The sequence below is a fragment of the Stakelama portus genome (assembly GCF_003171655.1).
GTDB classification, from domain to species: Bacteria; Pseudomonadota; Alphaproteobacteria; order Sphingomonadales; family Sphingomonadaceae; genus Sphingomonas; species Sphingomonas portus.
Genome location: NZ_QFZL01000003.1, coordinates 225,327 through 336,593 on the forward strand (window position 1 = coordinate 225,327; position 111,267 = coordinate 336,593).

Genomic DNA, 111,267 nt, shown 5'->3' on the forward strand with positions numbered 1-111,267 from the left:
GACTGGATGGACGGCGCCGCCCGCGCGCGGATCGAAGGCGCGATCGCCTCGCTGCAATGGCGGCGCGACACGGTGACGGCATGGCTGTCGCTGATCGCGCGGATCGGCGGGCCCGCCGCACCCGATTTCGTCGACTGGCTGGCCGTCGACCGGTTCGAAGGGCGCGAATATGATGTCGGGCTCCACCGCCACTGGCTCGATCCGATGCAGCCCTTTGCCCAGACCGTGCTCAAACCCGCGCATGGCGTCATGGTGACCTCGGCAACGCTGCGCGCCGGGGGCGACTGGGACGTTGCCGAAGCGCGTTCGGGGGCCACCCATCTCACCGCCGCGCCCGATCATTTCGCTGCGCCCAGCCCGTTCGATTATGCCGCGCAAAGCGAAGTGCTGATCGTCACCGATGTGAAACGCGGCGATATGGCGGCGCTCGCCAATGCCTATGCGCGGCTGATCACTGCCTCGCAGGGCGGCACGTTGGGGCTGTTCACGGCGATCCGCCGCCTGCGCACCGTCCATGCGCGAATCGCCGACCGGCTGGCGCGCGAAGGGCTGCCGCTGCTCGCCCAGCATGTCGATCCGATCGACACCGGGACATTGGTCGATATCTTTCGCGACGATCCGCGCGCGTCGCTGCTCGGCACCGATGCGCTGCGCGACGGTGTCGATGTCCCCGGCGATTCGCTGCGGCTCGTCGTCATGGAGGGCGTGCCCTGGCCCAAACCGACCGTGCTCCACGCCGCACGGCGGCTCGCCAATGGCGGCAAGGAATATGACGACCGCATCATCCGGGCAAAGCTGGCACAGGCGTTCGGGCGGCTGATTCGGCGCGCGGGCGACAAGGGGACGTTCGTGCTGTTGTCGGCGGCGATGCCGTCGCGGCTGCTGTCGGCCTTTCCGGAAGCGACCCCGGTGGAAAGAGTGACGCTAGACGAAGCAATCGCCCGGGTACAGCTTTCCTCTGGCGCGCGGTTGCGCCATGAAGAGGCCGCCAACGCAGTGACGGGAGAGCCATGAAGACGCTGACGCTGCTGCGCCACGCCAAATCGGGATGGGACGATCCGGTGGCGCGCGACTTCGATCGGCCGCTCAACCCCAAGGGGCATCGTGCGGCTCAGACGATGGGCCGCCACATGCGTGGACTGGGGCTCGCGTTCGACCATGTCGTCGCTTCGCCGGCGGTGCGGGTGAAGGAAACGCTCGCCGAAATCGAAAAGGGGTTCGGCAGCGAGCTGGCCCCCGAATGGGAAAAGCGCCTCTATCTCGCGTCTGCGCCGACGCTGCTCGATATCGTCCAGGAATGCGACGATGCGATCGATAACCTGTTGTTTGTCGGGCATAATCCCGGACTGGAAGAGCTGGTGCTGCTGCTCGTCCCGGGCGGCAGCGACCTGCGCAGCGATGTCGAGGAGAAGTTTCCGACCGCCAGCTTGGCGCAGATCCGCTTCGATGCCGATAGCTGGCGCAAGGTGGATGGCGGTACCGGAACGCTGCTGCGCTTCGTGCGCCCGCGCGATCTCGATCCCGCACTCGGGCCGGATCGCTAGGCCGCGTCCTGCTCCAGCGCCGCGACCAGCTGCGCGCGAATTTTGGTCAGCGCCGCCGATTGCGGCGTACCGCGCTTGTTGCCGCGTTCGGAAGCCAACAGCTTCTGCACGCCGCGAATCGTATAGCCTTCATGCGAGAGAAGCCCATGGATTCGCCGCACCAGCGCAACATCGTCGGGACGATAATAACGCCGCCGCCCCGCCCGTTGCAGCGGGCGCAGCTGTGGAAACTTCGTTTCCCAATAGCGCAGGACATGCTGGGGCCGGCCGATTTCCTCGGCCAGTTCGCCAATCGTGCGCAGCGCTCCGGCCGCCTTTTCGGAGGCCGGCATCGCCGTTCTCAGCCCCCGTCGACGATGCGGTCGCGCATCATCTGGCTGGCGCGGAACGTGAGCACGCGGCGCGGCGCGATCGGCACTTCGACGCCGGTCTTGGGATTGCGGCCGATCCGCTCGCCCTTGTCGCGCAGGATGAAGCTTCCGAAACCGGAAATCTTCACATTCTGGCCTTCGGCGAGCGCTTCGCACATATGTTCGAGAATTTGTTCGACCATCTGCGCGGAATCCGCACGCGAAAGCCCGACCTCACGGTGCAGTGCTTCAGATAGATCGGCCCGGGTCAGCGTGCCCGGAGAGGTCATGGTCAGCATCGCCCCCTCCAATTATCAGGGAATCAACCCTATCACATTGTTCCGACTGAGCAACCGCACATTACACCTGCGGAACGATCAGAAGCGAACTACGGCGGCGCCCCAGGTGAATCCGCCACCCATGGCTTCGAGTACAAGCAGGTCGCCGCGCTTGATCCGGCCGTCGCGAACCGCGGTATCGAGCGCCAGCGGCACCGACGCGGCCGAGGTATTGGCGTGCCGGTCCACGGTAACGACGACCTTGTCGGGCGACAGGCTCAGCTTGCGCGCCGTCGCGTCGAGAATGCGGGCATTGGCCTGATGCGGGACAAGCCAGTCGATATCGTCGGAAGTGAGCCCGGCGGCGGCAAGCGATTCCTCCAGCACCGACGCCAGATTGACGACGGCATGGCGGAACACTTCCTTGCCCTTCATCCGCACCTTGCCGACCGTTCCCGTGGTGGAGGGACCGCCATCGACATAGAGAAGCTGGTTGTGCCGGCCATCGGCGTGGAGCCGGGTGGCAAGCACGCCGCGCGAATCATCGCCTTCCTGCGCCTCGAGCACGATCGCGCCGGCGCCATCGCCGAACAGCACACAGGTCGCACGGTCTTCCCAGTCGAGCAGGCGGCTGAACGTTTCCGAACCGATAACCAGCGCCTTGCGATACGCACCGGCGCGGATCATCGAATCGGCCACCTGGAGCGCGTAGAGAAACCCCGAACAGACCGCCGCGACATCGAATGCCACGCAATCGTCGATTCCCAGCATCGCCTGGATCTTGGTCGCAGAAGACGGAAAGGTCTGATCCGGCGTCGCGGTGGCAAGGACGATCAGATCGATGTCCTGCGCCGGAACGCCCGCCGCATCGAGCGCCGCCCGGGCGGCATCCGCGCCCAGAGTCGCGGTCGTTTCTTCCGGTCCGGCAATGTAGCGAAAGCGGATGCCCGTCCGCTCGATGATCCATTCGTCGCTGGTATCAACGGTCTCGGCAAGCTCGGCGTTGGACACGCGCCGCATCGGCAAGGCCGATCCGGTGCCGGTAATCACTGCGCGCACGCTTGTTCCTCCGTTTCAGGCCGCCCGGGCTTCGAAATTGCCCAGATCCTCGATGATTCGCCGGGTCAGATCGTCGCGCACCATCTTGGCGGCCACGGCGATGGCATTCTGTACGCCCAGTTCGTTGGCTCCGCCATGACTCTTCACGACCAGCCCGTTCAAGCCCAGAAACACGGCACCATTATGGTTGTTGGGATCAAGATGATGCCGCAGCAATTCGGTGGCGGGGCGCGAAATCAGAAAACCGATCTTCGAGCGCGTCGAACTCTGAAAGGCGCGGCGCAGCAGATCGGCAACGAATCGGGCGGTGCCTTCGGCCGTTTTCAGCGCGATATTGCCCGAAAAACCGTCGCAAACGATCACATCGACCTCGCCGCGCGACAATCGATCGCCTTCGGTGAACCCCGTGAAATCGAGCGGCAGATGCGGCGCGGCACGCAACTGGGCGGCGGCTTCGCGCACCCGGTCGGTGCCCTTGAGTTCCTCGGTACCGATGTTGAGCAGCGCGACGCGCGGCCGCTCAAGATCGAGCGCGGTGCGCGCATAGGCCGCGCCCATCACGGCGAACTGCACCAGATTGCGCGTGTCGCATTCGGTGTTGGCGCCCAGATCGAGCATCACCGAATCATTTTCGCCCAGCGTCGGCAGCAGCGCGGCCAGCGCGGGGCGATCGATGCCCGGCATCGTCCGCAGCGAAACCTTCGCCATCGACATCAGCGCGCCGGTATTACCCGACGATACGGCCGCGCCGGCGCGGCCCTGCTTGACCAGGTCGATGGCGATTCCCATCGAAGTGGTCTTGGCACGGCGCAGCGCCTGGCTCGGCTTTTCCTCGCTCCCGACGACTTCGGGCGCGTGCACGATTTCGGAAGCAGCGGTCAGATTGGGGTGATTCTTGAGCCCTTCCCGAATCGCCGATTCGTCGCCGACCAGGAAGAACTCCATGCCGGGGAACTTGCGTCGCGCACGCGCAACGCCCGCCAGCATGACGGCAATGCCCTCGTCGCCGCCCATCGCATCGACGGCGATTCGCGAGGCTTTGGTCATGCTGTCATTGCCCCCGTCGCCCGATCAGTCCTCGCTCGAGACGATTTCGCGACCGTTATAATGCCCGCAAGCCGAGCACAGATTGTGCGGACGCTTCAATTCGCCGCAATTCGGGCATTCCTGGAACGCCTCAACCTTCAATGCGTCGTGCGAACGGCGCATGCCGCGCCGGGACGGCGTGGTCTTTCTCTTGGGAACTGCCATCTCGGCACCTTCTTGAAAAACACGTGAATTCGGGGTCGCGATACGCCCTGTCGATGGACCGGACAAGCGCCGGAAGAACCGGCACCCGCCGGACCGGCGATGGGGCAGGTCACGAAGCGAGCCCGCGCGTATAGCGATTCTGCGCTGCGTTGCAACCCGCAGGCGGATTCCGGAACGGCTAACCGCGCGCCAATACCGAATCGGCGACGAAGGGATTGCTAGCCCGCTCATGCGCGAAATTGCTGACCGGACCGTGGCCGGGGACGAACACTGTCTCGCCCCCCAGCGGCCAGAGCTTGCCGGTAATCGCGTCGATCAGATCCTGATGATTGCCGAGCGGGAAATCGGTGCGGCCGATCGACCCCTGAAACAGCACGTCGCCGACGATCGCCAGCTGTGAGGGCGCATGATGAAACACGACATGGCCCGGCGTGTGACCGGGACAATGATAGACGTCGAGCGTCAGATTGCCGACGGTCACCTGATCGCCATCGTTCAGCCAGCGATCGGGTTCGAACACTGTGCCGCGAACGCCATAGCGCGCGCCGTCTTCATCGAGCCGCGCGATCCAGAACCGGTCGGCTTCGTGCGGTCCTTCGATCGGAACTCCCAGTTCCTTGGCAAATTCGCCTGCCGCGCCGCAGTGATCGATATGACCATGGGTGATGAGAATCTTCTCGACCGTCACCCCGGCCTGTTTCGCCGCCGCGCGCAGCTTGTCGAGATCGCCGCCCGGATCGACAAAGGCGCCCTTCATCGTCTCGGTGCACCAGAGGAGCGAGCAATTCTGCTGAAGCGGCGTGACCGGAACGATAGCGGCGCGAAGGGGAGGATTCGACATGGCCACGAGATAGGAGACCGCGCGGCATGCAGCAACACGGGGTTGCCGCGCGCCACGCCGCACTGCATGCGCGAATCGCAATGATGCTGCCCGACCCGCCATTCGTGTTGCTGGACGACGCCCGACCGGGCGGGCGGGCGCGACTCTATCATGGCATGCGCTCGCAACTACGTGCCGATACGGCGGGACAAGTGGTGGCGGCGATGGCCGAGTTGCGATCGCGCCATGACGAGGGCCAGCGGCTTGCAGGCTATATCGGCTATGAAGCGGCATCGGGCATCGAAGCGCGCGCCGCTACGCGGCCCGGCCAGGCGCCACTGCTGTGGTTCGGCGCATTCGACCGGTGCGAGACGATCGATCCCGTCGCGCTGTTGCCCGATCCGGCAGGGGCATGGGCCGGTGCCCCGGTGCCGCGCGTCGAACGGCAGGACTATGATGCCAAATTCGCCCGCGTTGCCGAATATATTCGCGCCGGCGATATCTATCAGGCGAATCTCAGTTTCCGTGCCGATCTGCCGTTCGCGGGTCACCCCGCCGCGCTCTATGCGCTCCTGCGCGCACGCGCGGGCGCGGGCTATGGCGCGCTGGTCGCGACGGGCGAACACTGGCTGTTGTCGCTGTCGCCCGAACTGTTCCTGCAGAGCGATGGCGACCGGTTCATCACCCGGCCGATGAAGGGCACTGCCCCGCGTGGCACCACCGATGCGGAGGACGCGGCCATCGCCGACGCGCTGGCGCGCGATCCCAAACAGCGCGCCGAAAATCTGATGATCGTCGATCTGATGCGCAACGATCTCTCGCGCGTTGCCCGGGCGGGAAGCGTGACCGTGCCAAGCCTGTTTCAGGTCGAACGCTATCCAACCGTACATCAGATGGTTTCGACGGTGCACGCGGTTCCCGAAACCGGCAACACCATCGTCGAGGCGCTGGCTGCGCTCTTTCCCTGCGGATCGATCACCGGCGCACCCAAATTGCGCGCGATGGAAGTGATCGCCGAAACCGAAGACGATGCGCGCGGCATCTATACCGGTACGATCGGCGCGATCGACCCCGATGGCGACGCGATCTTCAATGTCGCGATCCGCACGCTGGCAATCGAGAAGGGCGCGACACACGCTACAATTGGACTAGGATCGGCACTGGTCGCCGATTCGACGGCCGATGCCGAATGGGAGGAATGTCTGGCGAAAGGCGCGTTCGTGACCGCAGGCGAGACTCCGTTCGACCTGATCGAGACGATGGCGTTCGACCCGATCGCGGGCATGCCGCTGCTCGAGCGCCATCTCGCCCGGATGAAGAACAGCGCCGGCGCCCTGGGCTTTTCGTTCGATCGGCATGCGACGCGCAACGAGCTTCAGGCCGCAACATTCCGGCTGCGCATGCGGTCGCGGATCCGGCTGGTGCTGGCGCGATCCGGCGCGATCGCGGTCGGCATATCGCCGATGCCTGCACGCCCCGAAAGCCCGGTCCGCGTGGCGATTGCGCCGATGCCGGTCGCATGCGACGATTTTCGGCTCCGGCACAAGACCAGCCGGCGCGGCTTTTACGATCGTGCCCGCGTCGATGGCGCGTTCGAAACTTTGTTCACCGATGCCGACGGCTATCTGACCGAAGGCAGTTTCACGACCATCTTTGTCGAGCGGAACGGACGTCTCGCCACGCCGCCGCTCGCGCGCGGGCTGTTGCCGGGCGTGCTCCGCGCCGAACTGATCGAGACCGGGCGCGCAGTCGAAGAAGAGTTGCGGCCGGGCGATCTGACGCAAGGATTTTACATCGGAAACGCTTTGCGCGGATTGATTGCTGCGCAGCCGGTTGCCGATTCGATCGGCACTCCGCTATAGGGCGCGCGCTTCCCTTAGCCCAAGGCCTCCAAAATGCACGCTTCCGCCGCGCTCGATCGTATCCAGCCCTCTCCCACGCTCGCCATGACCAGCCGGGTTCTCGACCTGAAGCGTCAGGGAATCGACGTCATCGGCCTGGGCGCGGGCGAACCCGATTTCGATACACCCGACTTCGTCAAGGAAGCCGCGATCGAGGCGATTCGCGCGGGAAAGACCAAATATACCAATGTCGACGGTACCGCCGAACTCAAGGAGGCGATCGTCGCCAAGTTCCAGCGCGACAATGAACTGCGCTACGAAACCGGCCAGATAACCGTCAATGTCGGCGGCAAGCATACGCTGTTCAACGCCATGGTCGCCACCGTCGATCCGGGCGACGAAGTCATCATTCCGGCGCCCTATTGGGTGAGCTATCCCGACGTGGTCCAGTTCGCGGGCGGCACGCCGGTGTTCGTCGCTGCCGGACCCGATCAGCAATATAAGCTGCGCCCCGAACAGCTCGAAGCGGCGATCACGCCGAAAACCAAGTGGCTGATCCTCAATTCGCCGTCGAACCCGACGGGCTCGGCCTATTCGCTGGCCGAGCTGCAGGCGCTGGGCGAAGTGCTCGAACGCCATCCGCATGTCTGGATCTTCGCCGACGATATGTATGAGCATATCGTCTATGGCGATTTCCGGTTTCACACGATCGCGCAGGCATGCCCCAGCCTGTTCGAACGCACGCTTACGGTGAATGGCTGTTCCAAGGCCTATGCCATGACCGGCTGGCGCATCGGTTTTGCCGGGGGCGCGCAGTGGCTGATCAAGGCGATGGCCAAGCTCCAATCGCAATCGACTTCGAATCCCTGTTCGATTGCGCAGGCAGCGGCGACCGCGGCGCTTTCCGGCGACCAGAGCTTCCTCGCCGAACGCAACGCCGCGTTTCAGAAGCGCCGCGACATGGTCGTCGGCATGCTCAACGAAATCGACGGAATGACCTGCCCGACGCCCGAAGGTGCCTTTTATGTCTATCCCGAATTTTCGGGGCTGATCGGCAAGACGACGCCCAAGGGCGAAAAGATCGAAACCGATGAGCAGATGATCGGCTATTTTCTCGGCGAAGCGCGCGTCGCGGCCGTGCATGGCGCCGCGTTCGGCCTCTCGCCGGCGATGCGGATCAGCTATGCGACATCGGACGACCTGCTGCGCGAAGCCTGTTCGCGGATCCAGGCGGCCTGCGCCGCGTTGAAATAACGCGGGAAGCTGCGAAGCTGCCGACGCTGTAACCCTCGGCTTGCGCGGGACGAACTCCCTTCCGATGTCGAACGATATCGGAAGGAGCCTGTCATGCTGAAGACCGGACTGTTCGCGACGCTCGGCGCGACGGCGCTATGGCTTGGCGCGGGAAGCGCCGCCACGACCGAACATGCCGTGCCGATCCCGCCGCCCGCCACGGATGTCCCTGCGGGCAATGGCCTGCAGACCGCGATCCTGGCAGGCGGGTGTTTCTGGGGCATGGAAGCGGTGTTCGAGGACATTCGAGGCGTCCGCAATGTCGTCAGCGGCTATGCCGGCGGCACGCGGGCTACGGCAAATTATGCTGCCGTATCTTCCGAAACCACGCGCCATGCGGAGGCGATCCGGATCACCTATGATCCGCGCCAGGTGAGCTATGGCACGCTGCTGCGCGTCTATTTTTCGGTGGCGCATGATCCGACCCAGCTGAACCGGCAGGGCCCGGATCGCGGCCCGAGCTATCGTTCGGCAATCTTTCCGCAGGATGGCGCCCAGTGGCGCGTTGCGCGCGCCTATATCGCGCAGCTCGATGCGGCGCATGCCTTTGACCGGCCGATCGTGACGCAGCTGGAAAGCGGAAGCTTTTTCGCCGCCGAAGCCCAGCATCAGGATTTCTACCGTCGCAATCCGACGCATCCCTATATCGTGCGCTGGGACAAGCCCAAGGTCGCGGCGTTCGAAGCCGCCTATCCGCAGCTGGTTCGCTAGATCAGCGCGAGTTCGGTAAGCGCGCCGAGCAGTTTCGGCGGAAGTTCGGCAATGCCCTGGCCGCTGCCACCCAGATCGGCGGGAGCGTCGCTATCCTCCAGATAGCGCCAGCCCTGATGCGCGCGCTTGGGCTGCGGCTTGACGTCGATCACCACCGGTTCGCAATGGATCGCGGTCTTGCCGCCGGGCAATTCGCCAAAGCCGGTAATCGGCGTCCGCGCCACCAGCTGATGTCGCAGGATCCAATATAGCGATCCGCCCACAATTTCTTCATGCCGTTTGGGCAGATAGCGGGTGGTCAGCCAGAACTGGCCCGGGCCGTATCGGCCGAGCGCCTGACGCAGATCCTCGACACTGTCATGGCCGAACGCAACCTTGGTGAGATGAAGGGGCACGCAGGTAAATCTGGTTGCCGCAGCCTCAGCCGACAAGCCCCGTCGCGACGGCGAGCCCCAGGAAAACGAAAAAGCCCATCGAATCGGTCGTCATCGTCACGAACACCGAAGACGCCACCGCCGGGTCCTGACCGAATCGCTCGAGCGACACCGGCACCAGCACCCCGGCGAGCCCGGCGACCAATATATTGATGATCATCGCCGTGCCGATCACGATCCCCAGCCCCGGATTGCCGAAGATGATGCCGGCGCCCACGCCCAGCAGCAGCGCGATCGTCGCCCCGTTGAGCAATGCGACAGTGATTTCGCGGCGTATCGTGCGCATCGTGTTGGATTGCGTCAGCTGATTGGTCGCCAGCGCGCGCACGGCGATCGCCATGGTCTGCGTTCCGGCATTGCCGCCGATCGACGCGACGATCGGCATCAGGATCGCCAGTGCCACCATCTGCTGAATCGCGGTATCGAAAATCGCAATGATGCCGGAGGCGACCATGGCAGTGAACAGATTGGCGACCAGCCAGCGCACTCGCGATTTATAGCTATCGCGAATCGGTTCGTTGATGTCGCCATCGCCGGCGCCCGAAAGCAGCAGCGCGTCCTCGCCAGCTTCTTCCTGAATGATGTGGACGACATCGTCGACCGTGATCATGCCGACCAGCCGCCCGCTTGCATCGGTGACAGCGGCCGAAATCAGGGCGTATTTCTGGAAGCGCAGCGCGACTTCCTCCTGATCCATGTCGACGGGGATCAGCGTCTGTTCGCGCTTCATCACATCGGAGATGCCGACGACGCGCGGCGTGCGCAGGATCCAGGACAGATGACAGGTACCGACCGGATGATGCGCCGGATCTACGACGAAGATTTCCCAGAAATCGGTGGTCAGTTCGTCCTGGGTGCGCAGATAGTCGATGACGTCGCCGACCGTCCAATGTTCGGGCACCGCGATCAGCTCACGCTGCATCAGGCGGCCGGCCGATTCCTCGGGATAGCTCAGCGCCTCTTCGATCGCGGCGCGGTCGTCCGGATCGAGCGCACGCAGCACGGCGCGCTGTTCCTCTTCGCCCAGATCCTCGATGATCGCGACGGCATCGTCGGTGTCGAGTTCGGCGGCGATATCGGCAAGCTGGTGCGGTTCGAGCGCGGCGATCAGCTCTTCGCGCACCCAGTCGTTCATTTCCGACAGCACGTCGCCGTCGATGAAATCGGCGATCGCCGCGGCAAGCGCGGGGCGAAGGTCGGCGGGTGTCAGTTCGACCAGATCGGCAATGTCCGCCGGGTGCAGCGGCTCGACCTTGCTGCGCGCCTCCTCGGCATCGCCCGCCTCGACCGCGTCGAGCACCGAACGGACGAAATCGGGCTTGAGCCGATCGTCTTCGTCGAGCTCGCTTTCGGGTGCTTCGTCTTCCGGGGAAAGCTCGGTCTCGCTCATGATCGACCCTCCCTGGATACGGCGAACTGTAACACGCTCTAGCGAGGGAGGATGGCTATGCCAATCGTTCGCGGATGTCCCGGCCCGCGCCGCATTCGCGTTTGCATGGCCCTGTCAGAATGCTTAGGGGCACGCTCACAGCAGTGTTAGGAGTATTGGAATGGCGGACACCAAGCATCTGGTGATGAAACTCGACACGGGCGAAGTGCGCATCAAGCTGCGCCCCGACCTCGCGCCCAATCACGTCGCGCGCATCGCCGCGCTGGCCGATCGCGGCTTTTATGACGGTGTCGTCTTTCACCGCGTGATCGACGGCTTCATGGCGCAGGGCGGCGATCCCAGCGGCACCGGCATGGGCGGATCGGACGAACCGAACCTCAAGCAGGAATTCAGCCGCGAACCGCATGTCCGCGGCGTCTGCTCGATGGCGCGCACGATGGATCCGGACAGCGCGAACAGCCAGTTCTTCATCTGTCTCGACGACGCGACGTTCCTCGACGGCCAATATACGGTCTGGGGCGAAGTCGAAGAAGGCATGGACCATGTCGACGCGCTGCCCAAGGGCGAACCGCCGGCCAATCCGGGCAAGATCGAATCGATGCGTACCGCCTGAGCGCGCTACGCCTTCGATCAGCCTTCCACGGCACCCAGCGTGGCGATCAGCCAGTCGTGGAACAAACGCACCGGGCGCTGTGACAGCGCCCGGGGGCGGCATACGAACCAATAGCTGTAATTGCTTTCGACATCGAGGTTGAACAGCCGGACCAGCCGGTCGTCGCGCGCCGCCTCGAAATGCGATTCGAGCATGAAGGCAACGCCCAGCCCCTGCGCCGCCGCTTCGAGCAGCAGCGTTCCCGAATCGAAATAGTCGATTGCCGCAGGCTCGAGCTCGGGCAGCCCGGCCGCCGCGCGCCATGCCTCGAAACTTTCCGCCATATCGCGATGGACCAGCGCAGTGACGCGCGAAATATCGCCGGGTTCGCGAACCGCGTCGGGCCCTTCCAGCATCGATCGCGCGCCGAGCGCGAATACGCGATTGCGATCAAGCCGGCGGGCATAAAGCTGCGGGTCGATCTCGCGTGCGATCACGATCGCCGCGTCGAGCGCGTCGCCCAGCCGGGTGGTGCCATGGCCGGCAGTATCGACGTCGAGGTGAAATTCGGGATGGCGCTGCCGCAGATCGGACAGTTGCGGCAGCAATCGCTGCGTTGCAAAAAGCGGCGGTACGCCCAGACGCAGGCGCAAAAGCTCGCGTCCGCTGGTCATCACTTCCACTGCGTCGGTCATGGCATCGAGCGCGGGCGCGATCAGCCCGAGCAGGCGTTCGCCATCGGCGTTGAGCCGCAATGCCTGATGCCGACGCTCGAAAAGCGGCTTGCCGATAAAGCGTTCCAGCGCCTGAACACGACGGCTAAGTGCCGGAGAAGAAAGCGCAAGCTCCTCCGCCGCAGCCTTGACCGAGCCCAGTCGCGCGACCTGGACAAAGGCCTCGATCGCCGTGAGGGGAGGAAGTCGTCTCATGAAACCGGTTTCTTGTGCACTGCACCATTATGAGGAAGCTTGCGTAAAATGCAAATGCCAGCGGCTCCCTCTCAGGAAGGGTCATGCAAAAATATGGATTGAGGGTGCAAATTTTGCAACTTTCAATTTGTCATTTCGCACTTGCACAATTCCATGCCGCGGTGCACATAGGACGTGCCTTTCAGGCATCCTCTCCTAAACCTTTCAAGGCCGGTCCTTCGGGACCGGCCATTTTTTTGTCCACGCACTGCCTCTCGTTTCCGCGCGACGCGCTTCCTATGTTGCGCCCTTCGCTGACGAAGCATGAGAGAGGATATGGCAGACGAAGACGCCCCCACGCGCCGGTTACAGGTAGCCAATAGCCGGCCCGAAGACAGCGGCCGTGGCCTGGCGCACCTGCCCCGCGCATTGATGCACGCGCTCGGCCTTGATGAAGGCGATGTGGTCGAGATCGTCGGCAAACGCACCACGCCCGCGCGCGCCGTATTCCCCTATCCCGAAGACGAGGGGCTGGAGATTCTCCGTATCGACGGGCTTCAGCGTGCCAATGCCGGTGTCGGCGCCGGCGATCAGGTCGAGGTGCGTCGCGCCGAATCGCGCGCCGCCAGCCGAGTCGTCTTTGCCCCCGCCCAGGCCAATTTGCGGCTTCAGGGCTCGGCCCAGGCGCTCAAGCGCACTTTTATCGGCCGTCCCTTTTGCCAGGGCGATACCGTCGCCACGGTGGGGCAGCAGCGCGTCGCGGATATTCCGCCCGCCGTATCCCAGCATCTGCGCGCGCCCGCCTATGCGCTGCAGGAAATCCGCCTCCGCGTGATTTCGACGACGCCGCGCGGCATCGTTCATGTCGATGCCGATACCGAGATCGAGCTGCGGCCCGATTATGAGGAGCCGGAGGAAAGCCGCCGCGCCGACGTCACCTATGACGATATCGGCGGCATGGCGGGCACGATCGACCAGCTGCGCGAAATGGTCGAGCTGCCGCTTCGCTATCCCGAACTGTTCCAGCGGCTGGGCGTCGATCCGCCCAAGGGCGTGCTGCTCCACGGTCCGCCCGGAACCGGCAAGACGCGGCTCGCGCGCGCCGTCGCCAATGAAAGCGACGCCAATTTCCTGCTCATCAACGGGCCGGAGATCATGGGGTCGGCCTATGGCGAATCGGAAAAGCGCCTGCGCGAAGTGTTCGAGGAGGCCAACAAGACCGCGCCATCGATCCTGTTCATCGACGAAATCGATTCGATCGCGCCCAAGCGCGACCGGGTGTCGGGCGAAGCGGAAAAGCGGCTGGTCGCACAGCTGCTGACGCTGATGGACGGGCTCGAAGCGCGTGCCAATGTCGTGGTCATCGCCGCCACCAACCGCCCCGATGCGGTGGACGAAGCGTTGCGCCGGCCGGGCCGGTTCGATCGCGAGATCGTCGTGGGCGTTCCCGACGAACGCGGTCGGCGCGAGATTCTGGGCATTCATACCCGCGGCATGCCGCTGGCCGAGGACGTCGATCTGGGCGAGCTGGCACGGACCACCTATGGCTTTGTCGGAGCGGATATCGCCGCGCTGACGCGCGAGGCGGCGATCGACGCGGTTCGGCGTATCATGCCCAAGCTCAACCTTGCCGAAGGGACGATTCCTGCCGAAGTGCTCGAATCGCTCTCGGTACAGCGAACCGATTTTCTGGAAGCGCTCAAGCGCATCCAGCCATCGGCGATGCGCGAAGTGATGGTGCAGGCGCCGCAGGTCCGCTGGGACGATGTCGGCGGGCTCGATGCCGCGCAGATGCGCCTCAAGGAAGGAGTCGAACTGCCGCTGAAGGATCCCGGCGCGTTCCGGCGTCTGGGCATTCGCCCGGCCAAGGGATTTCTGCTCTATGGCCCGCCCGGCACCGGCAAGACCCTGCTCGCCAAGGCAGTCGCGCGCGAGGCGGAAGCCAATTTCATCGCGACCAAATCGAGCGACCTCCTGTCCAAATGGTATGGCGAGAGCGAGCAGCAGATCGCCAAACTGTTCGCGCGCGCGCGGCAGGTGTCGCCCTGCGTCATCTTTATCGACGAGCTCGATTCGCTGGTTCCCGCGCGGGGCGGCGGACTGGGCGAGCCGCAGGCGACCGAACGGGTGGTCAACACGATCCTTGCGGAGATGGACGGGCTGGAAGAATTGCAGTCGGTGGTCGTCATCGGCGCGACGAACAGGCCGAATCTGATCGATCCGGCGTTGCTTCGCCCGGGGCGTTTCGACGAACTCATCTATGTCGGCGTGCCCAATGCCGAAGGCAGGCGGCGGATTCTGGCGATTCAAACCGCCAAGATGCCGCTTGCCGATGATGTCGATCTCGACACACTGGCCGAGCGCGCCGATCGGTACACCGGCGCCGATCTGGAGGATCTGGTGCGTCGCGCCGGGCTGATCGCCCTGCGCCGCTCGCTGGACGCACAGCAAGTGACGATGGCGAATTTCGAAGAGGCGTTCACCGATTCGCGCGCCAGCGTCACGCCCGAAATGGAGCGCGAATATGAAGCCATGGCGTCGCGGCTGAAACAGGAAGCGGTGTCGATTCAGCCGATCGGCTTCATTGCTCCGGGGATGCTCGAGCCGCGCGGCGAGAAGCATCAAGACTGACCCAGCCATAGGCCAGCAATCCCAGCAGCGCGGCCGCCGCCATCGCATAAGGCAGCGGCCGCGCCAGCTGATAGGCAAGGATGCCGATCGTCGGCCCCAATACATAGGCCGCGCCGTTGACCGATGTGACCTTGCCTGCCACCGACCCCTGCACTTCCGGCCCCACCGCCAACGAAGCGCCGGCGGTAAATCCCGGCCGGGCAAAGCCGAAGCCTAGCGAGGCGAGCGCATAGCCGGTGGCGATGCCGTATAGCGACGTCGCCAGTCCGGTGGCCAGGCAGCCCAGCGCCGCCAAAACGGCACCGATCAAAACCATCGCCCGCGGTTGCGGATTGAACATCGGAATCAGGCCCCATTGCGCCAGCAGCGCCGAACCGGCGCCCATCATCAGCACGATCCCGGTGGGCTGAAGCGCCTCGAGCGGCGCGACGCCGAGCCGGTCGATCACCAGAAATCCGATCGTCTGCCCGGCTATCGCCTGGGCATGGCCGATCACCAGCCCCGCAATCATCCAGCCGCGAATGCGCGCGTCGAAATAGGCGACCGGGGTCGCCCGGTCCGACATCGCGGCAGTGACGCTGGCGCCCGAAAGCTGCCCGCCGATCGAGGGATAGCTGGTCGCGGCGCCATGCCCGCTCGCCTCGCCTTCAGGCGGCAACCAGCGTGCGATGGCCAGCCAGAGAAGCAGGCCGAATCCGCTGAACACAAGTGCAGGGCCGGCCAGGCCGATCGCCGGACCATCGCGCCACAAGGCGCCCAATACGAGATAGGGCGCGATTGCCGGACCCAGAATCGTCCCGAGCCCGAATGCCGAAGCGAGCAGCGAAAGCGCGCGCGTCCGCTCTTCGGGCGGGGTGCGCAGCGCGATCAGCGCCTGCACCGCCGGGGGCGCTGCCGAACCGCCGCTGCCATAGACGATGCGCCCCGCAGTGAAGGCGACGAACGTCCCCACCGGTCCGATCCACGCATTGATTCCCGCCACCAGCGCAAGGCCGCACAGGAACAGCGACACCGTGAAGGCGGCTATGCCCAGAAGCACCATCGCCCGGCGCCCGTGCCGATCGGAGCGATTGGCCCAATAGGGCGCCGCGATCACCCACAGCAGCGCCGAAATCGAAAACACCGCCGCCACTGCGCTGTCCGCCACGCCGAGCAGCCGGCCCAGCGCGGGCAGCACCGATTGCAGCGCCGTGTTTCCCGATGCGATCGTCAGCATCACCAGGAACAGCAACAGAAAATTCCGATCGGGCGGACTCGTCGGGCGGGCAATCATCGATTCGCCTTAAAGCAAATCACGCATTGTGTCCTTCTGCGCACGGTCCGGGCAGAATCGCCGTCCGCTTCGTCGCGGATTCGGTCCGTCCGGAATTGACGCGGCGGGAAAGCCGTCACACATCCGGCACATGGAGCATATCAACCTGTCCGAATCCGAATGGCGCAAAAAGCTTACCCCCGATCAGTTTCACGTATTGCGTGAAGCGGGAACCGAAGCACCTTTTTCCGGGCGATACGATCACAACAAGGCCGATGGCGTCTATCGCTGCGCCGGTTGCGCCAATGCGGTGTTCGACAGCATCGACAAGTTCGATTCGGGATCGGGCTGGCCCAGCTTCACCCAGCCCGTCGCGCCGGACCATGTTTCCGAACATCATGACGAAAGCCATGGCATGCGTCGTACAGAAGTGCGCTGCGCGCGATGCGACGGGCATCTGGGCCATGTTTTCCCCGACGGGCCGCCGCCCACCGGGCTGCGCTATTGCATCAATTCGGTAGCACTCGATTTCCGTTCACGCAGCGGCAACGGTAATGCTGCTAATAATGGCGAATCAGCCGCTTCCTGAAGCGGTATAGCGGGATGGGCCGAACCTGCGCGTGAGCGGATCTTCAAAAAGCGCCAGCAATTTGTGGCACGGTTTCCTGGGGTGGCCGTGGCGGCGCATCTTCCTGTGGACGTTCGGCAGCGCGGCCGCGCTGGCGCTGCTGGCTTTCGTCGCGCTGGTCATCGCAGTCTATTCGACCCGGGCCTCGCTCCCCAGTTTCGATGAGCTAAAGTCCTCGCCGAACGGCCAGATGATTCGCGTCCATGCCGCCGACGGCACCGTGCTCGTTTCGCTGGGCCCCAGCTATGGCCAGTGGATTTCCTACGACGATATTCCCGAAGTGATGCGCGACGCGATGGTGGCGGTCGAGGATCGCCGCTTCCGCTCGCATCCCGGCGTCGATCCGGTCGCGGTCGCCCGCATGTTCCGGTTTGCCCTGACGCGCAGGGAGGGCCAGCGCCTCCAGGGTGGATCGACGATCACGCAACAGGTCGCGCGTACGATCTTCCTCTCGAACAAATATGATCTCGGCCGCAAGATCCGCGAAGGCATTCTGGCGCTCGCGATGGAGCGTAAATTCTCGAAGGATCAGATCCTCGAACTCTATCTGAACAAAGTGTATTTCGGCGGTGGTGCCTATGGAATCGACGCCGCGTCGCGCAAATTCTTCGGCCATCCCGGCACCGATCTGAACCTTGCCGAATCGGCAGTGATTGCCGGGCTGGTGAAGGCGCCGTCGCGCTATGCCCCGACCGCCGACGCGCAGGCCGCGATCGATCGCGCCAGTACCGTGCTCAAGCTGATGGTCGAAACCGGCAAGATCACGCCGGAGCAGGCCGCCGCCACCGATACCCAGGCGATCAAGATCGAACGCGATCCCAATCAGAACAGCGTCCGTTATTTCACCGACTGGGCGCTGCCCCAGCTCGAAGTGCTGATCGACGAGACCGAAGCGCCGCTGGAAGTCTGGACGACGCTCGACGTCGATATGCAGCGCGCTGCCGACGAGGCGATACGCGTCAACACGCCCAAGGGCGCGCAGGGTGCACTGGTATCGCTCGATCGCGATGGCGCGGTGCGCGCGCTGATCGGGGGGCGCGATTATGTCTCGTCCATCTATAACCGGGCGACTCAGGCGGAACGCCAGCCGGGATCGGCGTTCAAGCTGTTCGTCTATCTCGCCGCGCTCGAAGCCGGGCATCGGCCCGACGATGTAGTTGTCGACGAGCCAGTGACGATCCGCGGATGGAGCCCGCGCAACAGTTCGGGACGCTTTGCCGGCGAAATGTCGCTGCGATCGGCCTTTGCCTATTCGGTCAACACCGTGGCGGCCAAGCTGGGCAACGAAGTCGGTTTCGGCACGGTGGCGGACATGGCCCGGCGGTTCGGCATCACGACGAAAGTGAACACGAATCCGGCGATGGTGCTGGGCAGCTCGAACGTCCGCCTGATCGACATGACCCGCGCTTTCGCATCCGTCAGCCAGCAGGGCGTGTCGGTGACGCCTTATGCGATCACCCGCGTCACTGCGAATGGCGAGACGATCTACAGCCATGAAGTCGATCGCAGCCATGTGCTGGTGGCGCCCTATATCGCCGCGGAAATGACCGATCTGCTGCAGACCGCGGTTGCCACCGGCACCGGCAAGGCAGCGCAGATCGGCCGCCCCGTTGCCGGCAAGACCGGCACGACCACGTCGAACAAGGATGGCTGGTTTCTCGGCTTTTCGAGCGGCATTACCACCGGCGTCTGGATGGGCCGCGACGATGCCGGACGCGTGGCGGGGCTGGCCGGAGGCCGCGCCCCGGCTCAGGCATTCGCATCCTTCATGCGCCGGGCGGTTGCGCGTCGCCCCGTCGAGCAGTTCCAGACCGAAGTGACGCTTCCCGAATGGCAGCTCGAACCGGATGAGGAGAGCTGGTATTACGGGCCGGACAATGGCGTTTTCGTCGATGAGGACGGCAATCCCGTCAATCCGGGCGACCCCGATTACGATCGCCGCAGCGTCGATCAACCGACCGAGGGCGATCGGCTCGATCAGGGTTGGATCGACCGGATGACCGGGCGCGACCCCCAATCCCCGCCCAGCCCCACGCCGACGCCGACCAATCCGCCGCGCGATGCGCCGCGCCAGCCCTCGCCCGAGCGCAATCCGCAGCAGCGGGACGATACGGCACCGCGCAACGGCATTCCGCCGGCAACGTCGATCCTGCCGCCCGGATATCGCGCGACGCCCACTCCCGCGCCGCAGGATCAATAGGCCGGTTCGATCAGGCGCCGCCGATGCGATGCAGCGCCGCGCCATGGGCGCGCAGCCATTCGCGCGCCGGCAGCGGATCCTCTTCATGGAGCTGCTCGACCAGCCGGTGAAACGCAGCGCCATGATTCATGTGCACGCGATGCGCCACTTCATGCGCGACAGTTGCGCGGCGCACGAAATCCGGGACCATGATCAGCCGCCAGCTATAGCGGATCGTGCCGGATGCCGAGCAGCTGCCCCAGCGCGAGCGCGGATCGCCGACCGCGACGCGCTCGACGGACACCATCGCGCGCGCTGCGGTTGCCAGCGTCTCTTCACGGAGCAAGTCGAGCGCCTGTCGCCGTAGCCAGCGCTCGACCCGACCGGGAAGCGATTCGGCCGGCCCGCCGCAGATCAGCTCCGCATCGCCGTTCAGGATCGGGGTTCGCGATCCCGTCGGGGACCATCGAATCGTTAGCGGCATGCCGCGAAAGGGAAATTCTGCGCCGTCGATCAGTGCCGTGCGCCCGGGAATCCTGGCGCGCTGCCGCTCGATCCATGCGCCTTGCGATTCGGCCCAGGCGATCCCCGCCGCGAGCGATGCGCGACGCGGCAGCGTAAGCCGCACTCTTCCCGTGGCAGGATGCACCGCCAGTCGCATATGGCGCGCCCGCGCGTGGCGAACCACGTCGAGGGCGTCGATCACAATTCGCGATCCACCAGATGATGTTCGAAATCGCCCGCATCGTCTTCGGATACGGTCCAGCCGCGCGTCGATTCGCCGGCACGGTGGACGGCTTCGCGATCGCCACAGACCAGATAATGCCATTCGGGCAACGGCTCTCCGTCCGCGCGCAACCGATAGGCACAGGTTTTCGGCAACCAGTCGAGCGCACGAACCGAAGCGGGCGTCAGCCGCACGCATTCGCTGACATAGGCGTGGCGGTGACGATAATCGCTGCACCGCCCGTTTTTGCGATCGAGCAGCCGGCAGGCGACATTGGTGGCGAGGAGGTCGCCGGTCTCTTCATCCTCAAGCTTGTGGAGACAGCATTTCCCGCATCCGTCGCACAGCGCTTCCCATTGCGCGCGATCGAGCTTTTCGAGCGGGGTGCTTTCCCAGAAACGATCGGTCACTGCACCCATTTTTCCAGCGTCCCGGCCACTGCGTCCGGCGATTCATCGGCGGGGATCAGCGCGACAGGATCATTGTCCGGCCCCATCAGATAGGTCGTCCGCGAATGGTTCATCAGATAATTGGACGTTCCGGTGTCCTGTTTCTGATACCAGATGGCATATTCGCGCGCGACATCGGCAATCTGGTCGGGCGTGCCGGTCAGGCCGACGATATTGTCGCCGAATGCCGTAACGAATTCCTTGAGCACGGCAGGCGTATCGCGTTCGGGATCGATGGTGATGAAGATCGGCACCACCTTGTCTGCCAGGCCAGGATCCTTCTTCCCGGCGATCCGCAGACCCGCCGCGATATTCTGCATGTCGAGCGGGCATACATCCGGACAATGGGTATAGCCGAAATAGACGATCCGGTATTTGCCCGCGAAGCTGGTGTCGCGCACCACGGCGCCATCCTGGTTCTTCAGCGCGAACGGACCGCCGATCGCGGCCCCGGCGAGCGGCGGTTCGACGGTAGCGCCACCGCATGCGGCAAGCGACACGCTGAGCATGGCAGCGGCGAAAAGGGATTTCAGACGGTTCATGATGGGGCCAGACATGATCGGATAGGCTGTGCTATGCAAGGTTTCATCGGCACATCCCATCGGTTTTCAAGGGTTCGCGTACTGTCATGATCCGCCGTCTCTCCACTGCCCTGCTGGCCGCAGGCCTGATCTTCTCTGCCGCACCCGCGGCCGCGCAACAATTCAGCGACAGCTACCAGTTCCTGCATGCCGTGTCCGAAGCGGACGGCGCCAAAGTCACGGAGATGCTGAACCGGCCGGGTCCGCCGATCGTCAATACGCGCGATGTGTCATCGGGCGAAGGCGCGCTTCATATCGTGACCAAGCGCACGGACCGGACCTATCTTTCCTTCCTGTTGCAGCATGATGCCAACCCCGATCTGCGCGACCGCGACGGCAATACGCCGCTGCTGCTGGCGACCAACCTCAACTGGCTGGAGGGGGTCCGGGTGCTCATCACCTATCATGCCGATGTCGACGTGGCGAATGATCACGGTGAAACGCCGCTGATCCGCGCGGTCCAGCTGCGCAATGTCCAGCTGGTGCGCGAATTGCTCGATGCGGGCGCCAATCCGGACAAGCCGGACCTGCTCGCCGGCATGTCCGCGCGCGATTATGCCGAGCGCGATACCCGCTCGCCGACAATCCAACGCATGCTGGCGGAAGCACCGCATCGCGACCGGCGCGCAGTTTCGGGACCGACGCTGCGCTGAAGCGCGTAGGCGCCGATTATCCCAGCCCGGTTTCGGCCTCCGGATCGGCCAGGCTGATCAACCTGCGCGCGGCACGGCGTGCAAATGCCAGCGTCGTCCGCTTGCGCGCGGCACTTGCCACCACCGATTCGCTTGCTTCGCGAACGATCGCGCCATCATAGCGATCGGCGACGATCAGCCCGGACCGTTCGGGAAGAAAATCCGCGCGTGAGAGCGGTTCGACATCGAAACCGGGGGGAACCGCCCAGTAGAAACGGTCGCAATGGTCGAGATATTCGGTCCATTTGCAATCGCCGAGCAGGTCCGCCCGCGACACCTTGATCTCGACAATGATCAGCTTGCCCCGGCCGTCCATCGCCATCAGGTCGACGCGACGCCCGCCTTCCAGCGGCACTTCGGCGAGCGCGACGATGTCGTGCCGAAGCAGCATGCGGCAGACACCGCGCGACACATCGCCCGCCGTCGATCCCGACGGGCCCGAACATGCAACAGCGGAGGATGCGTCCAACATCCTCCGCTGATTAGAACATTGCACGAACGTGGGAAAGCCCCACGCAGGGATCAGCGATAAAAGATATGATTGCCGATCGCCGCGACGCGCGGACGGCGCCAGTTCGGCGAGACGTAATTGGCGTGGAAGAACAAGGCACGCGGAACCGGGTTTTCCCACAGATTGCGTTCGGCAACCTGGGCCACGGCCAGCGCCCTGCGCCATGCCGCATTGTTCGGCGGCGTCGGCAGGCGTCCGCCACGCACGAAGGAAAACTGGCTGCGCTGGGTCAGCACCGCACAGGTCGAAGAGGGGTAGCGCCCCGACGCAGCGCGATTGAGGATGACATTCGCCACCGCGAGCTGGCCGGAAAGCGGCTCGCCCTTCGATTCATAATAGACGCCGATGGCGACGCAGCGAAGCTCGCGGTCGACCGCACCGGTCACTTCCTGCGCGGCAACCGCGTCGGAAAGCGATGCGAAGTCGAGATCCTCGGCTTCTTCTTCTGGTTCGGGAACCGGCTGCACCACCGGCTTGGATTCGGCGAATTCGACGCTGCGCGTGGCGCCCGCGCCCTGTGCCACCAGCGCCGCGCGCAATGCGGGCAGCTTTTCGGCAATATCGGCCGGCGGAACCGTTTCGGGCTCCGGGTCGTTCAAAATGGGGTTCCGGATCTCAAAGGCGAGACCGGGAGTGGTGCCGACTGCAACTGCGCCAGCACAAAAAGTCACAGCCGCGATAATCGCGGCGCGAACACGAAAAGTCATTTTTCATCGCATATATGCGGTTGGTGCGCGGTCAGGCCTCAAAAACAAAACCGGGCCTGCCGGGCCTCCCCCCGACTGCGTTTCCGGCGAGCAAGAACGCGCTCCCGGCCTAACGCCCAAAATAACGTGACGCGCCTATCGTTTCGATAGGAATTAAAGTCAATCGAAAAGCAGCGTCTCGGCGGCGAAACGTTCCGCCTGTGCGACATCCAGTTCCACAACCCATAAATCAGGATCGCTGACCCGGCGCTTCTGCCAATAATCCCGGATTTCCGCGACTAAGGGATTATCCGTGGGTCCTGAGCAAATCAGCGCGGGCCGACCGTCGGGCCCCAGCCCGCGTTCGTAAAATCGTGGATCCTCCCCCCGATCGACTGCAAGAATCAGGATCGCACCGGCGGTGTCGTCGCCATGGGCAAGCACGGCGGCATGGCCGCCTTGCGCGAAAACACGCCGGATCAACGCATTGACAAGCAGGCTGCTCGTCGGGCGCGCCATCAATCGTCCGACCGATAGCCGCGCAGCGACGCGAGCGGGATTTTGGACCGCATGAAGGTGCCGGTCCCGCGCGCGGCCTCCTCGCCAGTGGCATCGATCAGCCGGGATTCGGCAACGAAGACGCGCCGCTGACCGCTTACCCAGCGACCCTCGGCAATCACCGGCCCTTCCGGCAGCGGCTTGGTGAGCAGGATGTTGAATGCAGTCGTCAACAGAAAGCGATCGGTGACAAGGCTGTTCGCCGCATAAAAGGCAGCGTCGTCGAGCATCTTGAAATAGCTTGTCCCATGCGCCGCTCCGGCGGCGTGGAAAAAGCGCGAATCGATCGTGAAGCGGATACGCGCGATGCCGCTTTCGGGGATTTCCAGCACCGAATCGAACAGCTGGTTGATCGGCGCCGCATCGTACAACGATTCCAGGGCGCGGAAATGCGCTTGCGCCCCGGTCGGCCGCTGCGGATCAGGCGGCGTCACGCGTCTCCACTCCGGCGAGCAGGGCGAACAGCGCATCTTTCGATCCGGCGCCGCGCAGCTTGTCGGCAAAATCCTGGTCGCGCATGCACCGCGATACCTTGGCCAGCGCCTTGAGATGCAATGCGCCGGCATTCACTGGCGAAATCAACGCAAACACCAGATCGACAGGCAGGTCGTCGACAGCGCCGAAATCGATCGGCCGCGACAGCCGCACGAACAGCCCGACCGTGCGGCGGACCTGATCGGTCTTGCCGTGCGGAATGGCGATGCCGTTGCCGAAACCGGTCGATCCCAGCTTTTCGCGCGCGACCAGCCGATCGGTCACCAGCGCGGCATCAAGGCCATAGGCCTCGGATGCCAACGCGCCGAGCTGCTGCAAAAGCGATTTCCGACTGGCCGCGTGAACGCCGCAGCGGACGGCCTCCGGCGCCAGCAGGTCATTAAAATCCGTCATCTTCTTCCACGAATGCAATGGGCGGCGGCGCCGAACGGCGCCTGTCAGGCCCGGTTGGGTTCGACCCAACCGATCGTGCCGTCACCGCGACGATAGACCATATTATACGAACCGGTCCCGCTATTGCGGAACAACAGCGCATTGGTGTTGCGCAGATCGAGCATCATCACTGCGTCCGAAACCGTTGCATCGGGCACATCGACGCGCGTTTCGGCGATGATCGGCGGCGAATCCTGCGCTTCTTCCTCTTCGGAATCGGCGAAAACCGTATAGCCGGCAGCATCGAGTTCGGCACGTTCCATCGCTGCGATCGCCGCACCATTATTGCGGTCCTTCAGCCGGCGCATATAGCGGCGCAGCTGCTTTTCGATCTTGTCGGCGGTGCGTTCGAACGCGGCATGCGCATCCATGCCATCGCTATGCCCCTTGAGCACCAGCCCCTGCATCACATGCGCGACGATATCGCAGGTAAAGCCGTTGTCATGCGGCCCCTTGCCGAACGTGACCTGCGCGGAAATCGCACGCGAAAAATATTTGTCGGCAATACCCTGGAGCCGGTCCTCGACATGCGACTTCAGCGCATCGCCCGTATCGACCTGATGTCCTGAAACCCGGATATCCATATAACTCTCCTGACGCAGTGAGGCGTGCACCTAGGCACGCGCTTTCCGACCGTCAACTGGGGGCTTTTCCCCATAACGGCTGATCCATTTGCGCAATAAATGCCGCGTGACGTTCCAGCTCCGCATCGCTGATCGTGAAACTTCGCGCGGCGCGCACCGTGTTTCGTACCGGCGCCTGCACCGGTTGCAGCAATGCCGATTCCGCCTCAACCGCAAGGCCGAGCGTAATCTGCCGGCCCCCGGTAAGCTCGATATAGACCTGGGCGAGCAGCTGCGCGTCGAGCAACGCGCCGTGAAGCGTGCGCTGGCTGAGGTCGATGCCATAGCGGGTGCAAAGCGCGTCGAGCGTGTGCTTCGCGCCGGGATGTTTGACGCGCGCGATCGACAAGGTGTCGATCATCCGCTCGCCATGGACATGCGGCCTGCCGCACATGCCCAGTTCGCCATTCAGAAAGCCGAAATCGAACCCTGCATTGTGCGCGACCAGCGGCGAATCGCCGATGAAATCGAGCAATTCCTCGCACCGCTCGTGAAAACAGGGTTTGTCGGATAGAAACACTTCGCTGAGGCCGTGGACGTTGAACGCCTCGATCGGCATCGCCCGCTGCGGATTGAAATAAGCGTGGAAGCTCGCACCCGTCGGGACACGGTTGATCAGCTCGATACAGCCGATTTCGACCATCCGGTCGCCCGATGAAAAACTGAGCCCGGTGGTTTCGGTGTCGAACACGATCTCGCGCATGGGGGGGTTATCCTCCTGCAGCGCCGACTAGGCAAGCGATCACCGCGCGCACCGCCGCGCGCGTCGATTCGAGCGTGCCGCCGGTCGGAATCACGAAGTCGGCGCGCGCCCGTTTTTCCGAATCGGGCGTCTGCTTGGCCAGGATCGCTTCGAACCGCGCTTGCGTCATTCCCGGACGGGCAAGGACGCGCGCGCGCTGGACATCGGCAGGCGCCGATACGACGGCGATCTTGTCGACATGCTCCCAGCCACCGGTTTCGAACAGCAGCGGCACGTCGAGCAGCACCAGCGGCGCATCGGCATGGCGCGCCAGAAAATTAGCGCGTTCGCTGCCCACTGCGGGATGAACGATGGACTCTAGACGCGCCAGCGCTTCGGGATCAGCAAATACGGCTTCGGCAAGCATCGTGCGATCGACACCCAGTTCGGATGTCGTATCGGGAAAATGTGCTTCGATCTCGGCGACCAGCCGACCGCCGGGCCCCTGAAGATGATGGACGACCGCATCGGCATCGAACACCGGGACGCCTTCGTCGGCGAACATCGCCGCGACGGTGGATTTTCCCATGCCGATCGAGCCAGTCAGGCCAAGCGTGATCATGCCGTCAGCAGCTCGCGCAATTCCGCATCGCGGTCGCGCGGCGGTTCGGCGCCGAAGAAGATCGCGAACGCGGCCGCCGCCTGGCCGATCAGCATTTCGAGTCCGTCGACGGCAGCCAGATCGCGCGCGCGCGCCTGCGCCAGCAAGGGCGTTTCGATCGGCGCATAAACCAGGTCATAGACGACGGCATCATCGGGCAGATCGTCGAGATCGACGTCGAGCGGCGGTTGCCCCTGCATTCCCAGCGGACTGGCATTGACCAGCAGATCGGCAGCCGGAAGCGGCGCATCGAGCGGCAATGCGTCGCCCTTCAGTCCGAAATGTCCCAGCAGCGCCCCGGCCTTGAGGACATTGCGGTTTAGCAGCGTCACGCGATCAAAGCCCATTCGCGACAGCGCGAACAGCACGGCGCGCGCGCCACCGCCCGCACCGACGACCGCGGCATGTGCCCCGGTCCAGGCCGATCCGGACAAGGGGCCGTAAAAGCCCGCTGCGTCGGTATTGGTGCCGACCAGCGTCCCGTCCTCATCGCGAAATATGGTGTTCATCGCGCCGATGCTCGAGCGCACATCGCCGCGATCCTCGACATGGGCCAGCACCGCTTCCTTATGCGGAATCGTGACGTTGCAACCGCGCCATTCCGGCAGGTCGCGGCACCGCGCGAAATAGCCGGCGAGATCATCGGCACTGACGCGACAGGCGTCATAGCTGCCATCTATGCCCAGCGCGTCGAGCCAGAAGCGATGGATCAGCGGCGATTTGCTGTGTGCGATGGGGTCGCCGATCACCTCGGCGCGCAATATGGTCATGTCGGGATCACCTTGCGAGTGCGCAAATAGTCGAGCAGCGGCAATAAAGGCATGCCCAATATTGTGAAATGGCTGCCTTCGATCCGCGAGAACAGCTGAGCACCCATCGCCTCGAGCCGATAGCCGCCGACGCACCAGCCGATTTCCGGCCATTCGGCGTCGAGATAGGCCGCGATGAAAGCCTCGCTCAGCGGGCGGACATGCAAACGAGCGCGATCGACATGACGCCATATCGGACGGCCGGATTCGGCGATTACGGCGGCGCTGAAAAGATCATGGTGCCGCCCCGAAATCGCGCGCAGCTGTTCGGCCGCATGTTCGCGCGATTGCGGCTTTTCGAGCAAGGTCGCATCGTCGAGCGCGACGACGGAGTCGCATCCGAGCACCAGCCCGCCGGGCGCCATCCGCGAAATCTTGCATGCCTTTAGCTCTGCAAGCGCATCGGCAAGGTCGCACGGCGCGATCCCGCCCGAAATCAGCGACGCCGTCGCCGATTCCTCATCGACCTGCGCGACCACGGCTTCATACGGAACGCCGGCAGCATCCAGCATCGCCCGCCGCGATGCACTTTGCGACGCGAGGATCAGGCTCATGCGTCCCGCTTCGCAAGATTGCGTTCGTTGACCAGCGTGATGATCGCCGCCGCGGTTTCTTCGATCGAACGTCGCGTCACATCGATGACCGGCCATTCATTGTCGCCGAACATCCGCCGCGCGAACGTGACTTCGCGGGCGACGGCGTCATGATCGACATAGTCGGTCTCGGGCTGCTGGTTGAGCGAAAGCAGGCGGTTGCGGCGGATCTGCACCAGCCGGTCGGCGCTGGTGGTCAGCCCCACGACGAGCGGGTGACGCAGCGCAAACAGCGTCTTCGATGGTGGCGATTCGACCACGATCGGGACATTCGCCGTCTTGAATCCGCGATTGGCGAGATAGATTGAGGTCGGCGTCTTCGATGAACGCGAGACTCCGACCAAAATGATATCGGCTTCCTCCCAATCCTCCTCACCGACGCCATCGTCATGCGCGATGGTGAACTGGATCGCGTCGACGCGCTGAAAATATGCAGCGTCGAGCATATGCTGGCGGCCGGGCCGGGCCTTGGCTTCCTGTCCAAGAAGATTCGAAAGCGCATGATTGACGGCGTCGAGCGGGGCAACAGCGGGCAGGCCCATGGCGCGGCAGCGGCTTTCGAGCGTCCGCCGTATCTCGCGATCGACCAGCGTGAAGAGTACCAGTCCCGGATTGAGCGAAATTTCCTGCAGAATCCGCTCAAGATGCGTTTCCGATCGCACCATCGGCCAGAAATGGCGCATGGTTTCGACGCCGTCATATTGCGCGAGCGCCGCCTTCGCGATGTTCTCGAGCGTCTCGCCGGTCGAATCCGACAGGAGGTGGAGATGGAGCTGCATCAGCGGCGGGACGAAACTGTGGAAAACATGCGGACATGCGCTAGCGCAATGCCGGCACGCGGCCAAGCTTGCCGGACTCGATCGAGTCGTTCGACAGTCATCCACAGCGCCGTCCCCAGCGCGTGATTCATTGCACAGTCTGTGGATTATGCGGATGAGCGGGTGCGAATCCGCATGCGGCCATCGCCATCGATCGAGTCAAGCTGTTGGCTTCGGCGGGAACAACGCATAAGCCCCGGCATCCACGCACCAACAGACTCCAACAATAACTAGATTCTCTTAATTAGATTAGGTTGGAAGGAAGCCTTGCCGACATGACCGATGCCAAACCGCTGCTCGCAACGCTGAAAGGCGAACGGCAGGAACGGCCGCCAATATGGTTCATGCGCCAGGCCGGCCGCTATCTGCCCGAATATCGGGAGTTGCGCGCTGAAAAGGGCGGATTCCTGGATCTGGTGCACGACAGCGATGCCGCTGCGGAAGTCACGCTTCAACCGATCCGTCGTTTCGCGTTCGACGGGGCGATCCTGTTCTCCGACATTCTCGTCATTCCGATGGCGCTCGGCCAAAAGCTCTGGTTCGAAGCCGGGGAAGGTCCGCGACTGGCGCCGAAAATGACCGATGCGGCACAGGTTGGGGCGCTCGATTATGATCCCGCCGCGCTGACGCCGGTCTATGGGACGATCACGCGCGTGAAGGCAGCGCTTCCGGGCAATGTCACCTTTCTGGGCTTTGCTGGCAGTCCCTGGACCATCGCGACCTATATGATCGCCGGTCAGGGAAGCCGCGAACAGGCCGAGGCACGGCGGCTTGCCTATGCCGATCCGGAACTGATGCAGACTCTGGTCGACCATATCGTGTCGGCGACGATCGAATATCTGCTTGCTCAGATTGCGGCGGGGGTCGAGGCAGTGCAGCTGTTCGACAGCTGGGCGGGAAGCCTGTCCCCGGCGCAGTTCGAACGCTGGGTGATCGCACCGACCGCGCATATTGTCGCCGAATTGCGTGCCCGGGCGCCGCATGTGCCGATCATCGGCTTTCCCAAAGGCGCCGGCGGCAAACTAGCCGCCTATGCCGCCGAAACGGGGGTGGACGCGATCGGGCTCGATGAAACCGTCGATCCGCTATGGGCGAATGCGAATTTGCCGGCGGATTTGCCGGTGCAGGGCAATCTCGATCCGCTGGTGCTGATAGCCGGGGGAACGACGCTGAACAATGCGATCGACCGGATTCTGCGTGCGTTTGCCGATCGGCCGCATATCTTCAATCTGGGCCATGGTATTCAACAGGATACGCCGATCGACCATGTCCATGCGGCGCTGGCGCGGATCAGGGGAGAAACGAAATGACGGGGTTCCTGGGCGGCCTGTATCTGTGGGTAAAGGCGTTGCATGTGATTTTCGTCATCTTCTGGATGGCGGGGCTGTTCCTGTTTCCGCGCTATCTGATCCATCATCAGGAAGCGCTCGACCGGCCCGACGAAGCCGCCGCCTGGGTTGCGCGCGAGGCCAAGCTGCGTTCGATCATCCTGACGCCGTCGCTGATTATCGTCTGGCTTTCGGGGCTGGCGATCGCATTGTCGGGCGGATGGTTTGCGGGGCAAGGCTGGCTCCACGCCAAATTGCTGCTGGTGGTGCTGCTGACCGGGTTTCACGGCTGGGCCGTTGCCTATTCGAAAAAGCTGGCGCGCGGCGAAACGCGTTTTCCGACGCGGACGCTGCGCATGCTCAACGAAGTTCCTGGACTCGCAGTGGTTTTGATCGTCATACTCGTTGTCGTGAAACCTTTTTGATACCGGGCTTTTTTTTGAGATCGGGGCCGCAATGGGCGCATTTCTGACGATGATGTTCGCGATCGGCCTTGCCGTTCCGCAGGAACAGGCGACCGATCCCAATATCGACGATCTCAAATGCGTTGCGACGCTTGCCGCCGCGCTGGATGCTGCGCCGGCCGACCAGCAGCAATTGCTGTCGCTCGGCGTGATCTATTTCATGGGCCGGATCGATGGCCGCAGTCCGGGATTTGATTTTTCAGGCCAGCTGCGTGGGTTGCTCGATCAGGGAAACTCCGAAACCGAGATGCAGGCCGAAATCACCCGCTGTTCGGCGATATTGCGCGATCGCGGACAGGCGATGATCGCGTTGGGCCAGGAAATTTCGGGCGCCGCGCAATAGCGCGAATCGCCTGCTGTTGATCGCGCGGCAGCTTGACTTGCGCCATAGCCGCTCCTAGGTCTCGATCCGACGTTCGCCATTGGTGGGCGCCGCCCTCCTTTCAGCATCGTTTCGCGCGCTTTTCCGCCTTTTCGCCGACCGACGCTACCCTTCCCATATGCGCAGCTTTTCGGACTTTTCATGCACCTCAAGGACCTCAAGAAGAAATCGCCCGCCGAACTGGTCGAAATGGCCGAAGCACTTGGTGTGGAAGGCGCGTCGACGCTTCGAAAGCAGGATCTGCTCTTTGCGATCCTGAAAGCGCAGGCCGAAAACGGCGATCAGATCATGGGCGAAGGCACGATCGAAGTGCTGCCCGATGGTTTCGGTTTTCTTCGTTCGCCGGAGGCCAATTATCTGGCCGGTCCCGACGATATCTATGTTTCACCCAACCAGGTTCGGAAATTCGGTCTGCGGACCGGTGACACGGTCGAAGGTGAAATTCGCGCGCCCAAGGATGGCGAGCGCTATTTTGCGCTGACGCGCCTCTCGTCGATCAATTTCGACGATCCGGAGGCAGTGCGCCATCGCGTCAATTTCGACAATCTGACGCCGCTCTATCCCGATTCGAAGCTCTCGCTCGACACGCTCGATCCGACGGTGAAGGACAAGTCCGCCCGCGTGATCGACATCGTCTCGCCCCAGGGCAAGGGCCAGCGCGCATTGATCGTCGCCCCGCCCCGCGTCGGCAAGACCGTGCTGCTCCAGAACATCGCCAAGGCGATCACCGACAACCATCCCGAAGTCTTCCTGATCGTCCTGCTGATCGACGAGCGGCCGGAAGAAGTCACCGACATGCAGCGCAGCGTGAACGGCGAAGTGATCAGTTCGACCTTCGACGAACCCGCGCAGCGCCATGTGCAGGTGTCCGAAATGGTGATCGAAAAGGCCAAGCGCCTGGTCGAGCACAAGAAGGACGTGGTCATCCTGCTCGATTCGATCACGCGTCTCGGCCGCGCCTACAACACCGTGGTGCCCAGTTCGGGCAAGGTGCTGACCGGCGGCGTCGATGCCAATGCACTGCAACGTCCGAAGCGTTTCTTCGGCGCGGCGCGCAACATCGAGGAAGGCGGTTCGCTGTCGATTATCGCGACCGCGCTGATCGATACCGGCAGCCGCATGGACGAAGTGATTTTCGAAGAGTTCAAGGGCACCGGTAACTCGGAAATCGTCCTGGACCGCAAGGTTGCCGACAAGCGTATTTTCCCGGCGCTCGATGTCGGCAAGTCGGGCACGCGCAAGGAAGAGCTGCTGGTCGACAAGGGCACGCTCAGCAAAATGTGGGTGTTGCGCCGTATCCTGATGCAGATGGGCACGGTCGATGCCATGGAGTTCCTGCTCGACAAGATGAAGGATTCGAAGACCAACGAGGATTTCTTCGATTCGATGAATCAATAAGCAGTTCAAGGGTTTGTGATGTTCGAGATGTTGACGGTGGCCGCCGGTGCGGCGGGGCCGATGTCGTTGGGCGATATGTGGTCGCACATCATCGCGGACTTTTCGAATCTTGGTGAACCGGCGGCGCTGGCCGCCTTTTTTCAGGTTCTGATGATCGACCTGGTACTGGCCGGGGATAATGCGATCGTCGTCGGAGCACTGGCCGCGGGTTTGCCGGCGGATCAGCGCAAGAAGGTGATCCTGATCGGCATCGGCGCGGCGCTGGTGCTGCGGATTGCCTTTGCGCTCGTCGTGACCTGGCTGATGGGCATTGTCGGGCTGATCTTCGCCGGCGGCTTGCTGCTGTTGTGGGTCAGCTGGAAATTCTGGCGCGAAATCCGCGAAGGCCATGACCTTGACGATGGATCCGACGATACCGAGTCCGGCCTGAAGCCGGGCCGCAGTTTTGCCGCTGCGGCCTGGGCCGTCGCCGTCGCCGATGTTTCGATGAGCCTCGACAATGTGCTCGCGGTCGCGGGCGCAGCGCGCGAACATCCCGGTATTCTGATCGTCGGCCTGCTGCTTTCCGTCGCGCTGATGGGCCTGGCCGCGAACTTCATCGCCAAGCTGATCGACCGCTATCGCTGGATCGCATATTTCGGCCTTGCCGTGATCATATTCGTTGCCGGCAAGATGATCTATGAAGGCTGGGTCGGCGGCGCAGAAACACAGGGACTGATGTCCCTGTTTTTCTGAAAAACGCCTATTTTACAGTAGCTTAGGATAGGTTTTTCGCGAAGAATTCGGCAGTGCGCTGGTCCGCCAGTTGCGCCGATTGCTCCGAACGGCGCTTGCCCATCTCGGTTGCGAAGCCATGGTCTTCGCCGGGATAATCATACAGCGTCACCTGCGGATGATCATCCAGCCCCTCGTGCATTTTCGCTTGAGTCTCCTTGTCGACAAAGCCGTCCTCTGTCGGGATGTGGAGCATCAGCGGGTGACCGATGGCGTTTTTCTCGCGCAGGAGATTGTCGATACCAACACCATAATAGCCGACTGCGGCGTCGACATCGGTGCGTGCGGCGGTCATGAAAGCCAGCCTGCCGCCCAGGCAATAGCCGACCGCGCCGACCTTGCCGCCATTGGCCATTTCGCGCGCTTTCCTGATCGTCGCTTCGATGTCGCGAACGCCGGCGTCCTGATTGAACTTGCCCATCAGATCGAGCGCGCGTTTGAATTCGGGTTCGACATCGGGATCGAGCTCGACGCCCGGTTCTAGCCGCCAGAACAGGTCGGGGGCGATGGCAAGATAGCCATCCGAGGCAAGCTTGTCGCACTTGCGGCGGATGCCTTCATTGACGCCGAAAATCTCCTGGATGACGACGATCGCGGCTTTCGGCGCCTGATGGGGCATCGCGCAATAGGCGGAGAAACTGCCGCTCTTGTCGAGCGTTTCGATTGTAATGCTCTCACCCATGGCTTCGCTCCCTTGCCGATTATCACTAGCAGTGCCTAAGTCGTACGCACATTGCTAGCAGCCGGGCGTCGGGGCGCTCAAGTGGAGAAGCCGAATGAAGATCAATGTCGAAGTCGAGTGCACTCCCGAAGAAGCGCGCCGGGCGATGGGTTTGCCGGATATGGCGCCGGTGCATGAGAAGTATGTGTCGATGCTGGTGGATACGATCGGCACCAACCCCAGCCCCGAACTTGTCGAGACGGTAATGCGCAGTTGGGCACCGATGGGCGAAGCCGGGCTCAATTTCTGGCGACGCATGTTTGAAACGGGCGGCAAGTCGGGCAGCTGAATTTCGTGCATACGATTTTCGCGGTTTCCAGCGGCATGCCGCCCGCGGCGATCGCAGTGCTGAGGATCAGCGGCGAGGCCGCTTTTTCCGCTGCAAAGGGATTGGCGGGAAGCCTGCCGTCGCCGCGCCAGGCCGGCGTGCGGCTGTTACGCGATCCTGCCAATGGCGATCCGCTCGACCGCGCGCTCATGCTCTGCTTTCCAGGGCCCGCCAGCGCGACGGGTGAGGATATTGTCGAACTGCACCTTCATGGCGGACGGGCGGTGGTCCGCAGCGTCGAGCGAGCGCTCGACGCGATGGCGGATCTGCGTCGCGCCGAGCCGGGCGAATTTACGCGTCGCGCGCTGGCCAATGGGCGGATCGACCTTACCGAGGCCGAGGGTCTCGGCGATCTTCTTTCCGCAGAGACCGAGAGCCAGCGGCGGCAGGCATTGGGGGTTGCCGAAGGGGGTCTGCGCCGCACCATCGCGCTGTGGACCGAGCGGCTGTTGGGAATAGCGGCGGGTGTCGAGGCGTTGCTCGATCATGGCGATGAGGAAGATGTCGCGTCGACGGCGAGCGTTCGGCGACTGGGCGAAACGGCCGGAGCGCTTGCGGACGAGATCGATGCGGTTCTGGCGCTACCACCGGCGGAGCGGTTACGCGACGGCATTCGCGTGGTGCTGGCGGGCCCGCCCAATGCCGGGAAGTCGACATTGATCAATGCGCTGGCGGGGCGCGAAGCGGCGATTGTCTCGCCGGTGGCCGGCACGACGCGCGATCGGATCGAAGTTCCGCTCGTGCGCGATGGCATTGCCTATCTTTTTACCGATACTGCCGGGCTTGCCGATGCGACTGACGACGCGATCGAGGAGGTAGGGATCGCACGCGCGCGCGAGGCGATGGCGCGCGCCGACATTCTGCTGTGGCTGGGCGATGAATCGCCGCCCCCGCATCCGAGGATCCTCTCGCTGCATCCGCGCAGCGATAAGGCAGCGCGAGCAACCGTGCCGATGAGTCGCCTTGGCGTTTCGGCGGCTACCGGAGAGGGATTGCCGGAATTATGGACTGCGCTGGGTGAGGCCGCGCGCGACCTGTTGCCGCCGGAAGATGCGCTGAGCTTCAACCAGCGCCAGCACGGGCTGGCATCGCAAGCGGCGGCGGCGCTGCGCCGTGCGGCTGACGAGACAGACGAAGTGCTGATGGCCGAGGATTTGCGCGCGGCGCGCCAGGCGTTCGATGCGATTACCGGGCGGGCCGATGTCGAATCGATGCTCGATGCGCTGTTTTCGCGCTTTTGCATCGGCAAATAGCGACGTGTTCCACGTGGAACACTTTGACGTGGCGCGATCAACGCTCTAGCGCGACGCCATGGCGGAATTCGATGTCATCGTAATCGGTGGCGGTCATGCAGGCACCGAGGCAGCGGCCGCGGCGGCGCGCCGTGGCGCGCGCACGGCGTTGGTCAGCTTCGATCTGACCAAGCTTGGCGCGATGTCGTGCAATCCTGCGATCGGTGGGCTCGGAAAAGGCCATCTGGTCCGCGAAGTTGACGCATTTGACGGGCTGATTGCGCAAGCAGCCGATGCGGCGGCGATCCATTATCGCATGCTCAACCGCAGCAAGGGCGCCGCGGTTCAGGGTCCGCGGATCCAGGCGGACCGAAAGCTCTACGCACGCGCGATTCAGGAGATGCTGAAGGCGCAGGACGGTCTGACGCTGATCGCCGGCGAGGTTTCGGCGCTTCAGATCGTCTCGGGTCGTGTCGCCGGGGTGATTCTGGGCGATGGTACGCCATTGTCCGGTAGTGCAGTGGTGCTGGCCACGGGAACGTTTCTGGGTGGCAAGATCTTTCGCGGTGAAGAGCGGCTGGACGGCGGCCGTATCGGTGAAGCGGCAGCTTCCCGCATTGCGGAACAGCTGCGCGAACTCGCCTTGCCGATGGCGCGGCTCAAGACGGGAACGCCGCCGCGTCTGGACGGACGCACGATCGCCTGGGGAACGCTTGACGAGCAACCAAGCGACAGTGAATTCTGGACCATGTCGCCGATGGTGGCGCGGCGCGTATTGCCCCAGCTTCACTGTGCAGTGACGCGCACCAATGAAGTCGTACATGGCATCATTCGCAGCGATCTCGAGCGATCGCCGCTGTTTTCCGGTGCCATCGGAGGTCAGGGGCCGCGCTATTGCCCGTCGATAGAAGACAAGATTCATCGGTTCGGCGATCGCGACGGCCACCAGATCTTTCTCGAGCCCGAGGGGCTCGATACCCATCTGGTCTACCCCAACGGCCTATCCACCTCGTTACCCGCCGATACGCAGCAGGCGATGGTGAATGCCATCCCCGGACTTGCGCGGGCGCAGATCGTCGTCCCGGGCTATGCAGTCGAATATGATTATATCGATCCGCGGACACTGGATCGGACGCTCGCCCTGCCGGCGATTCCGGGCGTTTTCTTTGCCGGCCAAATCAACGGTACCACGGGGTATGAAGAGGCGGCAGGCCAGGGACTGATTGCTGGATTGAATGCCGCGGCACATGCCTGTGCCCTGCCCTCCGTCACGCTGTCGCGCGAGAGCAGCTATCTCGGCGTGATGATCGATGATCTTGTACTGCAGGGCGTGACCGAGCCCTATCGTATGCTTACGGCGCGTGCGGAATATCGGCTGCGCCTTCGGGCGGACAATGCCGAGGCGCGCCTGACGCCGATTGCCGAAGCCGCTGGTTGTTTGCGTGCACCGCGCCGCGAGCGGGTTCAGATGCGTCGCGACGGCTTTGCTGCGCTGACCACTGCTTTTTCGATCCCGCTGACGGCCTCGCAACTCTATGCGCGGGGAATTCCCGTCGCACAGGACGGTGCGCGACGCACCGCCTCCGAATGGCTCCGCTTTCCGGATATCACCCCAGAACAACTGGTCGGCGATCTCGATATCCCCGAAGCGCTGGTCCGGGAGTTCGTTTCCGACGCGCGGTACGCGCCCTATCTGGAGCGGCAACAGGCCGAGATCGACGCGCAACGGGCGAATGATCGCGTCGCTTTGCCGGCAGACCTCGATTTCGCGGCGATCGCCGGGCTTTCGAATGAAATGGTCGAGCGGCTTTCCGCCGCGCGCCCTGCCACGCTGGGCGAATGCGCGCGGATTCGCGGCATCACGCCTGCAGCGGTCTCTGCAATCTATCTCCACAGCAAGCGTAGAGCGGCATGACCGAGGAAGAGGCGCGCGCCTGGATTGTCGACCGATTCGATGTTCCACGTGAAACGTTGCTCGCAGATTATGTGGCGCTGTTGCTTGCAGAGGCGGAGCATCAGAACCTCATATCCGCCAGCACGGTGGATACGCTGTGGTCGCGGCATATCGTCGATTCGGCTCAGTTGCTGCTGCTGGCCGGGGAAAAGGTCGGCGGAACATGGGTGGATATCGGAACCGGCGCCGGCCTGCCGGGGATCGTTGTCGCCATTCTCGAACCCCGCAACCACTATGTTCTTGTCGAGCCGCGCGGCAAGCGTGTGGCGTTTCTGGAGCAGTGTGTCGCACAGCTGGGTCTTGCGGACCGTGTGCAGGTTATCGGATCGAAGATAGAGCGGTATAGCCCTCCCCATCGCGCCGATATCGTTTCGGCACGCGCGGTAGCGCCTTTACCCAATCTGTTCGCTTCGGCGGCGCCATCGACATCGCGAAAGACGCTATGGCTGCTGCCAAAAGGACGAAATGCGCAATCAGAGGTGGAAGCCGCGCGCAGGGCGTGGCAAGGTTCGTTCCACGTGGAACAGAGCGTCACTGATCCTGAATCCGGCATTGTCGTCGCACGGGAGGTTCGCCCGAGATGATTTGTATCGCCATCGCCAACCAAAAGGGCGGAGTCGGCAAGACGACAACAGCAATCAACGTCGGCACCGCGCTCGCCGCGACGGGCCAGCGGGTCTTGCTGATCGATCTCGACCCTCAGGGAAATGCGTCGACCGGTCTGGGCATCAGTCGCGCCGACCGCGAAAGCTCGACCTATGATCTGCTGGTTGGGGAGGCGACGCCCGACGAAGTCGCCATTCCGACCCGGGTTCCCGGGCTCGATATCGTCCCGGCGACTCAGGATCTGTCCGGCGCCGAGATCGAATTGATCGAATTCGATGCGCGGACCCATCGTCTCGACGCTGCAATCGGGCGCGATACCAGCGATCGATGGGACGTCGTCCTGATCGATTGCCCGCCCTCGCTCGGCCTGCTCACGATCAATGCGATGGTTGCCTCGCACGCCCTGCTGGTGCCGCTCCAGTGCGAGTTTTTTGCGCTCGAAGGGCTCAGCCAGCTGCTCAATACCGTCGAGCGTATCCGCGGCCGATTTAACCCCGGTCTTTCGATCCTGGGCGTGGTGCTTACCATGTATGACCGGCGCAACCGCCTGACCGACCAGGTTTCGGACGATGTCCGTGCCGTCCTCGGCCGCGTCGTGTTCGAAACCGTCATTCCGCGGAACGTTCGCCTGTCCGAAGCGCCCAGCCATGGCGTGCCCGCGCTGATTTACGATTATAAATGCGCGGGTTCGGAAGCCTATATCGCGCTCGCACGCGAAGTGATCGATCGCCTGCCCAAGCTTAAGAAGGCCGCATGACCGACACCCCCCCTTCTCCCGCCGCCAGCCGCAAACAGCGTCCCGGCCTTGGCCGTGGCCTCAGCGCGCTTCTGGGCGAATCGGCTGCCGAGGAACCGATTGGCGATGGTGATCTCAGCGCGGGGATTCGGACGCTGCCCGTCACGGCGCTAGCACCGCATCCCGAACAGCCGCGCCGGCATTTCGATGACGATGCGCTCGACGAACTGGCGGGATCGATCAAGGCACGCGGCCTGATTCAGCCGATTGTCGTCCGGCCGCACGGCAAGGGATATCAGATCGTTGCCGGCGAACGCCGCTGGCGTGCGGCGCAGCGGGCGCGCCTGCACGAAGTCCCGGTGGTGATCCGCGACCTGACCGAAGCGGAAACGCTCGAAATCGCGCTGCTCGAAAATATCCAGCGCCAGGACCTCAATGCGATCGAAGAGGCGGACGCCTATCGCAAGCTGATCGACGAGTTCCATCATACGCAGGAAGCACTTTCGCGCATCGTTCACAAATCGCGCAGCCATATCGCCAATCTGATGCGCTTGCTCGACCTTCCCGCCGGCGTGCAGCGGATGGTGGTCGATGGCTCGCTCAAAATGGGCCATGCGCGGGCGCTGATCGGTGCGCAGGATCCCGAAGTGCTTGCCCGCAAGGTGGTCGATCAGGATCTTTCGGTACGCCAGACCGAAGAGCTTGTCCGCCGCGCCAAGCCCGGGGGCGCTGCGGGGGCTTCGTCTGCGCGACGCGGCGACAGCGGATCGGGAAGCGATGCCGATATCGCCGCGCTTGAAAATCAGCTGGGCGACGTGCTGGGTCTGCGCGTGAAAATCACGCATGGGCCAAAGGGCGGGACGCTTGCCCTCTCCTATTCCTCGCTCGACCAGCTCGACATGGTGTGCCAGCGGTTGAGCGGCGAACGCATCTGACGCGCATAAAGGACGGGAACCGGTCTGTCCTGCGCTAGCGCATCCGTGCCGCGGCGCGAGCAATCGCGGCGCATTCCGCCTCCGCCAGCACTTCGCCCGCGCTCGCGCCATGCATCATCGCGCGTTCGGCTGCGCGTGTCCGGTCGATCGCATGCGCCAGCTGGCGGGCGCTCCACCGTTTCAGCGCGCGCACAGTCGCTGCCCGTTCGCGGAAGAAAATCCGTTCGGCAAGCTGTTCGATCGACTGCCCGGCATCGACCTGCGCGCGCAGCTCGGCCAACGCGATCAGTCGCCGAGTCAGCATGCGCAGCAACGGGATTCCCGATCCCCCGCCGGCGTTGAGCTCGGCGAGTTCGTCGCCGATCTCGCGCGTTCGCCCTTCGATGATCGCTTCGATCGTGCGGAAAAGTTCGGGTTCGCCGATATCGGCTCCGATCGCCTCCAGCGCCAGCGGATCGGCGTCGCGCGGCCGCTCCGGTGCGGCATCGAGGAACAATGCGAGCTTTTCGATCTCGCGCGTCAGGATCGCGCGATCGCCCGCGGCGGCGGAAGCAAGCTGGCTTGCGGTCTCCCCGACCAGCCGAAGGCCATGGTCGCGCGCGATACTCGCGGCGAGCCTGGCGGCATCCTGCCCCTCGGGCACGTAAAAGGCCTGCGCCAGCGCCAGCGGCGAAGCAATCGCCAGCTTCACGAGCTTGCTGCTGTTCTTGAGCGACGGCCCGGTCGCCACGACCGGATTTTCCCCTGCCTCGCTTTCGAGCAACAACCGAAAGGCTTCGGTGATGCCGTCCTCCGCGCCCATTACTCGAATCAGTCGCCGCTCGCCGAACAGCGACAGCGACGCCGCCTCATCGGCGAGACGCCCAGGAGAATCGCGTAACTCTTTGATATTTAAGTCTATTTTCTCGACGTTCGGGTCGATTGCGCTGGCCAGTTTTGCGGCAATGTCGCCCGCACCTGCTTCATCCGGCCCATAGAGAAGATAAAGGCGGACCTTGCGGTCGGGCGCGGCAAGCTGCGCCCGCATCTGGGCTGCGCTGGCTTTCACCGGTCTCCGTCGGCGCGGGCGAAGCGCGCCAGTCTCGCCACGATCTGATCCGCGACGATCCCGGAAAGACGCTCCAGCGCGCTCCGTTCGGCCGCGATGGTCGCATATTCCGAACCGACCACGTCGATGCCCGCGTCCGAACCGGCCGTCGCGTCGAGCACCACGGTGCCGGTGGCAAGATCGATCAGCTGATAGCGTGCGCGCAACGTGCGGCGCTCGCGCGCCACGCTGTCGTCGCTGCGCACGCCAAGACCCGTGATCTGGTCGTCGAGCCGCACTTCAAGCCGATAGCGCGGTGCACTCGCTTGTCCGACATGCAGCCGATCGCGCAGCGCATTGCCCATCAACCAGCCCGCCTGGCCTTCGATCGGCGCGACGTCGATCGCCGCCATGGTGGTGCGCACCGGTCCGCCGGCACCACCGCCATAGAGCGGTGTCAGGCCACAGCCCGAAAGCGCCGTCAGCGCGAGCAGGGCGGCTATGGCCTTCATGCGACGATGTTCACCAGTCGATCGGGCACGACGATTACCTTTTTCGGCGCCTTGCCATCCAGGATGCGCACAATCTTGTCCGATGCCAGCGCGGCGGCCTCGACCGACTCGCGCGGAGCACCCTTGGGCAGTAGCAGCGTATCGCGCAGCTTGCCATTCACCTGCACCGCGACGGTGACTTCATCCTCGACCAGCAGTGCCGGATCGACGTCGGGCCAGGCCGCGTCCGCGATCAGGCCGTCCTGCCCCATGCCGGCCCAGACTTCCTCGGCCAGATGCGGCACCATCGGCGCGACGATGCGCGGCAGGGTGCGGATCGCCGCAGCGCGCGAGGCGGAGGGCTTTGCCTTTTCGATCGCATTGACCAGCTCATAGAGCTTTGCCACCGCCTTGTTGAACGACAGCGCGTCGATATCCTCGGCAACGCCGGCGATCGTGCGATGCAGCTTGCGGTCGAGATCCTTGTCCTCGCCCTGGGCGTCTTGGAGCCCGTCGAACAGCCGCCACAGGCGATTGACGAAACGCCAGGCGCCTTCGATGCCGTTTTCGCTCCATTCCAGGTCGCGTTCGGGCGGCGAATCGGAAAGCATGAACCAGCGGACCGCATCCGCGCCGTACTGATCGACGATTTCGGTCGGATCGACGGTGTTCTTCTTCGATTTCGACATCTTCTCGACGCGGCCGACGGTGACGGGCGCGCCGTCCGCCTTTGCCGTGACCTTGTCCGATTCGAAATTCAGCTCTTCGGGATTGAACCACAGCCTGCTGACACCTTCACCGCGATCGCGATAATAGGTTTCGTGCGTCACCATGCCCTGCGTGAACAGTCCCGCGAACGGCTCTGCGACGTCGAGTTTGCCGATCTGCTGAAGCGCGCGCGTGAAGAAGCGGGCATAGAGCAGGTGCAGGATCGCATGCTCGACCCCGCCGATATACTGCCCGACCGGCAGCCATTGCTCGGCGACTTCCTTGTCGAACGGCTTGTCGTCGGGCTGGCTGGCGAAGCGGATGAAATACCAGGACGAATCGGCAAAGGTATCGAGTGTGTCGGTCTCGCGCTCGGCGTTGCCGCCGCAGCTCGGACAATCGACATGCTTCCACGTCGGATGGCGGACCAGCGGATTGCCGGGAATGTCGAACGACACGTCTTCGGGCAGCTTCACCGGCAGCTGGTCGCGCGGGACCGGCACCGACCCGCATTTGTCGCAGCGAATGATCGGGATCGGCGTGCCCCAATAACGCTGGCGGCTGACGCCCCAGTCGCGCAGGCGCCACACGGTCGTCCCCTGCCCCCAGCCATCGGCTTCGGCACGGCTGATCACTTCGCGCTTGGCGTCGGCAACGTCCATGCCGTTGAGGAAATGCGAATTCACCAGCGTGCCGGGGCCAGTATAGGCCTCGTCGCCTTCGAATTCGGGTGCTTCCTTGTCGCCTTCGGAAACCACGCGGCGCACCGGCAGGTTATATTTGCGCGCGAAATCAAGGTCGCGCTGGTCATGCGCCGGCACGCCGAACACCGCGCCGACGCCATAGTCCATCAGCACGAAATTGGCGATGTAGACCGGAAGTTTCCATGTCGTATCAAAGGGATGCGTCGCGGTGATGCCGGTGTCGTATCCCAGCTTTTCCTGCGTTTCGATCTCGGCCGCGCTGGTGCCGCCGGCCTTGCACTTGGCGACGAACGCGGCGACTTCTTCCGAATTCTCGGCCAGCTGTTTGGCGATCGGATGATCGGCGGCGATCGCGACGAAGCTCGATCCGAAAATCGTGTCGGGCCGCGTCGTGAACACTTCGACCGATCCGCCGTCGGACAGCGCAAACCGGAACTGCAGGCCCTGGCTCTTGCCGATCCAGTTTTCCTGCATCAGCTTGACCTTGTCGGGCCAATGCTCGAGCGACTTCAGCCCTTCGAGCAGGTCGTCGGCGAAATCGGTGATCTTCAGAAACCACTGATCGAGCTGGCGCTTTTCGACTTCGGCGCCCGAGCGCCAGCCCTTGCCGTCGATCACCTGCTCATTGGCCAGCACGGTCATGTCGACCGGGTCCCAGTTCACAGTCGCTTTCTTGCGATAGACGAGGCCGGCCTCGAGGAAATCGAGGAACAGCGCCTGTTCATGGCCATAATATTCAGGCTCGCAGGTCGCCAGTTCGCGCGACCAGTCGAGTGCGAAGCCGAGTCGTTTCAGCTGCGCCCGCATCGTCGCGATATTCTCGCGCGTCCATCCGCCCGGATGCACGCCCTTTTCCATCGCCGCATTTTCGGCGGGCATGCCGAACGCGTCCCACCCCATCGGGTGGAGCACTTCATGCCCGGTCATCCGCCGATAGCGCGCCAGGACGTCGCCCATCGTATAGTTGCGGACATGGCCCATATGGATGCGCCCCGATGGATAGGGAAACATCTCGAGCACATAGGATTTGGGCTTGGGCGAATCGTCACGCGCGGCGAAAGTGCGGTTTTCCTCCCACACTTTCTGCCACGCCGCGTCCGCCTTGAGCGGATTGAACCGCGACGCCATTACGCTGCTCCGGATAATTTAGTCGGAAACGATTGCCGCACGGCGCAGATCGCGCGCGCGCGTGAGGATGATGTCTTCCAGCTTCTGAACCGTCGCGGCCTGAACCGGCGAATCGATCCACTGGCCATTCTGGTTCACCTGACGCTGCGCGGCGACGCGCAGCGCATCGGCGCGCAGATCCTGATCGAGGATCGTCACCGTGACCTTCATCCGCTCGGTCGGAACATTGGGGTTCACATACCAGTCGGTGACGATCACGCCGCCCGCCGAATCGGTCTGCAACAGCGGCATGAAGCTCAGCGTGTCGAGGCTGGCGCGCCACAGATAGCTGTTCACGCCGATCGTCGTCGTCTGCGCCGCAGCAATGTCCGCGCGAGGCCGTTCGTTGCCGCCTCCACAGGCCGCTGTCATGCATATCAGCGGCAGCAGCAACGCGAAGCTAAGGGGGCGGTTCATCGGCAACATCCCAACACGAAAGTCCATGGAAAAGCCTCTATAGAAGCTGTGCCGTCCGCCGCAAGCATCGCACGCTGTGGACAGTGTGCAACAGTTGCACCGAAAATCGATTCTGAGGTGGAACCTTCCGTGGCAATCATGGTAGGGGTTTCGCACAGAAGAGGAATCGAGATGACGCGCAAGCGCTGGATGGCGGGTATCGGACTGGGGGCAGTGGCTGCCGCCGGTTTCACCGTGTCCGCGCTCCAGGCGAAGGAATCCGGCTTCGAAGCGGCCTCGGCGCCCAGCTTCACTTCTTCGACGATGAATCTCGATATCTTCACGCCGGCTGCGGCGGATCCGCGACTCGCGGAGCTGATCAAGAACAACCGCGTCGGCACCCGCGGCATGCAGTTCACGCCATCGGAAACGCGCCGTCCGGCCAGCGCGACTGCGCGCGCCGCCGCCCGCGTTACCGAAAAAGTGACCGGTTCGCCGATCAGCGCGCCGATGGTTCATGTCGCTCCGATCGAATATGATCTGGCAGGTTCGGTGGGCTGGAAACACGCCACCGCGACCGGTGCCGCGACTCAGGTCGATCTCGTGCGGCCTGCCGCGCGGAGCCAGACGATCGATACCGCATCCAATTATGAACCTGCCAGCCGCCCCAGCCGGGTACGTGCTGCCGGTTCGTCAACGACGCCGGCGGGTTCGACCAAGCTGATCAACGGCGTTCCCGATTATTCGGTCGATGTCGGCGGCTCCTATTCGGTCACGCGCAATATCGATGTGCGTGCCGGCATCCGCTATGAAGCCGATGGCGATCGCAACCGTCTGGCGACGTCGCTGACCGAGGATCAGCGTGAGCGTCAGGCCGTTTATATCGGTACTGCATTCCGCTTCTGATCGCTGCGCCACGCATCGATTCCCGCCCAGCCGTGAATTTCAAGCGCTGACAGGCTGCGCCCGCGCGCTGCGTTCATGCCGCCCAGCGCGATCACCGGCATCGGCAAGTGGCGCATCAGCAATCCCGCCCGTATCCGGCCCAATGCCCTGCCTTCGGGATGCGATCGCGTCGCGTATAGCGGCGAAACGAAAATTGCGTCGGCCCCGGCACGAATCGCCCGCACCGCTTCGCGCCGATCATGGACTGCCATCGTCCGGATACCCGGACGGAGCATCGGTGCATTGCCATGCACGCCGTCTTCGTATTTGCTGAGCCGTGTCGCGCCGGCGCGCAGGACGATCAGGCCGCGTCGCCGTGCCATCGCCGATACGCGCGCGAACAGGCGCTTCCGCTCGGAAAGCGGCAATCCATAGTGGCGGAACACGATTCCCGACCCACGCGGCAATCGCGCGATTGCCGGCCACAGCGATTCGCCCAATCGTTCATCGGTCATCAGCCAGAGGCGCGGAATCGGGGGCTGGCGGCGGTGCATCCTGCCTCCTATAGCGTCGGCCATGCAGACAGACGATGCCTCCGTACGGCTCGCCGCGGTCCAGCAACGGATTGCGCGCGCCGAATCGCTCGCCGGGCGGCGGGCCGGCGCAACCGCGCTGATCGCCATATCCAAGACGCATGATAGCGACAGCATTCGGCCTCTGATTTCGGCGGGTCAGCGGATCTTCGGCGAAAACCGCGTTCAGGAAGCCGCCGAAAAATGGCCGCGCCTGCGCGAAGAGACGCCCGGCATCGCCCTGCACCTCGTCGGCCAGCTGCAATCGAACAAGGCCGACGACGCCGTCGCGTTGTTCGACGCCATCCATTCGGTCGATCGCGCATCGCTTGTCACGGCGCTTGCCCGGGCGATGAACAAGAGCGGCAAGCAGCCAGCCTGCTTCGTTCAGGTCAATATCGGCGACGAGCCGCAAAAGGGGGGATGCGATGTCGCGGCGCTTCCGGAGTTGCTGGCACAGGCGCGCACGGCCGAATTGCCTCTGGTGGGGCTGATGTGCGTTCCGCCGCTTGGCGTGGAGGCTGCGCCTTATTTCGCGCTGCTTGCAAAACTCGCGCGCGATAACGGGCTCGACGGGCTCAGCATGGGCATGTCGGACGATTTCGAAACCGCAGTCACGCTCGGCGCCAGCCATGTCCGGGTCGGGTCCGCCCTGTTCGGAGCGCGGGCGTGAAGTTCGACGCGATCATCTTCGATTTCGACGGCGTGCTGCTGGAGAGCGAATATGCCGGCAATGCCCAGATCGCCGAATATCTGACTGCGATCGGCCATCCGACCTCGATGGAGGATTCGATGGCGCATTTCATGGGGCTGGCCGGACAGGAATTTCTCGCCGCGCTCGAAAGCTGGATCGGGCGCCCCCTGCCCGACGATTTCCACGATCTACGCGAAGCCGAGAATCAGCGCGTGCTGACGCAGGGGCTCGATCCCGTTGCGGGAGCGATAGCCTTCCTGCGCGGCCTTCCGGATCGCCTCCCGCGGGCGATCGCGTCGTCAAGCGGATCGCACTGGATCGAAACGCATCTCGACCATCTGGGCGTACGCGACGCGTTCGGACCGCATATCTATAGCGGCAAGGAACATGTGGTGCGCGGCAAGCCCGCTCCCGACATCTATCTTCACGCCGCGCATGCGATCGGCGCCGATATCCGTCGCACGGTGATTCTCGAGGATTCACCGGTCGGCGCGAAGGGGGCCGTGGCTTCGGGCGCGCATGTGATCGGCCTGTGTGCCGGGCGCCATTGCGGCGTCGGCCATGCCGAACGGCTGCGCGCGCTGGGCGTGCATGATGTCGCTGCGGACTTTACCGATGTTGCGCGGTTGCTGGGCGCCTGAACGTCAGAGCTCGTGACCGCTGCGGTCGCGCTTGGTATCCAGATAGCGCGCATTGTGCGGATTTGCGTCGATCCTCAGCGGCACCCGCTCGACAACGCCGATGCCGGCATTGCGCAGCCCGCCAACCTTGGCGGGATTGTTGGTCAAAAGCCGCACCTGCTCGATACCCATCAGCTTCAGCATCCGTGCCGCGACATCATAATCGCGGTCGTCGGCGCCGAAACCGATGTGGAAATTGGCGTCCACCGTATCATAGCCGCGCCCTTGCAGCGCATAGGCGCGCATCTTGTTCGCCAGTCCGATCTTGCGCCCTTCCTGCCGCAGATAGAGGATCACACCCCCTCCGGCTTCCAGGATCGTGCGTTTCGCGGCGGCCAGCTGCGGTCCGCAATCGCAGCGCAGCGAACCGAACACGTCGCCGGTCAGGCATTCGGAATGCAGCCGGACAAGCATCGGCGCATCGAATTCGGGTTCGCCAAGGATCAGCGCGACATGCACTTCGGCACCCGCCGCTCCGGCAAACGCCATCAGCCGGGCACCGTCATCGTCATGGATCGGCAGCTCGGCCCCCGCCACGATCCGCAGCGAATCCGGCGCCGAATAATGCGCGATATCAGTCGCCGAAACGCGCGGCCCTTCGGTTGCGTCCGCCGGGCGGACGAGCAGCGCGGGCAGCAATTCGGCATCCTTGGCAAGCCGCATTGCGGCGTGCGCAACGCCAATCGGATCCGGCGTCGACAATGTCAGCGGTGGCAGCGCGACTGCACCGTCGAGCAGCGGATTGGCGATGGCGCGGGCGATATCGAGCGTCATCGGGCCGTCGGTCGTCACGCGAATCGCATCGCCCATAATTCCGCTCAGGTCGCATTTGAGCGCCGCCATCCGATCGCGCGACGCGAGCAGTTCGAACGCACCGCCCTTCGCAAATGCTTCGGCGACTTTGGGGCTGGTCAGCTCGACCGCGACACAGGCGAGCGCCGCGCGCCCGTCTTCGATGATAACCGCGCGGCCGCGCCGCAGCATCGCCAGTGCCGAATCGATTGCTTCCGCGTAAATCAAAATGTGAACTCCGTGACGATCGGAACATGGTCCGACGGTTTGAGCCAGCTGCGGCACGGCTCATGTACCGTATGCGCCGTGGCGGCCTTTGCGACTTCGGGGCTGGCCCACATATGGTCGAGCCGGCGCCCGCGATCCGAAGCGGCCCAGTCCTTCGCGCGATAGCTCCACCAGGTGAAGCAGCGTTCGGGCGGCGGAATGAAATGGCGGCCCAGGTCGACCCAGTCATGCGCCGCCTGCAATTTGCCGAGCGTGTCGACTTCGATCGGCGTGTGGCTGACCACGTCGAGCAATTGCTTGTGGCTCCAGACATCGCTTTCCAGCGGCGCCACGTTGAAATCGCCGACCAGGATCGTCGGGACATCAAGCCCCTCGGACCAGCGCGTCATGCGCTCCAGAAAGTCGAGCTTCTGGCCGAATTTGGGGTTCACTTCGCGATCGGGCACGTCGCCCCCGGCGGGCACATAAACATTTTCGAGCCGTACGCCGTTTGCCAGCCGCACCCCGACATGGCGCGCTTCGCCATTGGCCTGCCAGTCGAACCGGTCGTCGGCAACCAGCGGCACCTTGCTCAGGATCGCAACGCCATGGTGCATGCGCTGCCCGTTGACGATGATATGGTCATAGCCGAGCGCGCGGATCGGCGCGTGCGGGAAATCGGCGTCGATCACCTTGGTTTCCTGCAGGCACAATATGTCCGGCGCTTCCTCTGTCAGGAAACGTTCGACGATCGGCATGCGAAAGCGGACCGAATTGATGTTCCAGGATGCGATCTTGAGCGTGTCGGTCATGGGCTGGGATGTAGCCATCGTCCCGGCCAAGCGCCAGATGAACGGCCATCGAAAAAGTAAAGGCCCCCGCTCCGGGGGCAAAAGGAGCGGGGGCCGACCTGGCGTTCGTCACGCAGGCGGGATGGGAGACCACTTCGGGCAACAGGGGGAAAAAATCCCGACGTCGACCCCATCCGCAACCACGCTTGTAGTCACTCGAAGCTGTCGCTCAGATGAACGAAGCTGAACGTCAGGGACGCCCGCCGCGCCGCGGATCGTTCCAGCGGAACGTCCTGTCCGATACCGAGACATTCATGCGCTGATTCGACAGGCGGATCGTGGTGCGATTGTTCTGCGAATCGAGCGCGACCCAGCCCTGCAGCATCAGACCGCCGGGCGCGGTATCGCTCTTCTGAAAGATCAGCGTGATCCGGCCATATTCGGGATGATCGGGATCGTGAACCTCGATCGACACCACACGCGGATCGCGCGTCTGCACCGATCGGGCGAAGCGCCCGATGTCGCGATTGGGATCGAGCAGCACCGCCAATGGCGAATTGCCGATCGGCCAGCGTTCGACCTGGCGGACCTGATAATCGATGAAATAGAGCGAATTGCCGTCCGCGACGATCAGCTGCGGCACGCCCCGTTCATATTGAAACCGGATCTTGCCCGGCCGTTTGAGTGTCATCGTGCCGGTCAGCACGCGACCGTTGCGATCGATCTGCTGGAAATCGGCAACCATCGAATTCACGGCGCGCAGCGACCGCTGCACCTGATCGACGGCGCTTTGCGGTGCCGGAGCGGCACTGATCAGGGCGGGCGCTGCAAGCGCGGCGGCTAAAGTGATGCGCTGCAAGAAAAGCTTCCTCTCGTTCGACAGGGGCGCCGATATGCCGACGCGCGATTGAACGCGCCCTGAACTTGCGAACCGGCGGTTCGATCCCTGCGCGGGTCTATAGCGGCCTGCCGTCGGTATCCATCAATACGTCGCGGCGGCCGACATGGTCGGGTTTGGATACCAGCCCTTCGCGCTCCATCCGTTCGATCAGCCGCGCCGCCGAATTATATCCGATCCGCATCTGCCGCTGCAGCCAGGATGTCGATGCCTTCTGGCTCTCCGCGACAAGCTGGCACGCCTGACGGAATTGCTGTTCCTCCGGGCTGTCGTCGCCATTGGGCGATCCGTCGAGCGCGAAGCCGCCATCCTCGGGCTCTTCGGTGACGGCCTGAATATAATCGGGCTGGCCCTGCGCGCGCCAGTGATCGGCGACCGCCTGAACCTCGTCGTCGGAAACGAAGGGGCCATGGACGCGCACGATCTGTTTGCCGCCGGGCATATAGAGCATGTCGCCCTTGCCGAGCAGCTGTTCGGCGCCCTGTTCGCCCAGGATGGTGCGCGAATCGATCTTCGACGTGACGTGAAAGCTGATGCGGGTCGGCAAATTCGCCTTGATGACGCCGGTAATGACGTCGACCGAGGGGCGCTGCGTCGCCATGATCAGGTGGATGCCCGCCGCGCGTGCCTTTTGCGCGAGCCGCTGGATCAGGAATTCGACTTCCTTGCCCGCCGTCATCATCAGATCGGCCAGCTCGTCGACGATCACCACGATCTGCGGCAGCGGCGTGAGCTCGAGCGTTTCTTCCTCATAGATCGGCTGGCCGGTGTCCTGATCATAGCCGACCTGCACCCGCCGGCCGAGCTTCTGTCCCTTTGCCTTGGCCGCGCGCACCTTGTCGTTGAAGCTGGCGAGGCTGCGGACATTGACGCTCGCCATCATGCGATAGCGTTCCTCCATCTGCTCGACCGCCCATTTGAGCGCACGCACCGCCTTGGCGGGCTCGGTCACCACATCGGCGAGCAGATGAGGGATATCCTTGTACATGCTGAGTTCCAGCATCTTCGGATCGATCATGATCATCCGGCACTGATCGGGCGTCAGCCGATAGAGCAGCGACAGGATCATGCAGTTGAGACCCACCGACTTGCCCGAACCGGTGGTGCCCGCGACCAGCAGATGCGGCATCGGCGCCAGATCGGCGACGACGGGGTCACCCGCGATATTCTTGCCCAGCACGATCGGCAGCGATGCGGCGGGTGCCTCAAACGCCTCGCTGGCGATCAGTTCGTGCAGGTTGACCGACTCGCGCTTGGCATTGGGCAGTTCGATGCCGATCACGCTGCGCCCGGGGATGGTGGCGACACGCGCGGAGATCGCACTCATGTTGCGGGCGATATCGTCGGCCAGCTGGATGACGCGGCTTGCCTTGATGCCACTGGCCGGCTCGAGCTCGTACATGGTGACGACCGGGCCGGGGCGTACCTCGACGATCGATCCCTTGACGTGAAAATCCTCAAGCACGCTTTCGAGCAACCGGGCGTTGCGCTCCAGCGCGGCCTTGTCGATCGCGGCATTGGCATTTTCGCCCGGAGCCTTGAGCAATTCGATCGACGGCAGGCGGAAGCTGTTGGGAAAGGCGAGCTGTGTCTGCGCGGGTTTCGCGCGCGAAGGCGAAGGCGCCAGTGTGCGATCCGCGATCACGGGTGCCGGACGGTTTTCGGGAACGGCGACCTTGCGCGGCGCGGGCTTTGCGGCGGGCTCATGGATAGCGGGCGCTTCTGCCGCTGGGACAGGTGCCGCGTCGGGCGACGGATCACGGCGCGGAAGCCGGAAACCGGTCTCCGGCAGGCTCAGTTCCAGCGCACGTGCCCACCAGACGACACCGACGATCCCGCAGACCACGCCGATCCCTGCGCCGATCCAGAATTCCGCGGTCGCTTCGCCGATGAAGGAAAGCGCCCAGCGGATCGTGCCCGCGACGGCCAGTCCGATCAGGCCGCCCCATCCCCCCGAAAGCTGGAGCACCGACCCTGCCGAAACAAAGGAAAGTGCCGTGCCCATCAGCGCGACACCGATCGCAGCGCCACGCAGCATCCTGCCCCAACCGGCAACCGGACGATCGCGCCACAGTCGGTTGGCGACGATCAGGCCGACCGGCGTCAACAGCACGACCGGCAGACCGCCGATCGCCAGCAGCAAGTCGGCGATCCATGCACCCGGCACTCCCAACAGGTTGCGCGCAGGGCCACCCGCCGCCGTGTTCAGCGACGGATCGGAGCCGTGATAGCTGGCCAGCGCCAGGATCAGCGCGACCATCGCCAGGAACAATAGCGTCCCGCCGATCAGCGCCCCGCTGCGCCGCGCACCCGCTTTCACCGTCTCGCGCAGCGCCGGGGGCTGGGCTCGCGTAGCCATGCCTCGAACTCCGATATGTGTTTGGATGCCGGAACATCGCGCGAACCGACTCCCCCGTCAAGGCACGCGGACCCGACCGCACCATTGCCGTTTGGCCGGCAAGCGCCTACCCGTCGGGGCATGGACCGGGCAGACGTTCTTATCCTCGGCGGCGGGCTGGTCGGCAGCGCGCTCGCAACTGCGCTCGACGCGCATGGCCTCACTGCAATCGTCATCGACATCGCCGATCCGCAGGTGATCCTGGCGGCGGATTTCGATGGCCGCGCTTCGGCGATCGCCAGCGCGCCGCACCGGATGCTCGAAGCGATCGGCGTCGCCGACCGGCTGGCGGGCAAGGGATGCCCGATCGAAAGCATCCGCGTGTCGGACGGCCTCGATCCGGGCAAGCTCGATTTCGACGCGGGCGATGCCGAATCGGCGCTCGGCGTGATGTACGAAAATCGCATGCTGCGCACTGCGCTCTACGAATCGGCCAGGGCGGCGCCCAATGTCGATCTGCGGATGCAGACGCGCGCCGTTTCGGTCGAACGCGGCGATCATGGCGTCACTGCGGTGCTCGATTCGGGCGATGTCGTGCACGCATCGCTGCTGATTGCGGCGGAGGGGCGCAATTCGCCGACGCGCGAGGCGGCGGGCATCACATCGGCACGCTGGCAATATGACCACACGGCGCTGGTCACATCGGTCCATCACGAAGTGCCGCACGGCAATGTCGCGTTCGAAATTTTCTATCCGCAGGGGCCGTTTGCGCTGCTGCCGCTCAATGACGACGCCCAGGGGCATCGCTCGGCCATTGTCTGGTCGGTGAAACGGCATGAAGGGCCGGGCATGCTCAAAATGTCCGAGCGCGCTTTTCTGGCGGAAATGGACAAGAAAACCGGCGGTTTTCTGGGCAGGCTGGGCCCGCTCGGCCGGCGGTCGAGCTATCCGCTCGGTTTTCACCATGCCGCACAGATCACCGGACACCGCCTCGCGCTGGTGGGCGATTCGGCGCACGGCATCCATCCGATTGCCGGTCAGGGCGTCAATGTCGGGTTTCGCGATGTCGCCGCGCTGGTCGAAGTTCTCGTCGATGGCAAGCGACTCGGCCTCGATATGGGCGATCCGGCGCTGCTCGAACGCTATCAGCGCTGGCGCGCGCTCGACACCTTCATGGTCGCGCTGGCGACTGACGGCCTCACGCATCTGTTCGGCGTGCCGGGCAAGACTGCCTCGCGCATCCGCCGCTTTGGCCTGAACCTGGTCGATCGGGTAACGCCGCTAAAGGACGCCTTCATGGCCGAAGCGCGCGGCGAAAGCGGATCGGTGCCCAAATTGCTGCAGGGCATGACCGCCTAGTTACGGGATATCAGGAGAAGCACGTTGCTGACGATTTCCATTCTGATTGCTTTGCTGGGCGCACAATCGGTCGACGATCCGCTGGCGCCGGCACGCGAAGGCAAGCTGCAATGCTATTCGCCCGACACTGCCGCCAAAACCTGTCAGGCGCTGGCGGGCTATGAGCTTGCCGAGGACGGAACATATCGCAACACCGCGACCGTGCTGATCGCGCCGACGCCGGCGGTTACGATGACCACGGTCTCGCCTGTCACGGTGAAGGACGGCGCGGTGTGCGGCTATAATCGCGTCGAGGATCTCGAGGCTTCGGAAATCAGTGTCGACGCTATGCCGATTCCGGAGGCGCAGGCGTCGGCCGTACGCGCGCAGATCATTCAGGCGCTGGCGCCGATGATCGGTCCCGAACTCTGCACGCGCTACACGCCCGATGGCGATGGGTTGCGCGCGGAAGTCAGCTTCGATGGAGTCGCGCGGCCCGAATTCAATACGCGCGTCATCTGGGTTTCGCCGGATGAGGGATATCGCGTCGCGCCCTGACATGCGCTTGGCGCGGATTATTGCAACGTCGCGCTGTCATCTCCGTCATGGCGACCGTAAAACTGCATCAGCTGCATGATCAGCTCGGCGCGGTCGGACAGGCCGTCCGCTTCGAGCAGCGCCTGTTTCGACGCCACGTCGAACGGCGCGATCTGGGCGATGCCGTTGACCAAAGCTTCGTCATCGAGCCGGGACACGGCTTCCCAATCGACGGCATAGCCCTGCATATCGGCGAAACGCCGCGATTCGCGCTCGAGCGAAGCGCGTTCCGCCAATGACAGGATTTCGCTCGTGCCCACCGGCTCCAGCTCGGCTTCGATCTGGCGAAACGGCGTGGCGACATCCAGCTCGCGTAGCACGGTGAAGCGCGCCAGCCCTTCGAGGATGATGTCGAACCGCCCGTCGTCATGCGCTTCGACATCGGCAATCCGCCCGATACAGCCGACATCGAACAATGTCGGCGGCTCGTTGGTATCGCGCGGCTGGATCATCCCGATCCGCCGGTCGCGTGCCAGCGAATCGGTCACCATCGCGCGGTATCGCGGCTCGAATATGTGCAGCGGCAAGTGCATCCGGGGAAACAGCAGCGCCCCGGGCAACGGGAATACGGAAATCCGCGTGCTCATCCGAACAATATGGCGGAAAGTTTGCGGCGCTGCGCCGAAACCCAGGGATCTTCAAGCCCGACCACTTCGAACAGCTTGAGCAGCCGCTCGCGCGCCGCGCCTTCGTTCCACGCCTTGTCCTGCGCAATCATGGCGAGCAGCGTTTCGGCCGCGCCTTCCCGGTCGCCCGCGGCCATCAAGCCCCCGGCAAGCGCATAGCGCTTGTCCATATTCGACGGATCGGCCGCGACTTCGGCCTTCAACCCGGCAAGATCATCGACCGGCGCCGCTTCGGTGGCGAGCGACAGCGCCGCCCGCGCCCGCTCGACCTCGGGCGTCTTCGCCGCGTCTTCGGGCAGGGCGTCGAGCGCCGCCTGCGCTTCGTCGGTGCGGCCCAGCTGCACCAGTGCCCGCGCCTTTCCGGCAACGATGGCGGGGTGTTCGGGCGCCATTTCGGCAATCTGGGTATAGATTGACAGCGCGCGCTCCGCATCCCCTTCGCTCAACACCTGCTCGGCCATGGCGATCAGCGGCTCGATCTCGGCCTGCTGATCGCTGGCGTCGCTTTCGATCGGCAGCTGGCGCAGGATCTGGTCGAGCATCTGGCGATACTGGCTCTCGCTGCGCGCCTGGCTCAGATCGGCGACGGGCTGTCCCTGGAACATTGCATAGACGGTGGGGATCGAACGCACCTGAAACTGCGCAGCGATGAACTGATTCTTGTCGACATCGACTTTCGCCAGCACCACGCCCTTGTCGGCATATTCGGCAGCGATCTTGTCGAGCACCGGCGACAGCTGCTTGCACGGGCCGCACCATTCGGCCCAGAAATCGACCAGCACCAGCTTCGTCATCGACGGTTCGACGACGTCGCGGCGGAATGCCTCGACGGCTTCGCGTTCGGTGGCGGACAATGCGGGCATACCAGGCGTGGCCAAGACGCGCTCCTGTGTGTTGTTCGGTTCCGGAATGGATGGCCCTATGTGGGCGTTCCCGCCGCGCGCGCCAAGCCTTTTCCGATCCTGTGCAGGAAGGGGTTGCCGAAGCCAAAAGCCGGTGCTAGAGGCCGCCGCCTTGCCCCGGCCCGCGTAGTTTCTTCGCGGTGCCGATTCGACGCCAGAGCGGGCGTAGCTCAGGGGTAGAGCACAACCTTGCCAAGGTTGGGGTCGAGGGTTCGAATCCCTTCGCCCGCTCCAGCGATCCGGTGTTCCGGCGACGCTGCGCATCGATGGCATGATCCTGTTTCCGCTGCATCTCCCGGAAATTGTGCGTCGTTGCTGATCGACGCGGGATTCAGGCTGTGCGGCGGTGATATTCGCCATCGCTATCGGACAATTGTCGTGCGATAGCAGGCTCATGGACCCGGCCAACAAGGAAAGCGTCGTTCGCGGTACGTTGATCGTGCTGCTTCTCGTCGGCATCGCGCTGCTGCTGGTGCAGCTTTCGGGGGTGTTGCTGCTGATCTTTGCCTCGGTGCTGATCGCAGTGCTGATCCGGGCGGCGGCGATCCCGTTTCGCAAGCTCAAAATTCACGAAACCCTTTCCGTGCTGCTGGGGCTGGTCAGCATCATTGCGCTGCTCTGGTTCTTCGGCTGGATGTTCGGCACGCAACTGGGCGATGAATTCCGCAGCCTGACGGCACGGTTGCCCGATGCAGTGCGATCGGCCGAACAATGGGTTTCCCAACAGCCCTGGGGCAAGGATCTTGAGCTTTCCAGCCTGACCAGCGCGCTGCCCAATCTGCAATCGCTCGCCGGTGGCGCCTTCAGCTTCGCTTTCGGTGCGATGGGCGCATTGACCAATCTGGTGCTCGTGCTGATCGCCGCCATCTATCTGGCGCTGCAACCCGGCGTCTATGTCCGGGGGATCGAGCATCTCTTTCCCAAGGCGCAGGGCGAACAGGTAACGCGCGCGCTTTCCGCCAGCGGTACGGCGTTGCAACGCTATCTGCTGGGTCAGCTGTTCACGATGACCTTTGTCGGCACGCTGGTCGCGGTGGGGCTTACCATTGTCGGCGTGCCGTCGGCGGCGGCGCTGGGTCTGATCGTCGGGCTGGCCAATTTCGTTCCGATGATCGGGCCGCTGGTCGGCGCGGTGCCGGGCGTGCTGCTCGCCTTCGGCCATGGACCGGAAACTGCGCTGGCGGCGGCGATCGTCTATCTCGTCGCACAGCAGCTGGAGGGCAATGTCCTCACCCCGATCGTTCAGCGCTGGGCGGTATCGATCCCGCCTGCGCTGCTGCTCTTCGCGCTGGCGGGGCTGGGTGCGCTGTTCGGGTTTGTCGGCGTGGTGGTCGCCGCGCCGCTCGCCGTGGTACTCTATACTTTGGTGACGATGCTCTGGACACGCGACACGCTCGGCCATGACGTCGGCGTGCCGGGTCAGCCGGGCAATGGCTGATATCCGGATCGGTATCGGCGGCTGGACCTATGAACCGTGGCGCGGGACATTCTATCCCGATGGCCTCGTCCAGAAGCGCGAGCTCGAATATGCCAGCCGCGCGGTTACCGCGATCGAGATCAACGGCACCTATTATTCGAGCTTCAAGCCGCAGAGTTTCGCCACCTGGGCGGACACCGCGCCGGCGGGATTTGTCTATGCGGTAAAGGCGTCGCGATACTGCACCAACCGCAAAAAACTTGCCGAGGCTGACGCGTCCGTCGACAAGTTTCTGGGCCAGGGCCTGGTCGAACTGGGCGACAAGCTGGGCCCCATCCTGTGGCAATTCATGGCGACCAAGAAGTTCGAAGCCGATGATTTTGCAGCGTTCCTCGACCTGTTATCCGACACGCGCGACGGCGTGCGGCTGCGCCATGCGGTACAGGTCCGGCACGAGAGTTTTCACGTCCCCGAATTCGTGGCGATGCTGCGCGAACGCAATGTCGCGGCGGTATATGCCGATTCGGCCGAATATCCGGCGATGGCCGATGTGACGGCGGATTTCGTCTATGCCCGGCTCGAAAATGCGCAGGAAGAAGAAGCGCAGGGCTATTCCCCCGACGCGCTCGACCGATGGGCGAAAACCGCGCAGCAATGGGCAGCGGGCGGGCAGCCCGAGGGCCTGCCCTATGTTACCGACGAACCGGCAAAAACCGTTCCACGTGAAACCTTTATCTTCATGATCAATGGCGCCAAGGTTCGCGCCCCCGCCGCTGCGCAGGCGCTGATCGCGCGCCTCGACGCCTAGGCGATCGAGAGGATTTCGACCGATTCGGGCCGGCCGCCGAAATCGACCAGCTCGCCCGCCATCGCACCCATTACCGCGCGTGCCAGTGGCGCAGTGAAGGCAAGCAATTCGGCGGCGGGATCTGCTTCGTCATGCCCGACAATGCGGAAACGCTGCGTCTTGCCGTCACGTTTTACCGTTACCAGCGACCCGATCCCGGCTTCGTCGGGTTGCGGCGGCGGTGCGATTTGCGCGGTGGCATGCTGAGTCGCCCAATAGCGATGGCCGCGCGCCAGTTTCTTGCGGGCATCCGCATCGGGTTCGGCGGCGATCGCCGCTTTCAGCGCGGCTTCCTTCGCAGCGATCAGCGCAAGCCCGCGTTCGGTGACCAGATTGGGGCCGACCGGGATCGGAAGCTCGAATTCGGGTTCCTTATGCTCGTCATCGCCTTCGCGGCGAAAGGCGACGCTCATGACACGCTCCGAGCGCCGACGGGCTGGACAGCGACGCGGGCGAGAATGGGCAGGGAAGAAACCGGATGCATCGCTGCGGTATAGCGCAAAGCGCAGGCGCGCGGAAATCGCGGCGATGCGGCCACGGGGGCCATGCCCCGTGGCCGCATGCTGTTTTTTTAAAAGCGGAATCCTACGCCCGCAGCAACCTGGCGGCGCTGCAGGTTGATGTCGTAGAACTTGCCATAATCGGCATAGCTCGCTTCGACCATCGCATAGACATGCGGGCCGACATCGAAGGTGGCGCCGATGGCCCCCTGAACGCCGCTCTTGCTTTCCGACGCGCTGAAGCCGGGAACCGAGCCTTCCATCTCGATGCTGGCATAGCCGACCTTGAGGAAAAGCTGCGAACCCTTGCCGACTGCGAAGCCGACGCGGCCGCCTGCGCTCAGATTGCCTTTTTCGCTCAGGCAGACGCCACCGTCGCACAGTTCGACGCTCGAAAATTCGTAATTCACATACGGGCCGACCGAAAAGTCGCCGGCATCGAAATCGACACCCAGTTCGCCGCCATAGGAAACGGCGCTGCCGATCTTGTACACGTCGCCATCACCGCTGACGGTCGGCGTTTCATATCCGATGCGCGCTTCGCCGCGGAAGCTGATCCCGCCACGAGCGTCATCCTGCGCCTGCGCCGTGAACGGGACGCAGGACACCAGGGCGGCCGCAGCCGCCAACATCTTCAAGTTCATCTATTCCCCCAAATAAACCGCCGAGCGGCGGCGCGGCTTCTTTAGGGCTGGCCAAGTAATTGTCTAGCGAAAACTACAGGGCTACTGCAGAAATAGGCCGGCATATGCATAATCATGCAGCATCTATCTGAAAAACTGTATTTTCAGGTGCGCCGCCTTACCCATAATCGTTGCTGCATAGTCAGGCGCCGGGCGGCTTTCGAACCGGCCTGGGGATTTCGTAGATCACATGCGGCTTCATCTCGCCTGCCATCAGCCGCATATGGATGCCCTCGCGCAATATGCCGCCGATCTTCTCCATTGCCCTGCGCGAACGGATATTGGTTTCGCCGACTGTAAACACCGCCGTTCCCACGAACCGATGGATATGGTCGAGCATCAGCGACTTTATCTGTGCGTTATAGCCGCGGCCCCAATGGCTGCGCGCCAGATAGGTCCAGCCGATTTCGATCTCGTCCGCCTCCGGCTCCCAATTATCAAAGCGACTCGATCCGATCACCGCGCTGGTCGCGCGATCGATGATGGTCAGCGCGCCGCCACTGGCGATCCCGGCATCGAAATAGGCACGGAACACCGGTTCCTGCCAGCGGTCATGCGCGGGATGCACTTCCCAGACCAGCGGGTCGGACGCCACTGCGAACAGCGCATCCCAATCCTCGGCGGTGCTTGGGCGCAGCAGCACCAGCGAACCTTCCAGCGTCGGCTGCCGGTCGGGCTCGTTCAAAACGCCGCAATGCCGGTAATCGCCCGCCCCAGAATCAGGCCATGGACGTCGTGCGTGCCTTCATAGGTGTTGACCGTTTCCAGGTTGATCGCGTGGCGCATCACATGGAATTCTGCCGAAATGCCGTTCCCGCCATGCATGTCGCGCGCGACGCGGGCGATGTCGAGCGCCTTGCCGCAATTGTTGCGCTTCAGGATCGAGATCGTCTCGGGCGACAGCGTGCCCTCGTCGAACATGCGCCCCGCGCGCAGGCATCCCTGCAGCGCCAGCGCGATTTCGGTCTGCATATTGGCGAGTTTCAATTGCACCAGCTGGTTGGCGGCGAGTGGTTTGCCGAACTGCGCGCGGTCGAGCGTATATTGCCGCGCCTGCCGCATGCACGCTTCGGCCGCGCCCATGCTGCCCCAGGCAATGCCATAACGCGCCCGGTTAAGGCATCCGAACGGCCCCTTCAGCCCCTGAACTTCGGGCAACAGCGCGTCTTCGCCGACTTCGACATCGTCCATGACGATTTCGCCCGTGATGCTCGCGCGCAGGCTCAGCTTGCCTTCGATCTTGGGTGCCGAAAGCCCCTTCATCCCCTTTTCAAGAACGAAGCCCTTGATCCCGCCGCCATGTGCGTCCGATTTCGCCCAGACGACGAACACGTCGGCGATCGGCGAATTGGTGATCCACATCTTGGCGCCGTTGAGGCGATATCCGCCGTCGATCTTTTCCGCGCGCGTACGCATGCTGCCGGGATCGGAGCCTGCATCGGGTTCGGTCAGGCCGAAACAGCCGACCCATTCGCCGCTTGCCAGCTTGGGCAGATATTTCGTCTTCTGCGCCTCGGTGCCATAGGCATGGATCGGATGCATGACGAGCGAGCTCTGCACGCTCATCGCCGAACGATAGCCCGAATCGACGGCTTCCACTTCGCGCGCGATCAGCCCATAGGAGACATAGCCGAGCTCCGCGCCGCCATATTGCGCGGGAATCGTCGCGCCGAGCAGGCCCAGCGCGCCCATTTCCGACATGATCTCGCGATCGAACCGCTCTTCCAGAAATGCCGATGTCACGCGCGGCAACAGCTTTTCCTGCGCATAGCCATGCGCGGTATCGCGCACCATCCGCTCTTCGTCGCTGAGCTGCGCGTCGAGCGCGAACGGATCCTGCCAGTCGAACCGGCCCATCTCTGCCATCGGCTATCCTCTATTGTCTCGTTTCTGTCTGAATCGGTGTGGCGGGTGCGCCGGGACCCTGCATCGCGGCAAGCTCGATCTCGCTCAACGCGCGCCGCGCCGCGATATAGCGTTTCGCCGCACTCACCCAGTTTTCCGCATAATCGATGCCGGGCATGTGCGAAACCTCGGCCAGCGCCGCTTCGACCTGGCCGGCGTCGATCATGCGCCGCGCGCGCGTCAGCCGGTCGGCCGGGCGCGGGCTGGGCGACGTTTCCTGACGCAGCACCAGCAAGTCGCCGGTCAGTCTGCGAAACCGGCTGAGCGGCCCTTCGCCGGGCGCGCCGGCGGCCAGTCGCGGCGCGATCGTGTCGAGCGCCAGCCGTAGATCCTCAAGCGTAACCGGCTCGTTGGCGGCGCGCAGGATCGTCGCCACGGCATCGGGGTGGCTGCTGCCGAATCGCGCCCGCAACGGCTCTTCGATCGCTCCGATCGGCAGACCGCGATCGAGAATCCTGCGCGTGGCAAAGGCAATCAACAATCCCTCGGCGCGCGCGGCATAGGCACCGGCAACACGCGAATCGTTGTCGACGGCGGTCAGCCGCCCCTCGATCGTGTCGAGCCGCGTTGCCAGCGCCTGTTCGCGCGCGTTGAGCGTCGCCAGATCGGTTCCGGGCGGCAGTTCGGGCGGCGGGGCGGAAGCTGCCGTTTCATTCCCCGGCTCGGCCGACGCTTCCACCGCTGTCGCGGCACCGTTCGGCCACAGCGATCCGCCGTTCAGCTTTACCAGCCCGGCAAATGCCGCGATCCCGCCCAGGAAAGCCAGCACGGCGATCAACAGCGTCGTCCCCAACGGGGAGAGGCCGCGGGCAGGGGCCAGTACGGAGGGCTCTTCGCGGCTCATGACGTCCTTATCCTCGCGCGACGACAGCCGGTCAATCGGCGAGCGTGCAAGCAGTTTCGATGAGCGACGCGTCAGTCGGCGCATCGGCGATGGCGACTCGCGCCCAACCGCTGCCCGCCGCTTCCCCGGCGGCTGCGGAAATCGCCGCGAGCGCCACGTTGGTTCGTGCTTCTTCGATGATTTCGGCGAGCCGTTGCGCCGCGCGCGGCGAATGGACCAGCGCGACGCTGTTTATCAATTGCACTGCCATGTCCGACGTGATCGGCAGCGGATCGCTGGCATAGACGGTTGCGATTCGCGCAACGATGCCGCCCTCCGTCATGCGCCGGTTGCGCCCGGCAAGGTGCAGCGCCTGCCGAAATCCGCGCCGCTCCCCCTCTGCGATCAAGGCTGCGGCGTCGTCGGTGCCGGTAACGGCGACTGCAAACCCGGCCGCGCGCGCCGCACCGGCGGTCGCGCTGCCCACGGCCAGCACCGGCAGATGTTTCAGCGCCTCGGCGCCGGGGCCCGCATGGCGGACGCCATTGGCGCTGGTAAAGACCAGGCAATCGAAGCGCTCGGTATCGCGTATTTCCCACGCCATCGACCGCGTTTCGAACAACGGCATGCGGATCGCGCGGCGGCCCAGCGCCGCGATCCGCTCCGCCGTGGCGGCATTGCCCGGCTCGGGGCGCAGCACCGCGAGCGGGCGACTCATGCCGCGAACAGCTGGCGGACGCTTTCCGGGGCGCGCTCGAGAAGATCGGCGGCGATCGTGCGGGGAAGCTCGGGATCGTCGGGCGCGCCGGCTTCCTGGGCATGGACGTGCGCCGATCCGTCTTCGGACAGCAATTCGGCGCGCAGCGTCAGGATCGCACCTTCCAGCGTCGCCAGCGCGCCGACCGGCGAATGGCAATCGGCGCGCAGCGCGGCGAGCAGCCCGCGCTCGGCCATGACACAGGCATGCGTCATCGGATGATCGATCGCGGCGATCCGCGCATGTGCATCGCGATCGTCGGCGCGCACCTCGATCCCGACGGCGCCTTGCGAGGGTGCGGGCAGCATCGTTTCGACCGGAATCGGCGTCCCGATGTCATGACGCCCCAGCCGTTCGAGCCCGGCCGCGGCGAGCAAGGTCGCATCGGCTTCGCCCGCCGCCAGCTTGGCGAGCCGCGTATCGACATTGCCGCGAAACAATATGGTTTGCAGATCGGGGCGCAGTTTCTTCAGCTGCGCCGCACGGCGCGGCGAGCTGGTTCCCACGACAGCGCCCTGTTTCAGCGCATCGACCGAATCGGCCCCGACGATCCGGTCGCGGACATCGGCGCGCGACAGCATCGCCGCGATCGTCACCCATTCGGGCCGCACCGTTTCGACATCCTTCATCGAATGGACCGAACAATCGATATCGCCCTGGTGCAAAGCGCGATCGAGTTCCTTGGTCCACAGCGCCTTGCCGCCGATTTCGGCGAGCGCGCGGTCCTGAACCCGGTCTCCGGTCGTGCGGATCGGGACGATTTCGACATGGGCCGGCGTCCAGTCATGCGCCGCGATCAGCGCGTCGCGCACCATATTGGCCTGAACAAGCGCGAGTGGCGAACCGCGCGTACCGATACGAAAGGGTTTGGGCATCGCGGCTTGTGCTAGCGCCGCGCGCCTCTAGATGGAAGCGATGGGTTTGATTCTCGGCCTCGAATCGAGTTGCGACGAAACAGCGGCGGCGCTGATCACGTCGGATCGGCAGATATTGGCGCATCAGCTGGCGCGACAGGATGACCGGCATCGCCCCTATGGCGGGGTGGTGCCCGAAATCGCGGCGCGCGCGCATGTCGAAATGCTGGGGCCGCTGGTCGCGCAGGCGCTGGAGGAAGCCAATGTCGCGCTTTGCGATGTCGATGCCATTGCCGCGACTGCCGGGCCGGGGCTGATCGGCGGCGTCATGGTCGGGCTGGTAACCGGCAAGGCGCTGGCGCTGGCCAGCGGAAAGCCGCTGGTCGCGGTCAATCATCTGGAGGGGCATGCGCTGTCGCCGCGCCTTGCCGATCCCGACCTTCGCTTTCCCTATCTGCTGCTGCTCGTTTCGGGCGGCCATTGCCAGTTGCTGCTGGTCGAAGGCGTCGGTGCCTATCGCCGGCTGGCGACCACGATCGACGATGCGGCGGGTGAAGCGTTCGACAAGACTGCCAAGCTGCTCGGGCTCGGCTTCCCCGGCGGGCCGGCAGTCGAGCGCGCTGCCGAAACGGGCGATCCGCGCGCCGTTCCCCTGCCCCGCCCGCTGGTCGGATCGGGCGAGCCGCATTTCTCGTTCGCGGGGCTCAAGAGCGCCGTGGCGCGGATCACCGATCGCTATGCGAAGGAAGATATCGCTGCGTCGTTTCAGCAGGCGGTGGTCGATTGCCTGATCGATCGCACGCGGATCGCGCTCGGCAAGGCGCCGGACGCAACCGCGCTGGTGGTCGCCGGTGGTGTGGCGGCGAACAAGGCAGTGCGCGGTGCGTTGGAAACATTGGCAGCCGAGCAGGGCAAGCGTTTCGTCGCGCCGCCGCTCTGGCTGTGCACCGACAATGCGGCGATGATCGGCTGGGCAGGCGCAGAGCGCTTTGCCGCCGGGCTTACCGACCCGCTCGATACGCCGGCACGCGCACGCTGGCCGCTCGATCCCAATGCAGAAAAAGTGCGCGGCGCGGGAGTGAAGGCATGACGATCGGCGTAATCGGGGGCGGTGCCTGGGGCACGGCGCTGGCGCAGGCGATGGCGGGCAATGGCAGCGAGGTCCGCCTGTGGGTGCGCGAAACCGACGTCATGGCGGCAATCAACGAAACGCACCGCAATCCCGACTATCTGCCGGGCGTTGCGCTGTCCGAGAACATCACCGCGACCGACGATCTCGCCTGGGTCGCGGAGGTTTCCCCGGTACTGGTGGTGACCCCGGCGCAACATATGCGCAGCGTGCTTTCGGACATGCCGGCAAAGGGGCAGGCATTGATCCTGTGCTCGAAGGGGATCGAGGCCGGCAGCCACAAATTCCTCCACCATGTCGCTGCCGAAAGCGTGGCCGATTCGCCGATTGCCGTGCTGTCCGGGCCGACTTTCGCGCATGAAGTGGCGCAGGGGCTGCCCACCGCCGTGACGCTGGCGGCGGAGAATATGGAGCTGGCGCAGCAATTGGCGGGCGTGATCGCCCGCCCGGCGCTGCGTCCCTATGTGTCGTCCGACGTCGTGGGAGCAGAGATTGGCGGTGCGGTGAAGAACGTGCTCGCCATTGCATGCGGCGTCGTGGACGGTGCCGGTCTCGGTCAGAATGCGCGTGCTGCGTTGATCGCGCGCGGCTTTGCCGAAATGACCCGCTATGGCCTGGCGCGCGGCGCGCGTGCCGAAACGCTGGCGGGGCTTTCCGGGCTGGGCGATCTGGTCCTCACCTGTTCGTCGACCAGTTCGCGGAACTTTTCGCTCGGGGTCGGCCTTGGCCGCGGCGGCAGTGCGGCGGCGCTGATGGCCGACCGCAAGACCGTGGCCGAAGGCGCCTTCACGGCTCCGGTACTGCGCCAGTCGGCTGAGGCGGCAGGTGTCGATATGCCGGTGACGCAAGCGGTCTGCGCGCTGCTCGACGGCGCCGATGTGCGCGAGGTGATCGACGGGCTGCTCAATCGCCCGCTGCGCGAAGAAGGCGTATGAAGCGCTGGGCGGCGCTGCTGCGCGGGGTCAATGTCGGCGGGCGCAAGCTCGCCATGGCGGATCTTCGCGCGATGCTGACCGGCATGGGATTTGCCGATGTCGCCACGCTGCTGGCTTCGGGCAATGCAACCTTCGCCGCCGATGCGCCTGATGCCGCCAAGCTCGAAGCCGCGCTGGAGGCGGAATCGGCGAAAATACTGGGCCTGACCGCCGAATATCTGGTGCGCGACGCCGCCGAAATCGCTGACGTCATGGCCGCCAATCCCTTTCCCGATGTGGCCAAGACGCGGCCGAACCAGCTGATCGTCCTGTTTCATCGCGACCCGTTCGACACCATGCTGCTCGACACGCTGGCAGCACGCTATGACGGGCCGGAACGGCTCAGGGCGGTCGGGCGCGAGCTCTATATCGACTTTCCCGACGGTCAGGGCCGCTCGAACCTCGTCCCCGAAATGACGAAGTGCAAATTCCCCAGGGTCGCGACCGGGCGCAACTGGAACACGATCGGGAAAGTTGCCGCGCAAATCGGAATTTGACCGCGCCGGTCAGAAATCTACCGCGACGCCCTTTTTCTCCCAGTCGCCATAGCGGGTGGGGTCCAGCCGGTCGGGACGTTCGCTGCCGCGACGTTCGGGTGTCGCATCGGGTTCGGGCAGCGGCGGGCTTTCGGACAGATGGGCCGGCGGCTTCACATGGTCGGGGCGCTTGCCCATGGCGGGGTCTCCGGCGAATTGATTTACGGGCACTCGCGCCCCAAATTGGATGGTCAAGGAGTAGCGTCAAGTGAACACGCTTAAAACGACCATGTTGCTCGCGGCGCTGACCGCGCTGTTTCTCGCGCTGGGCTTCACGCTCGGCGGACGTGCGGGTGCGATGATCGCGCTGATGATCGCGGTCGGAATGAACTTTTTCACCTATTGGAACGCCGACAAGATCGTCCTGCGGATGCACCATGCGCGCGAAGTGGATGACGCGAGCGCGCCCGAATTCGTCGGCATCGTTCGCGCCCTGGCGCGGCGCGCCAATCTGCCGATGCCGCGCGTCTATCTGGTCGATGAACCGCATCCCAATGCCTTTGCCACCGGGCGCGACCCGCAACATGCCGCGGTTGCCGCGACGACGGGCCTGCTTCAGATGCTCGACCGCGAGGAAATTGCCGCAGTGATGGCGCATGAGCTGGGCCATGTCCGCAATCGCGACACGCTGATCATGACGATGGTGGCGACGATCGCCGGGGCGATTTCGATGCTGGCCAATTTCGGCCTGTTCTTTCGCGGGTCGGACGGGCGCGGCGCCGGGCTTGCCGGATTGCTCGCCGTGCTGGTCGCGCCGTTCGCCGCGATGATCGTCCAGCTGGCGATCAGCCGCACCCGCGAATATGGCGCCGATCGTGCAAGCGCCGAAATCAGCGGAAATCCGCGTGCGCTCGCCTCTGCACTCGCCAAACTGGCGCAGGGCGCGCAGCGCATCCCCAATCCGGTCGCCCAGCGCATGCCGGCCGCATCGCAGCTCTATATCGTTCCCGGCCTGTCGCGCGGCGACAGCCTTTTTTCGACGCACCCCGATACCGGCAATCGCATTGCCGAGCTTGAGCGGATGGCGGGCGAAATGGGCGTCCCCGAACTGCGCACCCAACGCCGTTCCGACGGGGCCTGGCCCGCGCGGCCCAATGTCGCGCCGCGCGCGTCGGTGCCGCGCACCGGCCGCAGCCGTCGGGTCGCCCGACCCGCGTCGCGCAGCGCGCTCGATCCGTTGCGCCGCGACTGATCTTGGCCCGTCCCGCACCCAAACGCCGGCCGGTGTCGTCGGCCGATGCGCCCGGCGTTCCCGCGCGCCGCGCGGCATTGCGCCTGCTCGATGCCGTGCTTCGACGTGGCCTGGCGCTCGAATCCGCGCTCGATGGCGCCGCCCAGGGACTGCCCCCCGCCGACCGGGGGCTCGCCCATGCGATCGCCGCCGAAGTGTTGCGGCGGCTTTCCGATCTCGACACGCTGATCGACAGCGCGACAGCGCGCCCGCTGCCGCATGATGCCAAGGCGCGCTTCGTGCTGCGCATCGCACTGGCCCAGGCGTTCGGGCTGGGTACGCCTCACCATGCTGCGATCGCGACCGTCCTGCCGCTTGTCGATGGCGGCCCGCGCAAGCTGGTCCATGGCGTATTCGGCACGCTGATGCGGCAGAATGCGGCGTTGCCGGAAATCCCTGCGCTGCCGCCCGGCTTGGCGACGCGCTGGCGTAAAAGCTGGGGCGCGCCGATGGTCGAGGCTGCGGCGCGGGCCATTGCCGCCCCGCCGCCGCTCGACTTGCGCCTGCGGGATGCCGACGACACTGCCTCGCTGGCGGAGGCATTGCAGGCACAATCGCTGATGCCGGGTCATTTGCGGTTGCCCGCCGGGGCTTCGGTGCCCGACCTTCCCGGCTTCGCCGAGGGTCGCTGGTGGGTTCAGGACCTGGCCGCATCCCTGCCCGCGCAGTTGTTGGGAAGCGGTGGCGGGCGCGCCCTCGATCTCTGCGCCGCGCCGGGGGGCAAGACGTTGCAACTGGCGGCGGCGGGGTGGGATGTGACCGCGCTCGACATTTCCGAAAGTCGTCTGGCGCGACTTTCCGACAATCTCGCGCGCACCGCCCTTTCGGCTGAAATCGTCGTTGCCGATGCGCTGCAATGGGAGCCGGAAACGCCGTTCGACGCGATCCTGCTCGATGCGCCATGCAGCGCGACCGGCATTTTCCGCCGCCATCCCGACGTACTTTATCGCGCCCGCTCCGCGATTATCGCCGAAACGGCCGAGCTTCAGGCGAAGCTATTGGCACGCGCGAGCGGCTGGCTCCGGCCAGGTGGACGGATCGTCTATGCGACATGTTCGCTCGAACCCGCCGAGGGAGAGTCGCAGGTCGCGGCGTTTCTGAAAGCGCATCCCGATTTCGCGATCGATCCGGTACAGGCCGGCGAGGCCCCGCCCGAAATCGCGCCCGATCCCGCCGGATGGCTGCGCACGCTGCCGACGATGTTTGCGGACAAAGGTGCGCTCGACGGCTTCTTCATGGCGCGCTTCGTGCGCGCGAACTGAAAAACGCGAATCGCGCATATTGCGGCGAGTCGCGCGCGTGCTAAGGGTCCGCCATGCACGCTGTCCGTATTGCGCCGTCGATCCTCTCCGCCGACTTCTCCCGGCTGGGCGAAGAAGTGCGCGCCATTGATGCCGCCGGGGCCGACTGGATCCATGTCGATGTGATGGACGGTCATTTCGTGCCCAACATCACGATCGGGCCCGCCGTGATCAAGGCGCTGCGCCCGCACACCGCAAAGCCGTTCGACGTGCATCTGATGATCGCGCCGGTCGATCCGCTGCTCAGGGAATTTGCCGATGCGGGCGCCGACACGCTGTCGGTCCATCCCGAAGCCGGCCCGCACCTCCATCGCACGCTGCAGACGATCAAGGGGCTGGGCAAGCGCGCGGGCGTGGTGCTCAATCCCGCCACCCCGGTCGAAATCGTCGATCCGGTGCTCGACATGGTCGACCTGATTCTGGTGATGAGCGTCAATCCCGGCTTCGGCGGACAGAAGTTCATCGAAAGCCAGCTCGATAAGATCGCGGCATTGCGCAAGCGGATCGATGCCAGCGGGCGCGATATCGATCTGGAAGTCGATGGCGGCATTGATCGCGAGACCGCGCCGCGCGCGATTGCGGCGGGCGCCGATGCGCTGGTTGCCGGAACCGCCAGCTTTCGCGGCGGGCCCGATTGCTATGCCGATAATATCGCGGCGTTGAGGGGCGTGTGACGCAGGAACCGCCGCTCAAGCCCGCCTCCGACAGCATCGACGAAGGCAAAAGGCTGATTCGTCTGGGCGGCGATCGCGGGCTGTCGCTCGCGGAGCGGATTTCCGAGCGGTTCCAGCGCATGGCGTGGCGCACGCCGTTTCACGCGATGCGGTTGCGCGGGCGCCATCCGCTCAAGCTGATTGCGGTTGCCGACGATCCGTTCCTGGGCGACCCCGCAAGCGGCAATGCGATGCTCGACGGGCGCCTTTCCTTTCGGGGTGAGGAGCGCGAGCTTGCCGAGCTCGATTTCACCCGGCCCGACTGGTCGCGCAACTTCTCCGATTATCTGCACAGCTTTGCCTGGCTGCGCGATCTTTCGACAGTCGCGACGCGTGCGCGCGGGGCGCCGATCGCCGAGGCGCTGATGCGCATGTGGCTCGATGCCCATGCCGACAAGGTCGCCGATCCGGCCTGGCGCGCCGATCTCTGGGGGCGGCGCATCCTGTTCTGGACCGCGCATGCCCCGCTGATCCTGTCTTCGACCGATCTCGTCTATCGATCGAGCGTCCTGCATGCGCTGGCGCGGGGCGCGCGCCATCTCGATCGTTCGGCGGATCGGGTGCAGGTGGGGGCGCCGCGCATCGCGGCCTGGTGCGGCGTGCTGGTCGCGGGCCTGATGATCCCCGGCGGCGATCCGCGCCGTTCGTTCGGCGAAGCCGGCTTGCAGCGCGCATTGTCGCAATCGGTGTTCGACGATGGCGGCATCGTCACGCGCTCTCCCGCGGGACAGGTCGATGCAATCCGCCTGCTGACGATGTTGTGCGAAAGCTATGCCGCGCGCCGCATCGATCCGCCCGAATTCGTCGGCGTGGCGCTCAACCGCATGGTGGGTGCGCTGCTCGGCATCTGTCACCGCGACAATGGCCTGTCGAGCTGGCAGGGATCGGGCCCGATGACCGGTGAAGCGATCGCGCAGCTGGTCGAAGCGACCGGCGTGCGTACCCGTCCGCTCAAACAGGCGCGCGACTGGGGCTATCAGCGGCTGGCCGCGCAAAAGACCGTGCTGATCATCGACGCCGCGCCGCCGCCCGTGGCGCGGCTGGTCGAGGGGGGCTGCGCCTCCACGCTCGCGTTCGAACTCTCCGATGATGGCGAGCGGATCGTCGTCAATTGCGGCGGCGCGCGCGCGACCAATGTCTCGGTACCGCTCGCGCTCAGCGAAGGGCTGCGCACCACGGCGGCGCATTCGACACTGGTCGTCGGCGACAGCAATTCGACAGCGATTCACGCCGACGGCACGCTGGGTCGCGGCGTCGGCGAAGTTGAGCTTGCGCGACAGGAAACCGAAACCAGCAGCCGGATCGAAGCCAGCCATGACGGTTATGTCCGCCGTTTCGGCCTGACCCATCGTCGCCAGATCGTGATGGCGTCGGACGGACGCGATATTCGCGGCGAAGACAGCCTGCTCCCTGCCGACAAGCGCAAGCGCAAGAAGCCGACGCTGTTCGCGATCCGCTTTCATCTGGCGCCGCATGTCGAAATTTCCCCCACCGCCGATGGTCAGGCGGCGATCCTGCGGCTGCCCGGCGGAGCAATGTGGCAGTTTCGCTGTCGCGGGGGCACGTTGGCAGTCGAAGACAGTATCTGGATCGACGCGCGCGGGCGCCCGGTGCCGACCGAGCAGCTGGTGATTGGCGGCGAGGCGATTGCCGGCGGCACGAGCATCAGCTGGGTGTTTCACCGCGCGCGCTGAAAACGCGGTTATTTTTTGAGACAATCGCCGCGATTCAGCGCTTGGAGCCATGCTGCGATGCGATAGGCTCGGCGTTCCGGCAAATAACGGGGTCACCGCAGTGGAGGAAGCCGACATCGTCGTGATCGGCGCGGGCTCCGGCGGGTGCGCCGCTGCCGGGCGGCTGAGCGAGGACGGGCGACGTCATGTCGTGCTGATCGAAGCGGGCGGCCGCAACATGGGGTTGCGCACGCGCATGCCGGGCATGCTGGTGCGCGGCGATCCGGCAAGCAACTGGGCGTTCGAAACCGTTCCGCAGCCGGGTCTGGGCGGTCGGCGCGGGTATCAGCCGCGCGGCAAGGGGCTGGGCGGGTCGAGCGCGATCAACGCGATGCTCTATCTGCGCGGCCATCCCGAAGATTATGAAGGCTGGGCGGCGCTGGGGTGCCCGGGCTGGGGGTGGGCGGATGTGCTGCCCTGGTTCCGTGCGAGCGAGGCCAATGTCCGCGGCGGCGATGCCTGGCACGGCGATGCCGGTCCGCTATGCGTGGCGGACCAGCAATTCGGCCATCCGGGTTCGCAGGCGTTCATCAATGCCGCTGTGTCGCTCGGCGTACCGCTGAACCGCGATTTCAACGGGCCGGTTCAGGACGGGGTGGGCTGGTTTCAGGTTACGCAGCGGCGCGGCGAGCGCTGGAGCGCGGCGCGTGCCTATCTGGCAAAGCGGCGCGACAATCTCGAGATTCTCACCGAGGCACTGACGGAACGCATCCTGTTCGATGGCGGGCGCATCTGGGGCGTTGCCTATCGCCGCGACGGCGAACGCCGGGTCATTCGCGCACGCCATGCCGTGATACTCGCGGCGGGTGCGTTTCAGACGCCCCAATTGCTGATGCTTTCCGGTATCGGCCCCGGCGCGCATCTCCAGCAACAGGGGCTGGCGGTGCAGGTCGACCGGGCAGAGGTGGGCGCGAACCTCCAGGATCATGTCGATTATGTCGCCTCCTTTGCCGTGCCCGGTCATCGCTTCCTCGGGCAATCCTTGCGGGGAAAGCTGCGGTTCGCCGCTTCGGCGTTGCGCTGGATGGTGCGGCGCACGGGCGGCATGACGACGCCCTATGCCGAATCCGGGGCGTTTCTGCGCACCGATCCGCGTTCGCGCGTGCCCGATGTGCAGCTGCATTTCCTGCCCGCGATCGTCGAGGATCATGGCCGCGCGGCAGTGACGGCGCATGGCTATTCGTGCCACGCGGCGGTGCTGCGTCCCGCAAGCCGGGGCATGGTGCGGCTCGCCGCGCTCGATGCCGGAGCTGCGCCGCGTATCGACCCGCAATTCCTTACCGATCCGCGCGACATGACGACGCTCAAGCGCGGGATCCGGACAATGTATCACATCCTCGGTGCCGAACCGCTTGCCCGATACCGCCCGCGCGACCGGCATCCTCTCGACTTCGGGGACGAGGCCGGGTTCGAACGCGCGATCCGCGCCCGCGCCGACACCATCTATCATCCCGTGGGAACCGCGCGGATGGGATCGGACGATGCCGCAGTGTGCGATCCGTGCCTGCGCGTTCGGGGGGTGGCGGGTCTCTATATCGCCGATGCTTCGGTGATGCCGCGCATCGTCGGCGGCAACACCAATGCTCCGACGATCATGATCGGCGAACGTTGCGCCGATTTCGTCGCCCGGGATCTGGCCGCGACATAAAAAGCGGGCCGATAGCGATGCTACCGGCCCAGTCATTCCGCAGGAGGAACTTGGTGAGAAGCGGGGCCGGCCGGCCCCGCTCCGTTATCTTCAGTTATAGGCGCGTTCGCCGTGTTCGCCGATGTCGAGACCTTCATGCTCGACTTCTTCGGAGACCCGGCCGCCGGTGAGTGCCTTGGCAACGATCATCGCGATGAAGGTGCCGACCGCAGCCCACACGATGGTGGTCCCGACTGCCAATGCCTGGACGCCGACCTGCGCGCCGAGCGCAAGGTCACCGCCCGGTCCGCCGAACATCGCATCGTGGAAGACGCCGGTGCCGATCGCGCCGATGATGCCGCCCACGCCGTGGATGCCGAACGCATCGAGCGAGTCGTCATAACCGAGCGCCGGCTTCACCTTGGAAACGAAGAAGTAGCAGATGATCGATGCGATCGCGCCGAGGACGATTGCCCCGAACGGACCGACATTGCCGGCTGCCGGGGTGACCGCGACCAGGCCGGCGATGATGCCCGAGCACCAGCCCAGCGCCGAGCCCTTGTGACCCATGACACGTTCGGTCAGCATCCAGAACAGACCTGCCGACGCAGTGGCGACGAAGGTGTTGATCATCGCGAGACCGGCAGTGCCGTCTGCCTCGAGTTCCGAACCGGCGTTGAAGCCGAACCAGCCCACCCAGAGCAGGCCGGTGCCGACCATGGTCAGCGTCAGGCTGTGCGGCGGCATCGGCTCATTGGGATAGCCCTTGCGCTTGCCGAGCATCAGTGCGGCGACAAGTGCCGAAACGCCGGCGTTGATGTGCACCACGGTGCCGCCCGCGAAGTCGAGAGCGCCCATATCAAGGAAGACGCCGTCCGTACCCCAGACCATATGGGCAACCGGGAAATAGACGATCGTCAGCCAGACGAGCGCGAAGACCATCATTGCCGAGAATTTGAAACGCTCGACCAGTGCGCCCAGAACCAGCGCGATGGTGATCGCCGCGAAGGTCATCTGGAAGCTGATGAAGACATATTCCGAAATGACTTCATCGGAGAAGGTCGCTGCCGTCGAATCAGACGTCACGCCCGCCAGAAACACCTTGCTGAAACCGGCGATATAGCCTTCTGCGCCAGCAATGGTGTTGTCACCAAATGCGAGCGAATAGCCGTAGATCACCCAGATCAGCATCGCGAAACACGCGACGGCGCCGATCTGCGTCATCGTCGACAACATGTTCTTCGAACGGGTGAGGCCGCCGTAGAACAGTGCGAGCCCCGGGACGATCATCATCAGCACGAGGACAGTCGAGGTCATCATCCAGGCATTATTGCCGGGATTGGGAACGGCAGGTGCAGCTTCCGCCGCCTCCTGCGCCCATGCGGGCATCGCTGCGAACAGCGAAAGGCCGGCAGCGCCGGCCAGTTTCAAAGCATTTCTCATGGAAGAACCCCCCTTCATGATCAGAGCGCCGTCTCGTCGGTCTCGCCCGTGCGGATGCGAACCGCCTGGCCGATGTCGAGGACGAAGATCTTGCCGTCACCGATGGCACCGGTGTTGGCGGCGGACTTGATGGCTTCCACGGCTCCGGCAACCAGATCCGCCGGACAGGCGATCTCGAGCTTGATCTTGGGAACCATGTTGGTGCTGTATTCGGCACCGCGATAGATTTCGGTCTGGCCCTTCTGGCGGCCGAACCCCTTGACCTCGGTAACGGTCATTCCGGTAACGCCGACTCCGGTCAGCGCTTCGCGAACATCGTCAAGCTTGAATGGCTTGATGATGGCTATGATCAATTTCATTCCATCCCCCTAGCTTTGCTTTCAGCCGGGGGACTCTCAGCAAAGGCCGTGCCAGAGATGGAATCGCGCGATTCCAAGCGCCTCGGGCGCAATGAAATGTTACGGATGCGTTAAATATTGTGCAGTTGCGAAGGGCTGCTTAAAAATCAGGCAGGCTGCGAAGCATGGCGCGGGCAGCTTCGACATCGTCTTCATCGACCATTACCCGCACCGGGATCAGGAATGCGCTGCCATCGGCAATGCTCGCTTCGCCGTCGAACGCGACGGCGGCAATCCCTTCGGATTCGAGCCGTCCCACCAGGATATGCGCTTCGAACCGATCGAAGCGCCCGATCTCCGCCAGCGCCATCAGCCGTTCGCCACCGTGGGCGGCGTGGTGGGGACGCGCACCGGAAGGCCGTCGATACTCTGCGTGCGCCCGGCCCATTTGGTCAGCCGTTCCTCGTCGGTCGCTTTGGCGTGATATTTGGTCAGCGTGTCGCGCTCGCGCTCCAGCGTCATGTGCGGCACGCCCCATCCGCAGCTGGTCTGAACGCTTTCCACTGCCATATCGAATATCTGGCGCGTACCGGGCAGCCGGGTAAAATGCGGTGCGATTTCTGGCCAGCCATCGTCCTGCGGCAGCACCGACAATGCCCGGCCATAGAGGCGCAGGATCAGCGCAGGGTTTTCAAAGGCGCAGAACATCACCGTGATTCGCCCGTCGACCGCCAGATGCGCGTTGGTTTCATTCCCCGATCCGCCGACATCCAGCCAGCCGACGCGATTGGGCCCCAGCACGCGAAAACAATCCATCCCCTTGGGGCTCAGGTTGATCCGCCCGGTATCGGCGGCCGTCGCAACGAAGAAGACCGGCTGTTTCGCGATGAAACCGGCATGGCCATCTCCAATCGCATCAAAGAAATCCGCCACTCGGTCTCTCCCCTCGTCACTTCGCGCCGCGCGCACCCCGTTCCGCCAGCCGCGCGACCAATGCCATGCGGTCGTCCGGCGCGATCGCAAAGGCGCTTTCGATGATCGCCACGGCCTCGTCCGCGCTTTCTACGGCGCGCCGCTCGATCCGACCATCGCGATAATAGGCCGAAAACATGCCGTCGCGCAGTGCGACGCGGTGATCGTCGAATACCCGCGCGCAGGACAGCCCCTGTGTGAAACGCGAATCGGGATGAGTCGACACCCACCAATTGGCCGCGTCGAAATCGATCGCGTGATGATGGCTGAGGTCGAACAGACAGGTGTCGCGCCATACCCCGGCGATTTCGATCTGCTGCCGCCAGTTTTCGCCCTCCCGAAGAAAGCGGAATCGCTCGAACGGGGTTTGCTGTGCGTGATCGGGGGTCAGGTCGAGTACGCCGGTAAGCGATGTCCCGCCAAAGCCGACATCGACGATCACCGGCCCCTCGGCGAGCGTGACGAGCAGCATCATGTGTGAGCGCGGCGTGATGCTGCCTGCCGGCATGCCCCACAAAACCCGCGCGGCAAGCGGGCGGACAGTATAGCCGATGGCGCGCAACATCCCTTCGAACAAAGGGTTCTGCTCGAAGCAAAAGCCGCCCCGGCGGCGCGTCACCAGCTTGTCGAACCGTGCTTCCTGTGTCGCGGCGGCGGGAATTCCCATGAGGGGATCGAGATTTTCGAACGGGATGGCGCGCGCATGCGCCAGCACCAGCGCGGCAAGCGTTTCGCGATCGGCGTGCAGCGGGCGGTCCAGTCCGATCCGCGCGCAATAGGCCGAAAGCTCGGCCTTGCCATAGTTCACGCCGCCGTGCCGCCTACCGTCAGGCCCGACACCAGCAGGGTCGGCTGGCCAACGCCCGCGGGCACGCTCTGCCCGCCCTTGCCGCACATGCCGACGCCTTCGTCCAGCGCGAAGTCGTTGCCGATGCCGGTCACTTTGGTCAGCACGGTCGGCCCGTCGCCGATCAGTGTCGCGCCCTTGATCGGCGCGCCCAGCTTGCCGTCCTCGATGCGATACGCCTCGGTACAGGAAAAGACGAACTTGCCCGACACGATATCGACCTGGCCGCCGCCGAAGCTCTTGGCATAGATTCCCTTTTTGACGCGCGAGCGCAGTTCGAGCGGATCGTCACTGCCCGCACGCATGAAGGTGTTGGTCATGCGCGGCATCGGCGCATGTTCGAAACTCTCGCGCCGGCCGTTTCCGGTGGGCGCGACGCCCATCAGCCGCGCATTGAGCCGATCCTGGATATAGCCTTTCAGGATGCCGTCCTCGATCAGTATATTTTCCTGCGTCGGCGTGCCTTCGTCATCGATGCTCAGCGACCCGCGCCGCTCGCCGATCGAACCGTCATCGACCACGGTAACGCCGGGCGCTGCGACGCGCTCGCCGATCCGGCCCGAAAAGGCGCTGGTGCCCTTGCGGTTGAAATCGCCCTCCAGGCCATGGCCCACCGCTTCATGGAGCAGCACGCCGCACCAGCCGGGGCCGAGCAGTACCGGCATTTCGCCTGCCGGCGCATCGACCGCTTCCAGATTGGTCAGCGCCTGCGCCAGCGCCTCGTCGATCGCGCGGTTCCAGGTGGCCGGTTCGAACAGGCGCGCATAAAGCGTGCGTCCGCCGGTGCCGAAGCTGCCGGTTTCACGCCGGCCGTTCGATTCGACGACGATCGACACGTTGAGCCGTACCAGCGGCCGGACATCGGTCGCTACGAATCCATCGGGGCGTATGATCTCCACGACGCCCCACTGGCCGGTCAGGCTGACCGACACCTGCGCCACGCGCGGATCGCGCGCACGCGCTGCGGCATCGATCGTCTGGCAAAGATTCACCTTGTCGGCGAAGGGGACCAGGTCGAGCGGATCGGCATCGGTATAGAGATGCCGGTTGTTGTGCCGGGGCGGCGGCGCCTTGGCGCCCTTGCGCGGATCGATCAGCGTCATCGTTTCCGCCGCGCGCCGGATTGCCGGCGCGCTCAGTTCATTGGCATGGGCGAATGCCGTGGTCTCGCCCGAAACCGCGCGCAGGCCGAACCCCGATTGCGTGTCATAGCTTGCGGTCTTCAAGCGTCCGTCGTCGAATCCGAACGCTTCGGACCGGCGATATTGCAGGTAAAGCTCGCCATCCTCGGCGCCCGAAAGCGCATCGGCGGTCAGGCGCAAAGCTTCGTCCGGGTCGAGGCTGCCGCGATAGAGGAAGCTGCGGGGGTCGGTAGGAGGAGTCATGCCAACGCATATAGGCATGCGACCGCGCCGGCGAAATGGCCTGTGGTGCGGCGCGCTCAGTCGTCTTCGGGCAGGCGATATGCGAGGTCGTAAAAATGCCCGTCCTCGCGCACGTCGATCGTCAGCGTGCCGGTGATCCCGGCAAGCGCACCGGTGCCGCTGTCGGGTGCGATGACGACGCTCAATTCGCTTTCGCCCGAAGCCGCCATGGTCCCGCGATGCAGCAGCATGAAGCCGCCCGCGCGGCCATCGACACTGCCGTTGAACTGATCGATCGCGACATAGGCGGCGCTGTGTCCCGGCGCGGGCGTGCCTGCGGACAGCATCGTGCCCGTCGCAGTGCCGATCAGGCCGCCGCTGAACTGCTTGCTGAGCGCCATCCGGCTGGTCGCGACGCCGCCCTCGGGCGCTTCGGCCTGCGCCTCAGGCGTGATCGTGACTTCGAAAGTACCGGTAGCGTGATGCACATCGCTCTCCTGTGCCTGCGCCGGCGCCGAAGCCATCACCAGCGCGGCAGCGAACGACGCGGCAACCAGCTTCAGATGCTGGCGCCCGACGCGATATCGGGCAGGTCGCTCTGGTCGGCGCCGTCCGCCGGACCGCCGATCAGCACGAAGCGCCGGTCGCAATAGCCGCAATCGACATAGCCATGCTCGTCGATTTCCAGGAAGATGCGCGGATGGCCGAGCGCGGCGGGAATGCCGTCATGCGCGCCGTCGCAGGATACCCGGCGGGTTTCGACACGCGTGATCTGGGGCGGAGCAATCATGATGCGACTGCCGGTAGCAAAGCCGATTGCTTCCGGCAATCTCCCATTCGCGCGCGTTGCCTCACATGCCCTGAAGAATCGCGCCCAGATCCTTCAGCTCGCCCGCACATTGCTGGGCGATGTCGGGAAACTGGCTTCTGTCCATCGTCGATTCGGTGGTGCGCAGCTCTGCAATCGCGCCGTCGCGACCGAGCCGGCCGATCAGCTTGCCGACGAAATACATGACGCCGGCCTGAAAGGCGGGCTGCTGCGCTTCGGGCACGACTTGCGCGAGTGCAACCAGCGCGACCGTGCAGCGCGCGTCGGCGTCCGGCTCGCCGGTGTCCTGCTGCGCGAAAGCCGCCGGTGTCGCGCCGATCGCCATGGACGCCGCCGCGATTCCCAGCATCATGCGTTGAAATCGCGAAATCGTCATGGCTGCGTTCCCTTCGAATCTGCCCGTTGCGCCACCCTGTATCGCGATTTGGCGAAACACAATCGGCCATTTGCTTGCCAAAGCGGCGCGGCAGGGGCATTCGGCGGGCATGAGCGATGCGGCGATTTCGATCCAGAACCTTTGCAAAACCTATGAAGGGGGCAAGCGGGCGCTCGACGGCGTCAGCTTCGATGTCCCGCGCGGCCAGATTTTCGGGCTGCTCGGCCCCAATGGCGCAGGCAAATCGACACTGATCAATATCCTCGCCGGGCTGGTCAACAAATCGGAAGGATCGGCGTCGATCTGGGGCTTCGACATCGATCGCAATCCCCGCAACGCCAAGGTGTCGATCGGGATCGTCAATCAGGAGATCACCTTTGATCCCTTTTTCACGCCCGCCGAAACGCTGGAGATCCAGGCAGGCCTTTATGGCGTTCCCAAAGCGCGGCGCCTGACGATGGAACTGCTCCGCGCAGTGCATCTGGAAGACAAGGCCAACGCCTATTCGCGCACGCTGTCGGGCGGCATGAAACGGCGGCTGATGGTCGCCAAGGCGATGGTGCATTCGCCGCCGGTGCTGGTGCTCGACGAACCGACCGCAGGCGTCGATGTCGAGCTTCGCCAGCAACTCTGGGCCTATGTCCGCGAACTCCATGCGCGCGGCGTCACGGTGGTGCTGACGACGCATTATCTGGAAGAGGCCGAAGAGCTGTGCGATCGCATCGCGATCATCAATCAGGGCACGCTGATCGCCAACGAACCGACGCGCGAGCTGATCGGGATGACCCAGGAAAAAGTGGTCGAAGTAACGGTCGATCGCGATATCGCCGCACCGCCCGAAAACCGCTGTTTCCAGAAGATCGAAGTGACCGGCGAGCGGATGCTGACCATCACCTATCGCAAGGATCAGGCAAATGCCGGCGACGTGCTGGGTGCGGTACAGGCAGACGGATATGGCATCGTCGATGTTTCGACGCGTGAGGCCGATCTGGAGGATGTGTTCCTCAACCTGACCCGCGCCGCCAACGCCGCCTGACGACCCGGCGCAATCAGCGTTCGCCGTCGGGCTTGCGATGCCAGTCGATGCTTTCGGGCAGTTTCAGTCCGATCACATGCGCCTCATTCTTGCGAAATTCGATCAGCCATTCGGGCGCGCCCGATAGCCACATTTCGCTGTCGATATCGGTCAGCATTTCGGCGTGACGCGCAAATTCGGCGCGGGTCAGCGCGATGATCGGTGCCAGCCCGTTGCCCGGAACCACATGGATGCGCGCATCCTCCGCCAGCGTTTCCAATATCGCACCGGCAAAGGCAGCGCGTTCGTCATATGCGACATATTCGCTGGCGGCGGCAGGCACATCATCCCAGCGCAAGTGAAACGCGCCTGCAGGGACCAGCCCGCCGATCCAGTCGAACCGTGGCACCGTGTCGCGATACAGGAGTTCGAACACTGCGCCCTGCGCCGTCAGCTTTTCATCGACGCCCCAAAGCGCGCGGCGCTGCTGCTCGCGGTCGTTCCGCCGCTGCATCGCCGCGCGGCGCGCCTCCAGTTCGCGGCGGCGCGCGTCATCCATCGCCGGTCAGCGCGCAAAGCGGGCGAAAAACGCCCACATCGCTTCATTGTCGGCGACCCATTCATGACCGCGCCCCTTGACCATGCGGCCGATCACCGTCGCATCGTCGCGGCAGCCATCATAATAATAGTCCACCGACACATCGCCTTCGGGCAGATAGGCGAGCGGATGGGTGCAGCCGTTGAGTTCCGCCCAGCGCCCCAGCGCGGTCAGCATCGAATATTGCCAATATCCCGCGCCACCGCCCTGCGGCGGGTTGGTATTGTCCCTGTCCCCGGCAAAGGCGAAAACCGGCATCGGGTGATCGGGAGTACAGGTCGCCGGATCGGGCCGCTGCGGATCGGATGCGAGCGGATTTCCCGAACGCAGCCCGACCACCGGCGCGATCGCCGCGAACCGGTCCGACGCGACACAGCCGAGCCATGACGTCATCCGCCCGCCGCCCGAAAGGCCGGTGGCATAAACGCGGCTGTCATCGACGCATCCCTGCGCCGCAAGAAAATCGATCGCATCGGTCAGATAGGCGACGTCATCGGGATCGTTTTCGGTCGGGATATCCCCCGTCACCGTCGGCACGCCGGGGATATTCCAGACAAAGCCATTGCCTGCCGGAATGCCCGCATCGGGCGCGGCAAGGATGAAGCCATGCGCATCGGATGTTTGCGCAAGGTGCGAATCCGCCAGCATCGCCGCTCCGGTCGCGGTGCTGCCATGCAACAGGAAGACGAGCGGCGCACGCGGCGACACGCCCTGCGGCACATGGATCAGCATCGACCGACCGGTATCGCCGATCGCCACGCGCTGCGTCGTTCCGGCTTCGAGCGAACAGCTGGCAAAGGCTGGCGCGGCCATGGCGGCGATTGCCCATGCTGCCCCGATCGCCATCCGGCGAAGCCAAGAAGAACCGATCATGCTGTCAACGCTCCCAACCATCTGCCGTGCGCTATTATCGTCGGAGCGGCAACGGGCCAATGCCGAAACGCGCCGGGCCTGTGGCTGTCCGGTGCGCCGGGCGCGTCGTCACGGCTTGTAACCGGTCTGCGAAACGCCTTTATACGTTGGCGAAATAGGGAGTTTCTCTTGGCCGACACCACGCATGTTTCGGATGTCCTGATCATCGGTTCGGGCGCCGCCGGGCTTACCGCCGCCTTGAACCTTGCCGAACATCACAAGGTGACCGTGCTCGCCAAGGGCAAGCTCAACGAAGGCTCGACGGCCTGGGCGCAGGGCGGGATCGCCGCAGTGCTCGAACCGGGCGACACATTCGAAAGCCATATCGAGGATACGATGATCGCCGGCGCGGGGCTCAACAACCGCGAAACGGTCGAGATGGTCGTCGAAAACGCGCCCGTCGCGATCGAGCGGCTGGCAAAGCTCGGCGTGCCGTTCAACACCGACGGCAACACGCTGCATCTGACGCGCGAAGGCGGGCACAGCCATCGCCGCATCGTCCATGTCGATGACGCCACCGGCTGGGCAGTGCAGGAGGCGCTGCTCCGCGCCGCGCATGCCCATCCCAATATCACGCTCGTCCCCGACCAGGTGGTGATCGACCTTGCCACCAGCCGGCACGAGGAACGCTATTCGGGCGCGGGCACGGTCTGGGGCGTCTATGCCTATGACAAGGAAGCCGGGCATGTCCGCCTGTTCACTGCGCGCGCCACCGTGCTGGCGACCGGCGGGGCGGGGCGGACCTATCTGTTCAGCACCGCGCCGCGTGGTGCGACCGGCGACGGCATCGCTATGGCGTGGCGCGCGGGATGCCGCATCTCGAACATGGAGATGATGCAGTTCCACCCGACCTGCCTCTATAATCTCGAGGTCAAGAATTTCCTGATTACCGAGGCGGTTCGCGGCGAGGGCGGGCATTTGCTGTTGCCCCCCGATGCAGGCGACGAAGCCGGATATCGCTTCATGCCCGATGTCGACGCGCGTGCAGAGCTTGCACCGCGCGACATCGTCGCCCGCGCGATCGACCATGAAATCAAGCGGCTCGGCCTCGACTATGTCCATCTGGATATCAGTCACAAGGGGCCGGAATTCGTGAAGCACCACTTCCCGACGATCCATGCCCGGCTGCTCGACCTTGGCATCGATATGACGCGCGAGCCGATTCCCGTCGTCCCGGCGCAACATTATACCTGTGGCGGGGTGGTGGTGGATCGCCATGGACGCACCGATCTGCCCAATCTCTATGCCGCGGGCGAAGTGACGCAATCGGGGCTGCATGGGGCCAATCGTCTGGCGTCGAACAGCCTGCTCGAATGTTTCGTGTTCGGCGAAGCGGCGGCGAACCATATCACCGCCAACTGGGGCGATTTCGCCCCGCCGCCGGCGATCCGCCCGTGGGACGAAAGCCGCGTGGCGGATTCGGACGAGGAAGTCGTCATCAAGCAGAACTGGACCGAGATCCGCCGCTTCATGTGGAATTATGTCGGCATCGTGCGGACGACCAAGCGGCTCGAACGCGCCGCCCACCGCATCAAGATGCTCGGCGACGAAATCGCCGATTATTACGGCCATTTCCGCGTCACGCCCGACCTGATCGAGCTGCGCAACCTGCATCAGGCGGCCGATTTGATCGTGAAGAGCGCGCTCCACCGGCATGAGAGCCGGGGGCTGCACTATACGCTCGATTATCCCGAAACGCTGGATGTCGCAGTGGATACGGTGCTGGTGCCGTGAGGCCGGCCGAGCATTTGATATGGGTCGGCGACGGTCCCTTGCTCGAATATTATCACGGACATTTCGATGCGGTCTTTGTCGCGCTGCACCCCTTCGTCTCGATAGAAGGAATGCATCCGCTCGCTTGTGAAATCGGCAGCAGTGTCGTTGAGCGATCGGAGATGCCCGAAAACATTAATCTCATCGAATACGCCGACCAATTGGGACGCGAACGGGCAGCAACAGCGAAGTTCGATTGGACCAAAACGGTCGAAGCAATGAAGCGAGATGGTGTAACGATATTATGGAAAGAACTGGCTCGAAACGTCGGATTCGACGATCTTCGGGTCGTGGATCAGGCGCTCCGCACCAATATCCGTGGACTTCGCAAAGACCTTGAGAATCTAGCCGCGTGCGAGCGGCTGGTGGCTCATTGCATGGCAGACGGCATATTTCTTCCAACCGCCAGTGAGTTTCAGCCGGTGATGCAGCAAGGACTCGCTGAACTCTTTGCACGAACGGGTGCAGAAGCCGTGATGATGGGCGATGAGTTCGGTGATGAAACAAACCTTGGCCCATCGGCCTCGCTTACAGACTCACGCCCTTGGCGGTTCGGCTTGGAAGGTATGCCGAAATGGCCATTAAGGCGACTATACCACCCAGACGAATCGCTGCTGGCAGTAGTTCCTTGGGATCATTTTCTCACGGTATTGGCGATGACGAACGAACGGAAAGAGCAAGTCCGGCCAGAAACTTTGTTCGAAGGATTTTGGGTGGACTCGGAGACGACGATAGACTGGTTTCTCGACGCTGCGCGACCAGTGGTGGGCCCGGAGTAATTTGCCCTCACCCCTCCGCCGATTTCCCAAGCACCAGCACCGCCACCGCCAGCAGCGTCACTGCGCCGAACAGCGCCACGCGCCACCAGCGGGTCGGCTTGGCGTCGATGATCTCCACCGCGCAGGCCGTGACCGACTGGATGCCGTAATAGAGCACGAACGCCTTCGACGCCCACACGATCACGCCGAAGATGCTGGTCGACCAGACGATCGCGATCGATGCCCCCGCGCAGATGACATAGGCGAACGATATCGGCACGCGCTTGAGCGCGCCGTGGAGTAACCCGCTCGCGCCGTTCATATCCGCCACCGCTGCGGACAGCTGGCTGGTCAGCGCCGCACCGATCACGAAGATCGGGATGAAGGTGCCGACCGGGCGGAGCAGGTCGATGATGTGGGTCTCGCCTCCCTTGGACGGCAGCTGGCCGTCGAGCCATGGCGTCAGCAGTGCGATGAAGACGATATAGATGACAAAGGCAATCAGCTGCGCATTGCGCATCGTCTTCACCCGCGTTTCGCGGTCATAGCTCGCGCCCAGATAGCGCGAGGTTTCGAACCCCTGTACCAGGATGATCAGCCCGAGCAGGATCTGCACGGCCTCGAACCCATGGACATTGGCGGTCTTTTCGAACGGCAAGGTCCCCGCGAACAGATCGGCGCCGTCGGTATAGAAGAGCGCGGCGATCACCCCGCCGATCAGCGCCAGCTTGATCCCCACCGCGCCCAGCTCGACATGCTCCAGCCAGCGCAGCCCGCCGAACAGCCCCAGCACGCCCAGCGTACCGATGATCGCCGTGGTGACGAGGCGGCCGATATCGGGATTGACGATCCCCAGCCCCTTGAGCGCAAACGCCGAAAGCAGGTCGAGATAATAGGCGACCGACACGAAATAGGCGAAGGCCAGCGCCAGACTCGCCGCCCAGTCGAGCCAGTCGATCGCGTTCGATACCTGATCGACCAGCATCGGTTCGGCGCGGCGGATATTCTCGCGGATCGCCATGCCGAAAATCCATGAGACGAGGCACAGTCCCGCCATGCCGAGGAACGCCCAATGCCCCGCGGCATGGCCGAGAATCGGCCCGGCGACGAGGAACCCCGACCCGATGATCGATGCCAGCGGCGTCACCGTCGCGCGCCAGATGTCGGAGCGCAGCAGCTTCGGATTGAGCGTCACCGCGGCGAACCCCAGCGCCGCCACGGCCATGATGATATTGGCGATCACGGGTTCGCATCCTCGGGCTTGGCGAGCAGGTCGAGTTTGCGGATCAGCCAGGGCATGGTCAGCCCTTGCACGAAGATCGAGAAAGCGACCACCGCAAAGGCAACGGTAATGATCGTCTCGCGTTCGGGCACGTTCATCGGCAGCGCCAGTGCCAGGGCGAGCGCCAGCGCGCCGCGCAACCCGCCCCAGAACAGGACATGCTTGTATTTCCACGGCACGCGCAGTCTGGTCCGCGCAAAGGATGCCATCACCGGATAGACGGCGACTGCCCGTCCGATCAGCGACAACAGCGTTGCGAGTGCCGCCGCCTCGATCACTTCCAATATGTGCATTTCGACTTCACGCCCGCCGATCAGGATGAAGATCAGCGAATTGGCGAGAAACGCGACATATTCCCAATGGTTGAGCACGGCAGGGCGGCCATCGTCCGAAATCGACCCCAGAAAGCCGAAATTGCCGACGATGAGGCCCGCCGTCAGCGTCGCCAGCACGCCCGAAAAATGGAAATGCTCGGCCAGCAGGAAGCTGCCATAGGCGATCAACATGGTCAGCGTGACTTCGATCAGCCGGTCCCGGGTCCGCCCGGCGATCAGGATCAGCGGCAGCGCCACCACCGCCCCCGCCGCGATGCCGCCGACTACGGTTTCGACCAGCTTGAGCGAGATCGCCGCCGGTCCCGCCGCGCCACCGGCGGCGATGGTGACCAGGATGGCAAAGGCGACTGCGGCGACGCCGTCGTTGAGCAGGCTTTCCGATTCGACCAGCAGGTGCAGCCGCTTTTCGACATGCATCGCCTTGAACGCCGCGATCACCGAAACCGGGTCGGTCGCTGCGATCAGCACCCCGAACAACGCCGCGCCGATCCAGCTCCACCCGGCAAACCAGTGCATGCCGATCGCGACGACCCCGGCGGCGAGCACGACGCCGAGCGTCACCAGCGCGAACAGCAACGGCAATTCGCGGCGAAACGGCTTCCACGGGATCTGGATCGCGGCTTCGAACACCAAAGGCGGCAGGAACACGAAGAAGATCAGCTCGGGCGTCAGCGGCAGTGCGATGCCCAGCGGCAGCAGCGCCAGTATAATCCCGGCGGTGACAAGCCCCACGCTATAGGGCAATTTCAGCCGATGCGTGGCGATCGCGACCAGCGACGCAACGAACAGCAACAGGCCCAAAGTGGTTATGTCGAACGCTTCCATATTCGTTCCTTATTCACCGTTCGTCGCTATGGCATGCATTTTCGTCGCAACAACCGCCAGGACCGCTTGTTGCGAGGGGCCAATTTGCGCCATGATTTGAATGGGCAAGGGGCAGTGCCACAGTGATTGAGTTGGATAAGTTCACGGTCGCTCAACGCGCGATGACCATCGCGGGACTCGCTCCCGCGATGCTGGTCGGCTGTGCGGTACATCAATCGCCGACGGCGGCGGGCTATGTGCCCGTACCCGAATATGCGGTGCGGATGCCCGTGCCGACGCCTTCTCCCGTCCCCACTCCCACGCCGCCGCCGCCGCCCGAAGCACCCGCCGGACTGTTGTCGACGATCACTGCGCTCGAAAGCCAGTTCGACGGCATTGTCGGCATTGCCGTCACCAGCGTCGATGAAGGCTGGAGCGTCGCCGCCAATGGCGAACGCCGCATGCCGCAGCAGAGCGTCAGCAAGCTGTGGGTGGCGATGACCGTACTCGATTATCGCGATCAGGGCCGGCTGTCGCTCGACGATCCCTATACGGTGACAAAGGCCGATCTGACGGTGTTTCACCAGCCGGTCGCGACGCTGATCGGCGAGAACGGCTATCCGACGACGATCCGCGAATTGCTCCGCCGCGCGCTGACCAACAGCGACAATACCTGCAACGACATCCTGCTTCGCTATGTCGGCGGGCCGGATTCGGTCCGCGACTTCATCAGCCGCAAGGGGCTGGGCGCGATCCGTTTCGGCCCGGGCGAGCGGCTGCTTCAGGCGGGCACCGCCGGGCTCGAATGGCGGCAGGAATATTCGATCGGCCGCGCCTTTTATCAGGCGCGCGCCGCACTCCCCGGCGCGGTCCGGCTTGCTGCGTTCAACAATTACATCGCCGATCCGCCCGATGGCGCGACGGCGACCGCGATCGCCCAGGCACTGGCGCGGCTGAAGCGCGGCGACCTGCTCTCGGCCGATTCGACCAGCTGGCTGCTCGCGACGATGGAAAGCTCGCATACCGGGCGCCAGCGGCTGCGCGGCGCGGTGCCGGCGGGCTGGTCGTTCGGGCACAAGACCGGGACGGGCCAGGATTTCTCGGGCCGCACGGCGGGCTATAACGATGTCGGCATCCTCACTGCACCGGACGGCAAAAGCTATACGATCGCGGTGCTGATCGGCGATACCTCGCGCACCATCCCGCAGCGGCAGGAACTGATGCAGGCGGTGGTCGCCTCGGTGGTCGCCAACCACCGCTAGGCCGCGATGGCGGCCCGGTTCGGGCTGTCTGCACGTTCCTGTCGCCTGTCGCCCGATCGCCTGCTAAGCCCGGTCGGCAATGCCACATCTCTATCTTGTCGACGGCTCCGGCTATATCTTTCGCGCCTATCATCGGCTGCCTCCGCTCACCAATGTCCATGGCGAGCCGGTGGGTGCGGTCTATGGCTATACCACCATGTTGTGGAAGCTTGCCGATACGCTGAACAAGGCGGACGGGCCGACGCATATGGCGGTCGTGCTCGACAAATCGAGCCACACCTTCCGCAACGAGATGTACGATCAGTACAAGGCGCATCGCCCGCCCCCGCCCGAGGATCTGGTCCCGCAATTCCCGATGATTCGCGATGCGACGCGCGCGTTCAGCCTGCCGTGCATCGAAGAACAGGGCTGGGAAGCGGACGATCTGATCGCCAGCTATGCCAAGGCAGCGCTGGCACAAGGGTGGGAAGTCACCATCGTCAGTTCCGACAAGGATCTGATGCAGCTGATCGAACCCGGGCTCGACATGCTCGACACGATGAACAGCCGCCGGCTCGACCGCGAACATGTCATCGAAAAGTTCGGCGTGCCCCCGGAAAAACTGGGCGAAGTGCTCGCGCTGATGGGCGACAGCGTCGATAACGTCCCCGGCGTGCCGGGGATCGGGCCGAAACGCGCCGCCGATCTGATCAACGAATATGGCGATGTCGAAAGCGTGCTCGCCGCCGCGCCGGACATGAAAAAGTCCAAGATGCGCGACAATCTGATCGAACATGCCGAAATGGCGCGGCTGTCGCGCAAGCTGGTCGAACTGGCGCGCGACGTGCCGCTGCCCGACCCGCTTGAGGAATTCGCGCTCAAGGGCATTCCCGAACCGCCGCTGCGTGCGTTTCTAGAGCATCATGGGTTCAAGTCGCTGCTCAACCGCCTGTCGAGCGTGGCCGACGCGCCGATGGCCGAGGACGCGGCGCCACCGCCCGAAACGCCCGAAGACCCGCCCTGCGACCATGACGGCTATGAAACATTGGTCGACGAAACCGCGCTCGACCGCTGGATCATCGCCGCCCGGCATCAGGGATGGGTGGCGATCGACACGGAAACGAGCGCGCTCGATGCGATGCAGGCCGATCTGGTCGGCATCAGCATGGCGCTGCACCCCAATCTCGCTTGCTATATCCCGGTCGGCCATGGTGGCAGCGACATGTTCGCCGAAAAGCCGCAACAGCTCGATCGCGCCACCGTCATCGAAAAGCTCAAGCCGCTGCTGGAGGACCCTGCGGTCCTCAAGATCGGCCATAATCTCAAATATGACCTGATCGTCCTTGCGCGGCAGGGGATCGACGTCGCTCCCTATGACGACACGATCGTGATGAGCTTCGATCTCGACGCGGGCAAACATGGCCATGGCATGGACGAGCTTGCCGCCACGCATCTGTCGCACAGCTGCATCGCGTTCAAGGATGTGGTCGGCACCGGCAAGAAACAGCTCGGTTTCCACGAAGTCGATCTCAAGGCCGCGACACGCTACGCTGCCGAGGATGCCGACGTCACACTGCGGCTGTGGCGCAAGTTCAAGCAGCGTCTGCCTTATGAGGAAGTGACGCGCGTCTATGAAATGGTCGATCGCCCGCTCGTCGCGGTGCTTTCGGGCATGGAGCGCGAGGGCGTCAAGGTCGATGCCGAGGCGCTGTCGCGCCTCTCGACCGAATTCGCGCATCAGATGGCCGATCTGGAAGCCCGGATTCACGAACTGGCGGGCGCCAAATTCACCATCGGCAGCCCCAAACAGCTCGGCGACATATTGTTCGAACAATTGGGGCTGAAGGGCGGACGCAAGGGCAAGTCGGGCGTCTATTCGACCGACGTCAACGAACTGGAACGGATCGCCGCCGACAAGGACCAGCCAAAGGGCGCGGAAATCGCGCGAATGGTGCTCGACTGGCGCCAGCTTTCGAAGCTGAAGTCGACCTATACCGACGCGCTGCAGGCGCAGATCAATCCGCAGACGGGGCGCGTCCACACCAGCTACAGTATTTCGGGCGCGCAGACCGGGCGGCTCTCCTCGACCGACCCGAATTTGCAGAATATTCCGATCCGCACCGAAACCGGCCGCCAGATCCGCGATGCGTTCGTCGCCGAACCTGGCAATGTCATCCTGTCGGCGGACTATTCGCAGATCGAATTGCGGCTCGCCGCGCATATCGCCGATGTGCCGCAGCTGCGCGAAGCGTTCGAACGCGGCGACGACATCCACAACATGACCGCGCAGGAACTGTTCGGCGAGGTCAATCGCGATACGCGCGGCCGCGCCAAGACGATCAACTTCGCGATCCTCTATGGCATTTCGCGCTGGGGTCTGGCCGGGCGGCTCGATGTGACGCCCGATGAGGCACAGGCGATGATCGACCGCTATTTCGAGCGATTCCCCGGCATCAACCGCTATATCGCCGACACGCTTACCTTCGCCAAGGAACATGGGTTCACGCACACCCTGTTCGGCCGCAAGACCCATTTCCCGCGGATCAAGGCGCCCAATCAGAATGAACGCGCGGGCAGCGAGCGTGCCGCGATCAACGCACCGATTCAGGGGACCTGCGCCGATATCATCAAGCGCGCGATGGTGCGGATGGGCCCGGCGCTACGGCAAGCGGGCTTGCCCAATGTGCGTATGTTGCTGCAGGTTCACGACGAATTGGTGTTCGAGCTGCCGGAGGGGGATGTGGAGGCTGCGAAACCCGTCATCGAGCGCGTCATGGCAACCGCGGCGGAACCCGCCATCACGCTCAGCGTGCCGCTCGGCGTGGAAATCGGCACCGGCCCCAGCTGGGGTGCCGCGCATTGATTCGTATCGTTTTTGCGGCCTGCGTCGCGTTGCTGGCGCTGGCGGCGCCCGCTGCGGCGCAGGATGACCCGTCGGCTTCCTCCTTTGTCCGCGCGGAAATCGAAGCGATGGAGACGCCGGCGCTGGCGCAAATGCTGTTGCCCGACCATGCCGGCGACGTGGTGGGGTCGCTGGTCGAGCCTGAAGATACCGGCCTGCGCGTCAGCCTCACCGGCGCGCCGCTCCCCACCGGGGAACGCGGCCTCTGCGCTGCCATGCGGTGGGAGGTGTCGCTGGTTCCGGTCGACGACGATACCGACGCGCAATTGCGCGTCATCGCGCGAACCGCCACGCGCTATTTTCGGGTGGTCGATCCCGAAGCCGATGCCTGCAATGGTCTGTCGCCGCTGATTTCCGCCGATGGCGCCGGTTATTTCACGGTCGCGATCGGCGAAAATGACGATCCCTCTGCCGCCCAGGTCATGCGTGCGCTGGGCGCGCTTGCCGCCGCACAGACCCGGCTGGTGCAGGGCGTGAGCAGCGATATGGTGACGGTCGATTGCCTCGACCAGACCTCGCGACCGATTGCGGGGTGGTGCGATGCCGCGCGCACGGGGATTGCCGCGCTGCCGCTTTCCCAGCTTTGGGGCCTTGGGCTCAAGCGGTGCGGGGATGGCGTCCGCTGGTGCCTCAACCCGGTCTATACGCTCGCGCGTCAGCGTGGCGGCATGATGGTATATGCCTGGATCGCCTATTATCTGACCGGCTCCGATCCGATCGAAGGCGATACGGGCTGGAACCTCGCCAGCGTCAGCATCGCGAGAACCACCCTTGGCGACTGACGCTTCCGCCACCGCCGAAACCGGCTCCTCCGAAGATATCGCGACGCTTGCCAAGGGCGGGCGGACGAACATTCTCGGCTTTGTCCTGCGGCTGGCGGCGCGGCTGCCCTTTCTGTTCATCGCGGGGCGCGCCTATGGTCCCGAAATCGTCGGGCGGTTCGCGATCGCGGTGCTCGTCATCGAACTGTTCGCGCTCGTCGCCACGCTGGGGTTGAAGCGCGGTCTGGCGCAGGCGCTGGCGCATACCGATCGCCCGCATACCCATGTCGTGTGGGATGCGATGGTGGTCGCGCTGCTCGCGTCGATCGCGGCCAGCGCGCTGCTCTGGTTCGTGCCGCAGATCATGTTTCCCAACAGCGCGGTGCAGGGGCTGGAACGCTATGTCGCGCTGGTCGTCATCGCGGTTGCATGGTCCGATGTGTCGCTGGCCGCGCTTGCCTATCGCCACAATATCAAGGCGTCGGTCACGGCGCGCGCGATCATCGAACCCTGGACGATCAGCATCGCCGCCTGGATATTCTCCTACATCTCCTCGCGCGACGGCCTCATCCTCTCTTATGTCGTGGCGATGAGCGCGGCGCTGATCGCGTCGCTGGTCCCGTTCATCCGCGAATATGGGCTGCCCCGCGGATGGGTGCCGCATCCGGAGCGGATTTCGGCGCTGGCGCGGCGCAACATGCCGCTGGCGGGCGCCGATGCGATCGAATGGGGTACGCGCAATGTCGATCGCTTCATCCTGGGCATCCTGTTCGTGCCCGAAGTGGTCGGCGTCTATTATATGGCGCAGCAGGTCAGCTCGATCCCGCAGCGCCTCAAATCCAGCTTCGACCCGATCCTCGGCCCGGTCGTCACCAAGAGCCTGCGTGAAGGCGACAAGGCGGCGGTCGCGCGTCAGGTGCGCCAGGTCGGTTTCTGGATCATTGCCGCGCAGGCCGGGCTGATGGTCACTTTCGGTGTGATGGCGCCGGGCGTGATGGGGCTGATCGGTCCCGAATTCGTCACAGGTGCCGCTGCGCTGTGCATCCTGCTGGTCGCCGAAATGCTCGCCTCGACCGGATCGGTGTGCGAGGCGGCGCTGGTCTATATCTGTCGCCACCGCAATCTGGTGATTTCGGTGCTGGTGCTGGCATTCCAGATCGCATTGAGCTTCGCGCTGGTATTCGTCGCGCGCAACATGGGCCTGCCGCTGATGTGGCAGGCGGCGGCACCGGCGGTAGCGCTTGCCTTCTCGCTCACCGTGGCGTCGGTAATCAAGGCAGGGCTGCTCTCGCGGATGCTGGGGGGCGCATCGGTGGTCAGCCTGCGCTGGTCATTCCTGCTGGCGATCGTCACGGCGACTGTGGTGGGTCTGGCTTTCTATCGCCTGCCACCGCAGTTCGAATGGGCGCGGTTGTCGGTCGGCATGCCGGCAATCCTCGTCAGTTTCCTGTTCGTGATCGTGCGTTTCGCCTTCGGTCCCGAGGACAAGGCGCTGTTCCAGAAACTGCCCAAGAACACCCAGCCGACATTACCGTTCGAGGAAAAGCTGTAAGCGTCAGCCGCGCGGGCGCGGCGGGCAGACTGGGATTTGTTCGAGCAGCCGCACCTGTTCGGCATCGCTCAGCGTGAAAAAGCCGAGTTGGCTTACCGCCGCATATTTCGTCTGCCACCACAGCGCACCGTCGCTGGAAGCAGTGCCCCTGCTGAGCGCCAGTCGCGCCAATATGCCCCGCCGCGCCTGAGCGTTGCGCGGCCATAGAGGATTGGCTTGCCGATCGCGCGCAATGCACATCCCCGCCGGCTCGACCGGCCTGCGCAATTGCGCCTCGGTCCAGCGCGACAGCGCATAGCCGCCGCCACCGACCAGAATCGCCGCGAGCAATAGCGTGATCGCCATTGCTCGCAGCAGCCATCTCATTAGTGGCGGAAGTGCCGCATGCCGGTGAAGACCATTGCCAGTCCGGCTTCGTCCGCCGCCGCGATCACTTCATCGTCGCGGATCGATCCGCCCGGCTGGATCACTGCGGTAGCGCCCGCTTCCACTGCGGCCAGCAAGCCGTCAGCGAACGGGAAAAAGGCGTCCGAAGCGACCGCCGACCCGATGGTGCGCGGCTCGCTCCACCCGGCCTTTTCGGCGGCGTCCTTTGCTTTCCACGCGGCGATCCGCGCGCTTTCCAGCCGGTTCATCTGCCCCGCGCCGACGCCTGCGGTGCTGCCGCCCCGGGCATAGACGATCGCGTTCGACTTCACATGTTTGGCGACGGTCCAGGCGAATTTGCAATCGGCCAGTTCCTGCGCGGTCGGCTGGCGCTTCGTCACGACCTTGAGTTCGCCCTCGCCCAGTACGCCATTGTCGCGCGACTGGAGCAGCAGCCCGCCGGCGATCGTCTTGAAAGCAAAACCGGACCGCCTGGGATCAGGCAATTCGCCGGTGATCAGCAGACGGAGATTCTTCTTCTTCGCGAACGCGGCGCGCGCCGCATCGTCGGCCCCCGGCGCAATCACCACTTCGGTGAACAGCTCGGTGATCGCCGCCGCCGTGTCGCCATCGAGCGGGCGATTGACTGCGATGATGCCGCCGAATGCCGACACGCTGTCACAGGCGAGCGCTGCCTTATAGGCTTCAAGGATGGTGTCGCCGCTCGCAACGCCGCACGGATTGGCGTGCTTGACGATCACCACGGTCGGCGGGCCGTCGCGGAATTCGCTGACCAGCTCGAGCGCCGCATCGGCGTCGTTATAGTTGTTATAGCTCAGCGCCTTGCCCTGTACCTGCTCGGCCTGCGCGATCCCGGCGGCACCGGGCGCCTGCGGCAGATAGAGCGCGGCGGACTGATGCGGGTTTTCGCCATAGCGCAGCGTGTCCTTGCGCGCGAAGGCAAGCGGCATCGTCTCGGGGAATGGTGTCGCGGCCAGCGCTTCTCCGCCCAGTTCGTTGGTGAAGGCGTCGTTCCACGCGAACCAGTTGGCAATCGCCGAATCATATGCGGCAGTATGGGCATAGGCCTTGGCCGCAAGCTTGATGCGTGTCGCGAGCCGCGTCTTGCCGCCGGTTGCGGTCAGTTCCTCGGCAATCGCGCCATAATCGGCGGGATCGGTGACGATCGCGACATAGCCGTGATTCTTCGCCGCCGAACGCACCATCGACGGCCCGCCAATGTCGATATTCTCGATCACCGTTTCGCGATCCGCGCCCGATGCCACCGTTTGCGCAAAGGGATAGAGGTTGACGCAGACCAGATCGATCGCGCCGATCCCGTGATCCTCCATCGCCTGCGCATGTTCGGGATTGTCGCGCACTGCCAGCAGGCCGCCATGCACCATCGGGTGCAGCGTCTTGACCCGCCCGTCCATCATCTCGGGAAAGCCGGTCAGATCGGAAATGTCTTTGACGTCGAGTCCGGCCTCGCGCAGCGCCTTTGCAGTACCGCCGGTCGAAACCAGTTCGGTGCCATGCGCGGCAAGCGCTTTGGCGAAATCAACAAGCCCCGTCTTGTCGGAGACGGAAAGCAGCGCGCGGCGAATGGCAATGTCGGTCATGCGCGCGCCTTTCGGTCAAGCGGCGCGATATGGCAACCCCCCGGGGGTCTCGTCAGGCCTTTCCCGACAGCGTGTCGAGCAACGGGCGAATGCCGTTCAGGTCATAGCCGCCTTGCGCACCTGCAGCGATCAGCGTGTCGGGATCGCTCCCTTCGCTCGCCTTGGCCAGCGCCCAGAGATTGGTCGAACGCGTGCCCGACCGGCAATAGGCGAAGACCGGGCCATCGGACTTGTTCAGCGCGCCCACCATCGCTTCGACCTGATTGCCCGAAAATCCGGCGGCGGTGACGGGGATGAACTCCCATGTCAGCCCCGCCGCTTCCGCCGCCGCGCGCACATCGGCGCTGCGCGGCTGGCCATCCTCTTCGCCATCGGGCCGATTGCAGATGATGGTGGTAAAGCCTTCGGCGGCGATGGCGGCGACCATCTCCGGCGTGATCTGCGGCGAAGCGGTGAAATGCGAGTCGATCTTGCGTCCGGTCATGGTCGCGCCTTGCGCTTTCGGCCGGGGTGACGTCAAGGCTGCGCCTGTCGCGCAGGCGCGATCAGGGCCGGGTACGCGCCGTCTCGGGCTGGTCCGCAGTCAGCCGCTCGACCATTTCGATGGCGGCATGGATCGAATCATAGACCGTCGCCGAATGGTCGGAAAAACAGCCGATATCGAACCGCAATTCGCTCGGCCCGCTCTCGCGCGCAAAGGTCAGGTCGCCATAGGGAGCGTCGGTCATCCGGCGCTCGCATTCCAGTCCGGCGGGCGACGCCGCATAGCCATAGGCAGGCGCCAGTTTCGCGACGAGCCGCGCATATTGGTCGCGCGTGATCGCAACCTGCCTGGTGACGATCTGCGGCTCGTAAAAACTGCCGCCCTTTTCGGCATAGCGAAACGTCCCGGTGCCATCGCTCGCGATGTCGAAATAATAACGCAGCACACCCCAGCTGCGGTAATCGAGCGTGATCCGCGCGGGCATTTCCTGCGGCGGCGGGGGCATTGGTGCGACGGCAGCCTGTTGCCGGCCCGAAGGTGCCTCTGTCCCCGGCATCGGCGTGCAGGCAGTCAACGCCAGGGCGATCATCGCCCATATCGTGTTGCGCATGCGATCGGCCCTTCCGGTTCGCGCCCTCATTGCGAGGGCGGCAGTTCCTCGATCACGATGACGTCGGTCGACGGCGCCGAAGCCGTCGCGGATTCCGCTGCCGCGCGGGCCGCTTCGACCGCCGCGGCAATTTCGCGGGTTGCCGGAGCGATGCAGCCGGTATCCAGATCGACATGGTGCGCGGGCGGACCGCTCCATTGAATGCGGCCATAGGGCTGGTCGGTGATGCGCTGTTCGCAGACCACCGTGGTTCCGGCATAGCGGCGGGCGGGCGCCAGAGCGTCGGCGACGCGGCGATAGCCCGCGATATCGCCCTTCACGCGATGCTCGGTGAATTGCTGGGGCGGCTGGCCGAACAGGTCGCCCTTCGCCTTGCTGAAGACCAACGTTCCATCGGGCGCGGCGGACAGCGCGAATACGGTCTTGCCCCAACTCCTGATCCGCAGGTTGATCGTGCCGTCGGCAGGTGCCGCAACCGTGCTGCGGGGGTGCGGCGCACAGGCGCCGACAAGCATCAGCGCAACTGCTGCAATTCCGATCCTACGCATCCGCCATCTCCCTGACCACGCCCAGAAACTCTTCGCCATAGGCATCGAGCTTACGCTCGCCGATGCCGGAGATTTGCGCAAGCTCGGCGCGGCTGGTCGGGCGTGCCGCCGCCATGTCGCGCAACACCGAATCGTGAAAGATGACATAGGGCGGCAGCCCGGTTTCCTGGGCAATCTCGCGCCGTTTCGCGCGCAATGCCTCGAACAAAGGATTGCCGACCGGATTGGCCGCGCCCGCGCCGCCGCGCCGCCGCCGCTCGCGCTTGGGGGGCACGACGATTTCGATGGCCTGTTCGCCCTTCAGGATTTCGCGCGCATCCCCGGCAAGCTTCAGCCCGCCATGTTCGGTCGCGATCAGGCTGCCGCGTGCCTGCAGCGCGCGCGACACCGGGCGGATCAGCGCCGTTTCCTCGCCTTCGATAATGCCGAATACCGACAGCTGATCGTGCTGGCGTTCGGTGATGCGATCGTCATTGGCGCCGGTCAGCACCTTTTCGATATGGCCGATGCCATAGCTTTGCCCGGTGCGGTACACCGCCGAAAGCAGCTTGCGCGCGACCTGCGTCGCATCGGCGACCTTGGGCGGGTTCAGGCAATTGTCGCAATTGCCACAGGTTTCGGGCGGATCTTCGCCGAAATGGCGCAACAGCACCGCGCGGCGACACCCGGCGGTTTCGACCAGCCCCGCCAGCGCGTCGAGCCGCGTCCGCTCGCCCTGTTGGCGATGCGCCTCGACTTCGCCGATCCGCTGGCGCGCGCGGGCAAAATCCTCGGCACCCCAGAAAAGATGCGCGACCGCCGGATCGCCATCGCGTCCGGCACGCCCGGTTTCCTGATAATAGCCCTCGATCGATTTGGGCAGCCCGGCATGGATGACGAAACGGACATCGGGCTTGTCGATCCCCATGCCGAACGCGACGGTGGCAACGACCACCATGTCCTCGCTCGCGACGAACGCCGCCTGATTGCGCCGCCGCACCTCTGGGTCGAGCCCGGCATGATAGGGCAGCACCGGACGCCCCTTGGCGCCCAGTTTCTCGGCAAGCCGTTCGACACCCGCGCGGGTCGGCGCATAGACGATGCCCGGCCCCGGCTGATCTGCCAGAACGGCTTCGATCTGCCGCGTCACGCTGTCGCGCGGGGCGATGTGATATTTGATATTGGGCCGGTCGAACCCGGCGACGATCAGCCCGTCCTGCGGGATGCCGAGCTGTTCGAGAATATCGGCACGGGTATGCGCATCCGCCGTAGCCGTCAGCGCCAGCCGCGGCACTTCGGGAAACATGTCGAGCATCGGCCGGAGCAGGCGATAATCGGGGCGGAAATCATGTCCCCATTCGGAAACGCAATGCGCTTCGTCGATCGCGAACAGGCTGAGCGGCGCCGCGCGCAGCAGGTTGCGAAACCCCTCAGACGATGCGCGCTCGGGCGCGACATAGAGGAGGTCCAGCTCGCCGCGCCGATAGCGCGCGATCGTTTCCTCGCGATTGTCATCGACACTGGTCAGCGTCGCGGCGCGAATGCCCACCGCTTCGGCGGCGCGCAACTGATCGTGCATCAGCGCGATCAGCGGCGAAACGACCAGGCAGGTTCCGGGCAGCGCGACGGCGGGCAGCTGATAGGTCAGCGACTTGCCCGCGCCGGTCGGCATCACCGCGAGCGTGTTGCGGCCGCCAAGCACGCGATCGACCACCTGCTCCTGCACGCCGCGAAAGCCGGAGAAACCGAATGTGGTGCGGAGGACGTCGTGCGGATCGATCACCGGCGCCTTATCACGGCACAACTCGGCTCAGGCAACTCCATTGGTCGATCAAAAACAGGGTTCGCGCCCGTCATCGCCATCGATCAGGCGGAAATCGGACAGTGCGATTTCCGAAATGCCGTGCGGCCAATGTTCGATACCCGGGTGCTTGCCCGGAACGATGCAGGTGCTGGTATCGACCCGTTCGTCGCCGACGGTCATCCTGGCGCGATAGCGCACCGCCCGGTCATATCCGTTTTCGACGATCAACAGCATGTCGGAATGTCCCGGCACTGCCAGAAACCGCAAGCGAATCGCGCCGGGTGCGATGTTCGGCATCAGCGCAGCGTCGTCCATCGTCACCATTTGCCCTTCGTCGGTATCGACGATTTCGGGCGCGATCTGCGAAAAGACGAAGGTGTCGAACGGAGTCATGGTGGCGGCTTCGGGGGCGGTGGCGGTGACGTGCGGGCTGAGGCGCACTGTCGCGGCTTCGCCCGGTTTCAGCTTCAGCAGCTGCGCAGCCGCCTGCGCCGGCGCCAATGCCAGGATCATGCAGGTCAATCCGACCAGAACTCGCATAGGTTTCTCCTCCCCCGGACACGGCCTCGCCGCGCGGTTATTTGCGGCGATATTCCCATGTCGAAACATGGCTGCCGGCGGTCATCGATATTGTCGCAACCATGACGTCGCCGTCACGCATATATTTGATTTTCTGGGGATAATCATGGTCGGGCGCTTCGAACGTGGCGCTGTTCGGCGCGCTTTGCGTCAGCGCGAAGGCAACCGGGGTCAGATCGACGCCCGTCACCACCAGCGCCAACTGGCCGTCATCGTCCGGCGCGATCCGCATGAATTCGTGGAACGTCACGCTATCGCTGCCCGACATCGAATAGCCCATCATCGTGCCGCCCATCGGCGCGCTCCAATGTTCGTGGGTCCAGCCCTTTTCGTCGGTCGTGCCCCAGTCGCCGGCCATGAAGGCGACGCTGTCGATCGATGCCGGCGCCCGAGCGGCCGGCGCGCTGGCGGCGACCAGCAGGGTAGAGGCCAAAATGACTGCCAGCCGCATTGCTATTCTCCCCGGACCGGGCGGCGTTGCCCGACAATCTGTGGATAATAGCATTCGCGCCTTGCCCCGATAAGGGCGCATCGGCCATTGCTGGCGGCAATGACAGTCAGCGTGGACATGGGGCTGGACGGCAAGGGCGACGCCGTCTGCATCGATCTGGAAGAATTGCTCGCCACTCGCTTGCTCGTTCAGGGCAATTCGGGGTCGGGAAAATCGCATCTGCTGCGCCGCCTGCTCGAACGGTCGGCGGGGCATGTCCAGCAGATCATCATCGATCCCGAAGGCGATTTCGTCACTTTGGGCGACGAATATGGCCATATCGCCATCGAAGCCGCCGAACATAGCGAACGCGAAATCGCCGCCTTTGCCGCGCGGGTGCGCGAACATCGCGCGTCGGTCGTGCTCAGCCTCGATGAGCTTGAGGCGGAAAGCCAGATGCGCTGCGCCGCGTCCTTCCTCAACGCGCTGTTCGATGCGCCGCGCGATCATTGGTATCCGGCGCTGGTGGTGGTCGATGAGGCGCAGCTGTTCGCGCCGACCGGCGGCGGCGAAGTCGCCGAAGAGGTGCGGCGCGCCTCGCTCGGCGCGATGACCAATTTGATGTGCCGTGGGCGCAAGCGCGGGCTGGCCGGCGTCATCGCGACTCAGCGCCTGGCTAAGCTGGCCAAGAATGTCGCGGCCGAAGCGTCCAACTTCCTGATGGGGCGGACCTTTCTCGACATCGATATGGCGCGCGCGGCCGACCTGCTCGGCATGGAACGGCGTCAGGCCGAACAGATTCGCGATCTGGCGCGCGGCACCTTCCTCGCGCTCGGCCCGGCGGTGTCGCGCCGCCCGGTTGCGATCCGCATCGGCGACGTCGTGACGTCGGCGCGCAGCGGCAGTCCCAAACTCGCCCCGCTTCCCGATGCCCCGCCCGAGGATATCAAGGACCTGCTGTTCGCGCCGGTCGCCGAAGCGCCGGTGTTCACGCCCCCGCCCGCGCCGCCCGCCCCGCCCAAAATGACGAGCGAACGGATGATCGAGGCGCTGGCCGCGTCGGTCCCCGCCCCGTCATCCGACGTGCCCGAAAGGCCGCCCGAGGAACTGGAGGCAGTGACCGTCGATGTGCTGCGCGCGATCGTCGGCGATGCCGATTCGGCATTCCGCTCGCCGGCGGTGCTCTATCAGGATTATCAGGTCCGCTGCCGCATGGCCGGCGTGCCGCGCCCGCCGCTCGACCTTGCCGGGTTCGTCCGGCGGCTGTCGGCGGCGCGGGCGGGGATATTCGACCTTGCCGATGATGGCTGGCAGGCGGCGATGGATGCCGCTGCGGCGCTGCCCGACGATATGCTCGGGCCGTTTCTCATGGTGGCGCGGGCTGCCCGCCAGGGCGAACCATGCCCCAGCGACAGCGAATTGGCGGCGAGCTATGGCACCAGCTCGCCGGGGCGCGTCCGCCGCCTGATCGCCTATATCGAAAGCCGCGAGCTGTTCGTCACGCGCGTCGATCTGGCGGGCAAGCGATCGATCACCATTCCGCAATTGGGCTGGACGACGGCGGCGGCGGAAACCGCCTGATTTTGCTCAAATGTCCCGTTCGTGCCGAGCCGTGCCAAAGCACGCCGCACCGTTCGCCCCGAGCTTGTCGAAGGGGCGCACTTCTTCCTTTCCATGGCAGCGAAGAAGAACAGGGCCTCGACTGGCTCAGCCCGAATGGCGGGGTCTTTTCGCCCTCACCCCCGTCGGGCGATCAACCGGCGCAGCCATGCCTCGGTCGCGCGCGGATGGGCGAGCGGCAGCATATGGCCGCCGGTAACGATCTCCAGCGTCGCATCGGGAATGGCGTTGGCAGTAACCCGCCCGTGCAGTTCGGGGTCGAGTATCGCGTCCTGACGCCCGTACAGGATCGATGTCGGCACTGCGATCTCGCCATAGCGCGGCACCAGCGCGCCGACGGCTTCGGGCGCCGCCAGCAGTTCGGTGCTGCCCGCGCGAAAGCTTTGCGGACGCAGCGACAGCGCCCCGCCGCCCCGTCCGGCGAAATCGGCGGGCACTGCGTCGGGGGCGAATATCTTGCGCAGCGTTTCGACCGCCGTCACGGTGCCGACCGGTACGGCAAGCGTCCACGACATCAGCGCGCGCAATGCGGGCGATTCGATCTCCAGCCCGCGAAACGCATCGGGCGTGGTATCGACCACCTGCGTCAACGGCGCGATCAGGCCCAGCGCCCCGACCAGCTGCGGGTGCTGAATCGCCAGCGCCAGCGCCAGCGCGCCGCCCATCGAATGGCCGACAACCACCGGCTGTTCCAGCGCCAGCCGCTGCATCAGCGCCGCGACCATATCGGCCTGCTCCGCGATGCCCGGATGCGCGCCCTCGACCGTCGAATAGCCCCAGCCGGGCCGGTCGATCAGGATGACGCGATAATCGGAGACCAGCCGGTCGGCGAGCGCATAGGAGAAATGGCGCAGTTGCCCCAGCAATCCGTGCAGCATCACGATCGGCATGCCGCTGCCGCGATCGACATAGTGAAGCCGCCCGCCCGGCACGTCGAGCATCGCGCCGTCCTGCGGCACGGCAGCTTCCGCGCCGCGCGCGCCCAGCGCACTCCACAGCGCCAATCCTCCGCCCAGCGCCGCTGTCGCTGCGCCGATCCCGGTCAGCCATTTGCCCGTGCGGTTCATAGTGTCTCCTGTCATTATTCGGCCGCCATGGCTCCGTCGCCGGAACCGTCTTCGTCCTCGCGTTCGGCGGCCTGGCGATTCCACATTTCGGCATAGACGCCATACGCCGCCAGCAATTCGCCATGCGTCCCCGATTCGACGACGCGCCCCGATTCCAGCACGATGATCCGGTCGGCATGCACCACGGTGGACAGGCGATGCGCGATCACGATCGTGGTGCGCCCGCGCTCGATCGCCTCCAACGTCGCCTGGATATCGGCTTCGGTGCGGCTGTCGAGCGCGCTGGTCGCTTCGTCGAGGATCAGGATCGGCGGGTCCTTCAGCAACGTGCGCGCGATCGCCACGCGCTGCTTTTCCCCGCCCGAAAGCTTCAGTCCGCGTTCGCCCACGCGCGTGTCGAACCCCTGGGGCAGCGCCTGAATGAACCCGGCGATGGCGGCGCCGCGCGCGGCGGCGGCGACCTCGTCGGGACCGGCATCGGCGCGGCCATAGGCGATGTTGTATCCGATCGTATCGTTGAACAGCACCGTGTCCTGCGGGACGATGCCGATCGCCGCGCGCAGGCTTTCCTGCGTCACGCTGCGGATATCCTGCCCATCGACCGTGATCCGCCCGCCGGTAACGTCGTAGAATCGGAACATCAGCCGCGCCAGCGTCGATTTGCCTGCACCCGAAGGCCCCACCACCGCCAGCGTCGATCCCGCCGGCACGTCCAGATCGATACCCTTCAGGATTACGCGATCGGCATCATAGCCGAACCGCACATCCTCGAACCGGACATGGCCGTGCCGGATCGCCAGCGGCGCGGCGTCGGGGGCATCGCGTATCTCGGTATCGGTATCGATCAGCTCGAACATCGCGCCCATGTCGATCACGCCCTGACGGACGATGCGATAGACGGTGCCGAGCATGTCGAGCGGCCGGAACAACTGGCTGAGCAATGTCGACACCAGCACCACATCGCCCGGCGTGAACTGCCCGCGCGCCCATCCGAACACCACCAGCGCCATGCCTGCGGCCAGCATCGCATTGGTAATCAGGCTCTGCCCGATATTGAGCCAGGCGAGCGAGTTTTCCGATGTCGTCGCGGCCGTCGCATAGGCGTGGATCGCCTTGTCATAGCGTTCGGCCTCGCGCCGTTCGGCGTTGAAATATTTCACCGTTTCGAAATTGAGCAGCGAATCCACCGCATGCGCCACCGCGCCGGTGTCGAGTTCGTTCATCTGCTCGCGCAGTTTCGACCGCCAGTCGGTGACGATGCGGGTAAAGCCGATATAGACGACCACCATCGTCACTGTGCCCGCAACCAGCCAGATGCCGAACCGCGTCCAGAAAATGCCGATCACCATCGCCAGCTCCAGGATCGTCGGGGCGATGTTGAACAACAGGAAATACAGCATCGAATCGATGCTCTTGGTCCCGCGCTCGACCACTTTGGTGACGGCGCCGGTGCGCCGCTCCAGGTGAAAGCGCAGCGACAATTTGTGAAGATGGCGGAACACGTTGGAGGCCAGGTGCCGGGTCGCGTCCTGGCCCACGCGCTCGAACACCGCATTGCGCAGATTGTCGAACAACACCGTGCCCAGCCGCGCGGCGGCATAGCCGATGGCAAGCGCGGCGACGAACCACACCGCTTCGCGCGATCCGCCGGCCATCCGGTCGATCGCGCCCTGCAGCGCGAACGGCGCGCCATAAACCTGAATGACCTTGGACACGACGACCAGCGTCAGCGCGATCACGATCCGCACGCGCAGGCCGACCGCATTTTTGGGCCATAGATAGGGAAGGAAGCGCCGCAGCGTTCCAAGCATCGGCCGCTCGGCTGCGGAGGCTGTCGGCTGATCGGGTGGCATCGCGTCCATCTGGAGACCCGGACGCGCGCTTGCAACTCCCTGCATGCGGATTCGATCCGGCCCGACGCGATAAAAAAGCATCGGAACGGCGTTCCGATCCGCTCGTTGAAATCGGCGGAAGGAACGAAGCATGGACCCGGTTTTCTACATCATGGCAATTCTCGGATGCGCGGACAATGGCGCCGCGTGCAGCCAGCAGCGTGTCGAGCCGGTCCGGTATGAAAGCGCGGCGGCCTGTGAAGCCGCAGTGCCCGATGCGCTGATGCGCAACACCGATGTGTCCTATCCGGTCGTCGCCGCCGCCTGTCAGCAGCGCGGCGGGATGCGCAGCGCGGAAAGCGTCGCGACGACCGATTCGGACGCCTGAGCCAGGCCTTTATTTTCAGCAACGCAGTTTCGCAGCTATCGCGCGACGGCGCCGGTACCCTCCGGCTGGCGCGGGCGCGTCCATAAATCGGCATCGCGCAGCTGCTGGCCATAGAGGCGCTGGCGCACGCCCGCTTCGCCGCCCGCGCGCAATATCCAACCGATCTTCTCGATCATTCCGGTCCGGACGCGATGGTCCCAGGCATGGTCGCCCGCCGCCGCCACCTTGCGTCCGATCGCCCCGTAAATGCCCGCCGCCGCCAGCACCGCCCATGCCGCGCGGAACGGCAATTTGGGGGTTCCGGCCCGTCCGCTCGCTTCATAGGCCTGGGCGCGTTCGGCCAGACGGCGAACCAGCACGGTCAGGCGGCTGCGAAACGGCGGCTTCATATGCTGGCCGGGCGGAATATCCATTTCGCAAAGCCATTCGAGCGGCAGATAGCATCGGCCGACGCGATCGTCCGCCTCGACATCGCGGGCGATGTTCGACAGTTGAAATCCGATGCCCAGATCGCATGCCCGGTCGAGCGTCGATTCATCCTGTGCATCGACGCCCATGATGACCGCCATCAGGCACCCGACCGCCCCCGCGACATGATAGCAATAGCGCAGCAGATCGGCCTCGCTGCGCGGCCGCCAGTCTTCGGCATCGAGCGCAAAGCCCGCGATGACATCGTCGATCAGGTGGCGCGGCAGCGGCAATTCGGTGTTGAGCACGCCCAGCGCGTCGAACCCCGGATCGCCGATGCGCTTGCCCGAAAGCACGGCCTGGGTCCCCTCGCGGATCAGCGCCAGCCGCTCGGCGGCGTCGGTCTCCGATGTGGCGGCGTGCCCCAGATATTGCGCATCGGCCAGGTCGTCGCAGCGCCGGCACCAGGCATAGAGCAGCCATGCGCGCTCGCGCATCTGCGGCGCGAACAGGCGGCTTGCCGCAGCAAAGCTCAGCGATCCGCCCGCGATGCTCTCATGCGCGGTCGCGACGATCGCCGCGCGGCTGGGCAGCGCGCCATGGCCGCTCACAATTGCTCGCGAGTCATTTTGACGATCGGCACCGTCGGTTCGAACTTCGCCATCTTGTCGAGCAACCCGTCCAGTTCGCTGTCGATCAGCAATATGCCCTGATGTTGCGGCCGCAGAAAGCCGACCTTGCCCATATGCCGGACGAATTCGATCAGCCCGTCATAGAAACCGGCGGTGTTGAGCAGGCCGACCGGATCGGCGTGATAGCCCAGCTGTGCCCAGCTCATCGCTTCCCATAATTCGTCCATCGTGCCGGTGCCGCCGGGCAGGGTCAGGAACCCGTCGGCCAGCTCGGTGAAATGCGCCTTGCGTTCGTGCATCGTCTCGACGACGTGCAATTCGGTCAGCCCGCGATGCGCGACTTCGGCATTGACCAGCAATTGCGGGATTACGCCGATCACTTCGCCGCCTGCGTCGAGCGCGGCATCCGCCACTGCGCCCATCAGACCCAATTTGCCGCCGCCATACACGACGCCGATGCCGCGTTCGGCAAGCGTGCGGCCCACCATCCGGGCGGTTTCGATATAGACGGTATCGGCGGGGCTCGCCGATCCGCAATAGACTGCGATACGCTTCATGTCAGATCTTCCAGCATCAGGCCTGCGGTCGCTTTCGCGCTGCCCACGACGCCGGGAATGCCCGCGCCGGGGTGCGTTCCGGCACCGGTGAAATAGAGGTTGGCGATGGTGTCGTCGCGATTGTGCACGCGGAACCAGGCGCTTTGCGTGAATAACGGTTCCAGCGAGAAGGCAGAGCCCTGAAAGGCCGCCAGGTCGCGCGAAAAATCGGGCGGGGCATAGCTGAATTTGGTGACGATCCGGTCGTCCAGATCGGGAATCAGCCGCTTTTTCACTTCGGCGAGCACCCGCGCCTCCAAAATCGGGGCAAGCGCTTCCCAATCCGCCGGGAACTTGCCCAGATGCGGCACCGGCATCAGCGCATAGAAAGTCGCATGCCCCTCCGGCGCCATATCCGGATCGCTCGCGCTGGGATGATGGAGATAGAGCGAGAAATCCTCGGACAGCACGCCATGATCGTAAATGTCGGCGAGCAACCCTTTATAGCGCGGCCCGAACAGGATCATGTGGTGCGGAATATCGGGAAAATTGCCGCGCAGCCCGAAATGGACAAGGAACAGCGAAGGCGAAAATCGCTTGCGCTCCAGCCGGTCCGCGCTGCGCTGTGCCGAGCGATTGTCGGGCATCAGATCGCGATAGCTGTGGACGATATCGGCGTTGCTCGCGACGGCATCGACGTCCATCGAAAATCCCGATGCGGTGGCGATGCCGGTCACCCGGTCGCCCAGCGTTGCGATATGCGTCACCGGATCGCCCAGCCGCACGCTGCCGCCCAGCCGTTCGAACAGCGCGACCATGCCCGCCACCAGCCGGTTGGTCCCGCCCTTTGCCCACCAGACGCCGCCGTCGATCTCCAGCTTGTGGATCAGCGCATAGATGGCACTGGTCTTCATCGGATCGCCGCCGACCAGCAAGGTGTGGAACGACAGCGCCTCGCGCAGTTTCTCGTTCTTCACGAAGCTCGACACCATCGAATAGACCGATCGCCATGCCTGATGCCGGGCCAGCGCGGGCGCGGCCTTCAGCATCGATCCGAAATCGAGGAACGGCACATGGCCCAGCTTCACATAGCCTTCCTGATACACGCCTTCGGAATAGGCGAGGAAGCGGCGATATCCGTCGACATCCTCCGGGCTCAGCTTGGCGATCTCGCCGCGCAGCCGGGTCTCGTCGTTCGAATAATCGAATTCGGTCCCGTCGGGCCAGTTCAGCCGGTAAAAGGGCATGACCGGCTGGAGCTTCACATCCTCGGAAATGTCGCGCCCCGACAATTGCCACAATTCGGCGAGCGCGTCGGGCGCCGTGATGACCGTCGGCCCGGCATCAAAGGTAAAGGTGCCGCTTTCCGTCGGGCGCTCCCAGAAATAGGCGCGCCCGCCCGGCTTGTCGCGCGCTTCGATCAATGTCGTATCGATCCCTGCCGATTGCAGCCGGATCGCCAGCGCAAGGCCGCCGAACCCGGCGCCGATCACGGCCACCTGCGTCATCGCTGTCTTCCTCGCATTGCCCTGACTGCCCTGCCGATCGGAACCGGCGGTTTTCCGCTTAATACGCGCAACCGGTCGCCTGTTGTCGATTGCCCGGCATAGAAGCGCGCGATCAGCCCCGCGTCCAGCCGATAGAAGCGTTCGAGAATGCGCCAGCGTTCGGCCGGTTCCGCCGCGCGGAACAACATGGCGGCCAGCGCGCGATAGAAACCGCGCTTCTTCCACGTCTTGCGCGCAAATCCATGGAGCATGTCGTGCAGCGCCGTCCCGCTGTAATCGCCGGTATCGGCGACCATCGCTGCGGTCCGCACCGCGTCGGGCAGCGAATAGCCGGTCATCGGGTGGAACAGTCCGGCGCGCATCCCCGCCTTGGCGACGCGATTGCCGCCCGCGCGCCAATATTCCTCGAAATTGCCGCCCATCGCGACGGGCAACACGCCGCCTTCCTCGCGCGCGACGCGCTCGACCGCCCATCCGGCTGTCGCGACATATTCGTCGATCCGCGCGCCCAGCGCCGCTGCATCGATATCGGGCGTGTCGCTGTAATAGGTATCTTCGACGAAGATCCGCGTCGCGGCGAAGGGCAGCGTATAGACGAAGCGATAGCCGTCGACTTGCTCCACCGTCGCGTCCATTACCATCGGGCGCGCTTCCTCATGGCCTTCCGACAGGCGGAACTCGCGGCCGAGAAATTTCTGCCAGCCGAGCTCCAGCGCGCCGAAATCCGCGGGGCCCCGGCAATCGATCACGCCCTTGGCTTCCACCCGGTCGCCATCGACCAGCACCACCGCCTTGCTGCTCGCGGCCAGCACCTTGCGCTTCAGCATCAATGCGTCCTGCGGCAGCGTGTCGCGCACCAGCTGGTCGAGCCGTTCGGACTCGATCGAATAATAGGGGTTTTTCAGCGTGCGCGCATGGCCGGGGAAGGCGACGTCATAGCCGGTCCAGCCATAGCTGATCAGCGGCGCGATCAGCCAGCGATGCTCCGCCGCGACGTCGCTGGCAAAGAAGGACCAGATATGATTGCCACCGATCCGCCGCGATCCTTCGATCAGCCGGATGGTGCAATCGGGCTTCTTTCTGGCGAGCGCGAGCGCGATCAGCCCGCCCGCAAGTCCACCGCCTACGATCGCGACGTCGCATGTGTGGGTGGCTGGCATCGCCTTCGGTTAGCGAATCGGGGGTGTGGGGGGAAGCCCCGGCTGAATTCGCCGGGCCTACCCCACCAGTTTCCGTGTCCGGCGATAGAGGAACATCGTCAGTGCCGCGAACAGCACCACTCCGCCGATCAGCGCCGGGGTCGCGAAACCGTCGCCGACCAGCGCGAGCGGCGCATCGCTGCCGGTGCCATAGACGATCCCGGCAAATGCCACGCCCCACAGGCTCTCTCCGACAATCAGCCCGGTCGCGGTCAGCACCCCCATCCTGCGCGCGAATTCGGGGTCGGTCCGCTTGTCCGCCCAGCGTTCGTAGAAGAAGCCGATGACTGCGCCGACCACGGTCGGCAGGATGACGCTCATCGGCAGATAGATGCCGATCCCCACCGCCAGCGGCGGCAACCGCAGCTTGCCCGTCACGCCCAGCAGCTCGTCGAGCACCACGAAACCGATGCCGGCCGCGGCGCCATAGCCGATCATCGCCCAGTTGAGGTCGCCGCCCAGCACGCCCTTTGCGAGTGCGGAAATCAGCGCCGCCTGCGGCGCGGGCAGCGCGTTGGGTCCGGCATTGGGCGCACCGGCAAAGCCCATCGCCTGATTGAGCACTTCGAGCACCGGCGGCACGACGAGCGACCCGAAAACGACGCCGATCACCAGCGCCACCTGCTGCTTCCACGGCGTCGCGCCGACCAGCTGGCCGGTCTTGAGGTCCTGAAGATTGTCGTTCGAAATCGTCGCGACGCCGAACACGATGCCCGTGACGATCAGCGCATAGGCGACCAGCGCATCGGTCGTTTCGGGCGAATGATCGCGCCCGAACATCGCCACCAGCATCAGTGACGCGCCGACAATGGAGAGAATGCCGATGCCCGACACCGGCGAATTGGATGCCCCGATCAGCCCGGCCATATAACCGCACACCGCCGCGATCAGCAGGCCGATCACGATCACGAAGACCAGCGCCCCCGAAATCAGCACCATCGCCCATGCGTCGAGCGGCCCGCCTGCCAGCACGCTGTAGAGCAGCATGCCGATCGGGATCAGCATCGCCAGCGATCCGCCGAACACGATGGAAACCGGCAAGTCGCGCTCTTCGAGCACCAGATCCTGCCCGGCATGGCGTTTCGCGCTCGCCGCCATTGCCGACCGGATCCCGCCGATCACCGGTCCGGCGATCTTGAGCAGGGTCCACACCGCCGCAACGCCGATCACCCCCGCGCCGAAAAAGCGGATATCGTCGCGGAACACGCTTAGCGCCCAGGTTTCGACGCTTCCCGCAACCGGCGTGACGGCGGTCAGCATCGGCAGCAACAGCCACCATCCGACCACCAGCCCCAGCAGCATCGCCATGCCGACCGAAATGCCCACCAGATGCCCGACGCCCAGCAGCGCAAAGCTCAGCCCGCCCGAAATGCCGGTCGCGCCGGCGCCTGCGCGGAACCAGGTCGATGCTTCGGCCACCACCAGCTTCGTCTGGGTCAGGATCGCGAAACCCGCCGACGCGACTGCGTTCCAGACCAGCACCTGCAGCCCCTTGGTGCTTTCCTCGGCGCCTTCGCGCGATTGCGATCCGACGCGCAGCACTTCGGCGGCGGCGGTGCCTTCGGGATAGGGGAGCGGCGTATCGACCACCAGCGCGCGGCGCAGCGGGACGGAAAACAACACGCCCAATATGCCGCCCGTGCCGGTGATCAGCGCCGTCGTCCAATAGGGAAAGCCTTGCCACCAGCCGATCATCACCAGCCCTGGCAGCACGAAGATGATCGCGGCCAGCGTGCCCGCCGCCGACGCCACCGTCTGGACGATATTATTCTCGTATATCGTCGAATTGCTGAACCCGCGCAGCACCGCCATCGAAATGACCGCCGCCGGGATCGACGTGGCAAAGGTAAGGCCGACCTTTAGGCCCAGATAGACATTGGCTGCCGTGAACAGGAGCGTGATGATCCCGCCCAGCACGATCCCGCGCAGCGTAAGCTCCAGCGGACTTTCGTCACGTTTCGCGTCGGTCACCCATGCCCCCTTGTTCTGCCGAAGAGCGACAAGAACGCCGCAATTGCCCGCGCGTCAATCCTGCGACGCAACATTCCCCCCGCGGCGCCCGCTATATCCCAGCGCCAGCCGGAACAGCGCCCAGGCAACGCCCGTCACTGCGCCCGCGATCAGCATCAGCGTCATGTCCGGCTGATAGCGATACAGGTTCGCAATCGGCGTGCCGAACAGATGCGGGATCAGCATCACGAACACCCATGCCATCGCCAGCGTCGCCGCCAGCGGAAACCACAGGCTGAACCGTCCGAACGCGCCCGATTTGGCGCGCAGCGCGCCCCGGCGGAACCACGCCACCACCATGGCGATCAGGAACAGCGGCGCCGTGATCGCTATCGCCAGATACAGCGATTTCGGCCCCCAATTGCCGCCCGGCCCGTCATATTCCTCGCCCAGCGCCAGCGTCGCGATGCCGACGCGCAACGCCACCGTATCGCCAAACCCCATCCCGCCCGCGGCATTGACCAGCACCACCGCGCCCTTCTGCGCATCGGGGATCATCGATACCAAAGTCTCCACGCCGGGACTGTTGCCGCTGTGATAAACGGCACCGCTGTCGGGATCGATGTTCCAGCCGAACCCATAATAAGGCGAAGCCTCGCTCGCCGGCTGCATCATCATCGCCTTGCTCTGCGCGCGGATCACATCGTCGCGACCGTTCATCATCACGCCCAGATAGCGTGCGACGTCCCGCGCGCTGGCAATCACGCCCCCGGCGGGTGCCATGATGCGGCCCGTCGGCGCGTCGGCCATCGCCCGCTTGCCGCCGAACCAGGGCATATGGCCGCGGGCCATCCCCGGATGATGCGCGCCATCGGAAACGAAGCTGTGCGTCATGCCCAAGGGCTTCAGGATGTGCGCGGTGATATAGGAGGCATAATCCTGCCCGCTGATCCGCTCGATCAGCGCGCCCAGGATCAGGTAATTGGCGTTGGAATATTCCCAATGCGTGCCCGGCGCGTGCGACGGCGTCCATGTCGCGATCCGCGTCACTTGTCGGTCCAGCGCATCCGTGCTGCGGCTGTCATCAACATGGGCCGCATTGCCCTGCAGCGTCGAAAATCCGCTGGTGTGGCTCAGCAACTGGCGCAGCGTCACGTCGCGCGCCGGGGCGTCGGCGAATATGGGCAGGTATCGGCCGATGCCGGTATCCAGATCGACTTTCCCGGCCTCGACCAGCTGCATCACTGCCATTGCCGTGAAACTCTTCGAAACCGAACCGAGCAGGAATGGCGTGTCAGGGGTGACGGCATCCCCGCTGCCCTTCAGCGTTTCGCCGCGCGCATCGGCGCGGATATCGCCTTTATCGACAATAGCATATGCCAGCCCCGGCGCCCCCGAAACGGGCATTTCGCGCGCGATGAACG

118 protein-coding genes and 1 tRNA gene (2 of these 119 running past the window's edge) are annotated in these 111,267 nt (G+C 64.5%); 46 read left to right on the plus strand and 73 right to left on the minus strand.

The window, feature by feature from the left end; all coding sequences use genetic code 11:
- Positions 1–1,014, plus strand: partial view of an ATP-dependent DNA helicase gene (locus DKB74_RS09560; protein WP_109807918.1) — the end only. The gene continues 1,707 nt to the left of window position 1, outside the view; 1,014 of the gene's 2,721 nt are visible here — the last part of the coding sequence; its start codon lies beyond the left edge, outside the window; it ends in the stop codon at positions 1,012–1,014.
- Positions 1,011–1,544, plus strand: coding sequence for a SixA phosphatase family protein (locus tag DKB74_RS09565; RefSeq protein WP_109807919.1), 534 nt, complete (start codon positions 1,011–1,013; stop codon positions 1,542–1,544). Before DKB74_RS09560 ends, DKB74_RS09565 begins: the two co-directional genes overlap by 4 nt.
- Here the strand turns inward: DKB74_RS09565 and DKB74_RS09570 are convergent.
- The 6 genes from DKB74_RS09570 to DKB74_RS09595 all read right to left on the minus strand — a co-directional run bounded on the left by DKB74_RS09570 (position 1,541) and on the right by DKB74_RS09595 (position 5,323).
- Entirely contained in the window at positions 1,541–1,876 is a 336-nt protein-coding gene (locus DKB74_RS09570; protein WP_109807920.1) for a MerR family transcriptional regulator, read from the minus strand. The two genes, DKB74_RS09565 and DKB74_RS09570, sit on opposite strands and share 4 nt — an antisense overlap.
- An 8-nt stretch (positions 1,877–1,884) precedes the next feature.
- Positions 1,885–2,184, minus strand: a complete 300-nt coding sequence (locus DKB74_RS09575) for an integration host factor subunit alpha (protein ID WP_109808259.1) — start codon at positions 2,182–2,184, stop codon at positions 1,885–1,887.
- 87 nt (positions 2,185–2,271) lie between these two features.
- Positions 2,272–3,231 carry a beta-ketoacyl-ACP synthase III gene (locus DKB74_RS09580; protein ID WP_164497936.1) on the minus strand — a complete coding sequence of 320 codons (960 nt, stop codon included), beginning with the start codon at positions 3,229–3,231 and terminating at the stop codon, positions 2,272–2,274.
- Positions 3,232–3,246: 15 nt separating this feature from the next.
- Entirely contained in the window at positions 3,247–4,278 is a 1,032-nt protein-coding gene (gene plsX, locus DKB74_RS09585) for a phosphate acyltransferase PlsX (protein ID WP_109807921.1), read from the minus strand.
- Between the two features lie 24 nt (positions 4,279–4,302).
- The gene (gene rpmF / locus DKB74_RS09590) at positions 4,303–4,482 is read right to left on the minus strand and encodes a 50S ribosomal protein L32 (protein WP_109807922.1); all 180 of its coding nucleotides are present in this window, start codon (positions 4,480–4,482) and stop codon (positions 4,303–4,305) included.
- Between the two features lie 178 nt (positions 4,483–4,660).
- Positions 4,661–5,323, minus strand: coding sequence for an MBL fold metallo-hydrolase (locus DKB74_RS09595; protein WP_109807923.1), 663 nt, complete (start codon positions 5,321–5,323; stop codon positions 4,661–4,663).
- A gap of 83 nt (positions 5,324–5,406) precedes the next feature.
- Here DKB74_RS09595 and pabB point away from each other — a divergent pair, with 83 nt between their 5' ends.
- The 3 genes from pabB (at position 5,407) to msrA (ending at position 9,147) form a co-directional block, all read left to right on the plus strand.
- On the plus strand, positions 5,407–7,164 hold the full coding sequence (gene pabB / locus DKB74_RS09600; RefSeq protein WP_164497943.1) for an aminodeoxychorismate synthase component I: 1,758 nt from the start codon (positions 5,407–5,409) through the stop codon (positions 7,162–7,164).
- Between the two features lie 33 nt (positions 7,165–7,197).
- Positions 7,198–8,397, plus strand: a complete 1,200-nt coding sequence (locus DKB74_RS09605) for a pyridoxal phosphate-dependent aminotransferase (RefSeq protein WP_109807924.1) — start codon at positions 7,198–7,200, stop codon at positions 8,395–8,397.
- 93 nt (positions 8,398–8,490) lie between these two features.
- Complete coding sequence (gene msrA, locus DKB74_RS09610) at positions 8,491–9,147, plus strand: peptide-methionine (S)-S-oxide reductase MsrA (protein ID WP_109807925.1); 657 nt, start codon at positions 8,491–8,493, stop codon at positions 9,145–9,147.
- On the opposite strand, the gene DKB74_RS09615 is transcribed toward msrA, so the two are convergent.
- The gene (locus tag DKB74_RS09615) at positions 9,144–9,542 is read right to left on the minus strand and encodes a DUF1489 family protein (RefSeq protein WP_109807926.1); all 399 of its coding nucleotides are present in this window, start codon (positions 9,540–9,542) and stop codon (positions 9,144–9,146) included. The genes msrA and DKB74_RS09615 overlap by 4 nt on opposite strands.
- A gap of 25 nt (positions 9,543–9,567) precedes the next feature.
- Positions 9,568–10,971 carry a magnesium transporter gene (gene mgtE / locus DKB74_RS09620; RefSeq protein ID WP_109807927.1) on the minus strand — a complete coding sequence of 468 codons (1,404 nt, stop codon included), beginning with the start codon at positions 10,969–10,971 and terminating at the stop codon, positions 9,568–9,570.
- A 160-nt stretch (positions 10,972–11,131) separates the two neighbouring features.
- On the opposite strand from mgtE, the gene DKB74_RS09625 reads away from it, so the two are divergent.
- Entirely contained in the window at positions 11,132–11,584 is a 453-nt protein-coding gene (locus DKB74_RS09625) for a peptidylprolyl isomerase (RefSeq protein WP_109807928.1), read from the plus strand.
- Between the two features lie 17 nt (positions 11,585–11,601).
- Here DKB74_RS09625 and DKB74_RS09630 read toward each other — a convergent pair whose 3' ends face one another.
- The gene (locus DKB74_RS09630; RefSeq protein ID WP_109807929.1) at positions 11,602–12,492 is read right to left on the minus strand and encodes a LysR substrate-binding domain-containing protein; all 891 of its coding nucleotides are present in this window, start codon (positions 12,490–12,492) and stop codon (positions 11,602–11,604) included.
- A gap of 315 nt (positions 12,493–12,807) precedes the next feature.
- On the opposite strand from DKB74_RS09630, the gene DKB74_RS09635 reads away from it, so the two are divergent.
- Entirely contained in the window at positions 12,808–15,102 is a 2,295-nt protein-coding gene (locus DKB74_RS09635; protein WP_109807930.1) for a CDC48 family AAA ATPase, read from the plus strand.
- On the opposite strand, the gene DKB74_RS09640 is transcribed toward DKB74_RS09635, so the two are convergent.
- Complete coding sequence (locus tag DKB74_RS09640; protein WP_109807931.1) at positions 15,053–16,375, minus strand: MFS transporter; 1,323 nt, start codon at positions 16,373–16,375, stop codon at positions 15,053–15,055. The genes DKB74_RS09635 and DKB74_RS09640 overlap by 50 nt on opposite strands.
- 130 nt (positions 16,376–16,505) lie before the next feature.
- On the opposite strand from DKB74_RS09640, the gene msrB reads away from it, so the two are divergent.
- Together msrB and DKB74_RS09650 are read left to right on the plus strand one after the other, a co-directional pair.
- Positions 16,506–16,943 carry a peptide-methionine (R)-S-oxide reductase MsrB gene (gene msrB, locus DKB74_RS09645; protein ID WP_109807932.1) on the plus strand — a complete coding sequence of 146 codons (438 nt, stop codon included), beginning with the start codon at positions 16,506–16,508 and terminating at the stop codon, positions 16,941–16,943.
- Positions 16,944–16,974: 31 nt separating this feature from the next.
- Positions 16,975–19,182 (plus strand): transglycosylase domain-containing protein, encoded by a 2,208-nt coding sequence (locus DKB74_RS09650; RefSeq protein ID WP_420822406.1) that lies wholly within the window; start codon positions 16,975–16,977, stop codon positions 19,180–19,182.
- Between the two features lie 10 nt (positions 19,183–19,192).
- Here DKB74_RS09650 and DKB74_RS09655 read toward each other — a convergent pair whose 3' ends face one another.
- From DKB74_RS09655 to DKB74_RS09665, 3 genes are read right to left on the minus strand one after another with little or no spacing between them, the layout of a single operon-like run.
- Entirely contained in the window at positions 19,193–19,867 is a 675-nt protein-coding gene (locus tag DKB74_RS09655) for a M48 family metallopeptidase (protein ID WP_109807933.1), read from the minus strand.
- On the minus strand, positions 19,864–20,307 hold the full coding sequence (locus tag DKB74_RS09660; protein ID WP_109807934.1) for a YcgN family cysteine cluster protein: 444 nt from the start codon (positions 20,305–20,307) through the stop codon (positions 19,864–19,866). Before DKB74_RS09660 ends, DKB74_RS09655 begins: the two co-directional genes overlap by 4 nt.
- Positions 20,295–20,879: an SCO family protein gene (locus DKB74_RS09665; RefSeq protein ID WP_109808263.1), complete on the minus strand. Its 585-nt coding sequence runs from the start codon at positions 20,877–20,879 to the stop codon at positions 20,295–20,297. The genes DKB74_RS09660 and DKB74_RS09665 overlap by 13 nt, the downstream gene beginning before the upstream one ends.
- Positions 20,880–20,965: 86 nt before the next feature.
- Here DKB74_RS09665 and DKB74_RS09670 point away from each other — a divergent pair, with 86 nt between their 5' ends.
- A complete protein-coding gene (locus DKB74_RS09670; protein WP_109807935.1) occupies positions 20,966–21,571 on the plus strand; it encodes an ankyrin repeat domain-containing protein in 606 nt (201 codons plus the stop codon).
- Positions 21,572–21,587: 16 nt separating this feature from the next.
- Here the strand turns inward: DKB74_RS09670 and DKB74_RS09675 are convergent, their stop codons facing one another.
- The 11 genes from DKB74_RS09675 to DKB74_RS09725 form a co-directional block, all read right to left on the minus strand.
- Positions 21,588–22,082, minus strand: coding sequence for an MmcB family DNA repair protein (locus tag DKB74_RS09675; RefSeq protein WP_109807936.1), 495 nt, complete (start codon positions 22,080–22,082; stop codon positions 21,588–21,590).
- Between the two features lie 50 nt (positions 22,083–22,132).
- Positions 22,133–22,720 (minus strand): cell wall hydrolase, encoded by a 588-nt coding sequence (locus DKB74_RS09680; RefSeq protein ID WP_239987454.1) that lies wholly within the window; start codon positions 22,718–22,720, stop codon positions 22,133–22,135.
- A 267-nt stretch (positions 22,721–22,987) separates the two neighbouring features.
- Positions 22,988–23,326 (minus strand): DUF1491 family protein, encoded by a 339-nt coding sequence (locus DKB74_RS09685; RefSeq protein ID WP_164497937.1) that lies wholly within the window; start codon positions 23,324–23,326, stop codon positions 22,988–22,990.
- The gene (locus DKB74_RS09690) at positions 23,326–23,835 is read right to left on the minus strand and encodes a PaaI family thioesterase (RefSeq protein ID WP_109807939.1); all 510 of its coding nucleotides are present in this window, start codon (positions 23,833–23,835) and stop codon (positions 23,326–23,328) included. The genes DKB74_RS09685 and DKB74_RS09690 overlap by 1 nt, the downstream gene beginning before the upstream one ends.
- Positions 23,786–24,253, minus strand: a complete 468-nt coding sequence (locus DKB74_RS09695; RefSeq protein WP_109807940.1) for a PTS sugar transporter subunit IIA — start codon at positions 24,251–24,253, stop codon at positions 23,786–23,788. The genes DKB74_RS09690 and DKB74_RS09695 overlap by 50 nt, the downstream gene beginning before the upstream one ends.
- Before the next feature lie 44 nt (positions 24,254–24,297).
- A complete protein-coding gene (hpf, locus tag DKB74_RS09700; protein WP_109807941.1) occupies positions 24,298–24,876 on the minus strand; it encodes a ribosome hibernation-promoting factor, HPF/YfiA family in 579 nt (192 codons plus the stop codon).
- Positions 24,877–24,928: 52 nt separating this feature from the next.
- The gene (gene dnaQ, locus DKB74_RS09705) at positions 24,929–25,618 is read right to left on the minus strand and encodes a DNA polymerase III subunit epsilon (protein ID WP_109807942.1); all 690 of its coding nucleotides are present in this window, start codon (positions 25,616–25,618) and stop codon (positions 24,929–24,931) included.
- 7 nt (positions 25,619–25,625) lie between these two features.
- Positions 25,626–26,219 carry a dephospho-CoA kinase gene (gene coaE, locus DKB74_RS09710; protein ID WP_109807943.1) on the minus strand — a complete coding sequence of 198 codons (594 nt, stop codon included), beginning with the start codon at positions 26,217–26,219 and terminating at the stop codon, positions 25,626–25,628.
- Positions 26,216–27,028 (minus strand): shikimate dehydrogenase, encoded by an 813-nt coding sequence (gene aroE / locus DKB74_RS09715; protein ID WP_193504412.1) that lies wholly within the window; start codon positions 27,026–27,028, stop codon positions 26,216–26,218. The genes coaE and aroE overlap by 4 nt, the downstream gene beginning before the upstream one ends.
- On the minus strand, positions 27,025–27,621 hold the full coding sequence (locus DKB74_RS09720) for a Maf family protein (RefSeq protein WP_109807944.1): 597 nt from the start codon (positions 27,619–27,621) through the stop codon (positions 27,025–27,027). The genes aroE and DKB74_RS09720 overlap by 4 nt, the downstream gene beginning before the upstream one ends.
- Positions 27,618–28,439 (minus strand): pyruvate, water dikinase regulatory protein, encoded by an 822-nt coding sequence (locus DKB74_RS09725; RefSeq protein WP_193504414.1) that lies wholly within the window; start codon positions 28,437–28,439, stop codon positions 27,618–27,620. Before DKB74_RS09725 ends, DKB74_RS09720 begins: the two co-directional genes overlap by 4 nt.
- 314 nt (positions 28,440–28,753) lie before the next feature.
- On the opposite strand from DKB74_RS09725, the gene hemE reads away from it, so the two are divergent.
- The 5 genes from hemE to DKB74_RS09750 all read left to right on the plus strand — a co-directional run bounded on the left by hemE (position 28,754) and on the right by DKB74_RS09750 (position 32,785).
- Positions 28,754–29,788, plus strand: a complete 1,035-nt coding sequence (gene hemE, locus DKB74_RS09730) for a uroporphyrinogen decarboxylase (protein ID WP_109807945.1) — start codon at positions 28,754–28,756, stop codon at positions 29,786–29,788.
- The gene (locus tag DKB74_RS09735) at positions 29,785–30,231 is read left to right on the plus strand and encodes a CopD family protein (RefSeq protein WP_109807946.1); all 447 of its coding nucleotides are present in this window, start codon (positions 29,785–29,787) and stop codon (positions 30,229–30,231) included. The genes hemE and DKB74_RS09735 overlap by 4 nt, the downstream gene beginning before the upstream one ends.
- A gap of 31 nt (positions 30,232–30,262) precedes the next feature.
- Positions 30,263–30,613 (plus strand): hypothetical protein, encoded by a 351-nt coding sequence (locus tag DKB74_RS09740; protein WP_109807947.1) that lies wholly within the window; start codon positions 30,263–30,265, stop codon positions 30,611–30,613.
- A gap of 180 nt (positions 30,614–30,793) precedes the next feature.
- A complete protein-coding gene (rho, locus tag DKB74_RS09745) occupies positions 30,794–32,050 on the plus strand; it encodes a transcription termination factor Rho (RefSeq protein ID WP_109807948.1) in 1,257 nt (418 codons plus the stop codon).
- An 18-nt stretch (positions 32,051–32,068) separates the two neighbouring features.
- The gene (locus DKB74_RS09750) at positions 32,069–32,785 is read left to right on the plus strand and encodes a TerC family protein (RefSeq protein WP_109807949.1); all 717 of its coding nucleotides are present in this window, start codon (positions 32,069–32,071) and stop codon (positions 32,783–32,785) included.
- Between the two features lie 22 nt (positions 32,786–32,807).
- Here the strand turns inward: DKB74_RS09750 and DKB74_RS09755 are convergent, their stop codons facing one another.
- Positions 32,808–33,506, minus strand: coding sequence for a dienelactone hydrolase family protein (locus tag DKB74_RS09755; RefSeq protein WP_109807950.1), 699 nt, complete (start codon positions 33,504–33,506; stop codon positions 32,808–32,810).
- Between the two features lie 94 nt (positions 33,507–33,600).
- On the opposite strand from DKB74_RS09755, the gene DKB74_RS09760 reads away from it, so the two are divergent.
- The 6 genes from DKB74_RS09760 to DKB74_RS09785 are packed head-to-tail and all read left to right on the plus strand — an operon-like array spanning position 33,601 to position 39,336.
- Entirely contained in the window at positions 33,601–33,834 is a 234-nt protein-coding gene (locus DKB74_RS09760) for a DUF6489 family protein (protein ID WP_109807951.1), read from the plus strand.
- A gap of 5 nt (positions 33,835–33,839) precedes the next feature.
- Entirely contained in the window at positions 33,840–35,126 is a 1,287-nt protein-coding gene (gene mnmE / locus DKB74_RS09765; RefSeq protein ID WP_193504416.1) for a tRNA uridine-5-carboxymethylaminomethyl(34) synthesis GTPase MnmE, read from the plus strand.
- 58 nt (positions 35,127–35,184) lie between these two features.
- Positions 35,185–37,020 carry a tRNA uridine-5-carboxymethylaminomethyl(34) synthesis enzyme MnmG gene (gene mnmG / locus DKB74_RS09770; RefSeq protein ID WP_109807953.1) on the plus strand — a complete coding sequence of 612 codons (1,836 nt, stop codon included), beginning with the start codon at positions 35,185–35,187 and terminating at the stop codon, positions 37,018–37,020.
- The gene (gene rsmG / locus DKB74_RS09775) at positions 37,017–37,643 is read left to right on the plus strand and encodes a 16S rRNA (guanine(527)-N(7))-methyltransferase RsmG (protein WP_109807954.1); all 627 of its coding nucleotides are present in this window, start codon (positions 37,017–37,019) and stop codon (positions 37,641–37,643) included. The genes mnmG and rsmG overlap by 4 nt, the downstream gene beginning before the upstream one ends.
- The gene (locus DKB74_RS09780) at positions 37,640–38,422 is read left to right on the plus strand and encodes a ParA family protein (protein WP_109807955.1); all 783 of its coding nucleotides are present in this window, start codon (positions 37,640–37,642) and stop codon (positions 38,420–38,422) included. The genes rsmG and DKB74_RS09780 overlap by 4 nt, the downstream gene beginning before the upstream one ends.
- Positions 38,419–39,336 (plus strand): ParB/RepB/Spo0J family partition protein, encoded by a 918-nt coding sequence (locus DKB74_RS09785; RefSeq protein WP_109807956.1) that lies wholly within the window; start codon positions 38,419–38,421, stop codon positions 39,334–39,336. Before DKB74_RS09780 ends, DKB74_RS09785 begins: the two co-directional genes overlap by 4 nt.
- A gap of 34 nt (positions 39,337–39,370) precedes the next feature.
- On the opposite strand, the gene holA is transcribed toward DKB74_RS09785, so the two are convergent.
- Genes holA through DKB74_RS09805 form a run of 4 tightly spaced genes read right to left on the minus strand, consistent with a single transcriptional unit; the run spans position 39,371 to position 43,850 of the window.
- Positions 39,371–40,384: a DNA polymerase III subunit delta gene (gene holA, locus DKB74_RS09790; protein ID WP_109807957.1), complete on the minus strand. Its 1,014-nt coding sequence runs from the start codon at positions 40,382–40,384 to the stop codon at positions 39,371–39,373.
- Positions 40,381–40,875 carry an LPS assembly lipoprotein LptE gene (lptE, locus tag DKB74_RS09795; protein ID WP_109807958.1) on the minus strand — a complete coding sequence of 165 codons (495 nt, stop codon included), beginning with the start codon at positions 40,873–40,875 and terminating at the stop codon, positions 40,381–40,383. Before lptE ends, holA begins: the two co-directional genes overlap by 4 nt.
- Complete coding sequence (gene leuS / locus DKB74_RS09800) at positions 40,872–43,394, minus strand: leucine--tRNA ligase (protein ID WP_109807959.1); 2,523 nt, start codon at positions 43,392–43,394, stop codon at positions 40,872–40,874. The genes lptE and leuS overlap by 4 nt, the downstream gene beginning before the upstream one ends.
- Positions 43,395–43,412: 18 nt before the next feature.
- On the minus strand, positions 43,413–43,850 hold the full coding sequence (locus DKB74_RS09805) for a DUF3576 domain-containing protein (protein ID WP_109808266.1): 438 nt from the start codon (positions 43,848–43,850) through the stop codon (positions 43,413–43,415).
- A gap of 171 nt (positions 43,851–44,021) precedes the next feature.
- On the opposite strand from DKB74_RS09805, the gene DKB74_RS09810 reads away from it, so the two are divergent.
- Positions 44,022–44,735 (plus strand): hypothetical protein, encoded by a 714-nt coding sequence (locus DKB74_RS09810; protein WP_109807960.1) that lies wholly within the window; start codon positions 44,022–44,024, stop codon positions 44,733–44,735.
- Here DKB74_RS09810 and DKB74_RS09815 read toward each other — a convergent pair.
- A complete protein-coding gene (locus DKB74_RS09815; protein WP_109807961.1) occupies positions 44,708–45,268 on the minus strand; it encodes a thiamine phosphate synthase in 561 nt (186 codons plus the stop codon). The genes DKB74_RS09810 and DKB74_RS09815 overlap by 28 nt on opposite strands.
- Before the next feature lie 22 nt (positions 45,269–45,290).
- Between DKB74_RS09815 and DKB74_RS09820 the strand changes: the two genes are divergently transcribed.
- Positions 45,291–45,959: a YggS family pyridoxal phosphate-dependent enzyme gene (locus DKB74_RS09820; protein ID WP_109807962.1), complete on the plus strand. Its 669-nt coding sequence runs from the start codon at positions 45,291–45,293 to the stop codon at positions 45,957–45,959.
- Positions 45,956–46,621 (plus strand): HAD family hydrolase, encoded by a 666-nt coding sequence (locus DKB74_RS09825; RefSeq protein WP_109807963.1) that lies wholly within the window; start codon positions 45,956–45,958, stop codon positions 46,619–46,621. The genes DKB74_RS09820 and DKB74_RS09825 overlap by 4 nt, the downstream gene beginning before the upstream one ends.
- A 3-nt stretch (positions 46,622–46,624) precedes the next feature.
- Here DKB74_RS09825 and ribA read toward each other — a convergent pair whose 3' ends face one another.
- From ribA to DKB74_RS09845, 4 genes are all read right to left on the minus strand, one after another.
- Positions 46,625–47,680: a GTP cyclohydrolase II gene (gene ribA / locus DKB74_RS09830; protein WP_239987455.1), complete on the minus strand. Its 1,056-nt coding sequence runs from the start codon at positions 47,678–47,680 to the stop codon at positions 46,625–46,627.
- A complete protein-coding gene (locus DKB74_RS09835) occupies positions 47,677–48,471 on the minus strand; it encodes an exodeoxyribonuclease III (RefSeq protein WP_109807964.1) in 795 nt (264 codons plus the stop codon). The genes ribA and DKB74_RS09835 overlap by 4 nt, the downstream gene beginning before the upstream one ends.
- 229 nt (positions 48,472–48,700) lie before the next feature.
- Positions 48,701–49,309, minus strand: a complete 609-nt coding sequence (locus DKB74_RS09840) for a LolA family protein (RefSeq protein ID WP_109807965.1) — start codon at positions 49,307–49,309, stop codon at positions 48,701–48,703.
- A gap of 97 nt (positions 49,310–49,406) precedes the next feature.
- A complete protein-coding gene (locus DKB74_RS09845) occupies positions 49,407–51,707 on the minus strand; it encodes a DNA translocase FtsK (protein ID WP_109807966.1) in 2,301 nt (766 codons plus the stop codon).
- A 120-nt stretch (positions 51,708–51,827) separates the two neighbouring features.
- On the opposite strand from DKB74_RS09845, the gene DKB74_RS09850 reads away from it, so the two are divergent.
- Positions 51,828–53,045, plus strand: a complete 1,218-nt coding sequence (locus tag DKB74_RS09850; RefSeq protein ID WP_109807967.1) for a UbiH/UbiF/VisC/COQ6 family ubiquinone biosynthesis hydroxylase — start codon at positions 51,828–51,830, stop codon at positions 53,043–53,045.
- Between the two features lie 24 nt (positions 53,046–53,069).
- The gene (locus DKB74_RS09855; RefSeq protein WP_109807968.1) at positions 53,070–53,582 is read left to right on the plus strand and encodes a hypothetical protein; all 513 of its coding nucleotides are present in this window, start codon (positions 53,070–53,072) and stop codon (positions 53,580–53,582) included.
- A gap of 17 nt (positions 53,583–53,599) precedes the next feature.
- Here DKB74_RS09855 and DKB74_RS09860 read toward each other — a convergent pair whose 3' ends face one another.
- Positions 53,600–54,208 (minus strand): LON peptidase substrate-binding domain-containing protein, encoded by a 609-nt coding sequence (locus DKB74_RS09860; RefSeq protein ID WP_109807969.1) that lies wholly within the window; start codon positions 54,206–54,208, stop codon positions 53,600–53,602.
- Complete coding sequence (locus DKB74_RS09865) at positions 54,205–55,125, minus strand: tetratricopeptide repeat protein (RefSeq protein ID WP_145960941.1); 921 nt, start codon at positions 55,123–55,125, stop codon at positions 54,205–54,207. Before DKB74_RS09865 ends, DKB74_RS09860 begins: the two co-directional genes overlap by 4 nt.
- A gap of 183 nt (positions 55,126–55,308) precedes the next feature.
- Between DKB74_RS09865 and DKB74_RS09870 the strand changes: the two genes are divergently transcribed.
- The 3 genes from DKB74_RS09870 to DKB74_RS09880 all read left to right on the plus strand — a co-directional run bounded on the left by DKB74_RS09870 (position 55,309) and on the right by DKB74_RS09880 (position 57,374).
- A tRNA-Gly gene (locus DKB74_RS09870) sits at positions 55,309–55,383 on the plus strand.
- A 160-nt stretch (positions 55,384–55,543) separates the two neighbouring features.
- Positions 55,544–56,587, plus strand: coding sequence for an AI-2E family transporter (locus DKB74_RS09875; RefSeq protein ID WP_109807971.1), 1,044 nt, complete (start codon positions 55,544–55,546; stop codon positions 56,585–56,587).
- The gene (locus tag DKB74_RS09880; RefSeq protein ID WP_109807972.1) at positions 56,580–57,374 is read left to right on the plus strand and encodes a DUF72 domain-containing protein; all 795 of its coding nucleotides are present in this window, start codon (positions 56,580–56,582) and stop codon (positions 57,372–57,374) included. Before DKB74_RS09875 ends, DKB74_RS09880 begins: the two co-directional genes overlap by 8 nt.
- Here the strand turns inward: DKB74_RS09880 and DKB74_RS09885 are convergent.
- The 7 genes from DKB74_RS09885 to hemC form a co-directional block, all read right to left on the minus strand.
- Positions 57,371–57,826 carry a GreA/GreB family elongation factor gene (locus tag DKB74_RS09885; RefSeq protein ID WP_109807973.1) on the minus strand — a complete coding sequence of 152 codons (456 nt, stop codon included), beginning with the start codon at positions 57,824–57,826 and terminating at the stop codon, positions 57,371–57,373. The two genes, DKB74_RS09880 and DKB74_RS09885, sit on opposite strands and share 4 nt — an antisense overlap.
- Positions 57,827–57,984: 158 nt before the next feature.
- Entirely contained in the window at positions 57,985–58,557 is a 573-nt protein-coding gene (locus DKB74_RS09890) for a porin family protein (protein WP_109807974.1), read from the minus strand.
- Between the two features lie 181 nt (positions 58,558–58,738).
- The gene (locus DKB74_RS09895) at positions 58,739–59,281 is read right to left on the minus strand and encodes a GNAT family N-acetyltransferase (protein WP_109807975.1); all 543 of its coding nucleotides are present in this window, start codon (positions 59,279–59,281) and stop codon (positions 58,739–58,741) included.
- Positions 59,278–60,462: an acyl-CoA dehydrogenase gene (locus tag DKB74_RS09900; RefSeq protein ID WP_109807976.1), complete on the minus strand. Its 1,185-nt coding sequence runs from the start codon at positions 60,460–60,462 to the stop codon at positions 59,278–59,280. The genes DKB74_RS09895 and DKB74_RS09900 overlap by 4 nt, the downstream gene beginning before the upstream one ends.
- Before the next feature lie 10 nt (positions 60,463–60,472).
- Positions 60,473–61,345, minus strand: a complete 873-nt coding sequence (locus DKB74_RS18700) for a hypothetical protein (protein ID WP_154670831.1) — start codon at positions 61,343–61,345, stop codon at positions 60,473–60,475.
- 31 nt (positions 61,346–61,376) lie between these two features.
- On the minus strand, positions 61,377–62,042 hold the full coding sequence (locus tag DKB74_RS09910; protein ID WP_109807978.1) for a uroporphyrinogen-III synthase: 666 nt from the start codon (positions 62,040–62,042) through the stop codon (positions 61,377–61,379).
- A complete protein-coding gene (gene hemC / locus DKB74_RS09915; protein WP_109807979.1) occupies positions 62,039–62,956 on the minus strand; it encodes a hydroxymethylbilane synthase in 918 nt (305 codons plus the stop codon). The genes DKB74_RS09910 and hemC overlap by 4 nt, the downstream gene beginning before the upstream one ends.
- 40 nt (positions 62,957–62,996) lie before the next feature.
- On the opposite strand from hemC, the gene tsaD reads away from it, so the two are divergent.
- Genes tsaD through DKB74_RS09930 form a run of 3 tightly spaced genes read left to right on the plus strand, consistent with a single transcriptional unit; the run spans position 62,997 to position 65,535 of the window.
- Positions 62,997–64,025 carry a tRNA (adenosine(37)-N6)-threonylcarbamoyltransferase complex transferase subunit TsaD gene (gene tsaD, locus DKB74_RS09920; RefSeq protein WP_109808268.1) on the plus strand — a complete coding sequence of 343 codons (1,029 nt, stop codon included), beginning with the start codon at positions 62,997–62,999 and terminating at the stop codon, positions 64,023–64,025.
- Positions 64,022–64,999: an NAD(P)H-dependent glycerol-3-phosphate dehydrogenase gene (locus DKB74_RS09925; protein ID WP_109807980.1), complete on the plus strand. Its 978-nt coding sequence runs from the start codon at positions 64,022–64,024 to the stop codon at positions 64,997–64,999. Before tsaD ends, DKB74_RS09925 begins: the two co-directional genes overlap by 4 nt.
- Positions 64,996–65,535, plus strand: a complete 540-nt coding sequence (locus DKB74_RS09930) for a DUF1697 domain-containing protein (protein WP_109807981.1) — start codon at positions 64,996–64,998, stop codon at positions 65,533–65,535. Before DKB74_RS09925 ends, DKB74_RS09930 begins: the two co-directional genes overlap by 4 nt.
- Before the next feature lie 9 nt (positions 65,536–65,544).
- On the opposite strand, the gene DKB74_RS09935 is transcribed toward DKB74_RS09930, so the two are convergent.
- The gene (locus DKB74_RS09935; protein ID WP_109807982.1) at positions 65,545–65,712 is read right to left on the minus strand and encodes a DUF1674 domain-containing protein; all 168 of its coding nucleotides are present in this window, start codon (positions 65,710–65,712) and stop codon (positions 65,545–65,547) included.
- Between the two features lie 70 nt (positions 65,713–65,782).
- Between DKB74_RS09935 and htpX the strand changes: the two genes are divergently transcribed.
- From htpX to DKB74_RS09960, 5 genes are all read left to right on the plus strand, one after another.
- Positions 65,783–66,766, plus strand: coding sequence for a zinc metalloprotease HtpX (htpX, locus tag DKB74_RS09940; protein ID WP_109807983.1), 984 nt, complete (start codon positions 65,783–65,785; stop codon positions 66,764–66,766).
- A complete protein-coding gene (locus tag DKB74_RS09945) occupies positions 66,766–68,067 on the plus strand; it encodes an RsmB/NOP family class I SAM-dependent RNA methyltransferase (protein WP_420822411.1) in 1,302 nt (433 codons plus the stop codon). Before htpX ends, DKB74_RS09945 begins: the two co-directional genes overlap by 1 nt.
- A 53-nt stretch (positions 68,068–68,120) precedes the next feature.
- Entirely contained in the window at positions 68,121–68,780 is a 660-nt protein-coding gene (gene rpe, locus DKB74_RS09950; RefSeq protein ID WP_109807985.1) for a ribulose-phosphate 3-epimerase, read from the plus strand.
- A 119-nt stretch (positions 68,781–68,899) separates the two neighbouring features.
- Positions 68,900–70,513, plus strand: coding sequence for a heparinase II/III family protein (locus tag DKB74_RS09955; protein WP_109808269.1), 1,614 nt, complete (start codon positions 68,900–68,902; stop codon positions 70,511–70,513).
- A 100-nt stretch (positions 70,514–70,613) separates the two neighbouring features.
- Positions 70,614–72,200 carry a GMC family oxidoreductase gene (locus DKB74_RS09960; protein ID WP_109808270.1) on the plus strand — a complete coding sequence of 529 codons (1,587 nt, stop codon included), beginning with the start codon at positions 70,614–70,616 and terminating at the stop codon, positions 72,198–72,200.
- A gap of 90 nt (positions 72,201–72,290) precedes the next feature.
- Here DKB74_RS09960 and DKB74_RS09965 read toward each other — a convergent pair whose 3' ends face one another.
- The 9 genes from DKB74_RS09965 to DKB74_RS10005 form a co-directional block, all read right to left on the minus strand.
- Positions 72,291–73,622 carry an ammonium transporter gene (locus DKB74_RS09965; protein ID WP_109807986.1) on the minus strand — a complete coding sequence of 444 codons (1,332 nt, stop codon included), beginning with the start codon at positions 73,620–73,622 and terminating at the stop codon, positions 72,291–72,293.
- A gap of 20 nt (positions 73,623–73,642) precedes the next feature.
- Complete coding sequence (locus tag DKB74_RS09970) at positions 73,643–73,981, minus strand: P-II family nitrogen regulator (RefSeq protein ID WP_109807987.1); 339 nt, start codon at positions 73,979–73,981, stop codon at positions 73,643–73,645.
- A 139-nt stretch (positions 73,982–74,120) separates the two neighbouring features.
- A complete protein-coding gene (locus DKB74_RS09975; protein ID WP_109807988.1) occupies positions 74,121–74,330 on the minus strand; it encodes a putative signal transducing protein in 210 nt (69 codons plus the stop codon).
- Entirely contained in the window at positions 74,330–74,893 is a 564-nt protein-coding gene (locus DKB74_RS09980; RefSeq protein ID WP_109807989.1) for a pyridoxamine 5'-phosphate oxidase family protein, read from the minus strand. Before DKB74_RS09980 ends, DKB74_RS09975 begins: the two co-directional genes overlap by 1 nt.
- A gap of 16 nt (positions 74,894–74,909) precedes the next feature.
- Positions 74,910–75,740: an arylamine N-acetyltransferase family protein gene (locus tag DKB74_RS09985; RefSeq protein WP_161956845.1), complete on the minus strand. Its 831-nt coding sequence runs from the start codon at positions 75,738–75,740 to the stop codon at positions 74,910–74,912.
- Positions 75,737–77,164 carry a metalloprotease TldD gene (gene tldD / locus DKB74_RS09990; protein ID WP_109807991.1) on the minus strand — a complete coding sequence of 476 codons (1,428 nt, stop codon included), beginning with the start codon at positions 77,162–77,164 and terminating at the stop codon, positions 75,737–75,739. Before tldD ends, DKB74_RS09985 begins: the two co-directional genes overlap by 4 nt.
- Before the next feature lie 56 nt (positions 77,165–77,220).
- Positions 77,221–77,667, minus strand: a complete 447-nt coding sequence (locus DKB74_RS09995) for a DUF3224 domain-containing protein (RefSeq protein ID WP_109807992.1) — start codon at positions 77,665–77,667, stop codon at positions 77,221–77,223.
- 35 nt (positions 77,668–77,702) lie between these two features.
- Positions 77,703–77,933: a zinc-finger domain-containing protein gene (locus tag DKB74_RS10000; protein WP_109807993.1), complete on the minus strand. Its 231-nt coding sequence runs from the start codon at positions 77,931–77,933 to the stop codon at positions 77,703–77,705.
- A 61-nt stretch (positions 77,934–77,994) separates the two neighbouring features.
- Complete coding sequence (locus DKB74_RS10005) at positions 77,995–78,348, minus strand: hypothetical protein (protein WP_145960943.1); 354 nt, start codon at positions 78,346–78,348, stop codon at positions 77,995–77,997.
- Between the two features lie 109 nt (positions 78,349–78,457).
- Here DKB74_RS10005 and DKB74_RS10010 point away from each other — a divergent pair, with 109 nt between their 5' ends.
- Entirely contained in the window at positions 78,458–79,384 is a 927-nt protein-coding gene (locus DKB74_RS10010) for an ABC transporter ATP-binding protein (protein ID WP_109807995.1), read from the plus strand.
- Between the two features lie 13 nt (positions 79,385–79,397).
- Here the strand turns inward: DKB74_RS10010 and DKB74_RS10015 are convergent, their stop codons facing one another.
- Positions 79,398–79,922 (minus strand): hypothetical protein, encoded by a 525-nt coding sequence (locus DKB74_RS10015; RefSeq protein ID WP_109807996.1) that lies wholly within the window; start codon positions 79,920–79,922, stop codon positions 79,398–79,400.
- Positions 79,923–79,928: 6 nt separating this feature from the next.
- Positions 79,929–80,834, minus strand: coding sequence for a CE1 family esterase (locus DKB74_RS10020; protein ID WP_239987456.1), 906 nt, complete (start codon positions 80,832–80,834; stop codon positions 79,929–79,931).
- A 168-nt stretch (positions 80,835–81,002) separates the two neighbouring features.
- On the opposite strand from DKB74_RS10020, the gene nadB reads away from it, so the two are divergent.
- Both nadB and DKB74_RS10030 read left to right on the plus strand, forming a co-directional pair.
- On the plus strand, positions 81,003–82,607 hold the full coding sequence (gene nadB, locus DKB74_RS10025) for an L-aspartate oxidase (RefSeq protein ID WP_109807998.1): 1,605 nt from the start codon (positions 81,003–81,005) through the stop codon (positions 82,605–82,607).
- 38 nt (positions 82,608–82,645) lie between these two features.
- Positions 82,646–83,425 (plus strand): hypothetical protein, encoded by a 780-nt coding sequence (locus DKB74_RS10030; protein ID WP_109807999.1) that lies wholly within the window; start codon positions 82,646–82,648, stop codon positions 83,423–83,425.
- 7 nt (positions 83,426–83,432) lie between these two features.
- Here the strand turns inward: DKB74_RS10030 and DKB74_RS10035 are convergent, their stop codons facing one another.
- Together DKB74_RS10035 and DKB74_RS10040 are read right to left on the minus strand one after the other, a co-directional pair.
- Positions 83,433–84,647, minus strand: a complete 1,215-nt coding sequence (locus DKB74_RS10035) for a hypothetical protein (protein ID WP_109808000.1) — start codon at positions 84,645–84,647, stop codon at positions 83,433–83,435.
- A complete protein-coding gene (locus DKB74_RS10040) occupies positions 84,644–85,846 on the minus strand; it encodes a cation:proton antiporter (RefSeq protein ID WP_109808001.1) in 1,203 nt (400 codons plus the stop codon). The genes DKB74_RS10035 and DKB74_RS10040 overlap by 4 nt, the downstream gene beginning before the upstream one ends.
- Positions 85,847–86,007: 161 nt before the next feature.
- Here DKB74_RS10040 and bla point away from each other — a divergent pair, with 161 nt between their 5' ends.
- From bla to DKB74_RS10060, 4 genes are all read left to right on the plus strand, one after another.
- Positions 86,008–87,087, plus strand: coding sequence for a class A beta-lactamase (bla, locus tag DKB74_RS10045; protein WP_420822412.1), 1,080 nt, complete (start codon positions 86,008–86,010; stop codon positions 87,085–87,087).
- Positions 87,088–87,166: 79 nt separating this feature from the next.
- On the plus strand, positions 87,167–89,929 hold the full coding sequence (gene polA, locus DKB74_RS10050; protein WP_109808002.1) for a DNA polymerase I: 2,763 nt from the start codon (positions 87,167–87,169) through the stop codon (positions 89,927–89,929).
- Positions 89,926–90,750, plus strand: a complete 825-nt coding sequence (locus DKB74_RS10055; protein ID WP_109808003.1) for a hypothetical protein — start codon at positions 89,926–89,928, stop codon at positions 90,748–90,750. The genes polA and DKB74_RS10055 overlap by 4 nt, the downstream gene beginning before the upstream one ends.
- Positions 90,740–92,281, plus strand: coding sequence for a lipopolysaccharide biosynthesis protein (locus tag DKB74_RS10060; protein WP_109808004.1), 1,542 nt, complete (start codon positions 90,740–90,742; stop codon positions 92,279–92,281). The genes DKB74_RS10055 and DKB74_RS10060 overlap by 11 nt, the downstream gene beginning before the upstream one ends.
- 3 nt (positions 92,282–92,284) lie before the next feature.
- Here DKB74_RS10060 and DKB74_RS10065 read toward each other — a convergent pair whose 3' ends face one another.
- The 8 genes from DKB74_RS10065 to DKB74_RS10100 all read right to left on the minus strand — a co-directional run bounded on the left by DKB74_RS10065 (position 92,285) and on the right by DKB74_RS10100 (position 98,724).
- Entirely contained in the window at positions 92,285–92,626 is a 342-nt protein-coding gene (locus tag DKB74_RS10065) for a hypothetical protein (RefSeq protein WP_145960944.1), read from the minus strand.
- Between the two features lie 20 nt (positions 92,627–92,646).
- Positions 92,647–94,269 (minus strand): bifunctional phosphoribosylaminoimidazolecarboxamide formyltransferase/IMP cyclohydrolase, encoded by a 1,623-nt coding sequence (gene purH / locus DKB74_RS10070; protein WP_109808006.1) that lies wholly within the window; start codon positions 94,267–94,269, stop codon positions 92,647–92,649.
- 52 nt (positions 94,270–94,321) lie between these two features.
- Entirely contained in the window at positions 94,322–94,753 is a 432-nt protein-coding gene (locus DKB74_RS10075; protein ID WP_109808007.1) for a protein tyrosine phosphatase family protein, read from the minus strand.
- Between the two features lie 61 nt (positions 94,754–94,814).
- The gene (locus DKB74_RS10080) at positions 94,815–95,363 is read right to left on the minus strand and encodes a hypothetical protein (protein WP_109808008.1); all 549 of its coding nucleotides are present in this window, start codon (positions 95,361–95,363) and stop codon (positions 94,815–94,817) included.
- 26 nt (positions 95,364–95,389) lie between these two features.
- Complete coding sequence (locus tag DKB74_RS10085) at positions 95,390–95,911, minus strand: hypothetical protein (protein ID WP_109808009.1); 522 nt, start codon at positions 95,909–95,911, stop codon at positions 95,390–95,392.
- Complete coding sequence (gene recQ, locus DKB74_RS10090; RefSeq protein WP_109808010.1) at positions 95,904–97,673, minus strand: DNA helicase RecQ; 1,770 nt, start codon at positions 97,671–97,673, stop codon at positions 95,904–95,906. The genes DKB74_RS10085 and recQ overlap by 8 nt, the downstream gene beginning before the upstream one ends.
- Before the next feature lie 48 nt (positions 97,674–97,721).
- Positions 97,722–98,234 carry a hypothetical protein gene (locus DKB74_RS10095; RefSeq protein WP_145960945.1) on the minus strand — a complete coding sequence of 171 codons (513 nt, stop codon included), beginning with the start codon at positions 98,232–98,234 and terminating at the stop codon, positions 97,722–97,724.
- A gap of 37 nt (positions 98,235–98,271) precedes the next feature.
- Positions 98,272–98,724, minus strand: a complete 453-nt coding sequence (locus DKB74_RS10100; RefSeq protein WP_109808012.1) for a DUF6265 family protein — start codon at positions 98,722–98,724, stop codon at positions 98,272–98,274.
- Between the two features lie 99 nt (positions 98,725–98,823).
- On the opposite strand from DKB74_RS10100, the gene DKB74_RS10105 reads away from it, so the two are divergent.
- Positions 98,824–100,284, plus strand: a complete 1,461-nt coding sequence (locus DKB74_RS10105) for a helicase HerA domain-containing protein (protein ID WP_109808272.1) — start codon at positions 98,824–98,826, stop codon at positions 100,282–100,284.
- Between the two features lie 155 nt (positions 100,285–100,439).
- Here the strand turns inward: DKB74_RS10105 and DKB74_RS10110 are convergent, their stop codons facing one another.
- Positions 100,440–101,405 carry an alpha/beta fold hydrolase gene (locus DKB74_RS10110; RefSeq protein WP_239987458.1) on the minus strand — a complete coding sequence of 322 codons (966 nt, stop codon included), beginning with the start codon at positions 101,403–101,405 and terminating at the stop codon, positions 100,440–100,442.
- On the minus strand, positions 101,405–103,243 hold the full coding sequence (locus DKB74_RS10115) for an ABCB family ABC transporter ATP-binding protein/permease (protein ID WP_193504436.1): 1,839 nt from the start codon (positions 103,241–103,243) through the stop codon (positions 101,405–101,407). The genes DKB74_RS10110 and DKB74_RS10115 overlap by 1 nt, the downstream gene beginning before the upstream one ends.
- A 130-nt stretch (positions 103,244–103,373) precedes the next feature.
- Between DKB74_RS10115 and DKB74_RS10120 the strand changes: the two genes are divergently transcribed.
- Positions 103,374–103,610, plus strand: a complete 237-nt coding sequence (locus tag DKB74_RS10120) for a hypothetical protein (RefSeq protein ID WP_109808014.1) — start codon at positions 103,374–103,376, stop codon at positions 103,608–103,610.
- Positions 103,611–103,645: 35 nt separating this feature from the next.
- On the opposite strand, the gene DKB74_RS10125 is transcribed toward DKB74_RS10120, so the two are convergent.
- The 6 genes in view from DKB74_RS10125 to DKB74_RS10150 are tightly spaced (at most 57 nt apart) and all read right to left on the minus strand, a layout consistent with a single transcriptional unit that may run on beyond the window.
- Positions 103,646–104,629, minus strand: a complete 984-nt coding sequence (locus DKB74_RS10125) for a phytoene/squalene synthase family protein (RefSeq protein WP_109808015.1) — start codon at positions 104,627–104,629, stop codon at positions 103,646–103,648.
- Positions 104,626–105,207, minus strand: a complete 582-nt coding sequence (locus tag DKB74_RS10130) for an LOG family protein (protein WP_109808016.1) — start codon at positions 105,205–105,207, stop codon at positions 104,626–104,628. Before DKB74_RS10130 ends, DKB74_RS10125 begins: the two co-directional genes overlap by 4 nt.
- Positions 105,204–106,694: a phytoene desaturase gene (locus tag DKB74_RS10135; RefSeq protein WP_109808017.1), complete on the minus strand. Its 1,491-nt coding sequence runs from the start codon at positions 106,692–106,694 to the stop codon at positions 105,204–105,206. The genes DKB74_RS10130 and DKB74_RS10135 overlap by 4 nt, the downstream gene beginning before the upstream one ends.
- On the minus strand, positions 106,691–107,854 hold the full coding sequence (crtY, locus tag DKB74_RS10140) for a lycopene beta-cyclase CrtY (protein WP_109808018.1): 1,164 nt from the start codon (positions 107,852–107,854) through the stop codon (positions 106,691–106,693). The genes DKB74_RS10135 and crtY overlap by 4 nt, the downstream gene beginning before the upstream one ends.
- 57 nt (positions 107,855–107,911) lie before the next feature.
- Positions 107,912–109,864: an OPT family oligopeptide transporter gene (locus DKB74_RS10145; protein WP_109808019.1), complete on the minus strand. Its 1,953-nt coding sequence runs from the start codon at positions 109,862–109,864 to the stop codon at positions 107,912–107,914.
- 54 nt (positions 109,865–109,918) lie between these two features.
- Positions 109,919–111,267 carry the 3' portion of a serine hydrolase domain-containing protein gene (locus tag DKB74_RS10150; RefSeq protein WP_109808020.1) on the minus strand. It continues 82 nt past the right edge of the window, so the window shows 1,349 of its 1,431 coding nt (coding positions 83–1,431); the start codon falls outside the window, past its right edge — the gene reads right to left on this strand; the stop codon is at positions 109,919–109,921.

What these genes read in the sequence shown, in the direction of transcription:
- DKB74_RS09720 (WP_109807944.1), bottom strand. Translation starts at nt 27,621, where the DNA reads ATGAGCCTGATCCTCGCGTCGCAAAGTGCATCGCGGCGGGCGATGCTG.
- DKB74_RS09955 (WP_109808269.1), top strand. Translation starts at nt 68,900, where the DNA reads ATGGCGTGGCGCACGCCGTTTCACGCGATGCGGTTGCGCGGGCGCCAT.
- DKB74_RS09925 (WP_109807980.1), top strand. Translation starts at nt 64,022, where the DNA reads ATGACGATCGGCGTAATCGGGGGCGGTGCCTGGGGCACGGCGCTGGCG.
- aroE (WP_193504412.1), bottom strand. Translation starts at nt 27,028, where the DNA reads ATGACCATATTGCGCGCCGAGGTGATCGGCGACCCCATCGCACACAGC.
- DKB74_RS09570 (WP_109807920.1), bottom strand. Translation starts at nt 1,876, where the DNA reads ATGCCGGCCTCCGAAAAGGCGGCCGGAGCGCTGCGCACGATTGGCGAA.
- rho (WP_109807948.1), top strand. Translation starts at nt 30,794, where the DNA reads ATGCACCTCAAGGACCTCAAGAAGAAATCGCCCGCCGAACTGGTCGAA.
- rsmG (WP_109807954.1), top strand. Translation starts at nt 37,017, where the DNA reads ATGACCGAGGAAGAGGCGCGCGCCTGGATTGTCGACCGATTCGATGTT.
- DKB74_RS18700 (WP_154670831.1), bottom strand. Translation starts at nt 61,345, where the DNA reads ATGAGCCGCGAAGAGCCCTCCGTACTGGCCCCTGCCCGCGGCCTCTCC.
- DKB74_RS09755 (WP_109807950.1), bottom strand. Translation starts at nt 33,506, where the DNA reads ATGGGTGAGAGCATTACAATCGAAACGCTCGACAAGAGCGGCAGTTTC.
- DKB74_RS09690 (WP_109807939.1), bottom strand. Translation starts at nt 23,835, where the DNA reads ATGCGCTGTTCGCCCTGCTCGCCGGAGTGGAGACGCGTGACGCCGCCT.
- DKB74_RS10065 (WP_145960944.1), bottom strand. Translation starts at nt 92,626, where the DNA reads ATGGCGATCACGCTATTGCTCGCGGCGATTCTGGTCGGTGGCGGCGGC.
- tldD (WP_109807991.1), bottom strand. Translation starts at nt 77,164, where the DNA reads ATGACTCCTCCTACCGACCCCCGCAGCTTCCTCTATCGCGGCAGCCTC.
- dnaQ (WP_109807942.1), bottom strand. Translation starts at nt 25,618, where the DNA reads ATGCGCGAGATCGTGTTCGACACCGAAACCACCGGGCTCAGTTTTTCA.
- purH (WP_109808006.1), bottom strand. Translation starts at nt 94,269, where the DNA reads ATGACCGACATTGCCATTCGCCGCGCGCTGCTTTCCGTCTCCGACAAG.
- DKB74_RS09640 (WP_109807931.1), bottom strand. Translation starts at nt 16,375, where the DNA reads ATGATTGCCCGCCCGACGAGTCCGCCCGATCGGAATTTTCTGTTGCTG.
- DKB74_RS09575 (WP_109808259.1), bottom strand. Translation starts at nt 2,184, where the DNA reads ATGACCTCTCCGGGCACGCTGACCCGGGCCGATCTATCTGAAGCACTG.
- DKB74_RS10080 (WP_109808008.1), bottom strand. Translation starts at nt 95,363, where the DNA reads ATGCGCAACACGATATGGGCGATGATCGCCCTGGCGTTGACTGCCTGC.
- DKB74_RS09850 (WP_109807967.1), top strand. Translation starts at nt 51,828, where the DNA reads ATGGACCGGGCAGACGTTCTTATCCTCGGCGGCGGGCTGGTCGGCAGC.
- DKB74_RS10085 (WP_109808009.1), bottom strand. Translation starts at nt 95,911, where the DNA reads ATGCGTAGGATCGGAATTGCAGCAGTTGCGCTGATGCTTGTCGGCGCC.
- DKB74_RS09630 (WP_109807929.1), bottom strand. Translation starts at nt 12,492, where the DNA reads ATGAGACGACTTCCTCCCCTCACGGCGATCGAGGCCTTTGTCCAGGTC.
- DKB74_RS09625 (WP_109807928.1), top strand. Translation starts at nt 11,132, where the DNA reads ATGGCGGACACCAAGCATCTGGTGATGAAACTCGACACGGGCGAAGTG.
- DKB74_RS10095 (WP_145960945.1), bottom strand. Translation starts at nt 98,234, where the DNA reads ATGCGAGTTCTGGTCGGATTGACCTGCATGATCCTGGCATTGGCGCCG.
- DKB74_RS09820 (WP_109807962.1), top strand. Translation starts at nt 45,291, where the DNA reads ATGCAGACAGACGATGCCTCCGTACGGCTCGCCGCGGTCCAGCAACGG.
- hemE (WP_109807945.1), top strand. Translation starts at nt 28,754, where the DNA reads ATGACCGATGCCAAACCGCTGCTCGCAACGCTGAAAGGCGAACGGCAG.
- msrA (WP_109807925.1), top strand. Translation starts at nt 8,491, where the DNA reads ATGCTGAAGACCGGACTGTTCGCGACGCTCGGCGCGACGGCGCTATGG.
- DKB74_RS10015 (WP_109807996.1), bottom strand. Translation starts at nt 79,922, where the DNA reads ATGGATGACGCGCGCCGCCGCGAACTGGAGGCGCGCCGCGCGGCGATG.
- DKB74_RS09815 (WP_109807961.1), bottom strand. Translation starts at nt 45,268, where the DNA reads ATGCACCGCCGCCAGCCCCCGATTCCGCGCCTCTGGCTGATGACCGAT.
- DKB74_RS09835 (WP_109807964.1), bottom strand. Translation starts at nt 48,471, where the DNA reads ATGACCGACACGCTCAAGATCGCATCCTGGAACATCAATTCGGTCCGC.
- DKB74_RS09995 (WP_109807992.1), bottom strand. Translation starts at nt 77,667, where the DNA reads ATGGCTTCGGCGCCGGCGCAGGCACAGGAGAGCGATGTGCATCACGCT.
- DKB74_RS10130 (WP_109808016.1), bottom strand. Translation starts at nt 105,207, where the DNA reads ATGAAGCGTATCGCAGTCTATTGCGGATCGGCGAGCCCCGCCGATACC.
- DKB74_RS10075 (WP_109808007.1), bottom strand. Translation starts at nt 94,753, where the DNA reads ATGACCGGACGCAAGATCGACTCGCATTTCACCGCTTCGCCGCAGATC.
- DKB74_RS09860 (WP_109807969.1), bottom strand. Translation starts at nt 54,208, where the DNA reads ATGAGCACGCGGATTTCCGTATTCCCGTTGCCCGGGGCGCTGCTGTTT.
- DKB74_RS09740 (WP_109807947.1), top strand. Translation starts at nt 30,263, where the DNA reads ATGGGCGCATTTCTGACGATGATGTTCGCGATCGGCCTTGCCGTTCCG.
- coaE (WP_109807943.1), bottom strand. Translation starts at nt 26,219, where the DNA reads ATGATCACGCTTGGCCTGACTGGCTCGATCGGCATGGGAAAATCCACC.
- DKB74_RS09890 (WP_109807974.1), bottom strand. Translation starts at nt 58,557, where the DNA reads ATGAACTTGAAGATGTTGGCGGCTGCGGCCGCCCTGGTGTCCTGCGTC.
- DKB74_RS09660 (WP_109807934.1), bottom strand. Translation starts at nt 20,307, where the DNA reads ATGGGTGCAGTGACCGATCGTTTCTGGGAAAGCACCCCGCTCGAAAAG.
- leuS (WP_109807959.1), bottom strand. Translation starts at nt 43,394, where the DNA reads ATGGCGTCGCGGTTCAATCCGCTCAAGGCGGACGCGGCGTGGCAGAAA.
- DKB74_RS10005 (WP_145960943.1), bottom strand. Translation starts at nt 78,348, where the DNA reads ATGACGATTTCGCGATTTCAACGCATGATGCTGGGAATCGCGGCGGCG.
- msrB (WP_109807932.1), top strand. Translation starts at nt 16,506, where the DNA reads ATGGAGCATATCAACCTGTCCGAATCCGAATGGCGCAAAAAGCTTACC.
- hemC (WP_109807979.1), bottom strand. Translation starts at nt 62,956, where the DNA reads ATGCCCAAACCCTTTCGTATCGGTACGCGCGGTTCGCCACTCGCGCTT.
- DKB74_RS10040 (WP_109808001.1), bottom strand. Translation starts at nt 85,846, where the DNA reads ATGGAAGCGTTCGACATAACCACTTTGGGCCTGTTGCTGTTCGTTGCG.
- DKB74_RS10120 (WP_109808014.1), top strand. Translation starts at nt 103,374, where the DNA reads ATGGACCCGGTTTTCTACATCATGGCAATTCTCGGATGCGCGGACAAT.
- DKB74_RS09900 (WP_109807976.1), bottom strand. Translation starts at nt 60,462, where the DNA reads ATGGCAGAGATGGGCCGGTTCGACTGGCAGGATCCGTTCGCGCTCGAC.
- DKB74_RS09975 (WP_109807988.1), bottom strand. Translation starts at nt 74,330, where the DNA reads ATGGCGCTGGCGGAGATCGGGCGCTTCGATCGGTTCGAAGCGCATATC.
- DKB74_RS10010 (WP_109807995.1), top strand. Translation starts at nt 78,458, where the DNA reads ATGAGCGATGCGGCGATTTCGATCCAGAACCTTTGCAAAACCTATGAA.
- DKB74_RS09725 (WP_193504414.1), bottom strand. Translation starts at nt 28,439, where the DNA reads ATGCAGCTCCATCTCCACCTCCTGTCGGATTCGACCGGCGAGACGCTC.
- DKB74_RS10100 (WP_109808012.1), bottom strand. Translation starts at nt 98,724, where the DNA reads ATGCGGCTGGCAGTCATTTTGGCCTCTACCCTGCTGGTCGCCGCCAGC.
- pabB (WP_164497943.1), top strand. Translation starts at nt 5,407, where the DNA reads ATGCTGCCCGACCCGCCATTCGTGTTGCTGGACGACGCCCGACCGGGC.
- DKB74_RS09845 (WP_109807966.1), bottom strand. Translation starts at nt 51,707, where the DNA reads ATGGCTACGCGAGCCCAGCCCCCGGCGCTGCGCGAGACGGTGAAAGCG.
- DKB74_RS09670 (WP_109807935.1), top strand. Translation starts at nt 20,966, where the DNA reads ATGATCCGCCGTCTCTCCACTGCCCTGCTGGCCGCAGGCCTGATCTTC.
- plsX (WP_109807921.1), bottom strand. Translation starts at nt 4,278, where the DNA reads ATGACCAAAGCCTCGCGAATCGCCGTCGATGCGATGGGCGGCGACGAG.
- DKB74_RS09595 (WP_109807923.1), bottom strand. Translation starts at nt 5,323, where the DNA reads ATGTCGAATCCTCCCCTTCGCGCCGCTATCGTTCCGGTCACGCCGCTT.
- DKB74_RS10020 (WP_239987456.1), bottom strand. Translation starts at nt 80,834, where the DNA reads ATGATCGGTTCTTCTTGGCTTCGCCGGATGGCGATCGGGGCAGCATGG.
- DKB74_RS10105 (WP_109808272.1), top strand. Translation starts at nt 98,824, where the DNA reads ATGACAGTCAGCGTGGACATGGGGCTGGACGGCAAGGGCGACGCCGTC.
- mgtE (WP_109807927.1), bottom strand. Translation starts at nt 10,971, where the DNA reads ATGAGCGAGACCGAGCTTTCCCCGGAAGACGAAGCACCCGAAAGCGAG.
- DKB74_RS09750 (WP_109807949.1), top strand. Translation starts at nt 32,069, where the DNA reads ATGTTCGAGATGTTGACGGTGGCCGCCGGTGCGGCGGGGCCGATGTCG.
- DKB74_RS10110 (WP_239987458.1), bottom strand. Translation starts at nt 101,405, where the DNA reads ATGACAGGAGACACTATGAACCGCACGGGCAAATGGCTGACCGGGATC.
- hpf (WP_109807941.1), bottom strand. Translation starts at nt 24,876, where the DNA reads ATGGATATCCGGGTTTCAGGACATCAGGTCGATACGGGCGATGCGCTG.
- DKB74_RS09665 (WP_109808263.1), bottom strand. Translation starts at nt 20,879, where the DNA reads ATGAACCGTCTGAAATCCCTTTTCGCCGCTGCCATGCTCAGCGTGTCG.
- DKB74_RS09735 (WP_109807946.1), top strand. Translation starts at nt 29,785, where the DNA reads ATGACGGGGTTCCTGGGCGGCCTGTATCTGTGGGTAAAGGCGTTGCAT.
- DKB74_RS09685 (WP_164497937.1), bottom strand. Translation starts at nt 23,326, where the DNA reads ATGGCGCGCCCGACGAGCAGCCTGCTTGTCAATGCGTTGATCCGGCGT.
- DKB74_RS09875 (WP_109807971.1), top strand. Translation starts at nt 55,544, where the DNA reads ATGGACCCGGCCAACAAGGAAAGCGTCGTTCGCGGTACGTTGATCGTG.
- DKB74_RS09970 (WP_109807987.1), bottom strand. Translation starts at nt 73,981, where the DNA reads ATGAAATTGATCATAGCCATCATCAAGCCATTCAAGCTTGACGATGTT.
- DKB74_RS10115 (WP_193504436.1), bottom strand. Translation starts at nt 103,243, where the DNA reads ATGCCACCCGATCAGCCGACAGCCTCCGCAGCCGAGCGGCCGATGCTT.
- DKB74_RS09885 (WP_109807973.1), bottom strand. Translation starts at nt 57,826, where the DNA reads ATGAGCGTCGCCTTTCGCCGCGAAGGCGATGACGAGCATAAGGAACCC.
- DKB74_RS09805 (WP_109808266.1), bottom strand. Translation starts at nt 43,850, where the DNA reads ATGAACCGCCCCCTTAGCTTCGCGTTGCTGCTGCCGCTGATATGCATG.
- DKB74_RS09880 (WP_109807972.1), top strand. Translation starts at nt 56,580, where the DNA reads ATGGCTGATATCCGGATCGGTATCGGCGGCTGGACCTATGAACCGTGG.
- DKB74_RS09605 (WP_109807924.1), top strand. Translation starts at nt 7,198, where the DNA reads ATGCACGCTTCCGCCGCGCTCGATCGTATCCAGCCCTCTCCCACGCTC.
- DKB74_RS10000 (WP_109807993.1), bottom strand. Translation starts at nt 77,933, where the DNA reads ATGATTGCTCCGCCCCAGATCACGCGTGTCGAAACCCGCCGGGTATCC.
- tsaD (WP_109808268.1), top strand. Translation starts at nt 62,997, where the DNA reads ATGGGTTTGATTCTCGGCCTCGAATCGAGTTGCGACGAAACAGCGGCG.
- rpmF (WP_109807922.1), bottom strand. Translation starts at nt 4,482, where the DNA reads ATGGCAGTTCCCAAGAGAAAGACCACGCCGTCCCGGCGCGGCATGCGC.
- mnmG (WP_109807953.1), top strand. Translation starts at nt 35,185, where the DNA reads ATGGCGGAATTCGATGTCATCGTAATCGGTGGCGGTCATGCAGGCACC.
- DKB74_RS09935 (WP_109807982.1), bottom strand. Translation starts at nt 65,712, where the DNA reads ATGGGCAAGCGCCCCGACCATGTGAAGCCGCCGGCCCATCTGTCCGAA.
- DKB74_RS09675 (WP_109807936.1), bottom strand. Translation starts at nt 22,082, where the DNA reads ATGTTGGACGCATCCTCCGCTGTTGCATGTTCGGGCCCGTCGGGATCG.
- DKB74_RS09965 (WP_109807986.1), bottom strand. Translation starts at nt 73,622, where the DNA reads ATGAGAAATGCTTTGAAACTGGCCGGCGCTGCCGGCCTTTCGCTGTTC.
- DKB74_RS09780 (WP_109807955.1), top strand. Translation starts at nt 37,640, where the DNA reads ATGATTTGTATCGCCATCGCCAACCAAAAGGGCGGAGTCGGCAAGACG.
- DKB74_RS09635 (WP_109807930.1), top strand. Translation starts at nt 12,808, where the DNA reads ATGGCAGACGAAGACGCCCCCACGCGCCGGTTACAGGTAGCCAATAGC.
- DKB74_RS09695 (WP_109807940.1), bottom strand. Translation starts at nt 24,253, where the DNA reads ATGACGGATTTTAATGACCTGCTGGCGCCGGAGGCCGTCCGCTGCGGC.
- DKB74_RS09910 (WP_109807978.1), bottom strand. Translation starts at nt 62,042, where the DNA reads ATGAGTCGCCCGCTCGCGGTGCTGCGCCCCGAGCCGGGCAATGCCGCC.
- DKB74_RS09565 (WP_109807919.1), top strand. Translation starts at nt 1,011, where the DNA reads ATGAAGACGCTGACGCTGCTGCGCCACGCCAAATCGGGATGGGACGAT.
- bla (WP_420822412.1), top strand. Translation starts at nt 86,008, where the DNA reads ATGACCATCGCGGGACTCGCTCCCGCGATGCTGGTCGGCTGTGCGGTA.
- DKB74_RS09930 (WP_109807981.1), top strand. Translation starts at nt 64,996, where the DNA reads ATGAAGCGCTGGGCGGCGCTGCTGCGCGGGGTCAATGTCGGCGGGCGC.
- DKB74_RS09810 (WP_109807960.1), top strand. Translation starts at nt 44,022, where the DNA reads ATGACGCGCAAGCGCTGGATGGCGGGTATCGGACTGGGGGCAGTGGCT.
- polA (WP_109808002.1), top strand. Translation starts at nt 87,167, where the DNA reads ATGCCACATCTCTATCTTGTCGACGGCTCCGGCTATATCTTTCGCGCC.
- crtY (WP_109808018.1), bottom strand. Translation starts at nt 107,854, where the DNA reads ATGCCAGCCACCCACACATGCGACGTCGCGATCGTAGGCGGTGGACTT.
- rpe (WP_109807985.1), top strand. Translation starts at nt 68,121, where the DNA reads ATGCACGCTGTCCGTATTGCGCCGTCGATCCTCTCCGCCGACTTCTCC.
- DKB74_RS09785 (WP_109807956.1), top strand. Translation starts at nt 38,419, where the DNA reads ATGACCGACACCCCCCCTTCTCCCGCCGCCAGCCGCAAACAGCGTCCC.
- DKB74_RS09760 (WP_109807951.1), top strand. Translation starts at nt 33,601, where the DNA reads ATGAAGATCAATGTCGAAGTCGAGTGCACTCCCGAAGAAGCGCGCCGG.
- lptE (WP_109807958.1), bottom strand. Translation starts at nt 40,875, where the DNA reads ATGAAGGCCATAGCCGCCCTGCTCGCGCTGACGGCGCTTTCGGGCTGT.
- DKB74_RS10135 (WP_109808017.1), bottom strand. Translation starts at nt 106,694, where the DNA reads ATGACGCAGGTGGCCGTGATCGGCGCCGGGTTCGGCGGCCTTGCGCTG.